The sequence below is a fragment of the Pseudohongiella spirulinae genome, assembly GCF_001444425.1.
Lineage (GTDB): Bacteria > Pseudomonadota > Gammaproteobacteria > Pseudomonadales > Pseudohongiellaceae > Pseudohongiella > Pseudohongiella spirulinae.
In genome coordinates this window covers 3,047,460-3,162,802 of sequence record NZ_CP013189.1, presented here as the reverse complement: position 1 = coordinate 3,162,802, position 115,343 = coordinate 3,047,460, and the positions used below count along the sequence as shown (strand labels likewise).

Genomic DNA, 115,343 nt, shown 5'->3' with positions numbered 1-115,343 from the left:
AGCCGCGCATACCGGACTCGATGGTCAGTACGCTGGATAGAAGAGTGCTGATTTTGTCGAGGGTCTGATAGCTGCTGACGTTTGCATCGACGTTGGCGTCAATATTGCTCAGGCTCAATCGTGTCACAGAGATAAGGACCAGAATAACAAGCAGGATCAGCGCGAACCCAGCGATGAGTTTGGAGGTCAGCGAGTGGTGCGATAAAGAGACTCGACGTGATTTCATACTGAAGGCCTGATCGGAACCAGGGTCAGACAGCATAAAGGTCAATTTTTGCAGATTCGTGAATTCGGATATCAGCCGTTTTCACACCAACGTCACAATTTTCTGTCACGCTCAGATTAAATAAGATCTTCAGGAGTACTGGGCGTGGAAACCGTTTCTGCAACTGAATCCAGGCAGTCGCAAGCATCTCATTGGCAATCCTGGCTGATGGTGCTCCTGCTCATTTATCTGCTGCTGGCGGCAGTTGGTGCGATCGGCGACGGATTCAAGGCAGCGACCGGCGACAATGCCCGTGACCTGTTCAGCTTTGCTTCGAATCCTTTCGTGGCGCTTATTGTCGGTCTCGTGGCAACGGCTTTAATTCAGAGCTCCAGCACGGTGACATCGATTATTGTCGGCCTGGTTGCAGGCGGCCTGCCGATTTCGATAGCCATACCAATGGCTATGGGAGCCAATATCGGCACGTCGTTGACCAGCACACTGGTCAGTCTGGGGCATGTACGCAATGGCGATGAATTCCGCAAGGCGTTTGCGGCCGCAACGGTGCACGATAGCTTTAATCTACTGGCCGTTGCTCTCCTGCTACCTCTGGAGATAGTGTTTCAGCCATTGGAGCGCGCCTCTGGATTTTTTGCGCAGATACTCGTTTCTGATAATAGTGTCAGTGTCAGCGATTTCAATTTCATGAAAATGATTTTGGCTCCAGCGGGCAATACAATGGACCTGGTAACCTCATGGCTACCGGGGATCTTTTCGGGCCTGGCGCTGATTGTGCTGGGCATTGTCCTGATACTGTTTGTTGTCTCGCGCATAGGCCGTATTCTTCGAACGTTGTTGGTTGGTAAAGCCAAGGATGTAATGCATGCCGCAGTTGGGAGAGGGCCATTGGCTGGCATCGCCTCGGGAACCGTCATGACCGTTCTGGTGCAGTCGTCTTCCACCACTACGGCGTTGATCGTTCCGCTGGCGGGCAATGGTGTATTTTCCTTGCGTCAGGTCTATCCATTCACACTAGGGGCCAACATCGGTACGACCATCACTGCGCTGCTGGCTGCAACGGCGATCCACGGTCCGATGGCCACACTGGCGTTGCAGATTGCACTGGTTCATCTGTTTTTTAATCTTCTGGCGATTCTGGTTATTTTCGGAATCCCGCTGTTGCGTAACATCCCATTGCTGATGGCTGAGAATCTGGCACGACTGGCATTGCTGAATAAATTGTATGTTGTAGCCTACATTCTTGGCGTGTTCTTTTTGTTGCCACTTTCGGCCATTGCGGTCAGCCAGATTTTTTAACGGACTGATTCTTGGGAGAAATCAATATGTCTGACTTGAGCAAGGAAGAGAAGCAACAGAGAATCGCTGAATTGCGTGAGGCATTGAGCAGGCTGGAAGCCGAGCTGAATAAGGATATAGAGCGCGAACAGCACGAGGCGATCGATCACCTGGATGCGCAATTTATATTGGTTGAAGATAAGTTCCATAACCTGAAAACGTTCTGGCAGACCTTGAAGGAAGAGTGGTCAGGCCAGGCGGGGGATCGCTGATCATGTACAAAGTGATGTTATCAATGATCATTTTGGTGTTGGCAGCCTGCTCGTCGGATTCCCGTGAAGGTGATGCGGATATCGTCATCGATGGTTCCAGTACGGTATTCCCGATAGTCTCCTATGGTGCCGATCTGTTTGAGACCGAGCATCCCGAATACGCTGTCCAGGTCGATTTTTCCGGGACAACCGCTGGGTTCCTGGATTTTTGTGCCGGGCAGACAGATATTAACGCGGCCTCGCGGCCTATCAATACTCAGGAGATCGACGCATGCCATGCCAGTGGGATAGCGTTCGACAGATATCAGATTGCTCTTGATGCCGTGGCAATCGTCACACATAGGCGCAACACCTGGGTTGATGGTGTAACGATTTCTCAGTTACAGACGATGTGGGCACCTTCCAGCGAAGGTGTGATCAGATCCTGGCAGCAGATTGATCCTCAATGGCCGGACACGGAGTTGAATCTTTACGGGCGGGGACAGGACTCGGGGACTTACGATTTTTTCACCGAACAATTGGGTGCATTACGAAGCAGCCGCCAGGATTATGTCGCAAGCGAGGACGAAGAATTTTTGGCGGCCGGGATTGCTGACGACCCGGGTAGCATCGGGTTCTTTGGTCTGGGCGCGTATCATCGGCACTGGGAGGAGCTCCGGTTATTGGCAGTTGATGGCGGCAATGGTGCTGTTTTTCCAAGCCTGGAAACCGTGCGCGCCGGAGAATACATACCGCTCACCAGGCCCCTGTTTATATACGTGCGTCGCTACGCAGAATCAGATGGCGACAAATACCATGTCATGCAGCTATTTCTGCAGCATTTCTTGCAGCGACTTCCTCAATGGGTCCACAACACAGGCTACCTGCCTTTGACGCCAGAAGAGTATCAAGCCCTGTAACGCTGGGGGCGCGGTTGTGGCGCGGGGGACGGAGGCGGTCTACGTCCCCAGGGCTAGACGATTGGCACCAGGGCTGGGAGAGGGTGGTAGCGACGGGAACCTTTCAGGCCATGTTTTCTTTTTTTCCCGGCCACCCGAAAAGCGGGCGGGACTGTTCGAGTCCCGAGCGGCAAAGCCGCGAGGTCGAGTTCCCCCCCCGCCGGGTGGCCGGGGAAAAAAGATGGCCGGTTCCCGTCGCTACCACCCTCTCCCAGCCCGCTCCAGAACGAAGCAATCAATGGGGACGTAGACCGCCTCCGTCCCCAGCGTTACTTGATCAGGCGCACCGGCAGCTCAGTATAGCCCTTCACGAAGCTGGAGTAGATGCGTTTGGGCTCGCCAGTGACTTCAACTTTGTGAAAGCGCGGCAGGATCTCTTCCCACAGAATGCGTAGCTGCATTTCAGCAAGGCGGTTGCCCATGCAGCGGTGGATACCGGTGCCGAAGGACAGATGCTGGCGGACCCGCGGCCGGTCAATCCAGAAACGGTCGGCGTGTTCTATGGCGTCTTCATCGCGGTTGGCCGAGGCATACCACAACAATACTTTATCGCCTTTGCGAATGGTTTTGCCGCCCAGCTCGGAGTCCTGCGTGGCGGTGCGGCGCATATAGGCCAGCGGAGTCTGCCAGCGCACAATCTCTGAAACCATTGAGGGAATGAGCGCGGGGTTGTCGCGCAGCTTTTGGTATTCATCCGGGTTTTCATTCAGTGCCAACACGCCACCACTGATGGAGTTGCGGGTGGTGTCGTTGCCACCCACAATTAACAGTATCAGGTTGCCCAGAAACTCCATGGGCGGCATATTGCGAGTGGCTGGACCATGCGCGAGCATGGAAATCAGGTCGTTGCCTGGTGGCTTACTGGCGCGCTCCTGCCACAGTCGGCTGAAGTAGGACAGGCATTCCTTGAGAATCACCAGGCTTTCTTCATAGCTGTCGATCAGACCGGCGCCGGGAATAGCCGTGGCGACGTCTGACCAGTAGGTCAGTTTGTGTCTGTCCTCAAACGGAAAGTCGAACAGCGTTGCCAGCATCTGGGTGGTCAGTTCGCGGGAGACGCGATCGACCCAGTTGAATTCCTCATCCAGCGGCAGATTGTCCAGGATGGTGCAGACACGACGGCGTATCAGGCCTTCCAGATTTTTCAGGTTGGCTGGCGCCACGACACCCTGCACGGTTTTACGTTGTTCATCGTGCTTGGGCGGATCCATGGCGATAAACATTGGCAGCGTATATTCCGGCAGCACATCAACGATACCAATGGTGGGCTCGGAGCTGAACACGGCCGTGTTGGCCTCCACCGCCATAATGTCCTGATACTTCATAACCGACCAATACGGGCCGACTGCCGAGTGGGCGCAGTAATGCACGGGGTCATCCCGGCGCAGCCGGTCCAGAAAGGGCAGAAATTCGTTGGCCTGCCAGATGCCGGGGTGTGCCAGATCAATTTCGTCCAGCGGGGTGGTCCAGGGATCGCGACCAACCAGGCTGCGTGTTTTGGGCGGCGATCCGGATGTGGCTGTTGCGCTGTCCATATCGTGCTCCTGTTAGAATTGAAATTCCGGGATTCGGACGATCAGCCCGTCGAGTGCTTCTGTTACTTCAATCTGGCAGGACAGTCGGGAGTTGGCAGCCCGGTCAGGATTCAGGTCCAGCATGGGTTCCTCAAATTCGCCGGGCGGGCCGACTTTGTCCAGCCATGGCTCATCCACAAAGACGTGACAGGTGCCGCAGGAGCAGGCGCCCCCACAGTCGGCGTCTATGCCCGGTACCATATTTTTGATGGCGGCAGTCATCACGTTCTCGCCGCTGCCAACGTCAATCACATGCTCGGTGCCATTGAATTCAATGTAGGTAATCTTTGCCATTGTAGATCCTGAGTTATCGACAACTAATTTACAGACGACTGTGATACAGTTCCGGGGTCTGATCGTAAGAGAAAAATGAACGCGTTACAACTTTTCCGAATACAAGCATAAAAACAGGTGGTTACGATGCGAGATAGCTGGATAAAAATGACACTTTTGCGACCGCTGGGATTGCTCCTGGTGACAATTATGCTGGCAGCCTGCGGTGAGGCACCCGCCCCGGTAGACAGTGCATCAACGCAGCCAACACAGACCTCGCAGGCTGTTGCGCAGCCTGCAGAGCCGGCCGATTTCAGTGGCCTGATGGCTGGCTGGAATGCCATTGCACCGGGTGGCGACACGATTTGTTCGGACGGGTCTGAATTTCGCTTCTATGTTAAACAGGGCGACCCGCATAAACTGATGTTCTATCTGGAGGGCGGTGGCGCCTGTTGGGAAGGGGGCAACTGCGATCCCGATATCCAGCCCAGCTATCAGGTTAACTTGAGCAACACGGATCCGTCCCGTGCCCATGGCATCCTGGCGTTCGATCAGGTGACCAACCCGGTCGCCGACTTCACCATGGTCTATGTGCCCTACTGCTCCGCTGATGTGCACCTGGGTGACTCTGAACAGCATTACCAGATGCCGGCCTTTGATGATCACGCCGCGCATGATCTGCACATTCGCCACAGCGGATGGGCCAATGCCAAAGCCGCACTTGACTGGACCTATGGCCATCTCTTTGACCCTCAGACTGTGTTTGTGACCGGTTCCAGCGCGGGTTCCATCCCATCGCCATTTTATGCGGTGAAGCTGGCTGAGCAGTATCCCAATGCTGATGTTGTGCAGTTGGGCGATGCGTCCGGCGGTTATCGTGGATTTGCCAACTTCAATCCCTACGATGTCTGGAATCTGGATGATGTGGTGAGCGACCTGTCTTTCATTGAGACAGTGCCCGCAGATACATTCAGCTTCCACCACCTGTACCTGGGAGCAGCGCAGGCCAACCCCACTATCCGTTTTGCTTCTTATGACAATGCCGAAGACGAAACCCAGAAGCAGTTTCTGGCGCTTGGTGGCACTCCGACCGAATCTCTTCAGCCGCTACTGTCGGAAAACCTGATGGAGATCAGTGAGGCCATTCCGGACTTTCGCTTCTATGTGGCTGGCGGCGATATGCACACCATCCTGTTGCGTCCGGAGGTTTATACCTATGTCGTTGATGGCGTGCGGTTTGTGGATTGGCTGGCCGGCTTGATCAATAACATTCCGGTCACCAATGTCATGTGTGAGGACTGCAGTGTAGCGCCTGTCTCACCGGCTCAGCGCTGAGAGAGTTGTTACGATATCGGCGTCCAGCTTGAGACTGGCCAGCTCATCCGCGCGGGTTTTGCCGCGGGTGAGTATGGCCAATGGCTTGTTTTGCTGATGTATATGACGTGCGAATCGAAAGCCTGAATAGACCATCAGGGACGAACCGATCACCAGCAGCGCGCCGCTTTGATTAATCGTGTCAAAGCACTCGTCGACACGTGGTCGTGGCACATTGTCACCAAAAAACACCACATCGGGCTTCATGATGCCGCCGCAGTCAGGGCAGGCCGGTACCTGAAAATGACTGAAATCGGCTTCCAGGTCGGCGTCACCATCCGGTGCAGCTTCCGCACTCAGCGATGTGTAAGCCGGATTCAGCAAAGCGCACAATTCGTGCATAAGGCGTCTTTCCCGGCGCAAACCACAGCTCATGCAGATAACCTCGTCGGCACGACCGTGCAGATCGATCGCCGTCCGACTGCCGGCTTTCTGATGCAGACGATCGACATTCTGGGTAATGATGCGGCTGACCAGACCGACCTGCTCCAGTTGCGACAACACATGGTGCGAGGGGTTGGGTGCGGCCTTCATCATGATCGGAAAACCATACAGACTACGCGCCCAGTAGCGTTGACGCGCGGTAGCGCTGCCCATGAAATCCTGATGCTGAACGGGTTGCTTGCGCTTCCAGTTGCCATTGTGGTCGCGGTAATCCGGGATGCCTGATGCTGTGCTGATGCCAGCCCCGGTCAGGACGGCGACAGGTGCATGTTCGGCGATGAATCTGGCAAGTGTCTCTGGCATAGCTATCGACTGTGTCGGCTCAGTGTTGGTCGGCATTTACGCTGTTGATTGCGATCGGGATGACTATTGGGCTAAATTGCCTGTCACACGGACCATTCTAGTCGCGGAGAGATGACAATGAAAAGACTGCTTGCGGTAATGCTGGTTTCTGGTGTCTTTGCCTATTCCTGTTCAAGCCTGGCGCAGACCGGCAATGATGCTCGTTGGCTGGATCCGGCTCAGGATGCTGCCAATTTACCAACTGGCGGCAGCATCCTGTTCTGGCGCGATGATCAACAGATAGCCGGATTTCGCAATACCCATCTGCTTAGTCCGGTGCGCCACATTCAGCGGGGCGATAGCGTGATGGAGTTGCCACGCGATGAGCGGGATTTCTCGTCATTGCAATATGAAGTGGCGGGCCAGCAGTTTACGTTCGATGACTATATGCGTCATAACCATGTTGGCGGCGTGCTGGTACTGAAAGATGGAAAAGTCCTGCTTGAACGATATGGCCTGGGTAATACCGAGCGCACCCGATGGGTGTCGTTCTCCATGACCAAGTCCATTGTGTCCCTGCTGACTGGAGCGGCGTTGCATGATGGCTACATCAACAGTATCGAGGATCCAGTCACCGACTATCTGCCGCAGTTGAAAGGTTCATCTTACGATGGCGTGACCATCAAACACGTCCTGCAGATGGCATCTGGTACTGACTGGAACGAGGACTACGCCGACCCTAACTCAGATGTGGCGACTTCGCCCAATGATATGCTGGAACTCATGCGTTTTATGGGTTCCAAGCCGCGCGTGGCAACGCCTGGCGAGCGGTTCAACTACAATACGGGCGAGACCAATCTGGCTGGTGCCATTGTCAGGGCTGCGATTGGCAATAACCTGGCCGCGTATCTGAGCGAAAAAATCTGGAAACCCTGGGGTATGGAGGCGGATGCCACCTGGATCAGCCACGGCCCGAACGGCGGGGAGCTTGGTGGATGCTGTATTGCACCAACCCTGAGGGATTGGGGGCGACTGGCCTTACTGGTACTGAATGATGGTGTGCTGCATGATGGTACACGCGTTGTTCCGGAAGGTTGGATAAGTGAGTCGATTGCACCGTCGCCAGGCAGCGACAACTATGGCTATTTATGGTGGCTGAATGGCGATGGTACATTTCGCGCCAGTGGTATTTTCGGGCAGGGTATCTACTTCAATCCGCAGGAGAATCTGACGATCGTTGTGCAGGGTGCCTGGCCGCAGGCGACAGGGGCGAGTTTTGCCGCGCACAGAGATGCCTTCTTTAGCGCAGTCAGTGCTTCGCTATAGGTCAGAAGTCATATTGTGTGGTGAACCGTAACACTTTGGGCGCAAATAAGTTTCCGATGATCTGATTGCTCTGGTGAACGTATAAATTGCTGTCAAACTAGGCGCAATTCTATCCAAGGGGTGTTCAGACTTGAAACGTATCCTTTTGCCGCTGGCAATACTCATGTCAGCCGCGCTTGTATTTGTGGTTCTCGTGCGCACGCCTGAACGTCTGCCTCTGGCCGCGCCGGATCAGGCCATTGCCAGTGTCCGTGTTGCCGAGGTTTCATCAGGGATAGTACAGCTTGATGTGCAGTCGCAGGGTCGGGTCCAGGCCAGTCGTCGCGTCAGTCTTTCGGCGGCTACTGCGGGTCCGGTTTCCTGGGTCTCACCTTCCCTCGTTGCTGGCGGTTACTTCTCGAAAGATGAGGTCATTCTGCGCGTTGACAGCAGCGACTATGAAACCGCACTTGAACGAGCCCGCTCTGGCTTGAGCCAGGCGCAAAGCGATGCCCGTTTCGCCCGTGAAGAACTGGAGCGCAACACCGCCCTGGCTGATCAACGTCTGATCAGTGAAACCCAGTTGCGCGATCTGCAGCGGCAAGCGGAAAATACATCCCTGCGTGTTCGCGATGCGCAGGCTGCTGTTGCGCAGGCCGAACTGGATCTGCGCCGCAGTGAGATCCGCGCCCCCTTCAATACAATTGTAGAAAGCACCAGCATAGACATCGGTCAGCAGGTCGGACGTGGTGCAGCGCTGGCCATTCTGCTGCACGCAGATGAAGTGGAAATCCGCCTGCCACTGGCTATCAATCAACTTGATTATCTGGATTTGCCATTGGGTATCCGGGGAGAAATCCCTGCAGAGCTGCAACCTGATGTCATGGTGACTGGCTTGCTGGGCAAGGAAAAACAGAACTGGCAAGGCAAACTGGTACGTATGGAAGCAAGCATCGATACGGGCAGTAATGCCATTCAGGCGATAGCCCGTGTCAGCCAGGATGCAGAAGGAATTCCTTTGCCTATTGGCCTTTACGTGAACGCTACCATCAGCGGGCGCGAAGTTGAGAATATTGTTTCCCTGCCGCGTGAGGTGGTCAGGGGAAATAACCGGGTGCTGGTTGTTGATACCGAGAATCGATTGTGGTTTCGTGATGTGGATGTGTTGCGACTGGAAAGCGACCGTGTACTGGTGCGAGGTGGGCTGGCCGATGGCGAACGCATATGCCTGTCGCCCATTCAGACAATCATCGATGGTATGCGCGTTAACGTCGTTGATAACGCGCCAGCAACTACGTTGAGCGCGGCGTACTGAACCAGCTGATATTGCCCGTCAGGAGGGCTGTCTGTGAAACCCATTATTGCCTGGTTCGTCAAAAATCCAGTTGCCGCCAATCTGTTGATGATGTTTTTCATTGTCGCAGGTATCACTGCCTTTATGAATACTCGCCAGGAAGAATTCCCGAGTATTGAGACTGGAACTATACAGATCAATGTGCCGTATCGAGGGGCGTCCCCTGATGAGGCCGAGCAGGCTATCTGTATTGTCCTTGAAGAGGCGCTGCGAAATATTGAAAACGTAGAGCGCATTACATCGACAGCACGCGAAGGTGCCTGTGCTGCTACTTTACAGATGACGTCGGAAGCAGACATCAATCGTTCTCTCAACGAAGTCAAAAGTGCCGTAGATGGCATTGTCAATTTCCCCGCTGATATAGAAAGGCCCATTGTTGCATCATTCTCTGTTGTTGGTACCGTCATGTCCCTGGCATTGTCGGCCGATACAGACGAAGAGACCCTGAAGCGCCTGGCCGATGAAGTACGTCTGGATCTGCTGGATCTGCCAGAAGTTTCGCGCGTTGAAGTCAGCTACGTTCGCCCGCGAGAGATCTCCATTGAAGTGCCAGAACTTCTGCTGCGCCAGTATGGGCTGACCTTGAACGAGGTGGCGACAGCCATTGACCGTAACGCAATGGATATGCCGGCCGGCACATTGCGTACCCCTGGTGGTGATGTGCTGCTGCGCAGCAAGGGGCGTATGCGCAGCGGCGAAGAATACGAAGATATTATTATCCGCACCAATACCGATGGGTCACGACTGCGGCTCGGTGACATAGCGACGGTACGCGATGATTTCGAAGAGGGATATCTGCGAGCCCGGGTTGACGGTAGGCGTGCCGTGACGATTGATGTATTCAGAGTGGGGGATGAGGATATCATTGCCTCGGCAGATGCCACACGAGCCTATGCCGAACGTAAAGCGAGAACTTTGCCGGAGGGTGTACAGCTGGAAGTGCTGACAGATGACGCCCGTGCTCTTCGCGAACGTGTATCGACGGTCTCAAGCAATGCGTACAGCGGTTTCCTGCTGGTGCTGGCTGTGCTGGCGCTGTTCCTGCGGTTCAAGCTGGCGATCTGGGTGGCAGCCGGTATCCCGATTGCGATCTTTGGCGCTCTGGCCATCTTCCCCTATTTTGATATCACCATCAGCTCGATCACCATCATGGCCTTTATTCTGGTGCTGGGCATCATCGTCGATGACGCCATCGTAGTTGGGGAGCGTATTTTTGTGTATGAGCAGACAGGTATTGACCGCGAAGAGGCGGCCATAAAGGGCACGTATGAAGTGTCCGTGCCGGTCATTTTTGGCGTTGCGACCACCATCGCTGCGTTTTTGCCCCTGTTGCTGCTTGATGGTCCTATGGGTGGCTTTTTCAACGTGATTGGCGGTGTTGTAATTTTATGCCTGTTGGCGAGCGTGGTTGAGTCACAGTTGATCCTGCCGGGGCACCTGGCCCATCGCAAAACCACTGGATACCTGTTTGAAGGTTCCCGATTTGTAAACACCTGGCACCATTTCCAGGGACGGTTGGCATCAGGTCTGGAGTACTTCGCCAGTCACGTGTATCAGCCAGCTCTGCGTAAATGTCTTCACCATCGCTATTCGACCTGGGCGGCTGCGACGGCTGTCATTATTATTACCGTCGGACTGCTGGCCAGTGGTCGGGTGGTTTTTCAGTTCTTTCCGGCGGTGGAAGGTGATCGTATATACGCCAGTCTGCAAATGCCGGAGGGCGTTGCCGTTGATCTGACTGAGCAGGCGCTGGCAAAGATTGAAGGCGCGGCGCAACAGTTGCGTGTCGAGCTGGACCAGGAGCTGGCAGAACGTATAGCCGCCGGCACCGCAAATGGTCAGGTTACGACCGTGGTTGACAAGACGCTGACGACGCTTGGAGCAAGAATTAATCGGGGCGGACCACCAACCGGTCGTGGTAATGCCGGTGGCAGCCATATCGCCGAAGTGGTCTTGATTCTCAACAGTTATAAAGATCGTGGTGAAATCAGCGCCAACGAGATTCGGGATCGCTGGCGGGAAAAAGTGGGTGTAATACCGGATGCGCTGGAACTGAGTTTTGTATCCGATTCTTTTTCCGCTGGCGAGGCGCTTAGCTTCCGCATGGAAGGACGCAGCGAGCAAAATCTGCGTCTGGCTACTGCAGAGCTGCGTGAGGCGCTGGCCAGATATCCAGGCGTTCTGGACATCACCGACTCCTTCCGTGAAGGCAAGCAGGAAGTACAGATAAGCTTGCTGGATGCCGGCATCCAACTGGGCTTTACGCTTGAAGAAGTATCGCGGCAGGTGCGCCAGGCATTTTTTGGTGTCGAAGCGCAACGCATTCAGCGGGATACCGACGAGATCCGGGTCATGGTGCGTTATCCACAGGACGAACGTCAGTCGCTGGGCAACCTTGAGAATCTGATGTTGCGAACACCCGCGGGCGGCGAAGTGCCGCTGGCCAGTGTGGCTGATCTGCAGCTGGGCAATGCTTACTCCACGATTAACCGGCAAAATGGTCGGCGTGTGATCACCGTTAATGCCGACGTCAATCGAGCCGTCAGTGCGCCGGAAGAAGTGACGCGGGAAATTGTCGCGCAATTCCGCGACTCATGGTCGGCTCAATACGATATCGATCTGGTGTTGTCTGGTGAAGGCGAGCAGCGTGCCCGATCGCTGGGCGAACTGTTCTCGAGCTATCCGTTGGCACTGTTGATCATGTTTGCCTTGCTGGCCATTCCGCTCAAATCCTATGCCCAGCCACTGATCATCATGAGTGTCATTCCCTTCGGTGCCATCGGTGCCATCGTCGGTCATTACATTATGGGCCAGGAACTGGTGTTCTTCTCGCTGATAGGCATCGTAGCGCTTGGTGGTGTTGTGGTGAATGCCAGTCTGGTGCTGGTTGTCTACATCAACAGCGAAGTCAAAGCAGGGCATTCACTGGTTGAAGCCGTTTCGAGTGCCGGAGTGGCGCGCTTTCGCCCTGTCTTTCTGACATCTGTCACGACCTTTATTGGCCTGGTGCCACTGATGTTTACGCCGAGTCCGGCCACTTTTTTCATAATACCAATGGCGGTTTCACTGGCCTTCGGAGTGCTGTTTGCAACAGTCATCACGCTGTTTCTGGTACCCAGTCTTTACATGATTCTGTATGATTTCAGCCAGCACCGATTGCTGGCTGAGGAACACCGTGAAGACCCCGCACTTTCTACCTAGTCTGATCTGCTTCAGCGGTAACCTGCTGGTCATCGCACTGGGCCTGTTTGTTTTTCAGATCAGTCTGCACAGTCTGATGTTTATCTGCCTGCTGTGGACCGGTGTTCATGTCAGCTTGCTGGGTTACGATTATCCGTCGATCAGGCAGATGATGGTTGAGGGCATCAGTCAGGCCCTGCCGGCCATCTTTATCTTCATGCTGATCGGTATGTTGATCGCCGCTTTCATGCAAAGCGGCACGGTGGCTGCCTTGATCTTTTATGGTCTGGATCTGCTGAGTCCGACCTGGTTTCTGGCTGCCGGTTTGATTCTATGCAGTCTGATGTCTGTGGCAACTGGCACGTCGTGGGGCACGGCTGGTACGGTCGGCATCGTTCTGATCGGCCTGGGATCAGCCATGAATATTCCGCTGCCGCTGGTGGCAGGCATGGTCATCTGCGGTGCCACCTTTGGTGACAAGATGTCGCCGGTTTCTGATACAACCAATCTGGCCGCCATGAGTGCAGGCACATCGTTATTCCGGCATATCGGCTCCATGCTTTATACCACCGTGCCGGCTTATCTGCTTTGTCTGCTGAGTTTTCTGGCCCTGGGCTTCACGTATGCCGATAGCAACCTGCCACAAGCACAGATATCAGAAATACAGCTGGCACTTAGCGCGGTGTTCAGTCTGAATCTGTTTGTTACGCTGCTGCCCTTGCTGGTAATGCTGACGCTGAGTTTGAGTCGAGTTTCTGCAGAGATCAGCATGAGTGTCAGCATTGTGGTGGCCGTGATAGTCGCCGTGTTTTATCAGCAACAACTGCCCGCCGATGTCCTGAATAGTCTGTGGAGCAATCAGCCCGGACAGACGGGAATCATCATGCTGGACGAACTGCTGGGCCGTGGCGGTCTGCTGAGCATGAGCTGGACGCTGCTGCTGTCGGTCATGGCACTGGGCCTGGGTGGCATGCTGTATCGCTCTGGAATTCTCAGAGCACTGCTTTACGGTTTTATTCAACGACTTCGATCAGCCACTGCGCTGGTCGCGGGTACTATTGTGGGTGGTCTGACTGGCAATATGGCCATGGGAGAGGCTTATATCAGCATTATCCTCAACAGCCAGTTATTTGGTCCGGCCTATGAAGAAAAAGGTCTGGATGCAGCTGTGCTGTCGCGCTCGGTTGAAGAAGGGTCAACAATGACTACCGCATTGATACCCTGGACCACGGCCGGTGCCTTTTATGCCGTGACTTTGGGTGTGCCCGTTCTCGAGTATCTGCCTTACGCGTTTTTTAATTATCTCAATCCTGTTGTCTCAGTACTGATGGCCGCTCTGGGAGTGGGTTTACTAAAAAAGAAAATCGGGCAAATTAAAGGTTGACAGCTTTTGCCGGCCACGATTAACCTAAGTTCATGTTCAACTGAGAAAGAGAAAGGAGGTGATCCAATGTCTAGTGGTATGGCTAAGGTTTCAATGGATGTTGGTGGTATTAAATTGGCAGAGAGTAACGCTCTGTTGGGTTGATAGCACTCCACTCTTGTTGAACCCGGATTATCTTTGACATTAAATTATGTGTGACAACAGGTAATCTCAAACAAGAGTTGGTTCCATTGGAACCAGGCGTCACGGAAAGGGAGCCCCAGGCTCCCTTTTTTAATTGTTGTTAAAATCAATTTGAATGGAACCGAGCAATGTCAGCCAGCGAACGGATTGTTTATTTAAATGGGGAATATCTGCCGCATAATCAGGCGCGAGTATCCGTATTCGATCGTGGATTCCTGTTTGGTGATGGTGTCTACGAGGTCATCCCTGTGCTGCAGGGTAAGCTGGTCGACGAGGATTATTCCGTCGAACGTCTGAGCCGCAGTTTGAATGAAATCAGCATGGCGTGGCCGTGCAGCACGCAAGACTATCTGCACATGCTGCGTACCCTGATTGATCGCAACCATTTGCAGGAAGGCAGCGTTTACGTACAGGTCACCCGCGGGGTGGCTGAGCGTGATTTCGCCTATCCGAAAAACACACCCAGCAGCATAATGGCCTTCACCAGTGAACGTCTGTTGTTAAACAATCCGCTGGCCGAGAGGGGTGTCAGTGTCGTCACTGTGCCGGATCTGCGCTGGAAGCGGCGGGATATCAAATCCCTGAACCTGCTTGCGCAGTGTATGGCCAAGCAGGAGGCTGCGGCTCAGGGAGCCTTTGAAGCGTGGATGGTTGAAGATGGCCGGATAACCGAAGGCTCTTCTTCCTCGGCGTTTATTGTCAAAGATGGTCATATCATTACCCGGGCATTGTCGAATGCCATTCTGCCTGGCATACGCCGACGCGTGATTATTGAACTGACAGAAAAAGAAGGCCTGGTGCTGGAGCAGCGTCCCTTTTCGGTGGAAGAGGCACATCATGCGGATGAAGCTTTTCTGAGTAGTGCCACCACTCTGGTACTGCCGGTTGTATTGGTGGACGGGCAGGCTGTCGGTGACGGCAAACCGGGAGCGATCACGCAGCGCCTGCGGGAGCTGTATATTGCAACTTTACTGGCGGAAGCAGCACGAAAATAGTATAACCTGTGTCGGTTAGGGGAAACTGACTGAAGAGGTTTATATGAATATGCGTAGCGTAACCAACGCGATGGTTTTTGTGTTGGTTTTGTTGTTGCCGGCCGGTTTATTTGCAGAAGGCGGGCGCACACCACTGCGAGTTGAGAACGGCATTGTCACCAGCGCGTCTCGACTGGCATCCGACGTGGGTGTTGATATTTTGAAGCGTGGCGGCAACGCCGTTGATGCCAGTGTTGCAACGGCATTTGCATTGGCAGTGACCTGGCCCACAGCCGGCAATATCGGTGGCGGCGGATTTATGGTTTATCACGGCGAAGATGGACACGCCACAACCTTTGATTTCCGTGAGAAAGCACCGCTGGCTGCCTCAGAACGCATGTATGTAGGCGCTGATGGCCAGAGCACCAACATGCAGCATCGTGGTTTCCTGTCTGTTGGTGTGCCGGGCACTGTCGCCGGCCTGTATATGGCTCACCAGAAACATGGCAATCTGCCCTGGGCTGATCTGGTTGACCCCGCCGTCAAACTGGCGCGTGATGGTATTCCAATTACATATGCCCTCTACGATGGCTTCCGACGTAATCAGTCATTCTGGGATCAGTTCCCCTCCTCAGCGGCTGTTTTCCTGAAAGCGGATGGTTCCCAGTACCAGCTGGGTGATACGTGGAAACAGCCCGATCTGGCGCGCACGCTGGAGCGCATTCGTGATGAAGGCCGCGACGGATTCTATAAAGGCGAAAACGCCCGCATGCTGGCCAATTTCATGCAGGCAAACGGTGGCCTGATCACTGAAGAAGATCTGGCCATGTATGAGGCGGTAGAGCGTGAGCCGGTGCGTGGCACCTATCGCGGCTACGACATTATCAGCATGCCGCCGCCCAGCTCCGGCGGTATTGGTATCATCCAGATGCTGAATATTCTGGAAGGTTTTGATCTGGCCGCCATGGGTCATAACTCAGCCGATTATTTGCATGTGCTGACCGAGGCCATGCGCCGCTCCTATGCGAACCGTGCCGAGTTTCTGGGCGATCCTGACTTTAACCCGGATATGCCGGTCAATCGACTGATCAGCAAAGAGCATGCAGCCAATCTGCGCGCTACCATCGATATGGAAAAGGCCTCAGTCAGTGACGAAAGCCGCTTTGGTCAGATCTATGAGAGTGAAGAAACCACGCACTTCTCGGTCGTTGATAAAGACGGCAATATGGTGTCGCTGACCTACACGCTGGAAAACAGCTATGGTTCACGCATTGTCGCCGAAGGTGGCGGTTATCTGCTGAACAATGAAATGGGTGACTTTAACCCGGTACCTGGCGTCACCAATCGCGATGGTCAGATTGGAACCGATCCTAATCTGGTAGCGCCGCAAAAGCGCATGCTCTCCAGCATGTCACCAACAATCGTTGCACAAAACGGCAAGCCGGTTTTGGCGATTGGCAGTCCCGGTGGGCGTACCATCATCAACACCACCATGCAGGTTATCCTGAACATGATTGATCATGGCATGAATGTCGCGCAGGCTGTCGAGGCCGGACGTATGCACCATCAGTGGTTGCCGGATCGCAGCAGTTTCGAGGGTATGATGTTCTCACCCGACACGATTCGTCTGTATGAAGCAAAAGGCCATACCGTTAATGCACGGGGAAATCAGGGTTCGGCCATGGGTATTTTCCACGATCGGGAAACCGGTCTGTATCATGGTTCAGCCGATTCCCGCGCAGGTGACGGAGCCGCGGTCGGTTACTGACAGTCAGGAACGAAAGCCCTTGGCAACCAGGTAGACCTCGCGCGATCTGGCGCGCGAGGCTTCTGGTTTGCGAATCACGACTTTATCAAAGTGGCTGCGCACGGCTTTCACATAGTCGTCGTAGCCTTCGCCGTGAAAGACCTTGGCGACAAAATTTCCCCCCGGTTTAAGCACTTGCTGTGCCATATCCAGAGCCAGCTCCACCAGGTACATGGACGCGGCCTGATCGGCGGCATCAACGCCGCTGATATTGGGCGCCATATCCGATATCACCAGATCGGCCTGACTGCCGCCCAGGGTCTGCATGATCTGATCGAACACGCTTTGCTCAGTAAAATCCCCCTGAATAAACTCCACGTCGGCAATTGAATCCATCGGCAGAATGTCAGAGGCAATCACCCGGCCTCTATCACCGACCAGTGGCGCAACCACCTGCGACCAGCCGCCGGGTGCGGAACCCAGGTCCACCACCAGCATGCCGGATTTAAGCAGATTGTCCTTGTTGATCAGCTCGATCAGCTTGTAACTGGCACGCGAGCGATAACCATCCTGCTGGGCGCGTTTCACGTAAGGGTCGTTGACATGTTCGTCCAGCCAACGTTTGCTGCTTTTGGATCTGGCCATAAATTGCGGGTCTGTGAGTGACTTTTTGCGTGGCAGAGCATAGCATATCCCCCTGTTACAGCTACAGGACCGGCCATGATCCGAATTACTGAACTGTCATTGCCGCTGGATCATCCGCCGGAGGCGTTACGACAGGCCATTGTTGCCCGATTGGGCATACAGGGCGCTGATCTGTCAGCGTTTACTGTATTCAAGCGCAGTTACGACGCGCGCAAGAAAAACACCGAAATCACCTTTGTCTACATCATTGATGCCGACGTGCGAGATGAGTCGCAGGTGCTGGCGCGCCTGTCAGAAGACCGGCATATTCGCCCGTCGCCCGACACCCATTATTACCCCGTGGCACACGCCCCGGAGGGACTGGATGAGCGTCCGTTGATTATCGGTTTTGGCCCCTGTGGTCTGTTTGCAGCACTGATTCTGGCACAGATGGGCTTTCGACCGATTGTGCTGGAGCGCGGCAAGGATGTTCGCAAACGGACAAAAGATACCTGGGCGCTGTGGCGCAAACGACAACTGACGCCCGAGTCCAATGTGCAGTTTGGCGAAGGCGGGGCGGGTCTGTTTTCTGACGGCAAGCTCTACAGTCAGATCAAGGACCCGAAATTTTATGGCCGCAAGGTCATGCAGGAGTTTGTGAAAGCGGGCGCACCGGAGGAAATCCTCTATGTTAGCAAGCCGCATATAGGAACGTTCCGGCTTACCGGTGTGGTAGCTGCCATGCGTGAGGAGATTATTGCGCTTGGTGGAGAAATCCGCTTTCAGAGTCGGGTGACGGATTTCAACATTAATGATGGACGTATTCAGGGCGTCACGCTGGATAATGGCGATACGCTGAGCAGCCGATATGTGGTGCTGGCACTGGGCCACAGCTCCCGGGATACATTTCGTATCCTGCATCAGCGCGGCGTCTATATGGAGGCTAAACCCTTTGCCTTGGGTTTTCGCATCGAGCACCCGCAGTCGCTGATCGACAAGGCGCGGCTGGGCAAATATGCGGGACATCCGGCACTGGGTGCTGCGGATTACAAGCTGGTGCATCACGCCAAAAATGGCCGTGCTGTTTATAGCTTTTGCATGTGTCCGGGCGGAACCGTCGTCGCTGCCACCTCAGAAGCAGGCCGGGTTGTCACCAATGGCATGAGTCAATATTCGCGTAACGAGCGAAATGCCAATTCGGGCATTGTGGTGGGCATTCATCCGGCCGAAGATTTTCCGGGTGATGCGCTTGCCGGTGTGGAATTGCAGGAACGTCTGGAGAGCCAGGCATTCCTGCTGGGTGGTGAGAACTACAGCGCACCGGCCCAGCTGGTTGGCGACTTTGTCAGAGGAAAGGCGTCGCTTGCTTTGGGTGACGTTGAGCCTTCCTACAAGCCCGGCATTAATCTGTGTGACCTGGCGGATGCCCTGCCGTCTTATGCGATAATGGCTATTCGCGAAGCGTTGCCGGTTTTTGGCAGACAGATACGTGGTTTTGATCGGCATGACGCCGTGCTGACCGGCATTGAGTCTCGTACCTCGTCGCCAGTGCGCATTACGCGTGACAATCATTCCCTGCAGAGCCTGAACACGCGCGGCCTGTATCCGGCCGGCGAGGGTGCCGGCTATGCGGGCGGCATCCTGTCCGCTGGTGTTGACGGTATCAAAGTGGCAGAGGCCCTTGCCACTGCCATGCTGGCTGACAGGGCTGCGCAATGATTGCACTGGATGATCTGAAAAAGCTACACCAGAAAAAATACCGCTATGAGCTGGGTTACTTTCTGGTAGAAGGTGAACATCTGATCTCGGAACTGGAACGTGCGGCCGAAAACAATCCTGCGCTGCTGGCCAGTGAGCTGTTTATCACTGACAGATATCAAGGCTATAGCAGTCCATTGAGGCGTCACGAAATATCTGAGAAACGCATGAAGCAATTATCGGATACACAGGCGCCACAAGGAATTGTTGCCTGTGTGCCAATGAGTGCGGTGCAGTCACTGAGTGAGTCTGCCAGCCATGAGCGGGCTGTATATCTGTACGAAATTCAGGATCCCGGAAATCTTGGTACTATCTTGCGAACGATGGCGTGGTTTGGTCGCTCGCGTTGCTTGCTCAGCCCTGGCAGCGTTGATCCTTTTAACAGCAAAGTCCTGCGCGCCAGCATGGGTGCCATTTTTCATGTGCCCCTGGAGCTGGATGTCGGTATTGATGAGCTGATGCAGCGTTATGCCGATATTGCCTGCCTGGATATGAATGGCGCTTCTCTTAAGTCAGCGGCCTTCCATCACAGTGCCTGTCTGGCGTTTGGCAATGAGGCGCGTGGCGTGCCGCAGGAACTTTCCACAAGTAGTCAGGTCACACATTATACCATAGCAGGCTGCGGCCAGATTGATTCACTCAATCTGGCAAGTACCGTTAATATGTGTTTGTACGAAATCAACCGTTGACAGCGTCTGCCAGCGTTACCCGATTTCTGCCGTCAGCCTTACTCTGATACAGTGCCTTGTCAGCGCGTGCAATCATCATATCGGGAGACTTATCGTTGGGGCAGCGGCTGGCTACTCCGGAGCTGACAGTCACAACAAAAGCCTGACCAGCCTCATCATGGTACTGCAATGCTTCTAATGCCGCGCCTAACCGTTGAGCGATGTCGACAGCATCCTTTGCGTTGGTGTCCGGTAGCAGTATCGCCAACTCCTCACCGCCGTGGCGTGCGGCCAGGTCCTCAGGGCGGATAATTTGTCTGACTATCCCGGAAGCTCGCTGAAGAACCTGGTCGCCCACCTGATGGCCGTAATTGTCATTGATCAGTTTGAAATTATCGAAATCAATCAGAATCATTGAAAGTGGCTTCTTATGACGTGTGCTGCGTGACCATTCCGAGCGCACGCGCTCATAAAGGCTCCGCCTGTTCGCCAGACCTGTAAGCTCGTCGGTATGGGCAAGATTGTTTAACTTGCTGTTAAGCGCCTCCAGTTCCTTTTGAGATTGCAGCAGACTTGCCTGTAAACCTTTCTCTCTGGTGACATCTCTGATCAGGGCAACTTGTCCGCGAGTCGGGCCATCAATGGATTGCAGACGGCTAATCCTGATATCGAGCCAGCGCCTGTCGGGCAGTTGCACTTCAGTGGATACATCGGCATTCAAGGAGATGCCAGCGGGCAGTGCCTCTGAGAAATGCCTGCCGATTCGCATCAACTCTACTCCGAATATTTGCCGTGCCGCCGGATTGCTGTCGGCGATCAGGCCATGGTCATCAATTACGACAATACCGTCGTTAAGTTTTTCCAGAGTGTATTCTCGTGCGACAGGCAGAGTTGCAAACATATGTTGTCGCAAGGCAAAGAGCAGGATCAGGCAGGCTACTGCAAACCCACTGGGGGTTGGGTCGAATGGCAGCAGGTCAATGCCAAGAATGTAGGGTGCATTAACTGCAATGACGATTAATGGCGACAGTATGACAGCCATAAACTGAAGTCTGCGGCCACGAGTGAACCCTATTTTCAGGGCGAGCATCAAAGTCGCAATGGTCACCGCACTATAAGAGTAGGTCACATGTGTACTAAACCAGGGGCCGTATTCAATCTCCAGTGCCAGAGAGTCGGGCGCTATGGTAAATCGTGACCATACCTGCAAATGATACTGATTGGAAAAAGCCAGAGCGATAGTTGCTACCGGCATCAACCAGAGCACTGGGTACCAACGCTGCAGAAATCGGCCATAACCACTGAACGTGAGTGCGACTGAAAACCAGAGAATAGGTACCGTGGCGATGGCAAGGTACTGCAGTTTTGCCACCAGCAGACGATAGTCCAGATCATTCCAGAGGAAACTGGCCCATTGACCGGCGCACCACCAGGCAATCATGACGCTCAAAGCGGTCATGTAGGTGCCTGAGGGTGGGCGCATCATCAGTCCTGCCTGGCGTGCTGTATACAGGCTGAGAATCGTACCTATAATAGAAGGAAGCAGCCACCAGAGCATATGAAAGGATCTTCTTAGTCAGAAAGCCTGAAGTTTTCCAGACCTTGCTGCAGCAGTCAATGAGCAGAAAACTGCAGATTGGCCAGACGCGCATAAAGAGCACTACCGGCCATTAATTCGTCGTGGGTTCCATGCGCCACGAGTTTACCATTGTCCATGACGGCTATTCGATCAACATTTCGAACAGTGGCCAACCGGTGCGCAATAATAATCGTCGTGCGCCCAGGCATCAATTTTTCAATGGCCTGTTGCACTTTTTGCTCGCTTTCCGCATCCAGTGCGCTGGTTGCTTCGTCCAGCAGTAATATGCGCGGATCTTTCAGGATGGCGCGGGCAATCGCCAGGCGCTGTTTCTGCCCACCGGACAGCCGAATGCCGGCCTCGCCCAGAAAGCTGTGCCAGGTATCCGGCAAACGTTCAATAAATTCTGTCGCGAAGGCCGCTTGCGCGGCGGCTTTGATTTCTTCGTCTGAGGCGTCTGGCCGTCCGTAACGGATATTGTCCATCACAGTGCCAGTGAACATGGCTGGTTGCTGACTGACAAGGGCGATGTGAGCGCGCAGGTCCAGCGGATCGACCGACTTGATATTGATGCCATCCAGCAGGATTTCACCATGCGTCGGATCGTAAAAGCGCAGCAGCAGATCAAACAAGGTCGATTTGCCCGCGCCGGAAGGTCCGACCAGCGCCAGACTACTGCCAGCCGCTATTTGCAGGTTCAGCGCGTCGATAGCGGCATGTTCGGGACGGGTACTGTAAACGAAAGATAAGTTGTTGATGGACAGATCGCCCCGTACATCGGCGGGCAATGCTATAACGGGATCGGGTGTAGAAATCCGGGACTGGGCCTTCAACAATTCCATCAGTCGTTCTGTGGCACCTGCCGCCCTTTGCAGATCCCCAATGACCTGACTGATGGCACCAACCGCTGAGGCAACCATCACCGCATAGACCACAAAAGCCGTTAATTCGCCGGCGCTCATCCGGCCACTGATCACATCCTGACCACCTACCCAGATCATGGCCGCCAGTGCCGCAAATACCAGGGTCATCACCAGCGCAATCATGATCGAGCGTGCCCGGACCTGAGACAGAGCAACGGAGAAGGCTTTTTCTACGTGCTCGGCAAATCGTTGCCGGTCAGCCGATTGATGGTTGTAGGCCTGCACGGTTTTTATCTGCTGAATGCTTTCACCGACATAAGCACCCACACCGGCAATCTCATCCTGGGTATGGCGCGACAGTTTGCGTACGCGTCTTCCAAACAGAACAATCGGACCTATCACCAGCGGAATACAGATCAGTACCACGCTGGTAAGGCGCGGGTTGGTGATAAACAGAAAAATGACGCCACCAATCAGCAGTAACAGATTACGCAGCGCAATAGAAGCAGAAGACCCAATAACGGTCTGCAGCAAGGTTGTATCGGTGGTGATGCGCGACTGAATCTCGCCACTGATATTCTCTTCAAAGTAACCTGGATGCAGATTCAGCAGATGATCAAACACCGCCTTGCGAATGTCAGCAGTGACGCGCTCGCCCAGCCAGGACACCCAATAAAAACGTGCAAAAGTGCCGAAGGCCTGCAGCACAGCTACAACCACAAATCCGATCACGGCCGTGCGCAGGCTCTGCGATGAGCCGGCAACAAATCCTGAGTCAACAATAATGCGAACATATTGAACCAGTCCCAGAGTAATGGCGGCGGTAAACACCAGCGCCAGTAGTGCCAGGGCAATTTGCCGGGTGTAAGGTCGCACAAACTGCAGAGCCTGCAGCAATGGCGATGAGCGCTGTGAGGGTGTTGTCATGGCGGAAGTCTGTCACGCTGCGTTCGCCGCGGCAAGTCCGACATCTGTCGAAACGCCAGCCCGCCTGATTGTGAACAGACAGGCCCTGCATTATGCTGTTCGCGACAATCATCCCGGAGGATTACAAAATGAAAGGGTTTTTAAGTTTTAAACCGGCATTGGCAGCGATCGCCATGTCTGCGCTGATCATCAATTCGGTCATTGCAGCAGAGATGGAAGACACCATTACCGTTGCCAGCACGGCCTTTGAGCACCATGGCACCACGCCGCTGAAGTACACGGCCTATGGTGATAATGTATCGCCGCAACTGACCTGGAGTAATCTGCCGGCCGGCACTGTGCAACTGGCACTGGTGATGGATGATCCCATTGCACCGACGCCACAGCCGTTTGTGCACTGGGTTGCCTACAATATTCCGGCCGATGCGGCGGAAATTCCTGAAGGCTTGACACGGGATGTCCGGGTAACCGGCGTCGCCGGACTGGATGGCATGATCAATGGATTGAACGGCCTGCGACAGGCCGGCTACTTTGGGCCGCGTCCGCCGCAGGATGGCAAGCTGCACGCCTATCATTTCCGCGTTTATGCCCTGGATGCCGCGTTGAATCTGCCCGAGGGTTTGAACAAGGATCAACTGCTGGAAGCGATTGACGGCCACGTTCTGGGTACAGGTATGCTCATGGGGCACTACGAGCGCGAGTGAATTTTTCAGTTATTTTTTGATCTGCGGGAGCGGGTTAATCACCGCTCCCCTCCTTACTCTGTGGTCGTGCAGATCCTCTGAGCGTTGTCATTCGAGTGGCTCTCTGAAATTGGGCTCGCCACTCAAGCATGAATGTCCGTCCCGTGCGTCTCTGTCAGCGCCCAGACAGACGCCAGCGTCAGCACACCGGCCGCTGCCATGTAGACCGACACCCAGAAGATGCCGTACTGAGTCCACAGCAACACCGCGAATGTCGGTGCCAAAGCGCCGCCCACGATGGCGCCGATCTGATAACCCAGCGAAGCGCCGGAGTAACGCACATGTGTTGAAAACAGCTCAGTAAAAAACGCAGCCTGCGGACCATACTGCAGTCCCATAAAAACAAGCCCGCCGGTAACGGCCAGGGTGATCATGAAAAAGTTGCCGGTATCCACCAGCGGGAATACAGCAAACGCCCACAAGCCGGTCAAAACCGCGCCGGCCATAAATATGCGGCGACGGCCGAATCGGTCGGAATAGCCGGCCGCCCAGAACTGGAAAGGTACCTGAATGGCGGAACCAATCAGCACGGCTGCCAGCAGCGTGTTACGCGGCAGGCCGACGCCGTCAACGCTGCTGCCGTAGGCCACCACAAAAGCGATCAGGATATAGAAGGTGACCTGAATCGAAAGAAATGCGCCGGCCGCCAGGCAGATTCGCCCCGGATACAGGCGCAGAGCTTCCAGCACCGGAGAGCGGGCCGGTGCCGGCGGACTGTCGGCGATGACCTCGGACAATGCCTCCTCCGGTGACTGCACCGGCTCGGGAGTTTTAATGCCTGCGCCATCGCGGGCCGCCTGCTTGATGCGTTTCAGTCGCTCCAGTTCTTTAAAGGCGGGTGTATCCTCAAGGTGAAGTTGTACATACATGGAAATGCCGATCAGTACGATGCTTGCCATGAATGGTATGCGCCAGCCCCAGCTCATAAAGGCTTCTTCAGAGACCAGATAGCTGATCAACAGAAAGGCCAGGTTAGCCAGAATGACTCCAAGCGGCGCGCCAGCCTGGGCATAGGCACCATACCAGCCGCGCTTGTCAGCAGGTGCTGTTTCGGTCACCAGCAGCATGGCGCCACCCCATTGCCCGCCAATGGCCAGCCCTTGCACAAACCTGAGCAATACGAGCAGCAGGGGTGCGGCAGCTCCAATGCTGGCATAAGTTGGCAGAAAGCCGATCAGGGTGGTGGCTACCCCCATCATCATCAGTGCAATCACCAATACTTTTTTGCGGCCTACCCGGTCACCAAAATGACCAAAGATAATGCCGCCCAGGGGGCGTGCGATGAAACCAACAGCAAAGGTGCTGAACGAAGCAATCAATGCCACCATGGGTGACATGCCCGCGGGAAAGAATAAAACCGGGAAAACCAGGGCAGCAGCGGTGCCATAGAGGAAAAAGTCATACCATTCGATTGAAGTGCCGGCCAGTGAGGTCAGGGCGACTTTGCGCATGTTGGTACGGGCGACCTGATCATTGGTCAGGGAATCTGCAGAGGCGGTCATATCCACTCCTTTATCTTATTGTTATGAGGAGCATCTCCCGGGGCAGGGGACTTCATGCTGGCGATCTTGCGATGCTGCGATAATGCGGGGAATCAGCGATTTACGCAATAGCCATCAGGCGTCAGATGGCATAAATCGACAGCAGCAGGCAGGCACAGACCACGGTGGTAACCAGCAGGCGGGTGCGGAAGTAATTTTTACTGATGATGCCGCCCATTCGCAGGCGCATATCGATATACAGCAGTATCAAAAATACGGTCAGGGCCAGCATCAGAAAGATATCAATGGGCACAATCAGCCAGACAATCCAGAGCAGTACGGTCAGCACATTGCTGATGATCAGCAGGTTCGACGCCCTGTCACCGGCCTGCTGCAGATATTGCCCCCAGTGCACACCACACATGAATACGGCGATCACCAGGGTATAGCTGCCCAACAGGTTAGCAACACTGCCAAGTACTGGCAGGTTCAGAATATCCAGCGACAACAGCAGCGCACTGAAGATGAAGGGGATCGCGCCCAGCAGAGCCAGGCGCGTTGTCATTGGCATTGGCTTCATAATACTGACAGTTTGCCTCTAAACTGATCGGGTTGCCAGTGCCGGAGCGATCAGCGATGCGTTACGTGCGGGGCCTATGACGGCCAACTGCCCCAGAATAATCAGCGCCAGCATACCCAGGGGTGTGTAATACCAGTCTATACGAGGCATGTTAAAGGTCTGGACCAGAAACATATTGAAAGCGATCGTCAGTGCCGCCCCGGCGACGACACCTATGCCGCTTATCAGCATATTCTCCAGCAGAAAGTAGCCGAGAATGTCAGGGCGGGTGGCCCCCAGCGCTCTGCGTGTGCCAATCTGTTTGCGGCGGCGGTTGATGCTGAATACAGCCAGTCCGATGATGCCCAGACTGGTGATAAACATCAGAGTGGCAATCACGACTTTGAGAATGCTGGTCATCAGATTATCGATCCGGTAAGTCTCGTTACGCGTGTACTCAAAGGACTGGTTATTGCGCAGAATTCGCTGATGTCCTGATGCTGCCAGCAGCTCCTCGACCTGAACCATCAGCTCATCGCGAAAACCGGGTTCTGTGCGGATCAGGTAGGTGGCACTGCCATCAATAATGACTTCAGGATAAAGAACTGCCTGTTCAATAAAGGTGGAATTCGGCCAGGGAGCCTGTAGTTTGTCTACCAGACCGATGACGCGTAACGGAGTATCATCAACCGCATAGATGGTTTTGCCGACGGTGGACATGGGGTCGTCGGGGAGCAGGGCCTCTGCCATGGCAAGCGTCAGCATCACGCCAGGCACATCACGATCTTCATTGCTGGCCCGCCTGATGATATCGCCGCGGCTGAAAGATTCTCCGGCAACAATCTGCAGGTCCAATGTCCGGAACACATTTTCATCAGTCCGGTACAATGCAGCCGGCACCATCATTTCTCGTCGCCCTGCCTCTGTCATATAACCACTGGACGAACCGCTGCTGCTGACGGGGATGGCATTGACAACAGTGGCATCGATGACGCCCGGCAATTGACGGATACGATTCAGGTCATCGTCCATCACCACACTTTCATTGTAATCAGAACCATAACCCACACTGCTGATATGAAAAGTGTTGGCCTCATCCAGGCCGCTGGGGCGAGCCATATTCGCGGCACGTTGATTGATGATGTACAGCGCATTCACCAACACCGTCATTGTAAAGGCGATCTGCATGGCGATAAGCAGAACTCCCAGTTTGTTGCGCATTAGCGCGCGAAAAACAGGACCAATTTGCATGTCTTGCCCTCACTGTGTTTTCAGGTGAATAGCGGGGTTGATGGTGCTGGCGCGCCAGATCGGGTATAAACCGGCCAGAATCGTGCTGATAATCGCCAGAGTGATGGTGACACCGACCACCGGCAGGTTCATTACGACCCAGTCGTGAGGAATTTCGTTGCCCAGCAGGATCTTGATGCCTTCGAGTCCCAGTGCCGACACACCCAGTCCCAGAATACCACCCAGTGCGCCGATAAATCCGGCTTCAATGGTGTGTTGGATAAATAGCGACCGGCGGTTTGCACCCAGAGCCTGCCGCACACCGATTTCGCCGGACTTGCCAAGGAACTTTGCCAGTAGCAGACCTACCGTGTTTAACAGACAAACGGCCATCAGCATGGCAGCAAGCGCCGACAGAATACGTGTCTCATCCGGCTGGACTTCGTTTTTCACCATCCACTCATTGACGTCATAGAGACGTTGTGCGGGCGGTAGCGGCATACGACCGAACTCTTTTTGCTGAGCACTGTAGTTGTCGATGAAATTGCTGTAATCGTCGAATACCTGCTGGTCGGGCAATTCAACCCAGAATTGTACCCACGCGCATTCGGCATTCAGAAAGGCTTCAAAGCTGGCGTTCTCAGGAGCCGCCCAGCAATTTGTATTGCCGGAGCGACGCAGTTGCTGGCTGGCAATCAGACCCCAGGGGATATAGATTTCTTCGCCGGTTCCGATGGGGCCGTTATTGACATCATAGAACATGGGTGTGGGCTGCCAACGATCCAGTACGCCAATTATCTGAAAGGTCAGGCCATGCATCTGCAGCGTTTCGCCCACTGAATTCTGCCCGCCAAAAAGCCTGTCATTCATCTCGCGGCTCAGTACCGCTACCTGCTGTTGGGCCTGATCATCGGTCCGGCTCCAGGCATTGCCATAAAGAAAAGGCACATCAAACATGGCAAAAAAATCCGCTGAGCTGCCACGACCGTTTATAAAGAAGGGCTGAAGCTGATTACCGGGCGGCTCCAGCACGGCAACAAATTTTGAGCTGACCGTGCGCCTGACGTCGTTGGTTTGTTCCAGCAGCACCATCGCATCCCGATATGTCAGTTGAGGCGGCGGTTCAAAGTCAGCGATATCCGGATCACCGTACTCGAACTGTACGTGGTACAACTGGCTACTCTTATGCGGAATAGGATCGCCGCCTAATACATAGTTCAAGGTAAAAACAACCATATAAGCGCCGACACCAATGGCGACCGCTAATACCATCAGGCTGCTCAGAATGGGATTGCGCCGATAGCTGAGTGCCGCCAGGCGAACGTAATAAAGAAACATGATGCAGGTCTCCTTTCAGGCTGCGGCAACGCTTTTATTGGTGACGATGTCCTGGATCTGTCCGTCCAGAATATGCACGTTTCGATCACTGCGTCTTGCCAGATCAGGATCATGTGTCACCATAATGATGGTGGTACCGTTGGCATTGATTTCTCGTAGTAGTGCCATCACGCCTTCGGCCGTATTGGAATCCAGATTGCCGGTCGGTTCGTCTGCCAGCAGGAACCTGGGATTGCCAGCCAGTGCTCTGGCAATGGCTACCCGCTGTTGCTGACCTCCCGACAGCTGCGACGGTAAATGCCGACGTCGGCCAGCCAGCCCTACTGACTCCAGAGCGCGTTCTATTCGCTCGCGTCGTTCGGAAGCGCGCAGGCCACGATATCGAAGTGGTACATCCACGTTGTCGAACAGGTTCAGATCCGGCATCAGATTGAAACTTTGAAAGATGAAACCGATTTTTTCATTTCGCAATTTGGCCCGTTGAGAATCACTCAGTGATGAGACATCCTCGCCGTCCAGCAAATACTGGCCCGAAGTGTAGGTCTCCAATAAACCTGCAATATTCAGGAAAGTGGTTTTACCGCAACCAGACGGCCCGGTGACCGTCAAGAATTCGCCTTCATTTACCTGCAGGGAAAAATCACGCAGAGCATGAGTCTGAACCACCTCAGTGGTGAAAACTTTATTGATGTTGGTCATTTTAAGCATGGTTCAATCTCCCTAATTATTGATCAGTACCGTGTCGGCGCCATTAAACTGATCGGTGCCTGACGTGATAATGGTGTCGCCAACTTCCAGTCCTTGCAGGATTTCAATATTGCTCAGGCTGGTGGCGCCCATCACGATGGGGGTGCGGTAGGCCACAGAGTCGCGTACAAGGTAGGCAAATCTGCCGTTGCCACTTTCCACAAACTGTCCACGCTGCACCATGACCACGTCCTGTTTTTCTTCGAGCAAAATACGGGTGGAAAGTCTCTGGTTCTGGCGCAGATTGGCCGGAGTGTCACCGGCAAAACGCAGTCGCCCGGTTACCTGGTTGTCAATGATTTCTGGTGATACAGCGACCAGCGTAGCCTGGTGAGCCGATGTGCCGTTGCGTACCTCGGCGCTCATTCCGATAGCCAGGTCGTTCACGTAGGACTCGGGAACCAGAATTTCGACCTCAAACGCAGAAAGATCGACCACACTCATCACTGCCTGATTGCGGGCGATGTTGGATTTCTGGTCTACCAGCAGGTTGCCGACAATGCCGTTGACCGGTGAGCGCAAATTCAGGGCATCGGCCTGTCGCTCCAACTCGGCCACAGTCAGTTGCTGTTGCTCAACAGCAAGCTGGCGGGTGCGTATTTCGAAATCCAGACGGTTGTTGTCCAGATCAGCATCCAGTACGGCATGGCGGTGTAATACTTCCGCCGTTTCAAGGTTGTCTCGTGCGCGATCCAGATCGACAGCAGTCATGGCTCCCTGATCGAAAGCGCGCTGAGCTCTGTCCAACTCACGTTGAGCAGCTTTCAGATTGATGCTTGCTGAGTCGAGCGCTTTCTGATTTTCCAGTTGCTGCTGCTGGGTTGTGATGCGTTGGCGGTCTGACTCTACCTGCAGAGAGACCAGACGCGAACGTTCCTGTAATAAACGGTTCTGAAGTTCGGGGCTGTCAATGCTGGCCAATAATTGACCGGCTTTGACATCATCACCCGATTCGACCTGAAAGGTGATAGTGCCGCTGTCGCTGGCGAACAGGGTCGGGCTGATGGCTGCCACGATGCGACCTTGTACAGTCAGATCCCTGATAAAGTCGCCGCGTACCACCGTTGCCAGTCGCAGGCGAGCTGCAGAAACTGATTCTTCAGCCTGCGCCCACCGTTGTAAGGTTGGCCATATAAACCAGGAGGCCAGACCAAGCGCCACAATGACGGAAAATACAATCAGTATTTTTTTGCAACCTGAGTTTTTTTGCAGGACGATGTCCTGTGAAGATGTATCCGATATTCTCATTTTTCAGCCATTCTTGTTCGGTGGGTCAAATACAGTAGACGAACAACACAGTGAATGCGTTTAAACCGTCAGGAGCAAGATCGAGGCCAGTTTTTATATATCTATAGATAACAGATGGTTACGATAAAAAATGTATTGTTTGCAAGGAGGGGGATGTGGTGGATGTGGCTAATGCTTGATTGATATGGCAAAAAATTGGTGTGAAAAAAAGGGACCCCGCAGGGTCCCTTTTTGGTCGGTTAACTCAATTGCCCAATGCCTGATACACGACACGCTGCGCGGCGTTGTTATCAAACGGCGCGCCGCGGGGACCGCCGCGTTTTTGCTCCATGTAAATCATGAAGAAATCATTTATCGGATCGACCACAAACAGGGTGCCGCCGATGCCACGCCAGCCGAAATTGCTGCCAGCCAGTGGATTGGATGCATCAACGGGCTGCAGATGAAAGCCCATGCTCCAGCCGCCGCGGTTGCCATAGAAAAAGTGCTCACGGGATACATCGGGTGTGATGCGTTCCTCGGACATCCAGGCCAGAGTCTCTTCAGAGATGATGCGCTGGCCACGGTACTCGCCGCCGTTCAGCAGCATGTGTGCAAAACGGACATAATCTTCGGTGGTGGAGTTCAATCCACCGCCGCCTGACAGCTGTGCGCGCACGACTGTGTTGTCAGCCATCTCGCCATGGATTGGTTCGGCGATGCGACCGGACTTGGCGGCCGGCACCCAGAAAGTGGTTTCATCCATACCGAGCGGTTCAAAGATGCGCTCATTGAGCAGGGCATCCAGAGGTTTGCCGGCTGCAACTTCCAGCACAGCACCCAGTACGTCGGTGGAGTGACCGTAATGCCAGGCTGTGCCGGGCTCAAACAGCAGTGGCAGATTGCCCAGGCGCCCGGCGATTTCCCGGTTGGTCAGGCTGCCGTCAGACGGAATGTTCTGCTCATACAGATTGCCCAGTGTGGTACCAGTGGCGAAGATTGACTGCACCAGCCCTGACTTGTGGGTCAGCAGATGTTCAACAGTCATGACATTCTGTGCGGGTCTTGTTTCGCCGGTTTCGTTGTTGATGATTTCCAGGCTGGCAAATTCCGGTATGTACTTGCTGACCGGATCATCCACGCTCAGAAGGCCGTCTTCAACCAGCGTCATGGCGGCTACGCTGACGATCGGCTTGGTCATGGAATAAATGCGGAAAATGGTTTCCTGATCGATCGGGGTGCTGTCCCCGGGGCCCTGAGTGCCGACGGTTTCCAAAAGGCCAACACCATCGTCATTGCCAACCAGCAGCAACGCGCCGGCGATATGATTGCCGTCGACTGCAGCCTGCATTTGCGAACGGATGTCGGCAATTTCCTGGCGGGTGATGCCAAAATTATCCGGCGCTATCAGCTTGATAGAGCTGTCGCTGGTGTTTTGAGCCATGGCTGCCGTGGCACTGAGCAGAAGGCCGGCTGCCAACGCTGTGTGACGCAATAGTTGAGAAATACTTGGCGATGTCATCAGAAGTCCCCTGTTTTTATGATGGAACTGATCATAATGCAGGCGGGCGATAGACTCAATCGGCTTGAGTATGGCGGGTGACATGCTAGTATCCGCAAAAACCACAAACAAACGGATTGCCCCATGAAGCTGATCATCAAACTGCTCGCCGGAATCGTGCTGGGAATTTTGCTGGGTATGTTGGCACCCACCGGTGTGACACGCATTCTGATCACCATCAAAGCGCTGTTTGGTGAGCTGCTGTTTTTCACCATTCCCTTGCTGATTCTGTTTTTCATCAGCAGTGGCATCGCCGCACTGCCTCGCAATGCCGGCAAACTCCTGGGCCGCTCATTGCTGCTGGCATACTCATCCACCCTGATTGCAGGCACGCTGGCGTTTTTGGTGGCAGCCGTCGTGGTACCGGTTCTGGCAGCATCTCCTGACTCACTAAACGGTGCTGAAGCGCAGGCCTTGCAGCCCTATGTCACGGTTACCATCCCGCCATTGTTTAATGTGATGACAGCCTTGATGCTGGCCTTCATCATGGGTCTGGGTATGGCAGCGACGCAGGCTGATAATATGCGACGGATGGCCGATCAGGGGCGTGACATCATTCAGTGGTTGTTGGTAAAAGCCATTATTCCGCTGCTGCCGGTTTATATCGCCGGGGTGTTTGCGGAAATGGCTGCCGCCGGCACTGTGTTTGCGACACTACAGACTTTCGGTGTCGTTTTGTTGTTGGCTGTGCTGATGCACTGGATCTGGATTGTCACTCTGTTCTTTATAGCGGGCGCCAGAGCAGGGCGCTCTCCGCTGGGCCTGATACGTAATATGCTGCCCACTTATTTCACAGCGCTGGGTACAATGTCCAGTGCCGCCACCATTCCAGTTTCTTTGCAATCCAGTAAACGCAATGGCGTCAGTGAGCATGTGGCAGACTTCACTGTGCCTCTGTTTGCAACCACCCATCTGTCAGGTTCTACCGTCACTATTGTCAGCTGTGCTGTCGCCGTTATAAGTATGCAAAGCGGGCTGGATATTCCGCCCCTGTCACTGATGATTCCCTTTATTCTGACGCTGGGCATTGTCATGTTGGCGGCGCCGGGCGTGCCGGGCGGTGCTGTCATGTCAGCCGTCGGTCTGCTGGGTTCAATGCTGGGTTTTGGTGAAACCGCTCTGGCCTTGATGATTGCTCTGTATATGGCGCAGGACAGCTTTGGCACGGCATGCAATGTAACTTGCGATGGTGCCTTGGCACTGTTTGTGGACGGTTTTGAAAAAGACTCAGGATGAACGCATGAAGATTGCTGCTGCCCTTACATTGGCTGTACTTGTGACTGCTTGCGGCGGTCACGGCAAAATCGTACGTGATGAGCAATTACATGCGCTGATGGCCGACGATATCAACGCCTTGATGGCGCGAGTCAATGTGCTGGTTTTTGACCAGAATCGTACTGTCGACGAACTGGATCGGCAGCGACAAAGAGATGCCCTGCAATTAGCTGAGACGGCGGATCAGTTAAGTGCAGCGGCTAATCGCATTGCATCTTTGCTGCCGCAGCTGAATCTGAATCAGGCGGATAGGGTGGAATTTCTGAATCTGGCCCGTCTGCTGGGTGAACACGCGGAAGGTGTGGCTGAGTCAGTGCGGCAGCAGGACTTGCGCCGCGCTGAACAGCTCGCCGAGCAGATGGCCACGACATGCACGGCCTGCCACCGGCTGTATCGGGGTTTTTAGATGAGATGGGCAGGTCTGTTTGCATTGCTGCTCGTGCCAAGCGTTGCCGCAGGCGACATTGAACTCGGAGGCTATTTGAAGCTCAATGCGATCCTCAGTGATCGCGCCCAGCCAGGTACAAGTCTCAGTGATCAGACTTTTTCAGTGAGTGGTATCCCGCTCCGTGACGGTAAAGCCTACGATGTCAAAGACACACAATTTCATGCCAAAGAAAGCCGGTTCTGGATGCGTGGTTCGGGTTCGGTTCTGGGACGCAACGCTGGTCTGTTGATTGAGTATGATTTGCTGAAAGACTCAGCCGCCTATCAGCCAAGACGGCGTCATCTCTATGCCACCGTCGGATCGCCGCAATCAGGCCAGTTATTGGTCGGTCAAACCTATTCAACATTTGCCAATTCTGCTGCGTTGGCCGACACAGATGCGGGTGTTTCAGTTGGCAATATCGTCACCCGACAGCCAATGTTGCGTTGGATGCGGGAATCTCCATCCAGGCAGCAACAGTGGGTGGTGTCGTTTGAGGAGCCGCTGTCGCGTATCGCCCGCCAGGAAGCGGCCGCGTTGATCGTTAATGATGATATCAAAGTGCCAGATGTAATACTCAAATGGCAGACCTGGCAGGATTGGGGAAGTCTGTCTGTGGCAGGCATGATTCGTCAGCTTCACGCCGGGCAACAATCCTCGGTCAGTTCCCGGGAAGGTGGCGCTATTAGTATAGCTGCCATTATTAATCTGGGTATGCTGCACAATACGCGCATTATTGCCAGTGCAGGGAATGCGCTCGGACGTTACGCAGGTAGCCATGTGCCCGATGCTTTTATCAACGCGGCCGGAGAGATGCAACTGCGCCGTGCCGGCAGTTTGACGGTGGCTTATCAGCACTTCTGGACGCAGTCATTACGTTCCACACTCTCCTATGGGTTATCCCGTGCTGATCTGCCTGGCTACAGCCCGGCAACTCTGGTGCGCGATGCGCGCTCCTTGCAGGTCAACCTGCTCTGGACGCCAGTGCCAGGTCTGACACTGGGTGCCGAATACGTCTACGGTCACCGCGCCGTCAGGGTGGGGACGCAGGGCGAACTGAACCGACTGCAAATGTCTCTGCGCTGGAACCTTTGATATAGATCGGGCCATTAAGCGTATCCAGAAAGGCGCGCAATTGCCGCTTCTCGACTGACCTCAGTTTCAAAGGCTTGGCTTCGTTATGCCCGATTACGGCAATTTGCGCGGCGTTGTAGTGCTCAATCACCTGGTCCAGAGTGTCGAATTGACCGGCGTGCATATAGGGCGCCGTCGCGGCGAGATTGCGCAGACTCGCTGTGCGCTGGGCGCCTATTAATTCGTCACCTTCGCGCGCAAACGTTAACTCAGGGCAGTCGCCGGCCCCGGCATCACTGTAGATGCCAAGGCAGTTAAAAGGGTCTTGCCGCGCCAGTCGCAGACCTTGCGAACGACCTGCTGCCGGCGCTTGTCCTGGCGCTGACAACACGGCTGTGTTGTGAAAATCATTGTTGGTGAATAAGGGACCATTGTGGCAATTGACACACTGCGCCTTACTGATAAAGAGTCTTAACCCGGAAATTTCAGTGTCATCAAGGCCAACACCGGTGACCACATTGTCTGTGGTCTGCAATGAGGCGACATAGTCATCGAAGGGTGCAGGCCCTGGCATAATATTGCGCTGGTAAGCGGCTAGTGCCTTGCCCAGGTTGGCAAAAGCCATATTGACTTGTTCGCGGCTGGCGAGTGACGGATCAGGCAGCGGGCCAAAAAGCGCCTGATAGCGCTGCAGGTGTTCGGGGATTTCCTGGATCAGGTCTAGCAGCTCATCCCGGGTCAAACCATGCTCTTTGGGATTCTCCAGTGGCTCCAGCGCTTGCGACCACAGGCTGTCTTTGCGTCCGTCCCAGAAGTACCAATGGCTGTAGGCGGCGCCCGCCAGCGGCATGGTATTGCGATCGGTGACCTCAATCCCGGAGGCGACACGTTTATTATCGGTAAAGCCAGATTCTGGAATGTGACATGTGGCACATGAAATGTTGCCGGTGCGGCTGAGCCGGGCATCAAAAAAGAGCTGTCTGCCAAATTCTGCCGCTAGTGCATTATCGGCATATCGGTTGCTCGGATCGGGGAGCAGTTCCGGCAGATTCTCAATCCAGAGCGATTCAATAAGCGCACGCTGTTGCGCTGACCAGACATCCGGTAATGGTGCCGGAATGGTTTGCCAGCCAAGATACGCCAGACCAGCCGTCAGGCTGAGAATCAGAGTTGCTTTGATAACCCGGAAGTTCATAGTAATAAACTACAGATCTACGGTCATGCTGGCAGAATATCTTGCAGTTTCTACCAGAATGGTAAGTTCCAGTTGCCATTGGCCCGGCATGTGGAATCGCATACCCTGCAACAGGTAGGCGCCATCACCCAGATAATCAGTGACGCGTGGCGCTGTTGCCAGGCCGTGATCATGTTCTGCCATGCCGCCATTGACTTCAATGGTTGCTCCTGCAACAGGCCTGTTGTCGGTATCTCTTATCGTAATGATCCAGCTATGCATCTGGTTGATTGTCAGTGGTTGCAGCTGACTCTGCATGTTGATAATCAGACCGGGGGGCTGCGACTCTGCCAGTAACTCTCTGGCTAAGAGCGTCGGTGAGCAAAGCGACAATAACACTAGCCATATTGCGATGATGTCTGGTGTTCTCACACTTTTCTCCCGCCTGATTTTCTTCGAAAACCGATTACCCCTGCCAACAGGGCCACGGCACCGAGGGGTAATGCCCATCCCGGCAGCAGTGCTTTGCCGACACTGAACGGAAAGACCGCCTGATAATGCTTGTCGAGTGACGGGTGAGGTGCATTGATGATGCCGATGTAATCGCCGGCCTGTGTGAATTCATGCAGTACTGTTAGTACACCGTCTGGTCGTGGCGCAACGGTCTGATAATAAACAGTCAGTTCTTCAAGATTGCCCAGCTCTGCAATATGTTCGGGCTTGACAAAACGGCCGTATCGGCTGGAGTTGCGAATGATACGAAACTCGATAGGCACTTCGCGCAAGGAGTCGTGCTGATATTCCAGTACAAACACACTTTCGCTGACATCTGGCAGATCCTCACAGAATTCCCGATGGCCACTGGTCTTGGGCTGGAATACCGTGAAGTGTGCGCTGTAAAAATCCATGCGGATGATGCAGGCTTCACCCTCGTCAACGACACTTCCATGCGCGAACGCCATGCCGCTCCATACCTGGCTGGTCATCAGTATTGTGAACAATAACAGGGCGCGCATGGGATGACTCCTGTATTGGGCAAATTCTTGTTACGGGTCGGATCGGTAGTCCGTCGAGCGAATAATGACGCCGGGCCTGGCGCCGGTCATGCTGCCATCCAGCAATACGGCCTGCCCGTGGACAAAGACGTGCACGGCACCCTCAGCGTACTGGTGCGGATCAGAGAAACTGGTCAGTTCGCGCACGGATTCGAGATCAAGCACGGCGATATCTGCCACGGTACCCGGGTGAAGAACGCCTCGATCGCTGATCTTGAGTCGCTGGGCCGGCATGGCGGTTACCTTATGAATCGCGGTATGCATGGGCACAATGTCCAGATCGCGGGCGTAATGTCCCAGAAAGCGGGCAAACGTGCCGTAGTTGCGCGGATGAACGGCCCGGTTGGAGGGGCCTTCAACGCCGCCATCGGATGCAATCATGGTACGGGGATGGCGCATGATGTTGTGGATGTCCTCTTCTACCATGGCATGGAATACTGCACTGCAGTTGCCCGCTGCGACCAGATCCATAAGCAACTCCGCCGCGTTGGCCTTGGTGATTTCCTGGCCTTCGCGCAGCAACACCTGGCTCAAATTCAGGCCATTAAGGGTTTCGTCATGTGGGCAGCCGGCCAGCACAACATTGGCCGGGTCGTTGCCGCCGCGATCCACCTCAATGTTATACACAATATCGTTTCGCAGGCGTTGGCGCTGTGTTGGGTCTGCCATCCGAGCCAGTAGTGCTTCACGGCCACCATCCAGACTCCAGCCGGGAAACAGAATCTGCAGATTGGTGGATGAGGCTGTGTAAGGATACTGATCGATCGAAACATCGACACCGCGGGCAATGGCTTCATCGACCATGCGCAGTGTTTCCACCGAGCTGCCCCACATGGGGGCGCCGACCACCTTATGATGCGTAAGCTGGGTCGGCAAGCCTCCTTCTTCACCTATGCGGATGGTTTCGGCCACACTGTCCAGCAGGCCCAGACCTTCCTCGCGCATGTGGCTGATATACATACCACCGTATTCACCGGCAACTCGCGCCAGTGCAATCACCTCTTCAGTATCGGCGAAACGTCCTGGTGTATAGATCAGACCGGATGACAGGCCAAAGGCACCCTGCTGCATGCCCAGCGCGACCTGCTCCTGCATCAGGATCAGCTCTTCTTCGGTAGCGGGTCTGTCATCTTCTCCGACAATCAGGCCACGGATCGAGCCGTGACCAATGAAACTGGCAAAATTGATCGCGGGCGGGATTGCAGCGATTTGCTCGAAGCTGTCAGCGAGAGGCACGGGGGAGCTTCCGTCATTGCCCCCGACAACCGTTGTTACGCCCTGTCGAATCAGGTTCTCCGCATCGGGCCAGCCAAAAATACCCTGCTCGGTGTTATCGCTCAATGCATGGCTGTGAATATCGATAAACCCGGGCATGACAGCGAGGCCCTGTACATCGATAACTTGCGCGGCCTGATAGTCGCCCAGATTGCCAACGGCTGCGATTATCTGGCCGTTGATGGCAATATCGCCGATAACGGGCGGTTGGTCGCTACCGCTATAGAGCATGCCTCCGCGCAAAACCAGTTCATAGCTGGCCGGCGCCTGTCGATCGGCAGCTTCAGTGGTTGACGCCTGTTGATTCTCACCAGAGCACGCCGCCAGGCTTGCTGCCAGAGTCAGGCTGAAAACAGTGTTTATTGTTCTTTTCATCATGATGTTCTGAATCTACGATAAAATGATCGCCGGGTCTAGCGTATGCGAAGGGTGACAATACAATGGCTGATAGTGAGTCACAATCCCGGTCAACCCTGCCGATGGCGGCAGATGACTGTGCTGAAGTAGTCAGGCAGCGCTTTGCTGGCAGGCCGGCGGTGCCTGGGCAGCCAGAGCCGGACGGTGAGGGATTCCAGGTTCGTCGCATTGAATACGGCTCGGATCTCTATAAAGCCCTGCTCGAATTACGCCAGCGGGTATTGCGTGCGCCGCTCGGTCTGTCGCTATGGGATGAAAATCTGACGCTGGAAAGCCAGCAGTGGCATTTCGCCTTTCTGGACACGGTCGGCAGACCGGTCGCCTGTTTGACTGTTGTGCCCCTTGAGGGAACCCGAGCCAAACTCCGCCAGATGGCTGTCCAGCCGGATTGCCAGGGCCGGGGCCTGGGCCGCCAATTGCTCCAGGCCGTTGAAAAAGTGTTAAAACAAGATGGCTTTAAGACCCTGGAGCTGCACGCCAGGCAGAGCGCTGTGCCATTCTACGAAAAATCCGGTTATCGCGTTTACGGTGACATATTTCAAGAAGTGACAATTCCTCACTTGAAAATGGCCAGGCAATTAGTCTGATCGTTTGTTTATTATCTGGAAATCACCTGTTAACCGTTTTATGCTTACGGACGTATCTTTCCGATTAATTGAACTCCGGAGCAAATCCATGTTTTTGACTGAAATCAAGACTCCCGGTCAGCGTCGCCGTTTTCGCCTGAAGGCCAGCGCTGCTTTGTTATTTGCGGTCACCTCCATCACAGCTGGCTCTGTGCTGGCGCAGGTGCCGATAGTGCAGCCTGGCGCCCCTGGTCAGGCGAGTCGTAACTTGAGTGCAGAAGATGCCAGAAATCTGGTCAGTCTGCGCTATGTTGAGGCTGATGTGCGCTTTATGCAGGGCATGATTGCCCACCATGCGCAGGCCATTGAGATGACGGATCTGGTTGAGCAGCGTGCTCAGCGCGAGAGTATCAAACAGCTTGCTCAGCGTATTGCCCTGTCCCAGGACGATGAGATTGCCATGATGCGCGAATGGCTGGAGGCGCGCGGCGAACCAGCTGAACTTCCCGATGGCGGTCATGGCATGCATTCACGACACAATCATACTGGCTTGATGCCTGGCATGCTGACAGAAGGCGATCTGGCTGCTCTGGCCGCTGCTGAAGGTGCCGAGTTCGATTCACTGTTTCTGGAATTTATGATTAAGCACCATGAAGGTGCATTGACCATGGTTGATGACCTGCTCGATCAGCCGGGTTCTGCACAGGATTCAGTGCTGTTTGAGTTCGCCAATGAGGTGACGTCTGATCAGACCGCAGAGATCGAACGCATGGCGGGCATGCTGGCCGGATTCTCGCCGGACCCCAGAGTGAATCTGGCGGCTGGTTTTCATGATGCCGGACAGGCGTCCATGAACATGAACCTGATTGCGGCGCTGTCCAAACCTGATGGCTTTTTTGATCCGGAAAATCCGGCCGGTTTGCCGATGAGTCGTGTGCGTGCCCTGGCATCCGGTGGCCAGACTCAGGCAGCGGAACTGGATGACGAAGAGGCAGAGCCACGACCCAGCCTGCTGAATTTCGCCAATACGGACCTTGCCTTTGCCGGTAATCGCGTCGTGGCCGGTAACTACCATGGTTTTAATATCTACAATATCGATAATCCACTCTCGCCGGAGTTGATCAGCTCGGTGGTGTGTCCGGGTGGCCAGGGCGATGTCACATTGTATGGCAACCTGCTGTTTATGTCTGTTGAACAGACCCGTGGCCGACTGGACTGTGGCCTGCAAGGTGTATCTGATGTCATCAGCGACGAGCGCTTCCGTGGAATTCGTATTTTTGATGTCAGCAATATCAGCATGCCGGTGCAGGTAGCTGCTGTGCAGACCTGTCGCGGCTCTCATACACATACTGTGGTACCTGACCCAGAAAATGCTGATCGTATTTTTCTGTATAACTCAGGTACCAGTGTGGTTCGCGATGGCGAGGAGCTGGAAGGTTGTGCTAATGACAATCCCTTCGAAAATCCCGAAACTTCCCGCTTCCGCATCGATATCATTGAAGTACCATTGTCGCGCCCGGAAGACTCGCGCATAGTAGGCAGTCCGTTTATTTTCTCGGATCCGCAGTCCGGTGTACTGGCCGGCTTGTGGGAAGGTGGCGATCACGGACCCGGTACGCAGCGCACCAGTGAGACCAATCATTGCCACGACATTACCGCGTATCCCGAGATTGGTCTGGCGGCCGGTGCTTGCTCGGGCAACGGCATTTTGCTGGATATTTCTGATCCGCAGAATCCGGTTAGATTGGATCAGGTTGTCGATCCGGGTTTCGCTTACTGGCATTCGGCAACATTTAATAATGACGGCACCAAGGTACTGTTTACTGATGAATGGGGTGGTGGTTCGCGGCCGCGTTGCCGTGCCTCTGATCCGATGCATTGGGGGGCGGATGCCATTTACGATATCGTCGATGGAAAGCTGCAATTCCGCAGCCATTATAAAATGCCGGCCCCTCAGTCAGAGCAGGAGAATTGTGTAGCTCACAATGGTTCTCTGGTGCCGGTACCGGGTCGCGACATCCTGGCGCAGTCCTGGTACCAAGGCGGTATTTCAGTTGTGGATTTCACGGATTCATCGAATCCTGTCGAGATTGCCTTCTTTGACCGCGGTCCCATTGACGAAGAAAAACTGGTCATGGGTGGTTACTGGTCAGCCTACTGGCATGCAGGCTATATCTACGGTACTGAAATTGCGCGTGGTCTGGATGTGTTTGAACTGACACCCAGCGATTATCTGTCTGAAAATGAGCTGGCCGCAGCCTCATTCTTCGGACCGGACAGTGCCTACAATGTGCAGACACAGACCCGCATCGAATGGCCGGCTGAACCGGTGGTTGCGCGTGCTTATCGGGATCAGTTAATGCGCGGCAATCTGTTGGACGCAGCACAGTTATCCGCGCTGGACAATGCCCTCGACGGGGCAGAGTCAGCACTTGCAGCAGGGCGACGCGATGCCGGGCTGGCAACACAACTGCGTAATCTGGCGGCGAGCTTCAATTCGGAGTCTGAAAGCCTGATCGGTGTCACTCGCGGGCGTTACATTGGAATCGCAGAAACGCTGCAGGGCATAGCGGCAAGACTGTAGTGATAAATAACAATCAGTAACTGAGGACAAAATTGATGAAAACACAACAGTGGATTGCCGGCTTGGCCGGCACCCTGATGCTGAGTGCAGCGCTGACCGCTTCAGCTCAGGAAACTCACCCGGTCATTATCAATAATGACGGCATCGGATTTTCACGCAAAGATGGCGAACAGGTACTGGCCTATGATCCGGTCGCGGCATACGATCAGCATATGATTCAACTGGCAGACTGCTCAGCTCACAAAGTTGATCTGAAAAGTGTGACATGGTGCTTTGCAAATCCTGAGAATGCGGCGACTTTCAGTGCTGCAACAACAGATTCGGGCGACAATAAGTACATACCCTTTGGCGGGGGGCATTGCGCTTTGGGTCTGGCGTTTAATAATCTGGCAGCCCGGGGTGACCCGCGAACTGCTGTTCGCATCGGGGATCATCTGGTGCTTAACGGTAACTTTGATGTGCGTGCCAGATTCCTTAGCGATACGGTGACCAATGTGAACAACGCCGAGTCCAATTTTCTGTCAGCCATCGCTGAGGGGAAACTGGTTAACTGATATCGATCTGCATGACCCCAACTGATAAAGATTTCTGGTTCGTGCCGCTGGGCGGTTGTGGCGAAATCGGCATGAACCTGAATCTTTACGGTCATGCCGATCAGTGGCTGATGATTGATTGCGGAGTGACTTTCGAGAAAGCTCCCAACGGCGGTAATCGAGTGGAAATGCCGGATCCGTTGTTCATCGCCAATCGCTCCGAGCGCCTCCTTGGCCTGATAGCCACCCATGCTCATGAAGATCACATAGGTGCCATTGCGCATCTGTGGGGGCAATTGCGCTGCCCGGTCTACGCCACGCCGTTCACGCGTCAGGTGCTGCTTCGAAAATTGCGTCAGCTGGGTGTTGATGCGCCAGTCTACACGATCAATCCAGGCGACACTCTGTCGCTGGGCGAATTTACGGTGCGATTGCTGCCTATCACCCATTCAACTCCAGAGACCTGCGCTCTGTTTATTGAAACGCCGGTCGGTCGTGTGCTGCATACGGCAGACTGGAAACTGGATCCTGCGCCGGTGTCTGGCCCGGCGATCGATCCCGGGCTCTTCAGAAGTCTGGCCAGGCAGGGCATAGACAGCATTGTCTGTGACTCAACGAATGCCCCTCAAGCCGGCCACTCACTGTCCGAGGCCGAGCTGTTTGAAGACTTGCTGAAGCTGGTCAGATCGAGCAGTGGCCGAGTGGTAGTTTCCTGCTTTGCCAGCAATATTGCGAGGCTGCAAACCCTGGGTTATGTGGCTCACATGGCTGGGCGGCATTTGGGTTTGTTGGGCCGCTCCCTGCATAATATGACGCAGTGCGCCCGGGCAGCAGGGTATTTGCAGGAACATTTTCGACCGGTTTCGACCTTTGAGCTGGGTTATCTGCCGCGCCACGAAATTCTGTTGGTCGCCACGGGAAGTCAGGGTGAAAGTGGTGCGGCTTTACAGCGTATGGCTGCTGGCAATCATCCGGATATGCAACTGGAACCAGGTGATATGGTGATATTCAGCGCCAAGACCATTCCAGGCAATGAGGTTGAGGTGGCGCGCCTGATACAGACACTGAAAGCCATGCAGGTTCAGGTTGTGCATGCCGATGAGAGTGATCTGGCATTGCATGCCTCCGGTCATCCTTATGCAGATGAGCTGGCAGAAATGTATCGCTGGGTCTTACCCAGGATTGCCATACCTGTGCATGGCGAGCCCAGACATATGCGTTGCAATGCAAAAATCGCCAAGGCAGCTGGCGTACCCTTCCAGCTGGAGGGGCGCAATGGTGATTGTTTTGACCTGCTTAATGCGACAGTTAAAAGAACGGCGGTTCCGACCGGGCGACTATGGTTGGATGAGAGAAAACGAGAACTAAACAAGGTGGAAGAGATATGTTGACGACAGCCCTGATCGGCGCTTTTGTCGGGCTGCTTTTTGGAGGCCCCGTCGGGCTGGTTTTTGGTGCTGTAATCGCGCTGCTGGTCAGAGCATGGTTGCAGCAAAATGCCGGACCCAGGTTGAGGGAAATGCAGTCCTCATATCTGGATGCCATGTTTGCGGTCATGGGGGCGCTGTGCAAGGCCGATGGCGTAGTAACCAGTAATGAGGTCAAAGCGGCGGAGAACGTGTTTACGCAACTTCGCTTGTCTGCTGAGCAGCGCAAAGCCGCTATTGCCGCGTTCAACCGGGGTAAACAGGACGGCTTTGATCTGGATGCAGAATTGCAGAGTTTCCGCCGTAACAGTCGCGGGCACCCCGCTCTGTTGAGAATGTTTTTGCAGGTGCAGATCAGTGCAGTAGCGGCTGATGGGCAGATCCACCCTGCCGAACACGCCATGTTATTGCGCATTGCACGGGGGTTGGGATTACCTGAGTCGCAGGTCGATCAGCTTGAGTCAATGCTGCGAATGGGGCAGGGCGGCGCGTCAGCACCTTCGTCAGCCCAAAAGCTGGCAGACGCCTATCAGGTACTTGGCGTGTCGGCTCAGGATAGCGATGCGGTGATCAAGCGAGCTTACCGAAAACTGATGAATGAGAATCATCCTGACAAACTGGCCAGCCAGGGGCTGCCGGACAGTATGCGTGAGCTGGCTGAGAAAAAAGCGCGTGACATCACCAATGCTTATGACATCGTGCGCGAATCGCGCAGGGCCTCCGCCTGAGATTTTCATGTTTTTTTAATGTTGCTTTAAGGTCTAATTAAGCTCCTTCGGATAGGCTGGACGCCGTTAAGAAATCCACAGGAGGTGTTTGACTATGCATTTATTGAAACTGGCAGTGGCAGCGGCAGCCGGGTTGAGTGTGACCGGTACTCTTTACGCTGACGATACCCCGCAACATGTTCCTGACAGTGTCATTGAACAGCAGCGCCACTCTCTGGCAGCCAACACTGACGGACTTGGGTTTGGCCCTCAGTCGCCACGTGATCTGACACAGACTGCCGGCAACAATTTGCGGGTATTCAGTAAAGCACTGGATCCGGCTCAGATGAATCTATGCAATATCCATTTTCACAAAAACGCGGAACATCGCGGAGGTGAGTTCACAAGCTATGCGGGTAATGGCGATGGTCACGGTCATAATACCGGCTTTGTGTACAATGGCACGCTCACAGCAGCCCAATTGCAGGCGACCAGCGCACAGATCTGCCCGACAGAGCACGGTTCGTTGATGCCGGGAGATACAATCGAAGCACACTATGTGTTTTCTTCAGCACAGATAAACCCCGGCCCTACACTGGGTGCCTGTCTGTCTGATGCCACCATGAATCCCCAGCTGCATGTAGAGGGCCAGGTTTTTGTGCTGGTCAACGATCGCAGCGCCCTCGATTTCAATGAGCTGGCAGCTCATGATGTTAAAAGTGGCTACCATCAGCCCCTCAATATGTTGACCAACACGGGCACGCCGATTCAGTATACCGGATCGACAACCGGTCCGTCTTACAATGAGCAGGCCTCACCCCTGCAAGTGAGCTGGAGTGTGCGCCCGAATGTTGCCTATGTCGATATTGAGACGGTAGGTGAGTGGTGCAATGACAATACTTTTGACGAAGCCGGTGCGCACGGCGTACGCAATCTGGTTATCAATCCTGATCTGCTGTCGCCAATTCACTGATGCGCAAGCGGTAACCATGCCCCCGCAGCGTCTGAATATATGAGGACAGCTGCGGGGGATCAATTTTCTGTCGCAGGCGGCTGATATAGACATCAATGATGTTTGTCATCGGGTCCGATTGTGATCCCCACACTCTGTTCAGAATGCGTTCCCGGGACAGTACTTTGTTGTGGTTCTCAGCCAGGTAAAGCAACAGGTCAAACTCAATCCGGGTCAGCTGTAATTCTTCATTGTCGATGTAGACAATATGACCAGCCCGGTCGATTCTCAATGGTCCCAGCACAAGCTCAGTTTCGGTGGGGAGATCGTGTTTTGACACTCTGCGACCCAGGGCTTCAATACGTGCCAGCAGCTCCTCGAAATCAAAGGGCTTGCACAGATAATCATCAGCACCTTGCCGCAAGCCAGCGACACGCTCGTTCACATCATCCAGTGCCGTAAGCAGCAGGATCATGGCGTCGGGTGCCGCCCTGCGAATGGATGTGAGGGAATTGAGACTGTCTTGTTCACCAAACAGCCGATCAAGAATGACAAGTTCAGGATTCAATGTTTTGACGATCACGGGTATCTCGTCAAGTGTGCTGACGCCGCTGCATTCGTAGCCCTCAGCGTTTAAACCACGAAGCAAGAAATTGAGCAGAGACTTTTCGTCGTCGGCAATCAGGATTTTCATGTCAGAGACTCGCGCGGCAGCCAGATGGTGAATGTTGATCCCTCACGTTGTAGCGAGTCTACATGTATATCACCACCATGCGCATCGACAATGGTTTTGGCGATGGCCAGGCCCAGCCCTGCACCTTCGCCTTTGCGGCTGATACGCACAAAGCGCTCAAAAACATGTCCGACATCAGACGGAGCAATGCCCTCACCTTCATCCTTGATGATGAAACTTACACCGTTGTCATTTGCACTGGCAGAAACATGGATGCTGCTGCCGGTGGGCGAATATTTGCAGGCATTGTCAATCAGGATGGCTAATACCTGCGCCAGGCGTTGCGAGTCAGCACGGATAAGACAATTCTCAACGGACGGGTCAACAGCCCAGTGCAGTCGATGGTCGCGGGCGAATCGCAACCAGTGTTCCATTTGACCTTCCAGCCACTGAGCGACATTGCACTGTTCGAAGTCCAGCACTAGCTGGCTGATTTCAGCCCGCGCCAACAGCAGCAGATCATCAACAAGGCGGCTGAGGCTGACAGCCTGAGCCAGCACGGTGTCAAGCGTCTGGCGATAGGTTTGCAGGTCAGTATCGGATTGCCTGAGAGTCACCTGAGCCTCGCCCCTTATGATGGTAAGAGGTGTTCGCAACTCATGACTCAGATCAGCGAGAAATTGGCGGCGTTTGTTGTCAATCGCGGTCAGGCGCTGGTTGGCATCAATGATTTCTCTTGTACGTTTTTCGACTTCAAACTCGAGTTGACGCCTCGATTGCTCGCCCTGTGACTCATGCTCCGCCAGTCTTTTGGCCATGGAATTAAAAGCCTCTCCGATGTGGCGGAATTCACGATCCATGTTCTCCGAGAGCCGGTAGTCAAAGTTGCCAGCCGCGATGGCATCAGTGCCTGCCTTGATGGCATGCAACGGCTGATACAACTGGTTGAACAACCAGACGCATCCGATAACAATAAGCGGCAGAGAGAGTGTTCCCAGCGCGATCGTGAACCAGACAATACTGGTGTTGAGTGTATCTATGCGGGCATTGATCGCAGAGACCACATTGCTCTGACGAGTGACCGCGGAATTGATCGATTCACGAAACTGGTTATCGATAGTTACCTCAAGTAATCGTTGCAGGCGGCCCTGATTGGCCAGTGGTGCAGAGTCTCCACTGGCGACGATGACTTGAAATTCGTCTATGATAAACTGGATGAGGGTCGCCAGATCTTCCGTGTCCTCGACACTTCCCTGGGTCGCCTCGGCACCCAGGGCTTCGCGTTGTTGCACCTCCAATACCCGGATCCGGTTTAATGACTGGTTGATCTGCTCCTGTTTATTGCGAACATCTGCCTGATTGGCGTTCTGGCCGAAAATGAGTTCATCGGTCAATTGTTTGAACAGGCGATAAGAAATACTGGAAAGCTGCTGATGCTCCACCAACAAGGACTGAGCCATGGTGCTCTGAATAAGATTTTGTCGGGTCAGTTGCGCCGTCAGAGCCGCCGCTATCAGGGCAACCAGCAGTACTATGGCCGTGATGGCGCCGAAGGCGTAAAGCTTGGTTTTAATCATCTGTGTTTACTGATTCCAGTGCTGACTCATAGTCGAAGCGTTGTATTGCATCTGCTAATTTGGAATACGCTGTCTTGCCCAGCATGGATTCAAGCGCCAGGTGATGCGTTTCAGCAAACTGTCTGGCATCTATATCGCCGGCCTGCAGCAGATGTATAAGCTGTGTTTTGAGGGTCGCGCCCATCAGTGGATCAGGCGCATCGACAATACCAGCGCTCGCAGGTAGCTTTGATTGCAGCTCGTCGATCACCGACTCCAGCTCTTCGGCCAGGAGCAAGGTATATTTTGCCAGATTTGCGTCGCCATTTCGGGCAGACGTTTGAGCGAGTGAAGCCAGCTCGGCAACCTGAATGGCACCGACATTAGCCGCCGCGCTTTTTAAGGTATGGGCAATTTCCCTGATGGCGCTGCTGTCACCGGAACTGATCAAGCGTCGCAACTGCGCTGGATCGCTTTTATGCTGACCCAGAAAAAGCCCCAGTAAGCGGAGCAGTAGCTCTGTCTTGTTCTGAGCCATTCTGAGGCCGTGCACCAGGTCGATGCTTTTTATATTGCCTGGCGCACTATGTTCGCCCGCGGAGGTGTTCGCTCCCGGGGGGGTAGCAGGCGCGATCTGCGTTTTGTTTTGACGGACACGCCCTTGTGACGGAAGCCACTTCAGTAGCACGCTATAGAGCACTTCGGGGTCGACCGGTTTAGCGATGAAATCGTTCATACCTGCCTGCTCACAGGCTTTGCGATCTTCTTCAAAGGCGTTGGCGGTCATGGCCAGAATGGGAATACCTGCCCAGCCTGGTAACTTGCGGATTAACTGAGTCGCTTCCAGGCCGTCGACGCGCGGCATCTGCATATCCATCAGAACCAGGTCGTACTGCTGCTGGCGTGTTTTGTCATAGGCTTCCTGGCCATCAACGGCGGTTTCAACATTCAGATTGACTGCGTACAAAAGCTCCAGCGCCACCTCACGATTGATTTCGTTGTCTTCCACCAGCAACAGTTTGTAAGTTGCACCCTGGCTGCGCAATTTTTGTTCCGCAGCGACAGCGTGAGGCTGTGAGTCTGTGTCGGTGCCGTGGCCGCGTTGTAAGCGTACCGTGAACCAAAAACGGCTACCCTTTCCTGGTTCACTGTCAGCGCCGACTTCGCCGCTCATCAGACTTGCCAGTTGCCGTGTGATGGCCAGTCCAAGTCCTGTGCCACCGTACTTGCGTGTTGTGGAAATATCACCCTGTTCAAACGGCTGAAACAAGAGCTCCAGCTTGTCTTTGGTTATGCCGATGCCGGTATCGGTAACCTGGAATTTCACTAACAGTCCTTCATCATCTTCTTCCAGCAAGTCCGCGCTCAGACTAACCGTACCGCGCTCAGTGAATTTGACGGCGTTGGTGGCAAAGTTAAGCAGTCCCTGCCGAATCCGGGTTGCATCCCCTTTTAGCCATAATGGTACCGAGTCCGGGTCACTTGTAATGGTTAGTCCCTTGGCTTTTGCCTGCTCCCGAATTATTGAAACCACATTGTCAATCACGGACGACAGGTGAAAGTCTTCAACATCCAGTTGCAGGCGGCCGGCTTCAATTTTCGAAATATCCAGGATATCGTTAATGATGGATAATAAATGACGTCCGGCGCTATCGATTTTTCTCAGCCGTTCTGTCTGAACCGGACCGGCATCTTTGCGCATCAGATGGGTCAGTCCCAGAATAGCGTTCAGTGGTGTGCGGATCTCATGCGACATATTGGCCAGGAAGGCGCTTTTTGCGGCATTGGCTGCATCGGCATGCTGGCGGGCCTCTTCCAGTTCGGCAGTGCGAGTTGCCACCAGGTTTTCCAGATGATGCCGGTGCGCGTCCAGTTCCTGGCCGATACGTTTCTTCTCGGTGATGTCTTCTTTGATGGCCACGTAGTGTGTGGTCACACCTTCGGCATTTCTTAGTGGGGTAAGGATGGCAAATTCGGGGTACTCGGTGCCGTCCTTGCGCCGATTCATGAATTCACCTTTCCAGGCTTCACCTCGTGTCAACGCACTCCACATGGCCTTGTAAGTATCTGGTGGTGTTTTTCCCGAGTGCAGTATGCGAGGGTTCTGTCCGATGACCTCGTCAGGGGTGTAGCCGGTTGTTTCAATAAACGCTTTGTTAACATATTCAATATTGGCATCGCTGTCCGTGATGACGATGCTTTCGGGGCTTTGCTCGACTGTCAGCGCCAGTTTTTCCAGTTGCTGTTGTGCCTGTTTGCGGGCCGTGATTTCGAGGTGAGTGCCGGCCATCCATTCCGGTTTGCCATCGTCTGTCCGTGTTAGAAGTCGGCCGCGATCCAGAATCCACACCCAGTCGCCATTTTTGTGCCGCATACGCACTTCGCATTCGTAGTTGTCCTGTTTTCCTTCGAAATGCCGGTCCATTATGGCGGAGGCCAGGGCCAGATCATCCGGGTGGACCAGTCTGTCCCATGTGGTGATGTCGATCGGCTGCAACTCTTCCAGAGTGTAGCCGGCGATCTCCGCCCAGCGTTCATTAATACGAACTTCGCCGGTTTGCACATTCCATTCCCAGGTGCCAACATCAGCTCCCCAGATGATGTTGCGCAGGCGCTGACGATCGCGCTCGAGCTCGGCGCGCGCGGCGACTTGTTCTTTTTGCCTTTGTTGTTCGCTGACTTGCAGAGCCTGCTCGGCTTCGCGGCGGGCGCTGATGTCGTGGATAATAGAATACAGATAGTGTTTGCCACTGATTTGCAATGGCCCGCTGAACACCTCAACGTCGATAATGCGCCCATCTGCCTGACGGTGCCGGAATTCAAAGCGATTGCGTTGTTCGGCGTGGGCTTTGTACATCTCCGCGCGCACTTGCTCTGCAGACAGTGTATTAATGTCAGACATGAACATGGACCTGAGCTTTTCGATCGGCCACCCATAAAATCTGGCAGCGGCTGCATTGGCGTCAAAGATGCCGCCGGTATCAGGGTCGATGATCAGCATCACAGAGTGATTGTTTTCAAACATGCTGTGGTAGCGTGACTCCTGCTCCCGCAGGCTCTCCACATCGCGGCGGCGCTGCAGGTAGTCAAGCAGCATCAGGCCGAGTACAACTGTCAGGGGTGGGTACATCAACATGACCGGCACCGTGATGGTCTGCAGCACTGTCCGGGCGGTTTCTGTCTCGAGCCCTAACATCAATGCGAGCATCAACAGGTGGACCAGGATGCCCATTATCAGCAGATGAAGCATGCTGATGCGCTCTGGCCGGTTGTGGATCAGATGCCGGAACAGCAGTCCGATCAGACCGGCCTCCAGTGCAACGCCCACTCCAACCAGTGCGGCTTCACCGCCAACATAAAAATATCGATACGCAGAGACGATGCCCATGGCTATGAGGGTCGGCAGCGTGCCCAGAAACAGGCCGCTTAACGAGAGCAGCACTGAACGGGTGTCGAATATAACGCCGGGCAATAGGGTTGCACTGACTTCGATAAGCAAAACGCCAACAGCACCGACCAGCAGTCCCATGCCCCAGATGGGCAGGTCCCGCAACTGAGAATGCCGCCGAAAGGCCATCATGCCCATCACCTGAATAATGCCCAGCAACAGGGCGGCATTGACGATCAAAGAATAGGTGAAATCTATAAACGATGGTGTTTCCACGGTAGGCACCTGGTCACGTTTGGCGTTCAGCCGGTTTCTGGAGGGTCCCGGTAACGCAGAGCGATGTTCTTGAAGTCGTCAAATACGCTGTCGAAAGTATCTACAAGCATCGGGTCGAAGTGGCTGCCCCGGCTTTTCAGAATGATGATTCTGGCGTTTTCCGGCGACATGGCTGGTTTGTAAACCCGTTCGGTAATCAGGGCATCAAACACGTCAGCAATGGCCATCAGGCGGGCGGATATTGGTATGTCATTGCCTGCCAGTCCATCGGGGTAACCGCTGCCGTCCCAGCGTTCATGGTGCCAGCGGGCTATTTCCTTGGCCACTGTCAGGAACTCAACCGGCTGGTCGATGTCCAGCTCCGCCAATTCAATCGCTTTTGCGCCCAGCTCAGCATGTGTCTGCATGACCTTCCACTCGCTGTCGGTCAGCGGACCCGGTTTTTGCAGGATATGGTCGGGTATGCCAACTTTACCAATGTCATGCAAGGGGGCAGAGCGGGTAATGATTTCGATACTGTGATCGTCGAGCAGTTCGGCATAATCAGGATGCTCGCACAGCGCTCTGGCCAGCGAGTTGACATAGGCTTGGGTGCGCAGAATGTGGTTGCCAGTCTCCTGGTCCCGGGTTTCAGCCAGGTGCGCCAATGCACGAATACTGACCAGTTGAATGAGATCATTCTCCTGCATGCGTCTGTGCACTTCCGCTTCCAGCCAATCGTTCTGATTGCGCAGGCTGTCCCGTGCCGCCTTGAGTTCCAGATGCGTGTTTACCCTGGCCAGCAGCAATTGCGGCATAACCGGCTTGGTGATGTAGTCGACCGCACCCAGCCTGAAACCGCTGAGTTCGTTATCATCAGTATCCAGCGCGGTCACAAAGATAACGGGAATATCGTGGGTATCAGGAGAAGCCCTGAGTTGTTCCAGAACCTGATAGCCATCCATCTGGGGCATCATCACATCCAGAAGGATCAGATCAGGCTGTGGTGAAATTGTGGCTAGTTCCAGAGCGCGTGGGCCGTTGTTGGCTACCTTGACCTGAAATTGATCATGTAAGACCTCTCCGATCAGGGCAATATTGCCCGGATCGTCGTCGACAACCAGGATATTTGCTGAATTGCTTTTCATGCATCAATCATACGCCCGCGTCTCCCGCCAGATCCAGTAAAAATGGCTCTACAATTGTGACGCCGTTCGCGTTTCGTTGACATTCATGTGCTCAAGCATGGATGATCGGGGCATAACCAGTTTTTATACGTGTTCAGGAGTCAGATATGACGAGCAGACGGTTGATACACCAGCTTGCAGCACTTGTCTTACTGGTGGCCAGTACATCAGTATGGGCCCAGAATCCCGGTGATGCCCGGGCGGAAATGTCATACTACCTGCCGCAGGGAGTACAGTATGACTCAGCCATACCTACTCCGGAGCAGGTACTGGGTATGGTGCCAGGTGAATGGCATGTGCGACATGACCAGCTGGTTCGCTATATGGATGCCGTGGCGGCCGCATCCGATCGTGTCAGCATTGAACGAACCGGTCGCAGTTACGAGAATCGCGAGCTGGTGATGTTGACCATTACCTCGCCGCAGAATCACGACAATCTGGAATCCATCCGCCAGCGTCACTTGCAACTGGCATCATCAACTGATGTGGTTGATGTCAGTGATATGCCGGTTGTTCTGTACCAGGGTTACAGTGTTCATGGTAACGAGCCCAGTGGTAACAATGCCGCGCTTCTATATGTTTATCATCTGGCTGCCGCTCAGGGCGCGGAAATCGAGGCAGCTCTGGACAATGCCATTATTCTGGTCGACCCGGCCTTTAACCCGGATGGCACGGACCGTTTTGCCAACTGGGTCAACAGTCGGCGCGCAATCAATGTGCCTTCGACAGACCCGCACAACCTGGAGCATAACGAACCCTGGCCCGGTGGCCGGACCAATCACTTCTGGTTTGATCTGAACCGCGACTGGCTGCCGCTACAACATCCTGAGAGCATTGCCCGCATTCAGAATTACTATCGCTGGCGCCCGAATGTGCTGACTGATCATCATGAGATGGGGTCTGATGCCACATTCTTTTTCCAGCCAGGCATTCCGTCACGGACACACCCCATTACTCCAGTACGCAATCAGGAGTTGACCGACGCGATTGGACAATATCATGCGCGTGTCCTGGAAGCAGATCAGCGCCTGTTTTACACACGGGAAAGCTTTGACGACTTCTATTACGGCAAAGGCTCGACCTATCCGGATGTTACCGGTAGTGTTGGCATATTGTTTGAACAGGCCAGCTCGCGTGGTCACGCGCGCGAGACAGAAAACGGCATCCTGCGCTTTCCGTTTACTATTCAGAATCAATTCCTGAGTTCGTTGTCGACGCTGCAGGGCGCGCTGGCTTTGCGTGAAGAGTTGCTGACATATAAGCAATCCTTCTATCAGGAGTCCCGCGAACTGGCCGGTCAGTCGCCAGTGAAAGCTTATGTGTTTGGTGACAGCGCGGATCGAGCCAGTGCCTACCGCATGGCTGAAATTTTACGTCGTCATCAAATTGCGGTACACGAACTGGCGTCAGATCTGCAAGTGGGTGAGCAGCGCTTCGAAGCAGGTCGCGCGTACATTGTCCCGCTGGAACAGGATCAGTATCGTCTTATCGAGTCAGTGTTTGAGCAGCGAACAGAGTTCCCCGATACTCTGTTTTACGATATTTCGGCCTGGACCTTCCCTTTCGCGTTTAACACGCCATTTGCAGCCCTGGAGCGCAGACAATTCAATGCGGGTTTGCTTGGCGTCCAGATAGATATCGATGACCTGCCTGCAGGTCAGCTGGTCGGACCGCAGGATGCCTATGTCTACGCTTTTGAGTGGGATGAGTTCTACGCGCCCCGAGCGCTTTATCGACTGTTGGACGCTGGGGTCAGGGCGCGTGTCGCAACTGAACCATTTACGGCAATGACCAGCGATGGCGCGCGTGAGTTTGACTACGGGACAGTGCTGGTGGCAGCCGGGCCGCAGGATGTGTCTCAGGAAACGATTCGTGAGCTTATGCAACAGGCGTCTCAGGATGATGGCCTGTCAGTGTATGTGCTCAATAGTGGCTTGAGTCAACAGGGCATTGATCTGGGTAGTCGCAGCCACGCGAATCTGCGCAAGCCGGAGATCGCCATTGTGGTGGGTGAGGGTGTGCGGGCCTCCGAAGTGGGTGAAGCCTGGCACGCACTGGACCAGAAATTTGCCATGCCAGTGTCCCTGCTTACTATTCCGCGCCTTCGGCAGGCTGATTTGCACCGTTACAATGTGCTGGTCATGGCCAGTGGTAATTATTCCGGAGTCGACGCTGCGGCTATCAAGTCCTGGGTGCAGGACGGTGGAACGCTGATTGTTTACAAGACAGCACTTGCCTGGGCGGCCAGAGAGGAGCTGGCGTCAATCAAGCTCATTGAGGATGAAGAGGGTGACCAGGCACTTCGTTCTTATGCGGAACAGGTCAGAGACAGCGGAGAACAATTGATCAGTGGCAGCATTTTTAATGCCCGACTGGATCTGACGCATCCCCTGGGGTATGGCTATAACTCGGCATTGATCAGGGTCTTCAGGGACAACGCCCAATTTATGGCAGTGGCTGATAATCCCTATGCGACACCACTGATTTATTCAGATGATCCCCTGGCTGCTGGTTATATTTCCGCAGAGAACCTGGAGAAAATTGCCGGTACGGCTGCGATTGTGGTCAGCCGTCAGGGCAGCGGCCGGGTGATTGCCATGACTGATAATCCCAACTTCCGCGCTTTCTGGTATGGCACCACCCGGTTGTTTATGAACGCAGTGTTTTTTGGCCATACCATCAGTGCGGCGACGGCTCAGTAAGCAGTCTCTGAATCTCTGAGTCGATAGCGGCGTGGTCATGCAGTTGCGTGTACCACGCCTCAATCGTCTGTCCGCCGATTAGGCCCAGCAGCGCGCCCAGTACTGCTCCTCTGTGCACATTGTCCCCGCCCAGATTGGTGTTGGCCAGCAATGCCTGACCGGCCTTGTCATAGTATTTATACAGCAGGTATAAAACACCAGGCCAGGCGCCATCAATGTAACAGGCGCTGGAGAACCGGCGGCCGATGACTTCCCGGTCATCCGGCTGGCTGGCGATCAACCTTGGTAGATTCAGACCGATGCTGGCGCTTGCAATGTCAGCGATTATCTCCTGAGGGTGTGTGTTTAAATCGCGAGATAATAGCTGATCAATCAGAACCACATAGGCGTCACAAAGCTGCGCCAGCAGCGCGTCAGGATGGGTCAGGCTCAGATGGGTCTGGACATTCGACCTGACGGTATCCAGCCCGATGCCGCCAATACGTTGGCTCAGAACTAACGGCGCGATTGTGACCAGTCCGCCAATAGACGGCGTATCATGCGTTATTGCGGCGCACCGTTCAGGTGGCAACCCACGCTGCAGGTTGGCGAAAAAACCACGATGATAGGATTCTGCATAGGTGTCATTATGTTGTGGCGGATCGGCAGTCATGAACGCAATATAGTCCTGCAGAAAAGCTTGCGGTTTGTATTCGCCGCCGTTTGCGGCCAGGCAGCGCATCAGCACGCGAGCGCAATGCGCATTCAGAGTGTTCTCGCCGGCCTGCATGCCCTGATGGTAATGAATACTTCTCTGGTTCCAAAATTCATGGCGGCCCTTCAGGATTAGTGTCCCGACAACTTCCTGCCTGGAAGGTGCCGGTTTCCCATGATGCCGGCCCCCACCAGCTGTCGAGTGCAGGGACATGATTGACGAAGGGTGTCTGGCAGGCGCGGCCTCCAGGCGCTGTATGCCCCCCGGGAAAGCCCGGAATATATCCGCGACGCTGTAATACCAGTGAACTGGCATGGCAAGTGCGTCGGCCACGAACAAAGTTCTTAGCGCGGCTGCGCTACGCTGGTAGGATAGTGTATGCAAGTTTGTTCACCTCAGTAAAAAAAACGCTGGTCCTGATGTTTTGGATCACCTGAACAGGAGTATTTCTGATGGCTTGCTTTCGGAAATGGATGGCGGTACTTCTCGCTGCCTGCTGGATTGCACCGGCATCGGCAGACTTTAATTCGCTGCAGGCGGAGCTGCGCGAAACCCTGCAGCAAGCCGGGGATCAGGGTATCCGGGTGTCGGTCGGCGTCAGCGCACTGGAAGGCGGCTCTGCTGGTGCAACGCTGTTGATGGGAGATGCTCTGTCGTATGCTCCGGCATCAACCATCAAAATGCTGCTGGTTGCGTCTCTGATGCAACAGGTGGATGCCGGCCTGCTCACTTTGCAGCAGACAACCACAGTCTCGCCGGCAGATGTGGTGGGTGGATACGGGGTGTTGCAGGAGGAAGCGCAGCCTCAGGACGTGACGCTGGGTCGACTTGCCGAATTGACTGTCACTATCAGTGATAATACCGCGACCAACGTACTGGTTGATGTAGTGGGTTACCCGGCCATGGCAGGGCTGGCTGCGCAGCTGGGGCTGGAGCTGATGCACTTTGGTCGCAAGATGTTTGAAGCGCCTGAGCCGCCCGCCAAAGATAATTATATCAATGCGCCTGATGCGCTGGCGCTGCTCACAGCGATCTATAGCGGCACCTTGCTGAGCGATGACTCACGCGATCAGATTATGAGGTGGTTGTCAGCTCAGACCGTGCGAACAAAAATCGCAGCCGGGGTGCCAGATGGCGTGAAAGTGGCTCACAAGACCGGTGAGAATGGTCCGGTGTCACATGATATTGGCTTCATTATGTTGCCGGACAGCACATTGGCTGTCGCGATATTCACCGAGAACCTGAAAGGCAGCGACTTTGATGCTTCTCAGGCATTGCTGAATCCCCTGGTAGCAGAAATAACCAGCACCATCTACCGGCACCTGGGCCGCTGAGAGATCCCGGTCAGTCACCGGCAACTGAAACCTCCCCATATTCGTCGGGCAGCATCGCTGTCAGATAGTTTTGCATCAGTATGCCTCACGCATCAGAATACAAACAGGCGTCAGTATAGCAGCTGTTTGAAGACCCGCAGGCGCCGGGCTGTCACTCGTTTTTTGACTGGTAGCCGTAGATTATCAGGTACAGTAAAGGTGCAATTGAACCAGTCATAAGCGTTGCCAGAACCCAGGGCCAGAAGCGGATGTTCCTTCTGCGCGCGTCGTCCCGCAGAAACATCAGCGTTAATATCAGTGCGGATGCCAGGTCGACAAAGACTTGCCAGCCAGCGGAGCTGTCCAATAACAGGCGGAATATGCCGATCAGTCCCACATCTGCCAGCGCGATGCCTGTGACAACAATCAGCGGAATAAAACAAATCAGTGATACGATACGGTAGACGTTCATGACAATTCTCCTGTAGCGGATGCTACAGCTTAATGGAAAAATGTAGCGAGTGCTACATCCTTTTGCGTATGACTGACAAAAAAGACCAGTTGGCGGGAGCTGTCGCCAGTCACTTGCTCGTTCATGGTGTAACCGGGCAAGGGATTCGGGCTCTGGCTAAAGCGGCCGGTACCAGTGACCGGATGCTGATTTATTACTTTGGCAGCAAAGAGACCCTGCTCAGACACTCTATGGATCTGATTGTGCAGGGGCTCTCAGATCAGCTGGATGCTGAATTAGGTAATCAGCAGCTACCTGCAGATCAGTTGCTGGGAGCCTTGACCATAAAATGCCATCAGCCAGCGTGGCGACCGGTCATTGCTTTATGGTTCGAGCTGGTTGGTCTGGCCGTGCGTGAGGTGCCACCGTTTCGGCTTATTACGCACAACATTGCCGGAGTTTTCATAAAATGGATCGAGGAGCATTTGCCTGCATCCCAGCGAAGTGAAGCGGCAGATCTGTTCGCGCACCTGGAAGGCAGACTTATGCTGAGCCTCTTAGGTGTGGAGGAAAACCATGTGCGGACGCTTTAACGTCATCGACAGCCTTCAGGTCCGGGCATTGCTTAGCAGCCTGGGCGTAGAGTTGGCTCCGGGTTTCAGGTTCGCCCCCGACATATCGCCAGCCTCACTGATCAGTATTGTCAGACAGGTTGGTGAGCAGCGCCTGGTGAGCGATGCCATCTGGTGGCTCATTCTGGATCCGGCAACACTCAAGCCGTCGCGGTACACCAGTTTTAACTCCCGTGCTGACAAACTCAATGACCCGAAATCATTTGGCTATGAGCTGTTCCGGCAGTCGCGCTGCATAATCCCGGCGTCTGCGTTTATCGAAGGCCTGGGAGATGGCAAGACTTACCACCGCATTGCGCTGCCGGATTCGGCAATTGCCTTTGGTGGTTTGTACAAAGAGTGGCTTAACAAAGAAACCGGCGAAACGGTGCTTTCCGCCAGTATTATTACCTTGCCGCCTCCGCCAGACGAACAATGGCTGGCAATTCACCCAAAATCCATACCCTTGATGCTGGCGAGTGATACGCCCACACTGGATCTTTGGCTGGACCCGAAAGTGACGGAAACTGAGACATTCAGCAGATTGCTCCAGGCCGGTTTAACGGATACGCTTCTGGTCACGCCAATCGGCAAAGTCTCGCGCTGGAATCCGGTTGGGCCGGATCGATTGTTATCGATACACAACACTGCAGAGAAAAAGTGATGAATAGTAATAATAATCGACTCGCTTCAAGACTTGGCCTGTTTGTCCTGTTGGGAGTAACCCTGATGCCAGGGTTGCAGGCGCAGCCAGCCCCGGTTGAGGAAATCCGGCCGGGGATCTTGCGTGGTTACCTGGCTCAGTCAGAGCTGCCCAATGCGCTGGGTATTATTCCGCCGGTGCCGGAGGCCGATTCGGCAGCCTTTGCATGGGAGCAATCCGTCAACCAGCGGCTTTTGGGGTTGCGTGACACCCCACGCTGGGCTCTGGCCGTGCTCGATAATGATCTGAGTTTCCCGTCAGCGGCCGGCACATTCTCTTGTGCGCTGGATATGCCGATCAACCAGCAGGACACGCCTTATCTCTATCAGTTGCTGCGCCGTACATTACCCGATGCCGGTCTGGCCACCTACAGCGCCAAAGACCACTACCAGCGTACCCGTCCATTTGTCACAAATGGCGAGCCGATCTGCGCGGCGGGTCAGGAAGAAACCCTCTCAACAGATGGTTCCTACCCTTCCGGCCATACAGCCATTGGCTGGGCGTGGGCGTTGATACTGAGTGAATTGGCGCCTGAACGAAGTGAGGAGATATTCAAGCGAGGGTTGGCTTTTGGCGACAGCCGCATGGTCTGCAACGTGCACTGGCCTATGGATGTTATTCAAGGTCAGATTGTAGCGGCAGCCACTGTGGCTGTGTTGCAGTCTAACCCCGACTTCACAAATGATATGCAGCAAGCGGCGCGCGAGATAGCCGCTTTCAGCGGCCGCGGCATGCCTGCTAACCGCAACTGCGAAGAGGAAGCGGCAGCATTGGTCATTGTGGTGCCGCGTTGATATGCTTAATCACGGAATAATTCAAGATGAGTGACCCGACGGAGCATAAAATCATGTATCGATCCTTGTCGTTGTTAATCGCCGCTGCTGCATTCAGCAGCCTGAGCCAGGCTCAAAGCTGGACACCGCCGCTGACAGAACATGGCTACCCGGATCTGCAGGGTGTCTGGAATATAGCCACCGTGACAAATCTGGAACGCGGTCCACAATTTGAGGGTCGCGCCGCCCTGACCGCGGAAGAGGTCGCCACCATAGGTACCGACGGGGAGCGTTATCTGGATAACTTGCGCAATAATCGCAGCGGTCGTGGCGACGACGACGTGGGCGGTTATGATGCGTTCTGGATGGATCCCGGTGAGCAAATGGCGATGATTGATGGTATGTATCGGACTTCCATCATTGTCGATCCGGAAAACGGTCGTCTGCCCTGGCGCGAAGGTATCCGCTCGACCCTGAGAACCCGTCCGGAAGGTGCCGGGGCATTTGATGGGCCGGAAACCCGCGGTGCAGCCGAGCGCTGTCTGGTTGGCTTTGGTTCGTCCGGTGGGCCGCCCATGATGCCGGTTCTGTACAACAATCACAGCCAGATTGTGCAGACGGAGGATTATGTGATGATTCTGGCTGAAATGAATCATGATGCACGCATCATTCGCCTGAATACATCGCATGATCCACGTGGCTTGCCGAAATGGCTGGGTGACAGCGTTGGGCGTTACGAAGGCAATACTCTGGTGGTGGAGTCAACCAATTTCCATCCGCTGGAAGCACCACGCGGATCCCTGCGTCATTACTTCTGGGTATCGTCGGATGCCAAAGTCACTGAACGTTTTACGCGTATGGATGAAGATACCATTCTGTATCAGTTTGAGGTGGACGATCCGGCAGTCTACACGCAAGTGTGGCGCGGGGAATTGCCTATGCGATCGGTGCCGGGGCCCATATACGAGTATGCCTGCCACGAAGGCAATTACGCCCTGCCCGGCATTCTGGCTGGTGCCCGGGTGGCCGAACAGGAAGCCGAATAGGCCTGGTATTTGTGTGTCGCCGCACCACGGACAAGCTGCTCAATGCCAGCTCAGTCCGGTGACATCGTTGTCCGGTGCAGACAACACGATGCTGTGTTCGGCATGTTGCCCGAGGGCATGACAGGTGGCAGGGATGCCGCGGGCAGCCAGGGCCAGCGCCAGTCGTCCGGGCTCGCCGTGGTCGCACACCAGTGAATCAAGGGCTCTGACCTCTTCAGCCGACATTCGCCCCATGGCATCAGGACCTTCGCCATTCGGGCCGATTACGGTATCAGCCGGCAGCGCCAGCATGTGCCCGGTAATGCGTTCCAGCCAGCGGAGCCAACTCTGCGCGGATTGAAGGTCTGGTTGCTGCAGATGCGGATGGCTGCGGATATGTTGTGCCCAGTAGAATTCCGCAAATGGCATGGCTGGCTGCGGGCGGTTCCAGACTCGCTCGCGCAGAAAATACAATGCCGCGCGGTAAGCATCATCAGCCAGCGAATCCCTTCCCAGGCGCGCGGGGATGTCAGCGGTCGCAATCATCTGACCGTCGGCATCATACAGCCAGGTCAGATCGTTGTCCTGCAACCACTGCCAGAATGCCGCTTCGTCCAGATCAGACCGGTCGTGTGTTATCACCACGGGCACAATAAGCCCGGGGCCGGTTTCTTCAAAATCGGCAAAGGTGCTGAATGTGTGATGGCCGTCAGTCAGATACAGCCGCCCCTGAGGCCCCCGGACAGCCGTCTTCATATCCTGCAACCGAAACCCGGTCTGATCTGATAACGTACAACGAAAACTGCTTCGATCCGTGCTGCGGGAATTGTCATTAATGATAGCGTCATCGCCCTGACCCCAGGTTTCGCAAAGATCATCAAACAGTTTCTGACGATCGATACGATAGCGCCCGAGTTTATAATTAACCTGATCATGGGCAATAAATGCCTGCGTAGGGTGCAGCAAGTCGATAGATACTTCCGCTATTTCATCGGCATGCAGGCAGTTTATGGTGGCCATCACGCCAAGCGTGAGCAGTGCTGTCAACCGGATCATGATCATGGCTCCCGAAACAAAAACATCTACGGATAAAATACGACAGATTCATGACAGCTTGATTACAGCACAGCGGTTGATGTGAAATCATGGAGTTTGTAAAACCAACATTAGTATGTCTGATGTGAAAAGGAGCCTTATCATGAAAAATGGAACACTTTTCGGGGCGTCATTGCTGCTAGCCATTGCCGGCCTTGCCCGGGCAGAGGCGCAGCCGGTATATGATGCAGAAACGGAGACACTGGTCATTCCATCGGCTATTGCGCAGGGGCAGCCCGGACGTTTTCAGGATGTGCTGCTGGAACCGGCTGGCGACGGTTTGTGGCGAGTCGCCCGCCTGCATGAGGGCGTTTTGCTGGACGCACAGTATGTCGATGAGGTCTGGACCAGTTCAACCACCGGTCTGCCCCGCCAGATGTTCATTCACCTGGCCGGGACCTTCAACAGCGGCTGCCCGGAAGTTGGCAGGATCGAGCAGCAGCGACATGGCAATACACTCGATGTGTATGTCTATTACCGCGACAATGCCTGGCTGCGCGATCCTGAGTCCGTGGCCTGCACCATGGCAATGGAGCCGTTTGAGCTGGACATTGCCTTGAATATTCATGGGCTGCAGGCGGGTGAGTATGAGCTGCGTGTCAACGGCCAGCAGTTGCGGTCGTTCGTTTTGGCAGAAAAAAATGTGGCACCGCGACAGTTTGGAGGTCAGCGTCGCTCGCACTGTCAGTATGAACCACGTCGTGGTGCAGGCTGGTCTGCGTATAGCTGCTCTGATGCCACCGACATAGAGCTTGAGTGATTTCGATGAAAACGCGGTTGCGCTTGCCTGCTTAAGGCTAACGGCGCCGCCCGGGGGTAAAGTATTCGCTGAATCGGACGATTAATATCGAGACTGCTTGATCCGTTGTTCATCTGTCGTCCGCTCAGGAGAAAATACACCTCATGTTCATCAAAAAAAGTCGTTACCTCGAGTTGCAGGAAGAATGCGAGCAGCTCAGTCGTCAGAATAAGGAGCAGCAACAGGAGTTGCAGCAACGCGACAATCGCATTGCTGAACTGGAAAGTGAGCTGGCTGAGTATTCAAGAGACTACGAGGACATAGGTGTCATGCGTATGGCCATTGACGGTCTCAAGCCTCTGAATGAGATTCGTGGGCGAATCGCCGCGCTGGCCAACCATCTATTGACAGAAAAAGACAATATTGCCAGTTCGGCCAGTATCTATGACCAGTCATCTGGCAATATGGTGTCTTTGATGAGTGGTCTGAACAAGGTTAACGACGAGGTAGAGCAGACCTATCAGGGTGTGTCCCGTCTGCGTGGTTCGGCTGATGAGATTACCAAATTTGTCGGCATCATCAACAATATTTCTGAGCAGACCAATCTGTTGGCGTTGAATGCGGCTATCGAAGCTGCCCGCGCAGGAGAGCAAGGGCGGGGATTCGCGGTGGTTGCTGACGAGGTGCGAACGCTTGCTCAGCGGGCTGGTGAGGCGAGCGCCGAAATCTCCAAGCTGGTAGCGGCTATCGACACCAACACTCAGGAAGCCGACAAGAATATGGCTTCAACCCTGAACCATTGCGCAGCTATGATGGAGGACGCGACGGATACCTCACAATCACTTGAACGCTTGATTGAACATTCTCGATCCATGCACAGCACTATCACCAGTGAGGCCATGGCCAGCTTTCTGGAGACCGTCAAGCTGGATCATATGGTGTGGAAGCAGGTGATCTATGATCGCTGGCTGAGCAATCAGCCAGCCAACGAGGAAATCGCTGATCATCATCAGTGTCGTCTGGGTAAATGGTATTATCAGGGTCAGGGTGCTGAGCAGTTCAGTCACCTGGATGGTTATGCCGCGCTGGAGACCCCGCATGCCGGCGTCCACAATGGCGGGCGAGAAGCGTTGACTCTGCGCGTCAGTGGTGATTTGAAAGGCTCGATTAACGCCATTGGCCAAATGGAGAAAGCAAGCGACGAGACCATGCGGCATCTGGCACGTCTGGGTGATCAGATAGGCATCAGTTAACGATACCTATCTGCCCGTTCTGGAAGGTACTACTGGCTGCAATCCCCGCCGAACTCATCGCCGCCACCACAATAGGTGTGATGCTGAAGCTGAATGTGGATGCCATCCGGATCAGCGAAATAAACCTCGGGCGTGCCGCCCGGGATGCCGCCCCGATCCGGCATACGTCGGCTTACCCAGTGCTGCAGCGGTTCGGCAGTCGCGCCTTCTGGTCGCGGACTCAGCCCATAGTCGGTAAGTCTTTGCAGCACGGATTCCTCAGTAAAGTCCTCAATATTGATGCTGGCGTGGTCGATTCGACCTGCTTGCGCGGGGGTGCCTGGCTGGGTGCCACCAACAAACATCAGGAACTGTCTGCCATCGCCCAGGCCGAGCAGCGGGAAGGTCCCCTGATAGGCCTGAACTTCCAGGCCAAACAGATTTTGATAAAACTCATTGCTGAGCTGAAAATTCGAGACGTAAGTCGTCATGTGGTTGATTTCACGCAGCTGGATCAGTCCCGGTGCCGGCGCCGGTTCCGGGTTGCAGGCATCATCGCCGCCTCCGCAGGAACTGGCTGCCGATAACTGGAATACGACGCCGTCACGATCGGCGACAAACAGCTCATGGTTGTCGGCCAGCATCGTGTCGCCTTCGCCAGGCAGACGAGCCAGCCAGCTCCGCATCGCGCGGCTTAGCGGGCGTGATGTCACGGCCATGCTGTCGACTGTGCGGGTAATGCCGTGCTCGGAAAGGCGGTTCTGCAGACTGTAGCGATTGGCATCAACAACGCTCAGGCCAAAGTGACTGATGTGTGGCTGCTCGCCAGCGCGTGTCGGTGCAAGGGAGAAGTACTGATTGCCTTCGCCGACCTGCAGCGCGATTTTGTCGGCAACACGCGACATGACGCGACAACCAAACAGCCCCTGGTAAAACTCCAGTGAACGCTGTACATCGCTTACCCGCAGTCCAAAATTATGCAGGCCGATAACCGGGATTGGCGCTGCCGTGCCGCTCTGTTGGGCGATGGCACGTGTTGCAAAGGGTAAAAACGGCAGGGTCATCAGCAAATTGCGGCGGGATATGGATGGCGCCTCTTGCTGTTTGGTCTGCTCAGCCGATGATTTCATGACAGCTCTCCACAAAGAAAATTCAGGGTGTTTTATGGCTCAGAAAAAACTGAGGCTTTCCTGGAAGAATAAAGCAGCTGCGGCGCAGATGCCAGCGGGCAGGCTGCGTCGTATTGACGCATTTCGTTTTTTGCAATAGAAACTTGATAATATTTCACTTCCGTCATGGCGTAATTTTTATCACAATGGCAGCTTGCCGGTTGAGTTGAATTGCAAGCCGACCAGACACTTCACACAGAAGGCCAGAAGGAAAGTTACTATGCCAGTATACAGATCGCATACGTCCACTCAAGGCAGAAATATGAGCGGTGCCCGGGCGCTATGGCGCGCCACCGGCATGAAGACAGAGGACTTCAGCAAGCCCATTATCGCTGTTGCCAACTCCTTCACTCAATTTGTGCCCGGCCACGTACATCTTAAGGATATGGGACAATTGGTTGCCCGCGAGATTGAAAAAGCCGGTGGAGTGGCTAAAGAATTCAACACTATTGCGGTTGATGACGGCATAGCCATGGGGCATGACGGCATGCTCTACAGCTTGCCATCGCGAGAGATTATTGCTGACTCTGTGGAGTATATGGCTAACGCCCACTGCGCGGATGCGTTGGTGTGCATTTCGAATTGCGACAAGATCACTCCCGGCATGTTGATGGCAGCGTTACGCCTGAACATACCCGTTGTGTTTGTCTCCGGTGGTCCAATGGAGGCCGGCAAAACCAGGCTGGCGGAACAGGTCATCAAACTTGACCTGGTTGACGCCATGGTAGCGGCCGCTGATGACAGCTTTACCGATGAGCAGGTTGCAGAATATGAGCGCTCGGCATGCCCGACCTGTGGTTCCTGCTCCGGCATGTTTACCGCCAACTCCATGAACTGTCTGGTGGAGGCACTGGGTCTGGGTCTGCCGGGCAATGGCTCAACATTGGCGACTCACGCTGATCGCAAGCAACTCTTTCTACAGGCCGGTCGCACCATCGTAGAGATCACCAAACGCTATTATGAGCAGGACGATGAGTCTGTGCTGCCGCGCAGCATCGCCAGCTTCAAGGCGTTTGAAAATGCCATGTCGCTGGACATTGCCATGGGCGGCTCCACGAATACCATTTTGCATCTGCTTGCCGCTGCGCGAGAGGCAGAACTGGATTTCACTCTCAATGATATTGATCGACTTTCACGCAAGGTCCCTCAACTGTGCAAGGTGGCACCTTCCACTTCAAAGTACCATATGGAAGATGTGCACCGGGCAGGCGGTATCATGTCCATTCTGGGGTCGCTGGAACGTGCTGGATTGCTGCACAGCGATGTGCCGACTATTCACAGCAGCAGCATGAAGGAAGCGCTGGAGAAGTGGGATATCAAGCGCGGGGTCAGCGATGAAGTTAAGTACTTCTTCCGTGCAGGGCCTGCCGGTATTCCAACGCAAACGGCGTTCAGTCAGGATACCCGCTGGGAGTCGCTGGATGATGACAGGCAGAATGGCTGTATTCGTGATATCGAATACGCCTACAGCACAGAAGGCGGCCTGGCGGTCCTCTTTGGCAACATTTCTGAGGATGGCTGTATCGTTAAAACCGCTGGTGTGGATGAAAGTATTTTTACGTTCAGTGGTCCCGCCCGCGTGTTTGAAAGTCAGGACAGCGCAGTAAAAGCTATCCTGGCTGACCAGATCAAGCCAGGTGACGTTGTGGTAATCCGCTATGAAGGCCCCAAAGGCGGACCGGGTATGCAGGAAATGCTTTATCCAACCAGCTACCTGAAATCAAAAGGCCTGGGTAAGGCGTGCGCTTTGCTGACAGACGGTCGCTTCTCCGGAGGTACCTCAGGTCTTTCTATTGGTCACGCGTCTCCGGAAGCGGCACTGGGTGGGGCAATCGGCCTGGTGGAAGAAGGCGATATCATCAAGATCGATATCCCCAATCGCAGCATCAATCTGGATGTCAGTGACGAGGTGCTGGCGCAGCGTCGCACAGAGATGTGTGCGAAAGGCAAAGATGCCTGGAAGCCGGTTGAAGTGCGTCCGCGCAAGGTTTCTGCTGCGCTGAAAGCCTATGCGGCGTTGACAACCAGTGCTGACAAAGGCGCGGTTCGGGATGTTTCTCAGCTGGACTGATTGCCTGGTACAGGGGCCTGGAAAGGATGCCAGGCCTGCTTCAAGTTGGGGCGGCGCTGGCGTCTGTGCGCAACCGTGGTGCAAAAAGCAAATCTGTAAGCGGCTGATTAATAAAGACTATTCAGTCTGATGGTGTGGTGCTATAGTGGCTCTTCGAAGAAACACTTACGGGTGTTTTCCATCTGAGGAGCTGTCGAATGAAAAAAATAATACAGTTTGCTGCAGTACCCGTTCTGTTGTCCGCCAGTCTGATTGCTCATGCCCAATCCCCCAACGCCTTTGGCACGCCCACCGACGAAGTTCAGTCACCATCCGCCGCAATCACAGCCATGCCTGGCTCACGTGCCCAGGGCTGGATGGCGCAGGGTCGTTCCGAAGTGCTGGCGCGTCATGGCGCGGTAGCGACCAGCGACCCCCTGGCTTCGCAGGCTGGACTGGAAATTCTTCAACAAGGTGGCAATGCGATTGATGCTGCCGTGGCTGCCAGTGCGGTACTTGACGTCACTTCGCCCAATGACACCAGTATAGCGGGCGACCTGTTCGCTCTGATCTGGATTGCCGCCGAGCAAAGACTTTATGCTATCAATGCGGCGGGCTGGGCGCCGGAGGGCTGGACCCCCGAATATTTCCGCGACACCCTGGGTGTCGAGCGGGTACCGGGGACAGGTGTTAACGGGACGACCGTGCCGGGGGCCATTGCAGGTTATGAGGCCATGCTGGAGCGCTTTGGCACCATGGGGTTTGACCAGACCCTGGAGCGCGCGGCCACCATTGCGGAGCAGGGCTGGGGTCTGACCGAGCGGCGTCATGCCGATCTGCTCAGTGCGCTGGAACGCATTCGCAGTGATCAGGACAGTATAGATTCATTTCTTGATGACAATGAGCCGCCGGCACTTTACAGCATCATCAGCAATCCCGGCCTGGCATCCGCATTACGAATGATTCAGCGTGATGGTGCTGATGCGTTTTATCGTGGCCCGATAGCAGAGGCCATCGTTGCCAAGATTGAAGAGGTCGGCGGTGTGATGACGATGGACGACCTGGCAGAATTCGAACCGGAATGGGTGGAGCCGATTTCTACCAATTATCATGGCTATGACGTGCATCAACTGCCGCCGCCCGGTCAGGGATTTGCGGCTTTGCAGATGTTGAATATTCTGGAGGTCTGCGCGCCGGAGCATAACATCCGGCTGGCGGATCTGGGGCCTGCCAATGCTAACTACTGGCACTTTATGGTAGAGGCGAAAAAAATTGCCTACTCCGATCTGCTGGCTTACAACGCTGATCCACTGTTTGTCGACATCCCGCTGGACCGCCTGTTGTCAAAATCCTATGCGGCTGAGCAGTGTGGTCGCATTGATATGAACAAGGCGACCGATCCGGCAACAACCGGCGGTCTGGATGGCGGCACTATCTACATGAGCACGGCGGACCGCTGGGGCAATATGGTTTCTTTGGTGCACAGCGTATTCTCGGTCTATGGCAGTGGTGTGACCGTAGCGCCTTACGGATTCATTCTGCATAACCGCGGAGTGGGATTTTCACTGGAAGAGGGGCACCCCAATCTGGTTGCACCGCGCAAACGTCCTTTTCATACCATCATTGCAGGTTTTGTTACGCAGAATAATCAACCGCTGATGGCATTTGGTAATATGGGTGGCAGCGTGCAACCTGAGACTCACGCCCAGCATATGGTGAATATGATTGATCATGGCATGAATGTGCAGATGAGCACAGACGTGGCACGTTTCACACATAATCAGAATCAGAATGTTCTGTCACTGGAAACGGAGCTCTATAATCTGGTTTCATCAGCCCTGCGTGGCAAAGGACATGAAGTACGCGCCGTATCCGGCAGTGCGGTGGGTGGCTACAATGCGATTCTCTTCACACCCGACCCGTCTATGCCCGTGCCCGGCCCGGACGATTATGATATGCCGGTAAATGGTGTTTACCGGGCCGGTTCTGACCACCGCAAAGATGGGCAGGCCGTCGGTTACTGATGCGCCGATGTCTGACATTGGGTCGCTCGGTCGCTAACAGCTGGCGTCCTGGCTTATTGCGCAGTTGATGGCTTGAGGGACAGGAGTCAGTCTGTGTAAAGTAAGCTGGAATTTCAGTCACTGTTGACGAGGACTTACGATGAACAGACTTGCGCAATATCGTGCTAAAGGCATAGCAGGCTTGTGTGGCCTGCTTATGGCGCTGGCAGGGCAACTGGCGCTGGCGGCTGACGATATCCTGGGTGTGGCTTGCCAGACACCGCCTCCTGTGCATTGCATGGATGGGGATTGTGCGGCAAAAACTGCCATGCCAGGTAATGTCACAGAGCCAGAAAGCGGTCGACAGTATTTTCTGGACTATCCCTGCGACCTTCAGGATGGTGAGGATGTGATTTTCATCCTCAATATTCATGGTGCTGGCTCCATTGCCAACTGGCAGCGTCATTATTTTCCGGCCATGGATCACAAAGAAAAATATCGACTGGTAGTTGCAACACCAACGGCAGCCGGGTCGACTTCCATGGGATCTGGAGATGGTGTCCGGGTCTGGGCACCACAGACCGATGATGCGTATCTGCAGGCTATCACCAATCAAGTGATTGATGCCTTCGGTCGGGACAACATCAAGGCATTCTGGCTGGCCGGACACAGTCAGGGCGGGATGACGTCGCGTCGACTGGTCTGCACAGACTTCTTTGCGGATAAAGTGGACGGCATGCTCAGCCTGTCCGGTGGCCGGATTGGTCAGGCACCCTTTGTGGCCAATTTCGGGCCACCCCTGCCGGATGGTTCTCCGCCGCCCGCACGTCCCCGCGGCACCGCTGAGGAGGTGCTGCCATCCTGTGACTTCTCCCATATTTTTGCTATTGGCGAATATGAGATAGAGCAGCTGCCGGACAACTCACCCTGGGCTGCCAAATACCAGTGTGAAGCGCGCGAGCACACTCAGATCGTCGATACACAACCCGGCTGGGTGACAGATAGTGGGCGTTCTGGTTACCGGGTCTGGGGGCGTGAGGCGCGGCCGGGTACCGCTGACATCTACGAGTATCCATCCTGTGACAATGGCCGCGTTGTGGCTGATGTTGTCCGGCTTGATAAGGGGCATACAGAGGGACTGGAGCCTGAAGTCACACAACGTATTATCGAGCTTATCGCCAGCGCCAGTGGCGGAAAGCTGCAGGGCAGTGCATCAGCGAACTGAGAATTACTGTTGAATCTGTTTGAAAAACGCCCGGATGTCAGCCAGCAATAATTCGGGCTCCTCCAGGGCGGCAAAATGGCCGCCCCGGGGCATTTCAGTCCACCGAACGATGTTATATGACTGCTCTGCCCAAAGCTTCGGCGTGAGGTAGATTTCCTTCGGAAAAATCGCACCGGCCGTTGGCACACTCACAAAGCCCAACGGTTCGCGTAGCGGTGTCGAACGGTTCTCATAATAAATGCGCGCAGATGACGTGATGGTTTGCGTAAACCAATAGAGACTGATATTGGTGAGCAGTTCATCTTTGCTGAATTTATCCTCCGGGTGTCCGGTGGGCAGATCACTCCAGCCATGAAACTTTTCAAGGATCCAGGCCGCCAGACCTGCCGGAGAGTCATTCAGCCCGACGCCCAGTGTTTGAGGCTTGGTCCCCTGAATCTGTTGGTACGCCGATTCATTATTCATAAACGCCTGGCGTGCTTCGCGACGAGTCAGATCCCGGGCTGGCGTTTGTGCCAGTACCTCTGGGTCGGCGGGTGGGCTGGCCAGTACGAAATTTGAATGCAGTCCAATGACTCTGTCAGGGTAACGAGCGGCATGAAGGCGATTGATAATGGCTCCCCAGTCACCTCCTTGCAATCCGTATCGCTCATACCCCAGACGCTGCATCAATGCTGCCAGACTATGTGCCATTTTCTCAGGGTTGTAGCCTGGCTCCGACGGTTTTTCGGAAAAACCGAATCCTGGCAATGATGGTGCAATAACGTGAAAGGCATCCGCTGCCTCTCCCCCATACAACTCCGGTCGTATCAGCGGATCAATGATCTTGAGGAACTCAACGACAGAGCCCGGCCAGCCGTGTGTAAGCATCAAAGGTGTGGCGTCGGGATGCGGTGAGCGCTGATGAATAAAGTGGATATCCAGGCCTTCGATCTCTGTGACAAACTGATCGAGCGCGTTCAATCGCTGCTCTTGTTGACGCCAGTCAAATTCGTGTTGCCAATAGTTCAGCAGCTCGTCAAGGTAGTCAGTGTCCGTGCCATATTGCCAACTGTCACTGCGCAATTGGTCCGGCAGTCGCCGCTGCGCCAGGCGAGCGCTTAAATCACTTATCTGTACATCAGAGATTGAGACAATAAAAGGTCTGATTTCTGAATCTGCCATCATGGTGTTTGCCCAGGCGCATGTTGAAACAAGTACAGCATTTCGTAACAATTTGATCAGTGGCAATGACATAGACGTATTATCCCAGTATTATTTTTCTTGAAGTCAATGTTGAGGTAGTTGTCTTTGCAAAGCAAGTTCCCGGAAATGGAGCCCCGCATCCTTGAGCAATGGCAGGGCATCACCAATCTCGTTGCCAAATTGTGTCGCGTACCTGCTGCGCTGATCATGCGCCAGAATGACGACACCATGGAGGTGGTTTCCGGCTCCGAGCACCCTGACTCGCCGTATCAAGTCAATGAGAAAGCCCCCTTGAATGGCGATCTTTATTGTGAAACTGTAATCAAAACCCAGAAGCTGCTGCATGTGCCCAATGCATTGAAGGATCCGGTCTGGGATCATAATCCGGATATAGAGCTGGGCATGATTTCTTATTGCGGCGTACCGGTGAACTGGCCGGATGGCACACCGTTCGGTACTTTATGCATTCTGGACAGAGTTGAAAAACATAGCACTGACGAAGAAAAAGATTTGCTGAATCAGTTCGCGCGCATCATAGAATTGACTCTTGAACTGCTGGTCAGCAACCGCCGTTTTGAAAATCTGTCCCTGCAGGATGGGCTGACCGGTATAGCCAATCGCAGGTTGTTCGATGTTGTATTGAAACGCGAATGGGCTCAGAGTCATCGTTTGAAACTGCCACTTTCCCCGCTGATGTGCGACATTGATTTCTTTAAAAACTATAACGATAGTCTTGGGCATGTGCAGGGCGATGAGTGTCTGAAACAGGTTGCCGAGGCATTGAGCGCTGTGTCTAAACGTGAGCTGGATTTATGCGCGCGATATGGTGGAGAAGAATTTGCGATATTGTTGCCAAACACGGAGCCAAAGCAGGCTTTTGAACTGGCTGAACAATGTCGCCGGGCAGTTGCCGGATTACAGATACCGCATCCGTCTTCCGCTGTCTGTGATGTGGTGACAATCAGTATTGGCGTTTGCACAATGACAGATTCCGGTGATGTATCCGAGACGGCATTGATCAGGGCGGCAGACCAGGCTTTGTATCGAGCCAAACAGGGTGGGCGCAACCGTGTGGAAATTTGCCCGACTGTCTCCTAGTCATTGCCCCTTGTTGCGATATTGCGACATAAACTGAAGCATAACCTGTGCGAGCTCCTCGCCATGGGTTTCCTGCAGAAAGTGTCCGGCGCCTCTGATGGTAACGTGCTGTTGTCCAGCTGCGCCCGGAATGCGTTGATGGAAGGCCAGATCTCCGCCTGCCGTAATAGGGTCGCCATCACTGAAGGCGGTAAGGAAAGGTTTGTGCCATTGCCCCAGTTCCTGCCAGGCACGGGCATTAAGCCTCAGCTCGGATGGAACCAGTGAAGGCATAATGGCCGGGCCGGCCTTGTAGCGAGCGTCGGGGAAGGGTGCGTTATAGGCATGCATAATAGATGCGCGGTCCGGATTGTCCTCAGCAATATCCACGGCAACAATCTGTCCCACAGGCATGTCATCAACAGAACGCGAGTAGGCCGCCCAGCGCAGGAAGCCGGGTTCGGCCTGCAGATCTTCCCAGCTGACCTTTCCCTGCCACCACAATGACAGGCGAAACAGGGGGTAGCCGATCACTCCACGCAGGCCACTCGCTGCAGGTAATCCGGTATTGGCGGCTACCACACCCGAAAAACGGTCCGGGATTTCTGCAACAACACGCAGGCCGATCAGGCCGCCCCAATCCTGAATGAACAGAGTGATGTCGTTTAAATCCAGATTTTCAATAAATTCCCTTATGTGGGCGACGTGGCCACTATGGCTATGTGCTGATTTCATCGCGGGTTTGTCGGAGCGGCCAAAACCAATCAGGTCGGGCGCGATTACACGGTAACCGGCGCCAGCCAGAATCGGGATCATGTGCCGGTAGAGGTAGCTCCAGGACGGTTCTCCATGCAGCAGCAGAACCACCTGGCCGGTTCGCGGACCTTCATCAACATAATGCATTCTGAGCTGACCAAGTGTCAGGTAGTTGGGCTGAAACGGATAGTCAGGAAGATTATCGAAATGGTGGTCAGGTGTTCTGTAAACGCCAGGCAAAATCTCGTCAGCAGTCATAAGCGGGCTCGCTGTTAAGGTGCAGATCATTAAAAAAAATACAAAAATCGAATGGTGTGGTTTATTGAAAAAGTGCATGACAGCCACTCTGATTAATTTGGCCAGTAGATATGTTCGTCTTCCGGTGTTTCAGGCTGGCCCAGTGGTTTGTCGATGGTGACGGGCATTTCCACCACGGATGGCCACATCGGTGGCGGCAGTTCGTTATTGTGCTGCAGCAGTAATGCCTGCAATTCAGCAACCTTGTCGGGGTGCTGCGAGGCCAGATTATCTTGTTCAGTAGGGTCGGCATCCAGATGGAACAGCCACACCTCATCTGGCCGGTCGGTCTGCTGCAATTTCCAGCCTCCGGAAATCACCACCTGATAATGACCGCTGCGCCAGAACAGGGTGTCATGGGGTGGCGCGGGATTTTCGCCGCGCAGATGCGGCATCAGATTCACACCATCAATCAAACGATCACTGGGTGCCGATGTGCCCGCCATATCAGCCAGCGTCGGCAGCAGATCGGTGTGATGGGTGAAGGGATCGAATTGACTGCCGGGTTCAATACCGGCTGGCCATTGCATGAACAGCGGAACACGAATGCCGCCGCCAAAAAACGTGGTTTTCCAGCCGCGATACGGCAGGTTGATGTCCGGCAGCCCCAGGTAGTGCGCGCCGCCGTTGTCTGAGGTAAATATGACGATGGTGTTATCGTCCAGGCCATTTTGCTCAAGCGCATCGAGCACCTCGCCCACGCCGCGGTCCAGCGCCTTGATCATGGCAGCATAGGTTCGCAGCGTATGATCCTCGATATGTGTCAGTGCATCGTAGTCTGACTTGAGCGCCTGCAGGGGAGAATGTGGTGCCCAGTGTGCCAGGTACAAAAAGAAGGGCTGATTCCTGTTGGTCTCAATAACCTTGATAGCCTCCCGTGTCAGGTAGTCGGTCAGGTATCCATCGGCTTCAAAACGAGGCCCTTCATTGTAATTCATGGAGTAACGACCGACTGACCAGAAGAAGCGGTCAATCGGATCAAAATCCTGACGCGCGTTCACAGCATCCGGATGATCCACCGGCAGGTACAGTAATCCGGCCAGATTCAGGCTTTCATCAAACCCCTGCGCCGTCGGCTCCGAGCCATTCGTGCTGCCCAGATGCCATTTGCCAATGTGTACTGTTTTGTACCCCTGGGTCTTTAACAGCTCGGCAATGGTGATTTCACTGCCGGGCATGCCCATGCTGTCAAAGTCAGCCTGATAAATGCCGGGTTGGTCCAGGTGACTGATCAAAGGCCGACGGAAGTCCGCCTGAATGCTGCGGTCCAGGCGGGTGGTGATACTGGCCATGCCGTTGGGCAGCGGTGTGAATTCAAAACCAAAGCGGGTGGGGTAGCGTCCGGTGAGCAAGGCGGCACGTGATGGTGCGCAAATGGCGCTGGCCGACATGGCCTGGTTCAGCGCGACACCGTTATGGGCAATGCTGTCGATATGCGGCGTGGGCACCGTGCCGCCAGCGACGCCGCCCCCGTAAAACGTGATGTCATTCCAGCCCAGGTCGTCGGCAACGATTAAAATGATATTCGGCTGATCGCTGTTGCGGGGTGTGTCAGGGCCGGGCCGCCAATGCACAGGCTGGTTGGGGCCGGTGGGTGTGCGCAGATCAATCAGCAGACCGGGCAGGTAGAGTATCCAGCGATCGACTGTGAGCCAGGCGACCAGCGGCAGCGCCAGTACCAAACCAATTGTCACCTTAAGCCATCGTCGTCCGGCCGATACCATACGATATTTACTCTGGTGTGAAATTATTATCCAGTAGTATAATTAACAAAATTTTTCCTGTCTATTCATGGTTTTTTAGTGGGTCCGGTTTTAATGACAAACGTTGTTTCCAGAAAGGGGCGTGTTGGGCGCCCGGTGAACGCCAATCCGCAGCAACAGCAGGAGCGCATCATTCTGGCGGCGCTGGCAGAATTCTCACAGCGAGGTTTTGTGGGCGCGTCACTGCGCACTATTGCTCAGCAGGCGGGCGTTGCTCATGGGCTGATACGGCATTACTTTCAGAGCAAGGAGGATCTGTTCCGTTCGTCTGCCGATTATCTGTTTGGTGAGATGGCAAAAACCTTGAGCCAATCCGCCGAAACGGTGTCTTCTGGCAACCCGCTGCAGCAACTGGTTTTGCAGATTCGTGCCTATGTGCAGATGTCAGCACGCTTGCCACATATGGCGGGTTTTTTGATGCAGGCCGGTCTGGACGGCGGTGAACACTTCGACTATGTGATCAAGAAATATGTCAAACCCCTGCAGGAGCTGTCGTTGCTGCCCTACCGGCGGGCGGTTGCAGATGGCTTGCTGCGTGACATGAATCCTGACTTTATCTTCCTGATTGCGACACATGCGGCAACGGCGCCATTTGCCAATGTTGCGCTGCGCCAGGCCCTGGCCGATGCCGATGCCAGCAATGAGGCGCAGGTCGCGGAGTATGCAGATACGTTGATCAGCGTGCTGCTAAGTGGTGTGTTAACGGAGAAAGGTCGGGCCGAGCGCGAAACGATGTGATCTTGTGTGGAGAACATGGCGTAAACTGACCAAGTATCCACATTTCAACAGGGCAGATGCAGATGATCGGAAAAATAATCCTGAGTGTCTCGGCGCTGGTGTTTATCGCTTACGGACTGGTCAGTTTGGTTTCGCCAGCCATACCGGCTGGATTTGCGGGGCTGGTGATCAGTAACGGCGATGCCTTTGCCGAGATCGGTGCCATGTACGGTGGCCTGCAAACGGGTGTCGGCCTGTTTTGCCTGCTGGCTGTTTTGCGAACTGAATACTACCGTGCCGGACTGATGTTGCTGGCCATAGGCATCGGTGCGTTGGCAGCCGGCCGTCTGGTTTCTGCGCTGCTGACGGACGATGTGTTGAGTGCCTATACGTGGGGCGCTCTGATCTATGAATGTATCACTGTAGTGGTAGCCGCCTGGGCGCTGCGGACATCTCACCAACAATCGCTGGCCTCATGACGGCATGGCCGATTTTTGGCAGGCCGCCAGCTGCTGTTCCAGCAGCCACAGACGGTCCTGCCCCCAGTGTGCTGTGCCGCCGTTAACCCGAAAGGCCGGCACACCCCAGATACCCAGCGTAAACATCTCTTCCCGATTGGCTTCGGCCACGGCGCGCCAAGTATTGTCGGCCAGTGCAGACTGCATTTGTGTTTCGCTGATGCCGACGCGTTCGCACAGCCGGAGTAGTCCTGTGTCGCTGCGGGCATTGATGCCCTCGGCAAAAACTCCACGCATAAATGACAAGGCAAACGCCTCACCCTTGCCGAGTTGTATGGCGTGATGCAGCACCGCCAGGCCGCGCTCGGTGGGTTTTCCGACCGGGTCGGCAATCAGGCCGAAAGGCAGCCCGACACGTTCGGCTTCGCGCTTGGTGTCCGTGACAATATACAGCCGTTTGGACTCGGGAATTGGCAACCCGCGCATCACCATGGGTAAGACAAAACGCAGGTGCAGCTCAGCATTATAAGTGCGGGCGAGCTCAAACACGCGCGGCAGTGCGATCCAGCTATACGGACTGCGAAATGAAAAGTACAGGTCGAGCCTTGGGCGGTTTGTGTTTGTTGTTGCCTGCTTTGGCTGATGGCCGGCGGCCAGCGCAGCGGCGTCTGCAGTGGGCGTGACAGAGGCTTCCAGCCTGCGCACAAACGGTTGCAGGTTTGCCACCTTTGCCAGTGGCTGCAGTCGCTCTTCCAGGTAGGGGAGCCTGTCCAGTCCCCAGTACCACTCGCCTTCAAAATAATACATGCCGCCCAGGTAGTGTCCGAGCTTGTGCCGCAGACTTTCTCCCTCCTCTAAAGCGTGTTTGGCATTGCCGTTTTCTGTCCGTGCGATGTCTGGAACAGCAACTTCATCGCCACTGAATGCTTCGCGGATTTTTGCTGTCACTGCGGCAAATTCCGGCACATCGCTTATTCCGGCCAGCGCGGCCTGAGCCTGGCTGAGCAACGCAGCCGCCGGCGCAGTTTGCCAGGGGTGCGGGTTTTGCCCAAGCGCTCTTGCCAGCTCAGCTGCATCGCGCAAGGACCATTGCATCAGCCGCTCTGGCTCCGGTGCAGCGCCTTTGTCCGGCGCGGGCACGATGTGTGGGATGACACATATGTCGTAGTGGGAGGAAAGATGTGGCAGAGCCCGAACGGCCAGGTCAGAGTAGGGGTCATCCACCTGGTGAAAGTAGTGCACAACTGCGGAGCGGCCTGTCAGCCGCCGTGTAACAGCCTGCTTTGTGCGCCGGAGCTCTCTGTACAGTGGGCTGGTCAGAACAGCGGAAGCGCGCGTGCGCAGCCATCGTTTCATTTTCATACGTTCGTTCCTGTACCGGCGTGAAAGGGTGATAGTCTGCGTGTAGACAAGCCATCAAGGCCTAATTATACTAATGGATAATAACACGCGGACTCAAGAGAGGAAACGCCCATGACACCCAGGTCGGTCATACCTCGATGGCGCTCTGCCATTGTGCTACTGGCAGCGTGTCTGCTGCCCTCGATGAGTGTTAGTGCCGGTGAATCGCCCGCAGATATGGTGCTTATTCCAGGGGGCGATACAGTCATAGGCTCCGAGCACGGGCTGGCAGATGAACGCCCGGTGTTTGCTGTAACCCTGCCAGACTTTCTGCTGGACAAAACGCCGGTTACCGTCGCGGCATTTGCCGAGTTTGTCGCTGGCACAGGGTATATCACCACGGCCGAACAGCTCGGCGACTCCGCTGTCATGCAGTTTGGTACGGGTCGCTGGTTTCTGCAGCCCGGCGCTTATTGGCGCTACCCGCTGGGCCCGGATGGTTCGGAAGCGCTGGCGGACCACCCGGTGACTCAGGTGTCCTGGGATGATGCCACTGCCTATTGCCAGGCACAGGGCAAACGCCTGCCCAGCGAGGTGGAGTGGGAGTTTGCAGCGCGCAGTGGTCACGACGGCGATGTTACCTACGCCTTTGGGGATGAGCTGTTCAAAGAGGGCGATTCTCTGGCGAAGGTCTGGCAGGCGAATGTCTGGAATGGCGACTTTCCGATGATCAATACTGTTGAAGACGGCTTCGCAACCACCTCACCGGTGGGTCATTTTGGCCTGTCCCCGGCGGGGCTCAGTGATATGGCCGGTAATGTCTGGGAGTGGACGGCAGACTGGTATGGCGGTTACGAAGGGCGCAGTGGTGCCGATGATGCGCCGTCTGATGGCAATAGCAAGGTTCAGCGCGGCGGCTCATTTCTATGCGACAAAAATGTTTGCCACGGCTATCGGGTATCGGCGCGCAGTCATTCCACGCCAGACAGTTCGTTAATGCATGTCGGTTTCAGGTGCGCACGTGATGTCAATTAAGCGCCATATCACACATGTTATTGTCCTCGCATTGTTGGTGATTTCTACAGCGACCTCTTACGCACAACCCAATGTGATCGTCATCGTCATAGACGACGCTGGCTTTACCGATCTCGGTGCCTACGGCAGTGAAATCAATACGCCCGCCATCGACAGTCTGGCGGAAAGCGGCGTGATGTTCAGTAACTTTCATGCCGGCCCCACCTGCGCACCCTCACGCGCCATGTTAATGACCGGTGTGCCCAGTCACCGTGCCGGGCTGGCGACCTTGAATCATCTCAGGCCGGAGGAGCATGCCGGACACCCGGCCTATCAGGGTGAGCTGGCACCTGACGTACCAACCATTGCTGAACACCTGCAGGCGGCTGGTTACGCCAGCTACATTACCGGCAAGTGGCACCTGGGCCATTCACCACAGAGTTTGCCCGTTGCGCGTGGTTTTGATCGCAGTTTCATTCTGGATGCATCCGGTGCGGACAACTGGTCGCAGCGTTCCTATTTGCCGCAGTATGAACAAGCCGACTGGTTTGAAGGTGCTGAACGAGGCACCCTGCCGGATGACTTTTATTCATCCGAGTTTCTGGTGGATAAAACGATCGAGTACATTGATCAGACACCTGCCGGTCAGCCATTTTTTTCTGTGATCGGTTTTCAGGCCATTCATATTCCTGTGCAGGCGCCGCGCGAGTTTATCGACCGGTATAACGGTGTGTACGATGAAGGCTGGGAAGTGCTTCGACAGCGGCGGCATCAGGCAGCCATCGCGCGAGGACTGATACCGGCAGATGCGCAACTCGGCCCGGTGCCTGACGTACTGCGGCGCTGGGAAGATCTGTCTGCGCGTGAGCGGGAACGCAGCATACGCAGCATGCAGGTGAATGCGGGCATGCTGGAGGCCATGGACTACCATGTCGGACGACTGCTTGATCACCTGAAAACCAGCGGTGATTACGACAATACGGTATTTATGGTGTTGTCCGATAATGGGCCGGAGCACAATCATCCAACGGCAGATGCCGGCTTCCGTTTGTGGTTATGGCTGGAAGGTTTTTCCCAGGACATAGAGACATTGGGTGAGCCTGGTTCCTATGCGTCTATTGGTCCCGAGTGGGCCATCGCCGCGGGCGCGGGCGGGTCGTTATTCAAATTTCACGCCAGTGAGGGTGGCACGCGTGTACCATTGGTCATGTCCGGCCCGGGCATTCCTTCCTCGGGCGCATTACACCCTTTCAGTTTTATTACCGACCTGGTGCCCACCATTCTGGAGCTGACCGGTGCCGAGGCGCTGGATTCAGGACCGGCGTTTACCGGGCGCAGCCTTGTTGATGTTCTGCAAGGGCGTGCGCAATCAGTGTATGGTCCAGAGGATGCTGTGTCTCTGGAGGCGTCCGGGCAATCTGCGGTATTCAAAGGTGATTACAAACTGGTACGTAATCTGGACTTATACGGTGACGGCGTCTGGCGCCTGCACAATGTCGTGCAGGATCCAGGCGAAACCCGCGACCTGAGTGCCGAATTGCCCGAGTTGTTTGCTGACATGATGAGAGAGTATGAACTGTACACGGCCGAATACGGCGTGCTGCCCATGCCGCCGGGTTACTCCGGTCAACAGATGATTGCCGAGGCGACAACCCGGCAGATCATTGCAAAGTACGGCATGATGTTGCTGGTTGCCGTATTTGGTGTTGTACTCGCATTACTGATTCTTTTTTATGTCCTGTTCAAGAGACCGTTCAGGTCGATACATTAACAGACTTTCAGGCCACCGGAGATGTGAGTGATGAGTATGCAGGCAGCGGAAGAACACGGTGAACAATTAGAATCAAAACTCAAAGGCGCTCTCGAACTGCAGCGTAAGGATTTCCTGCAGGAAGGCGCGGTGAGTGCGGCAACGCGCAGGGACCGGATTGATCGCGGCATTGATGTGCTGCTGAAGTATCAGGGGAAATTGGTTGATGCGCTGAATACTGACTTCAGTTGCCGCTCCCGAGAAGTCACTCTGCTCACTGATGTTGCGGCATCGTTGACACCACTGAAACACGCCCGGAAGCATTTGCACAAGTGGATGAAGCCCCAGCGTAAAGCCAGTTCGTTTCCGTTCAATTTACTGGGCGGTCGCTCCCGTATTGAGTACCAGCCGCTGGGTGTGGTCGGTGTCATCTCGCCCTGGAACTTCCCCGTCAATCTGACCTTTGGCCCACTGGCCGGCATTCTGGCGGCCGGCAATCGCGCCATGATCAAACCCTCGGAGTTTACGCCGGCTACCTCGGAGGTGATGGCCGAAATGGTTGCTGCGACCTGGGATCCCAAAGAGGTTGCAATTTTCACCGGCGGGCCCGAAGTCGGTCAGGCTTTTTCGGCTCTGCCGTTTGACCATCTGTTGTTTACGGGCGCGACGTCTGTCGCCCGGCATATTATGAAAGCTGCTGCGCAGAATCTGGTGCCGGTGACGCTGGAGCTGGGTGGCAAGTCACCCGTGATTCTGTCGCGCAGTGCAGATATTCAACGCAGCATTGAACGCATCATGCTCGGCAAAACCCTGAATGCCGGGCAGATATGTCTGGCGCCTGATTATTTGTTGGCGCCGGAAGAGCTGCTCGAGTCGGTCGTCGAAGCAGCTGAAAAAGCAGTACGTTCCATGTATCCCTCTATTCTGGATAATCCGGAATACACCGCCATTGTGAATGAGCGCCACTACCAGCGCCTGAGCAGTTATGTGCAGGAAGTTGAGGAGCAGGGTGTGCGAATCCATGCCCTTAAACCCGCTGATGAGGACTCCGCTGCACTTGATGAACGGCGCAAACTACCGCCGGTATTGATTGTGAATCCTCCCGATAACGCACGGGTTATGGAGGAAGAGATATTTGGTCCGCTGCTGCCTATCCGCAGCTATAAGGATTTTGATGAGGTGATTGATTATGTCAACGCCCATCCGCGACCACTCGCCGTCTACTATTTTGGCGAGGACAGGCATGAGGAGCGTGCAGTGCTATCCAGAACGACGTCCGGAGGTGTCTGCATTAACGATGTGATCATGCACATCATGCAGGAAGAATTGCCGTTCGGTGGTGTGGGACCCAGCGGCATGGGGGCGTATCACGGTGAGCATGGCTTCCGCACCTTCAGTCATGCCAAAAGTGTATACCGGCAGACGCGGCTCAATGTAGGTAAGCTGGGCGGTATGCTGCCACCCTACGGCAAGGCAACTGAGCAGACCATTAAAATACAGGTTAAACGATGATGGGCCGCAACCCGACAGTTTCGTGGGGTTCAGGGTTGTTATCGGTAATAGCTCTGTCAGCCGCAGTGGCTACTTTCCTGCTGATCAGCGTCGTCACACTATTTCGTGCTGAGCTGGGTTATTGGCTGTTCGAGCGACAGGCATCTCGGCAGGCGCAGTTTGACCGATTGACATCACTTGAGCCTGGGTTGCATGTTGCATTTTGTGGGACAGGTGCGCCTTTGCCGGATCCGACACGCGCCGAGTCGTGCGCAGTGGTGATCGCCGGAGACGCACTTTTTGTGATTGATTCAGGAAGCGGATCAACTTCAAACATTACCATAATGGGGTTGCCAGCCGATCAGATTCGAGCAGTATTTCTGACTCATTTTCATTCCGATCATATCGCAGATCTCGGTAATCTGGCACTGCAGCGATGGGTCAACGGGGCGCACCCGTCGCCCTTGCCGGTGATCGGCCCTCAGGGTGTAGACCAGATTGTGGCCGGATTCAACCTTGCGTATGGCCCGGATCAGATTTATCGTCCAGCACACCATGGTGAACAGATTGTGCCTTCTTCAGGTGCGGGCCTTGTCGCCCAGGCTTTTCAGTTGCCGGCACGAACGGAGCCTCCTGAGAATGAGTCAGCGATCAGCGTTTACGACGATGACTCAGTGTCGGTGTCGGCTTTGCGGGTCGACCATGATCCCGCTGATCCGGCAGTCGCTTATCGTTTTGAGTACGCGGGACGGTCTGTCGTCTTTAGCGGTGACCTGATTGTATCACGGTCACCCGGTTTCGAAGCGTTTGTCCGCGGCGCTGATCTTTTGGTGATGGAGGGTTTGCAGCCGCAACTGTTAAAAATTATCGAACAAAATGTGATTGAACGGGGTGACCCGAATCTGGGGGTCATCATGCAGGATGTGCTGGATTATCATACAACCCCTGAACAGGCCGCTGAACTTGCTCAATCAGCCGCTGCCGGGGCGCTTGTCATAAATCATGTGGTGCCACCCATACCAAACCGGTTCCTGGAAGCGGCCTTTCTGCGGGGTGCACCTTCCAGGTTTGACGGGCCGGTTCGTGTGGCCAGAGATGGCCTGGCCGTGACTTTGCCTTTGGGAAGTGATGAAATACAGTTTCACAACTGGTTTTAAGCGCCCATTTTTTCTGAGGATAGTCATGAATCGTCGATTCGGAGAGTTGAGAAGCATAGCCTTGTCAGTCGCGCTGATGATCAGCGGACCGGTCATGGCCAATGACTCGGACCCGCGCCCGCGCGACGTGGGCATTGCCCCCGGTATTTACCCTGCCGGAGAACACAATGCCATTACGGATGTGGCCGGTGTGAAAGTGGGCCATGTGTCATTAATAGAAGACGGCAATGTACGTACTGGTGTGACGGCGATCGTACCGCATGGTGGCAACATCTTTCAGGATAAGGTGCCCGCCGGATTTGCCCAGGGCAATGGATTCGGGAAAATGATGGGCACGACTCAGGTCATCGAACTGGGGGAGCTGGAAACACCGGTGGTATTAACCAATACCCTGTCAGTGCCAGAGGCGGCCGCCGGCGTCATTGAATGGACCCTGCAGCAGGTGGGCAATGAAGACGTCCGCTCAGTTAATGCCGTGGTGGGCGAAACCAATGACGGGCGCATCAACAATATTCGCCTGCGGGCGGTGCGCCCTGAACATGCCATTGCAGCCATTGACAGCGCCAGCTCAGGGCCTGTGGCTGAAGGCAGTGTCGGCGCGGGTATGGGTACAGTCAGTTTTGGATGGAAAGGCGGCATTGGCACCAGCTCGCGTGTATTACCGGCGAACGACGGTGGTTTCACAGTCGGTGTGCTTGTGCAGACCAACTACGGCGGTGAACTGCACATCATGGGGGTGCCAGTGAACGCTGAGACACTAAGCAGTCGTGTGGCAAGTGGCGCGACACAGACCAGCCCTGACGGTTCGGTGATGATTATCATTGCCACCGATGCGCCGTTATCAGACCGTAACCTTGAACGCCTGGCAAGTCGCGCATTCCTGGGTATCGCCAGAACCGGTTCGGCCATGCCTAATGGTTCGGGTGACTATGCTCTGGCATTTTCGACCGCCAACAGTGTGCGTCGAACGCCTGCTCGCCGCGAGCAGACGACCCTGGTGGAAGACTGGCCGAATGGTTTGATGACCCCATTGTTCCAGGCTGTTGTGGAAGCCACCGAGGAAGCCGTTTACAATGCATTGTTCAAGGCTTCTGCGGTGCAGGGTGTGAACGGAGATGCATTTGCAGAGTTGCCGGTGCCTGTCGTGTTGGACCTACTGGACAGACACGGTGTGATAAGTCCCTAATTTCAAGCATAATGGGCTCCAGATCTGCCAGGAGTCGATATGAATTTTTTCGTACTGACAACAACCGTGCTTTGCGCGGCCTTATTGGTAGCCAGTTCTCTGGCACTGATAATATGGAATTATCGACGCGCTCCCGGTGCGTTCGTCATGCTGGGGCTGGCGGCACCCGTGATTCTATGGTTAATCGGCAGTACGGGTGAATTGTGGGCGCGCACGCTGGATACAAAAGTTTTCTGGGCTAATTTTCAGTACTTCGGCATTGTCACTGTGCCTGTCGCTTATTTCATGGTGGCCCTGAGCGTCAGCAAGCCAGAGTTCAGGCTCTCTCTGCGTCACTGGCTCAGCCTGTTACTGATTCCATTCGTCAGCCTGTTGGTGTTGTGGACCAATCCCTGGCACGGCTGGTTCCGATCATCTGTTCAGATTCATGAAATTGGATCAATGTCAGTGCTGACGGCAACATTGGGCCCATACTTCTGGGTCCATACGCTCTATTCGTATTTCTTTATCATCGGCGGCATTGTGTTGCTAATGCGCCATGCCCTGCTTAATCGACAGCGCAGACCTCTGCAGTTTGTCCTGATGGCTTTATCGGCATTGGTGCCCTTTGCGGCGAACTTGTTGTATCTGTTACTCGATAATAATGTATTGCCTGTTGATCCGACACCTATTTCAATACTCTTCAGTACACTGCTGATTGCATTTGTTATCGTCAAACTCAACTTTTTCGACGTAATTCGCGGTGCTGCGCAGACTTTCGTAGATAATATGGAAGACATCATGCTGGTGCTGGATGACGAATTGCGGATATTAACCGCCAGTCGCAGTGCAGAGCAGTTCTTCGACATATCTCTGGCCGAACTCAGGGGTCAGAAAGTTGCACAGGTCGTGCCGGAGATACAGCCGTATCTGACAGAGACTGATGTCTCACTAGGTGTTGAATGTCCGTTGAGGCTGTGTCACGAAAATCAGGCTCTCGACATGGAATTGCGTATTACTCCAGTGCAGAGCTCAATGAGTGACCATCCAAAAGGCTGTTTGATTACTCTGCGGGACTTGAGTTCTGTGATGCTTGCCGAACAGCGCCTGCGTCTGGCGATGCAGGCTTCCCGGCAGGGTCTTTGGGATTTCGATATGGAGGCCGGCAGCATTTACTATTCGCCGGAGTGGAAGCGACTGTTGGGCTACAAGAACCATGAACTGGCCAATAATCCCGGATTAGCCAGTAAACTCACACCTCCGGATCAATGGCGCCGACTCAGCAGCAGTGTAGAGCAAGCCGCAGAGGCAGGTGCTCAATGGGTTGAGACTGAATTTAAAATGCGCCATCGAGACGGCCATCTGGTGAATATTCTCGCGAGGACATTATTAATTCGCAATGCAGAGGGAAAGCTGATTAGGCAGGTCGGAACGCATATGGTTATGCCCGGCTCATCTGACATCGAATCAATCTAAATAACATGCCGATCAGTAGTGTCAGGGTTCTATCAGCCCCGCACGAATGGCAATGATCGCCAGCTCGGCACTGTTGGCTGCATTGAGCTTCTGCTTGATGTTATAAAGATGTGTGCCAATGGTGCGGGGGCTCAGTGACATCACGTCGGCAATCTCCTGCACAGACCTGCCTTTGGCCAGCTCAAGAAATACCTTGAACTCCTTTTCACTCAATGCATCCAGTGGATTCTTTGAACCGGACACCTGTTCCACTGCCAGGGCCTGCGCAATCTCGGGCTCCAGATAAATTTGCCCTTTGTGTACGGTGCGAATAGCCTGCATCAGGACATCGGCGGCACTGCGTTTGGTGACATAACCCACGGCACCGGCTTTAATGACGCGCCGCGCATGCATAACATCTTCATGTGCCGATAACACCAGAATTTTTTGCTGCGGATTTTTGGCCAGTACTCTGCCAATTGCTTCCAGGCCACCAATGCCTGGCATGGAAATGTCCATGATCAGCACATCCGGCGCCAGGTCCTGGAATTGTTTTACAGCATCTTCACCGCTGTGTGCTTCGCCTATGACGTCGATATCGTCGGAGCCTTGTAAAAGCAGCTTGAAGCCCATGCGCACAACGGCATGGTCATCCACTAACATCACCTTGATGGCTTTTTTGCTCATGGGCAGTCCTGAGGTATTGGGAGTGTCACCAGAATGGTGGTGCCACCGTCGGTATTGAGTTCGTAATTCAGTTCGCCGCCGAATGCCTGAACACGTTCTTTGATACCGATCAGACCAAAACGTGAGTTCCTTTCAGGATTGCTTCCGGGAAAATTGTGTTTCAGCCCCTTGCCATCGTCGCTGATGCTAACCTGCAATAAAGTCGGATCGCCGGCTTTCAGTGTAAGCGCCACATCGACTTTTGACGCATCGGCGTGTTTCACAACGTTGGTCAGGCATTCCTGGACTATCCGATAAACGGTAATGTTCAGGCTTTCTTCAAAGTCGTCGAGAGTCTCCTCTGTTACGAGATGAATTGCCAGCTTAGGATGCTGTTTACGATACTGATCCACCAGTTCGCCGATCGCGTCATTCAGGCCCAGGTGATCCAGTGCGCTGGGTCGAAGCTGGCGTATCATGGAATGCACAACATCATAAATGTGTGATGCCACCTCAACGATGGTTCGGGCGTTCTCCCGAGTCTGGTCAGCCTGCGCATTGTCCCGGTTGGCAATGGCTGTGCCAATGGTCTTGATTGCGGTCACACACTGTCCAAGTTCGTCGTGGAGTTCCCGGGCAATTGAGCGGCGCTCATCTTCCAGCTTCACCTGCATCAGTTGAGTAAACTTGCGGTTTTGTTCCAGTTCCAGTTCAGCGGCCATTCGTTGTTGTTCCTCTTTGGCAAGCCGGGCGTTTTCGATCAAGGCGGCCTGCAGAGATTCAGCCATTCTGTTGAAAGTGTGCGAGATGGCATTGAATTCTGGCAGGTTGTAATTTTCGAGACGGACACCATAGTTGCCTTTCTCCATTTCCGTCAGTGCATTCACAATGTCATTCAGCGGTTTGAGTGTGCGACCCAGAATCTGATAGACCGCAATATTCAGGAGAATAATGATAACGAGCACAAACAGGGCAAACTGCCAAAGCTCATCCCAGGCATCCAGTACAGATCTTGAAGAGTCAGGTGTTATCAGAATGAAGCCGCCGGGCACAGGCAGCCGGACTTCGCCCGTATCCGGCGCGACCAGGGCCGTAAACCAGTCAGGCGCCCAGCGGCCCTGCTTATACTCGGACGGCGGTGATTCATACAACAGCATTTCATGTTCGTCGTACACCCGCACTTCATTGGCCCGGACCCGGCCGACATTGCCCAGGTAGTCGACCAGGCTGTCCATCGGATCGCTGATCTGGCTCAGCTCTATCGGTGAAGGTGCAATGGCCTGCAACAGTTGAATCGCTACCCGGGTGCCGGCTTCGATTTCCTGGTCGATAGATCGACGTTTATAGTCAATCAGCATATAAGCAATTACCGCGAGGCAGGCAATGCCCACCAGCGAAATGCTCAAACCAACCCGGAAGCGAAGATTCATTTCAGCCCCTCAATTTTTAATCAGCAGCCGATCGCGAAGCGCGTCGGCTTCTTCACGCAGGGCGCAGGCCATCACATCAGCCATTCCACTATGCCCGGCGTTGCCCAACAGCCGGAGTCTGGCATCGGGCAGACGTTGGCTTAGCTGCCACGCAGTGATCGGCGGGCAGACAAGATCTATTTCGCCCTGAACTATTGTGACGGGTATCTGAAGCAATTCTGAGCTGTTCAGCAAGTCAGTGTCTCCGAGAAAGAATTTGTGCCTGATAAAGTGCAGATGAATTCGGGCACGATTCAGAATTGTCTCACTCTCAGGTAGTGAGCTCACGCCATCTGCGTCGCTGCCGATTTTCATAATCTGCATTTCATATTCAACCCAGCGCAGGGCAGCCTCCGTCGCTCTGCTCTGGTTTGTATCAAACACGGCCTGATAATAAGCTTCGATCAAATCCTGCCCCATCCCTTCAGACATGTTCTGCCAGGCTCGCGGCGCAAACCGCTTCAGGCCACCGGTAAACCAGCTAACTTCATCATCGGTGCCCAGAAAAATTCCCCTTAGAATCATCGCCTGCACGTTCTGTGGAAACTGTTGCGCGTAGGCCAGTGCCAACGTGCTGCCCCATGATCCGCCAAACAGAGTCATTGGGCCATTGATGTCCAGCACTGAGCGCAGGGTATTGATGTCGTTTATCAAGTCTTGAGTGGTGTTTTCCCGGGTCTCGCCAGCAGGTGCTGACTGACCGCAGCCGCGCTGGTCAAACAGCACACTGTCGTAGAAGTCCGGATCAAAGTAGCGCCGGTGGTTGGCATTGACCTGACTGCCGGGCCCGCCGTGCAGAAAAATGACAGGGTGACCGTTTTTGTTGCCACAGCGTTCCACATACAGCGAATGCATTGGTGAGACTGCTACGCTCTGGCGGAACCAGGGTTCGATGTGTGGATACAGCGTGTTGATAAGATACCCCCGGGCGGCGCAGGCATGAGCGCTAACTTATTATGAATGCGCCACTTTTTTACAGGTTTATGCAGGTTTTGCCAAGATTAAAGGCCGTCATCTAATGAAAATCATGAGTGACAATTGCTGATAATGCGGCAGCTTGATGATGTCCCGAAAGGTAACAATCGAGATGTCGTGTGTTCAGGCGATCTAAATCGACCGGATGCATGACCCCGAATTATCGGGAAAACTCATCTACCGTGGAGATAATACTATGTGGACTAAACCAGCTTATACCGAAATGCGCTATGGCTTTGAAGTCACCATGTACTTCGCCAATCGTTAATTGCCAGACTGATTGACGGTGAAGCCTCAGGGGGAAAGCGGCCTGGTAGACAAGGCGGCCTTCTCTCTGACCCGAAACCAGGAAAATTTATGAGAATACGCGTTCTGGGTTCCGCTGCTGGCGGCGGATTCCCGCAGTGGAACTGCAACTGTCCGAATTGTGACGGCGTGCGCAAAGGCACCATCCAGGCGGCGCCGCGTACCCAGTCATCAATTGCCGTCAGTAACGACAATATCAACTGGTTATTGTTTAACGCCTCGCCCGACATCCTGACTCAGTTCCAACGCTTTCCCGAGCTGCAGCCCGGACGTGCCATTCGCGATACGGCTGTGCGTGGTATCGTGTTAATGGACGCGCAGATTGATCACACAACCGGCCTGTTTATGCTGCGTGAAGGCAAAACGCCGCTCAACATTTACTGCACAGACATGGTCCATGAGGATCTGACACAGGGTAACCCCATTTTTAACGTACTGAGCCATTTTTGTGGTGTGTCCTGGCATCAGATTCCAACTGCAGTCGGCAGCACATTTCAAGTGGAGGGCATTGAAGGTATTCGCATCACAGCCGTCCCGCTCAGCAGCAAAGCACCGCCATTTTCGCCGCATCGCCATGATCCGCATGAAGGCGACAATATTGGTATACAACTGGAAGACCTTGGCAGCAGCAAGAAGCTGTTTTACGCGCCGGGTCTTGCGTCTATCGAAGCGCATCTGCTGCCGTTTATGCAACAGGCTGACTGTCTGATGGTGGACGGCACCTGCTGGACCAATGATGAAATGCAGGCTCTGGGTATCAGCGAAAAATTATCACTGGATATGGGACACATGCCCCAGTCTGGTCCGGGAGGTATGATCGAAGCGCTTAGATCGTTTCCGGAAGCACGCAAAATACTTATTCATATCAATAATACCAATCCCATCCTGCGCGAAGATTCTGCTGAACGTCAGATTCTACTGCAGGAAAAGATTGATGTTGCATTTGATGGCATGGACTTCAGTCTTTAGGATCCCTTTTAACCGTGATTGCAGGAGTGTGTGCTATGGCAAATGATGTTGCTGTGCCATGGTCAGTCGAAGAATTTGAAGCCAGACTGCGAGCCAAAGAAAAGTGTTACCACATTTTTCATCCCTTCCACATTGCCATGAACAGCGGGCAATGCACCAAAGAGCAGGTGCAGGGCTGGGTGATCAATCGTTTTTATTATCAGATCATGATTCCTATAAAAGACGCAGCGGTGATGTCTAACATGCCAGACAAAGAACACCGTCGGCTCTGGGTCCAGCGCATTCTGGATCATGATGGCCTGGAAGGTGACGAAGGTGGAATTGAAGCCTGGCTGGCACTGGCTGAGGCCGTTGGCCTGTCAAGAGACGAAGTGATATCTCTGGAAAAAGTGACACCCGGTGTTAAATTTGCCGTCGATGCCTACGTCAACTTTGCCAGAACCGCGCCCTGGCAGGAGGCTGTCTGCTCGTCATTGACGGAGCTGTTTGCGCCCACCATCCACCAGAAACGACTGGACAGCTGGCCAGAGCACTATCCGTGGATTGACGCCACGGGGTACCAATATTTCCGTAAACGTCTTTCAGAAGCGCGCCGTGATGTAGAACATGGTTTGCGTGTGACGCTGGCGCATTTCAAGACTCGGGCTGAACAGGAGCGGGCTATAAACATCCTGCAGTTCAAACTAAACGTGCTGTGGAGCATGCTGGATGCCATGCAGGTGACCTACGGTATCGGTGAAAACAACAATGGAGCGATCGCGAGGATGAACCCATGAGCTTGCCAATCAGCGTGCCATTGAAGTTTGCCAGGCAGTACAAACTGCAATGGGAAACCGCACAGGACGCCTGGGTACTCTTATACCCCGAAGGCCTGATCAAACTGACCGGCAGTGCCGGTGAAATTCTCAAGCGGATCGACGGTCGCAGCAGTGTAGAGGATATTGTCAGCAACTTGCAGGCAGCCTTCCCGGAGGCCGACTTGCAGCAGGATGTCATTGATTTTCTGGAGCATGCTCATGACAAAGGCTGGATCACCGCCGACTGACAGCATCAAGCCCCCTCTGTGGGTCAATGCTGAAATCACTTATAAGTGTCCGCTGCATTGTGTCTTTTGCTACAACCCCCTGAATTATGCAGAGACCTTCGAAAAGGAATTGAGCTCTGCCGAGTGGATCAAGGCCCTTCGCCAGGCGCGCGAACTGGGTGCCGTACAGCTTGGCATTTCCGGCGGCGAACCGCTGATGCGTGATGATGTAGAAGAGATAGTCGCCGAGGCCAGCAATATGGGCTACTACGTTAACTTGTTGACGTCTGGCATCGGTCTGACTGAAAAAAGAATTGCTGCATTTAAAGCCGGTGGTCTGGACCAGATCCAGTTATCGTTTCAGGATTCAACCAGGGAAATGAACGACTTCCTCTCGAGCACTAAAACCTTCGATCTGAAACTCAAGGTTGCGAGGCTGATAAAGCAGTATGATTACCCCATGGTGCTCAACGTGGTCCTGCATCGACTGAATATCGATCACATTGAGCAGATACTGCAGATGGCAGAGGAAATGCAGGCTGACCATGTGGAACTGGCCAACAGTCAGTATTACGCCTGGGCGCTGAAGAACCGTGAACACCTGATGCCCAGTCGCGAGCAGCTGGAGCATGCAGAAGCGGTCTGCAATCAGTTTCGAGCCCGGCTGGGTAATAAAATGAAACTCTATTTTGTGGTGCCCGATTATTACCAGGACAGACCCAAAGCCTGCATGAACGGCTGGGGTACGGTATTTCTGAATATTGCACCTGATGGTCTGGCGCTGCCCTGTCACGAGGCCCGCATGTTACCCGGCCTGGACTTTCCCAATCTGCGTGATCAGGACGTGCGCAGCATCTGGTATGAGTCAGAGGCCTTTAATGCCTATCGCGGTGATAGCTGGATGAAGGAGCCCTGCCGCAGCTGTGACGAAAAGGACAAGGATTTTGGTGGTTGCCGCTGTCAGGCCTTTATGCTGACCGGTGATGCACGCAATGCCGACCCGGTGTGCAGTAAGTCACCGCATCACACCCTGGTAACTGATCAGGTGGCACTTGCGCAGCAGCCTCGTCTGCCAGACAATCAAGTTCGGCCGCTGATCATCTTTCGTGATGACAGGAATTCACGTCAGTTTACGTAAAGCTGAACTGGTGCCGCGACAATGTGTCGCATTCTATCTTTGACAAAGCTCCCGCAGAATAACGATATGGAAAAAGTGAATCAGTCGTTATAGCGGGGTTACTATGTCAGCGACACTTAAATCAAATGTCTTCAGTTTGTCCAGAATTGCTCTAGCGGTTGCCATGTCGGGCGCGACTGTTGTTGCGGTCGCAGCCGAACCGCCGACAGACATCGAACAGATCGTTATTGAAGGTCAGCGACATAGCGCCGGTGGCCACCTGAAAACCATGAGTGAGGCTGACATCAGAAAATTGTCGGCTTCTACCAGCGACACAGCCAGCCTGCTGGCCAATCTGGCCGGCGTCAGCGTTAACCAGACCGGCGCCGTATCCAGCCTGCCGATGATCCGTGGCCTGTCGGATGACCGACTGCGCATCAAGGTGGACGGTATGGACATGATTTCCGCCTGCCCGAACCACATGAATCCGCCCCTGTCATACATGGCACCCAGCGATGTGGGGCAGATGACCGTGTTCGCCGGCATTACGCCGGTCAGCGTGGGAGGGGACAGTATTGGTGGTACGGTAATCAGCGAGTCGAAAGCACCGTCGTTCTCGGATGCAGCCGTCTTTGAAGGTGAGGTGGGTGGCTTCAGCCGCAGCAATAATAATGCCTACGGCACCAATGTTAAAGTCAGCCGCAGCACGCAAAACGCTTATGTCAGTTATAGCGGCAACTACAGCCAGGGTGACAACTACACCGCGGCAGAAAACTTCAAGCCGACTGCTCAGACAGGACGGCCGGGTCACACTCTGCCGCTGGACGAGGTGGCCTCAACAGCTTACGAAACACAGAACCACAATCTGCGTTTTGCTTACCGCACAGAGGGCAATCTGTTCGATGTGCAGCTGGGTTACCAGAACATGCCCAGCCAGCTCTACCCCAATCAGCGTATGGACTTGCTCGACAACCAGCAGGTCAGACTTAATCTGAACTGGCAGCGCGACATGTCCTGGGGCCAATTGCAGACTCGTCTCTACCACGAAAAGGTAGAGCACGGCATGGATTTTGGTCCTGACCGACAGTTCTGGTATGGCACCAATGCGATGGGTGGTAACCCTTGTGACACTATTCGTTTTCATGGGGATCCGGCTGGTACCTGCGCAGCGGGTATGCCGATGTTTTCTGATTCGAATAATACGGGCTTGAGTCTGACCGCTGAAATTGAACTGGCTGCACGTGGCATGGTGCGCGTCGGGGCCGACTTCCAGCAATTCACGCTGGATGATTACTGGACAGCCTCTGGTGGTGGCATGGGGCCGGGAACATTCCAGAATATCAACAACGGCCAGCGTGATCGCAGCGCGATTTTTGCCGAGCATGAATTGCAACTGACCGATGCGCTGTTGCTTATGTATGGTGCGCGCGCAGAGCGCGTTACCCGCAACGCCGATGAGGTTCAGGGTTACTCAACGGCAATGACTGCGCCGGGTATGCAGTTTATGGAGGCCAGGGCATTTAATAATGCCGATCGCAAGGAGGCCGATACCAATCTCGATCTGACATTATTGGCTCGTTATGAAGTGAGCGACCAGATTGATCTGGAGTTGGGTCTTGCGCAGAAAACCCGTTCAGCCAACTTGTACGAAGCTTATCCCTGGTCGTCATGGATGATGGCCGCATCTATGAATAATCTGGTTGGTGATGGCAACGGATATGTCGGCAATCTGGACCTTAAACCGGAAGTCGCGCATACGCTGTCGGGTAGTCTGAACTGGCGAAGTGCTGACCGGGATATTGAAGCCAGTATCAATCCCTACTTCACCCGGGTTGATGATTACATCGATGCCGTGGCGGGCGGGATGATGATGTGGCGACCGGGCCAATACAATGTCTTGCAATATCAGAATCAGCAGGCCGAGCTTAAAGGGGTTGACCTGACGCTTACTGCTAATTTGTTTAATAATGCCAGTGGTCAATGGCAGTTGGCCGGTAATGTGAGCTACATTGATGCAGAGAATACAGATACCGGTTCTGGCCTGTACAATATCATTCCGGTTCAGGGGCGTCTCGCGCTGACTCAGCAGTTGGGAGGCTGGGACAACAGCCTGGAGTGGGTGTTTGCTGGCGACAAAGATGATGTGTCCGCTATTCGTAACGAGATGACGACCGACAGTTATTCGCTTTTCAATCTGCGACTGAGCCATACATGGGATCAGGTGCGGTTGGATCTGGGAGTTGAAAACCTGCTGGATGAGTTTTACTACCTGCCTGCTGGCGGTACCTACGTCGCTCAGGGCATGACCATGTCCATGAATGGAATTCCCTTCGGCATTGGTGTGCCGGGCATGGGACGTTCATTCTTTGCCGGAGTTAATTACAGCTTTTAACGGGGCGATGCCAATACGTTAAAGCTGATGCTGATACGGTCACGGTCGCTGCGATTTTCTTCAACACCGTGCTCCAGCCAACCAGGAAAAACATACATGCGCCCCTGCTCGGGGCGCATCTGTATTTCCTCTGCAGTAAATTCGCTGAGCTCATTGATCGGATAGGTTATCATCCGTGACGCGACGCGCGGATCTCTGAAAAAAATACTCCCGCATTCCGGCGCTTTAAGACTTACATAATAAACCCCGCTGAAATGGCAATTGGCATGGTAGTGAATCTTGTTGGATGCGCCCGGCGGACTGATATTCACCCAGGCCTGATGCTGATAAACCAGATTCGGCTTAAAGTGAATGGATTCACCAATGCGCTGACAGACCTGTAGTATCCGCAGATTGATCTCGTCAAATTCAGGTAAGTGCTGCAGGTTGTTAGGACTTTGCCAACCCCTGACATTGGAGTTAAGGACTCCCCGCGGATCATTTTTATACAGCAGTCGGATCGCTCCGAGTAGTCTGTTGTTAAAGTCCACATGATCGTCGAACAAGGTGCTCCAGACTAAACTTGGAAACAGAGACTGGGGACTAATCTTCAAGGATCTTTCCTTTTATTGTCAGTAAATATTTCGATAAAAATAATCTTCCTGCGAACGAAACTTTTGGAAAGATAACTGTGAACCAGTTCCTAGTCCAGCACTTCATTCGTAACAAGGTGTTGCAAAATTATGTATATTGATACACTATTCGTTCGTTCCAGACGTGAGTGGTAGGAACTGGCGTTACGATTTGTGACGAACCAGAGGCTTTCTACCCATCCCTCTCTCTTCGTTCCTGATCGCAACGTCTTTTGTTTCGAAAGAACTCAGATAATAAAAATATTCAGGAGCAAGATATGCGATTTAATGTGCCCCACAAGCGCAGATTACTGTGCAGCGCTATTTCCCTCTCACTGCTGCCAATGACTTCTCAGAGTTACTCGCAAGAAATTGAGGTTGAGGAAGTTGTTGTGACCGGTTCCTTTATTCGTCGAAGTGAAGGTTTTACTCAGGCTTCTCAGGTTACCCAGATAAGTGCTGATGACCTGCTGGACGAAGGTACTCTGAATTTGGGAGAGGTAATTCAGAATATGTCATTTGTGGGCGGTCCATCGTCCTCAATTACCAATACCATTCAGGGTACCAGCTCGCGCAGCACGAGTATTGACTTGCGTGGTCTTGGGCCGCGTTCCACCCTGACGCTACTGGATGGCAAGCGTATTGCTGACCAGAACGTAAACGTGATGGTGCCTACTATCGCTATACAGCGAATAGATATTGTTGCTGACGGTGCAGCTGCTCTTTATGGTAACGAGGCGGTTGCGGGTGTCGTCAATTTTGTACCTTACACTTCCTATGATGGTGTAAAAATTGAGGCGTATGGAGAGCAGGATTCACGTGGCGACTATGATGAACAGTCGGTACAGATGCTTTGGGGTGGAGACATCGGCGACTTGGATGTTGTGGTTGCCGGGCAGTTCAGGACAAACAGCCGACTCGGCTGGGACGAGCGTCCCTATCTGGCTCAGGCTGGTCTGAACTATTCATCCAATGCGCCGGGCAACTATGTTGTCCCGCTCCGTGATGCTTCCGGTAATTACACCGGGGCGTCGGCCAATCGACCGGATCCCAATTGCGCACCGGCGGCGGATCGGCAGTCCTACGTTGCAGGAGCCAACAACAACCCCTACGGTATGTTAGTCGGGAGTACCTGCTATTTCGATTTTGGAGACACCCGGAGTTACCGCGAGCCAACGGATACGAATTCGATTTTCGCAAATGCGACCTGGGATGTCAGTGACGATTTGACATTACGGGCGCAGGTGTTTAATTCGCGCCTTTACCAGGTGTCTTACACCTCAACATCCAATCCGGGTAACTCGCGCATCGGAGAGTTGGGAGCCATTCGTGGCGAACTACCAGGTAACCCTTTCCTGGCTCGAAACGCTGCCGGTGAGCAGCTGTATGGCGTTGACTTGAATGGCGATGGCATTCCCGATCGTGGCACAGAGGATCGCAATAATGATGGGTTGATGGACTATATCGTGTCCGGTACAACGCCCAATGGTCTGCCTCTGCATGAGGATGTGAGAGCCAGAACATTACGACCTATCAATAAAACACATACGCCATCAGATGGACACACGCCTGACGGGGATAACATATCTGACAGCACTGACCATAATAGTCGGATGTTATTCCAGGCTGATTTTAAGGTTCCCATGCTGGATGGTTGGGAAGGCGTAGCAGCATACGCCCGAAGTAACAAGAAACTGCGTTACATGTCTAACCAGAACTATGATATTGAGGCCATGAAGCAGGGTATTAACTGTGATGTGATCAATGATCGAGATGCGTGTTATAATCCGTTCTTTGTTGTGGATCAATCGACCAATAATTCTATTCATGTAATGAATGCGATTGCCGCACGATCAAAGGAAATGGAAGAAGTTTGGCTGAATACCATTGATGTGATCCTCAACGGTGAGCTGCCATTGGGCAGTTTTGAATTGCCCGGCGGACCAATCGGTGCTGCAGTTGGTTATCAGTGGCGTGATGAGAAGTTTACCAATACGCCATCGGTTCATGAAATTCGGGGTGATACGTGGATCGGTAGCCCGATTCCTGAGGATATTACGTCAGGCAGCCGCGAAGTCGATGCCTATTTCCTGGAGTTGGCAATTCCGGTTTTGTCGAATCTGGAAATAGAAGCCGCTGTGCGTACCGAGGATTTTAGTACAGGCCAGAAATCAACTGATCCCAAATTCGGCGTAACCTGGGCGGCGACCGACTGGCTTAACTTGCGCGCGACAACAGGTGATGCATTTATCGCACCCTCAATTACTCAGCTGCTTAATCCGGTCAGCTGTGGGTTGTCAACAGTGACTGATCGCTTCTCTACTTTCTCCGCTTTCACAACCGCATGTTCTGGTGGTAATCCCAATTTGGAGAACGAGACATCAACATCCAGACAATTCGGTTTCGACCTTACTTTTGGTAACTTTGATCTGTCAGTCACCTGGAACGAAACGGATTTTAAGAATCGTATCGTTGGAATATCCGGCCAGCAGGTCATGAATGCTGAATTCGAAGCATTCAAAGCCTGGTCAGGTTTTACAGGCAGTGGTGTAGGTTCTGCCAATCAGCCCTCTCTGGCTCAATTGCAGGCTTGGCTGGCCAGTGGTTTAAGTAATCCAGACATAGTGCGTGACCAGAACGATCTGCATACCATTTTGCAGGTTACAACGCCGGGAAGTGTTAATGCCCAAAGCGTAAAAGTGACGGCTTATGATATTCAAGGCAATTACACGATGAGTCTGGGGGATTGGGGCGATTTTCGGGTCAACCTGCAGGCAACTTATTTGGATGAGTTTCTGTACCAGGAGAATCCGGGTGGCCCGGTGTCTGATGCGGTTGGGCGAACTAATCGCCTGACAGGCACAGCGCCAGCTGTCCCTGAACTAAAAGCCAATCTGCGATTGGGTTGGTCGTTGAATAACCATGCAGTGAGCGGTACTGTCCGGTATGTCAGCGCTATGGACTGGGATGGTACCAACTACACTCCGCTCATTGCGCGTTTTGCCAACACCAACCCGAATCCCAGCATTGTCGGGGGGCAGATTCGGGCCTGGACCGACTTCGACCTGGCCTACACTTACCGCGGCATCAGTCTTTATGGCGGCGAAATGGCCTTCAGCGTTGGTTCGCGTAATCTGTTTGACAGACAGGCGCAACGCACACCAGACTTCGCCGGTGTAATGGGTGAATTGCAGGATCCGATGGGTCGGTCAATTTACGCTCGTATGGTTTACGATTTCTGATTGATTCAGTCATCGTCCAACAAAAAAGGGGCCTCATGGCCCCTTTTTTGATTGCCTGATATGTCTGCAAGTACCACCACCGGTAAAAGAACAACAGACAAGGCTGTCTCTTGTCGGAATGCAGCTTCATTGCTCCACAGTGAGCGAATGCCGCGAGCAGAATATCCAGTGGCGTTAATCAGTCGCCTCAAGCCTTTGGTCTTTGGTCTTTGGTTTCATCAGGCGCTCTCTGGCAGGACGATGTCGGGAGTGGTTTAATAGTACACCTACTAGTGAATGACGCCTCTATCTGGCTGGCGACACTGACCCGATGCTGCATCCTGGTACCACACGGTCGGCACGTTGACATCATTGTCCTGTGCGACAGCAACCAGCCGACGGATGTCATCAGCGTCGGTCTTCAGGTCTGATGATATTGACAATACAGGGATCAGACACTTATTCGAGTCAGAGATTGAGTGTCGAGACTGGTTGATTAGTGCTGTTAATACGTCTTGGGGCCTTACGTCCGACTGATCGTCGGAATCGTGCAGGCGGAACAGTTGCCAGACACCCGGGAGCCCCAGGGATTCGTGGATGCTCAGATGTCTGTCGGCATTATTGCGATCTAAAGCGGGTAACTGTGTTGGTGTATGAGTTGCCATAAAGGAGTCAATCCACACGCCATGCAATCGCAGCGATGCCGATTTATCGGTTGTGTCCCAGGTCGACATCAGTAGTCTGTTAATCTGTGGCAGGGCGATTGCCAGATCCTCGATGCTTCGCACAATCAGCCAATTGTTTATAACTGTGTACTCCTCTGTTTAACCGGCCGCGCGAGCCAGACGGTCATTTACTGCCTCCCATTCGGGAGTAGACGGAGGTGACTCGACAATGATTTTTTCGCACTGAAGCCTATCGAGCTCACGCAGGGTGGAAAACAGCTGTTGCCCATACTCTTTGCAGGTATTTGACATCATCTTCCAGGCAGTGCCTTTAAAAGTCAGCGGTTGTGCAGTCATGGAGAGCACAGCAATTCTGCTTTGTGAGTCGGCACTTTGTTCAAGCTGCTGCTGTAAGGACTGCCGCGTCACAAGCGAAAGTGGTGTAAGTGGCGCGTAATGACTGGTATGGGTGCCAGGAACGCGTGGCAGAGACCCTTTGGTGTCTGGCGAAAGCTCGCCAATAACGGCTTCTATTTGTGCCTGTGTGACCGCGCCGGGGCGCAGGATGCGGGCCTGATCTGCGCTGAGATCGACAATTGTTGATTCCAGACCTACTTCACAGCTACCCCCATCCAGCACCAGGCCTACATCGCTCCCGAGTTCTTCTGTGACATGTCGGGCCTGTGTAGGACTGATGCGACCAAAGCGGTTTGCCGATGGCGCCGCGATACCGGCATCAAAGGCGTTGAGCAGCGAGCGCGCGACGGGGTGAGACGGTACTCTGAGCCCCACCGTATCCTGACCGCCAGTGAGTACGCGGGAGGTGTGTTTCGAGGCTTTCAATACGATGGTCATGGGACCTGGCCAGAACAATTCCGCCAATGTCCATGCAGATTCCGGGATGTCGCGGGCGTATCGATGCAAGAGCTGGGCATCTGCCAGATGAACAATCAGCGGATGCCCTGCAGGTCGTTGCTTGACACGATAAATGTTGAGTAAAGCGGTATCGTTGCCGGCATCTGCCCCCAGACCATAGACAGTCTCCGTTGGAAAGGCCACCAGGCCGCCAGCACGAAGAATTTTTGCTGCGTGTTCTATGTTGCAATCGGGAGTCATCGCGGGGGCCGAAGAATGCAAAGACAAGTATTGTCAGGGAATTGTATGTTAAATAAAAATCGAATATATTTTAACAATTGTTCGTCTGAAACTGATGATTGTTGCTAATGTTGAACTACAAACAGCTCTACTATTTCTGGAATGTGGCCAAGTACGGAGGTGTTACGCGAGCCGCCGAGCAATTACATTTGACACCACAAACCATCAGTGGCCAGGTCAGTGAGCTGGCGCAGTCGCTGGGTGTGGATCTCTTTTACCAGAGCGGTCGGCGTCTAAAACTGACATCTGCCGGTGAGCTTGCGTTCACTCATGCCGAAGAGATATTCCAGACAGGCAAGTCGCTTGAGGCCAGACTTAAAAACAATCAGCATCATACCGACCTTCTGCTGCGTGTCGGAGTATCCAATGTAGTGCCCAAATCAATAGCATTCAGCCTGCTGTCACCGGCACTTCAATTACAGGAACCTGTCAGGCTCAATTGCTATGAGGACAAGCTGGAGTCCTTGTTTGCTGAGCTTGCTGTGCACAACCTGGATCTGGTGATCGCTGACCGTCCGCTGCCGGCCGATACCGGTGTAAAGGGTTACAACCATCTGCTGGGAGAGTGCGCTTTGGCTTTTTATGGAACCCCGGAACTTGTCGAATCAGTACGGGTTGATTTCCCGCGCTCGCTCAACGACGCCCCGCTGTTGATGCCGGGCCCGGACAGCGCACTAATGCCTGCCCTGGAGCGTTGGTTTGCAGACATGGGCATCTCGCCATATATCAAAGCTGAGTTTGATGACTCCGGCTTGATGAAGGCGTTCGGACAGGAGGGCGTGGGTCTGTTTCCGGCCCCGGAGGCAATTAGCGAGCAGGCTGCCAGGCAGCATGGTGTGAGCATTGCCGGCACCACATCAGATATCAGCTGCCGGTACTACGCCATCACGCCTGAACGTCGTTTGAAACACCCGGCACTGGAGGCGATCAGCCAATCTGCCAAAAGCAATGTATTCAGCACTGTCGCTTCACGCGCATGATCAACAGGTAGCGAGAGTAGATCAGGAATTCGGTAAGCAGTAACAAATGTAAGTAAGGAGTCATTTGATGAAGAACGCTCAGACTAACCAGAATAACGTGCCCATTACCGTGGCACTTGGCGATGGTATCGGCCCGGAGATTACCCGGGCCACTCTTAAAATTCTGGAGGCAGCGGGTGCAAGAATCGCACCCGAGTTTATCGATATTGGCGAGCAGGTGTATCTGGCAGGGCATAGCTCGGGAATTGAACCTTCCGCATGGGAATCGCTTCGCCGGACACGGGTTTTTTTGAAAGGTCCAATCACAACTCCTTCAGGCAGCGGATACAAAAGCCTGAATGTAACTATTCGCAAGACGCTGGGCCTGTACGCCAATGTGCGGCCCTGCGTCAGCTACGCACCGTTTGTCAAGACGCAACATCCTGCTATGGATCTTGTCATCATCAGAGAGAATGAAGAGGATTTGTACGCGGGCATAGAACACCGGCAAACCGATGAGGTGTTTCAGTGTTTGAAACTGATTTCACGTCCCGGCTGCGAAAAAATCGTACGCTATGCGTTTGAATATGCCCGTCAACAGGGACGCAAAAAAGTTACCTGTATGGTCAAAGACAACATCATGAAGATGACCGATGGCCTGTTCTATAAAGTCTTTCAGGAGATCGGTGCAGAATATCCGGACATCGAGCAGGAGCGATATATCATTGATATCGGTAGCGCGAGGATCGCTACGCGCCCTGAACAGTTTGATGTGATTGTGACCTCGAATCTTTATGGTGACATTATCAGTGACATCGCAGCTGAAATGACCGGCAGTGTCGGTCTGGCGGGTAGTGCCAATATCGGTGACCATGTTGCCATGTTCGAAGCGATTCACGGCAGTGCGCCTGATATCGCAGGCCAGGGCATTGCCAACCCCAGCGGCATCCTGCTAGGTGCCGTCATGATGCTGGTTCATATACGGCAGGCAGATGTTGCCGAACAGGTTCATAATGCATGGCTGGCAACCATCGAAGAGGGGATACATACTGGCGACTTGCGTGGTGAGCAAACGCTGCAGCATGTATCGACGGCGGAATTCGCGGATGCTGTAGTTGCCCGTCTGGGTCATGAGCCCAAGATATTCAAGCCGGTACGCTACCAGAATCCACCCGAAGCACCGGTCAGCAAATCATCATACCAGCGAAAAGCACCAGCAGAAAAAAAGCTTGTAGGTGTTGATGTATTTGTGCATGAACCAAACAGTGATCCGGAGTTTTTGGCGAGTCGCCTGAATCAGCATTCAGAGAGTGCGCTGAGCCTGCAGATGATCACCAACAGGGGCATTAAAGTCTGGCCAAATGGTTTCCCCGAGACGTTCTGCACTGACCATTGGCGTTGCCGCTATCTGGCATCGGACGACGCGTCTGCACCGTCGCATCAGGACATCTTATGCATTCTTGGTGGATTAATTGAGTCCGGCGTGGATGTCATCAAAACCGAGAATCTTTATACCTTTGACGGTGAAGCCGGTTATGCCCTCGGGCAGGGCCAGTAACCCAGCTGGTAGCACCGCGGTTATTATGTAAGCGCGGTGCACAATGCTCTCACAGAGCCAGTATGGTGAGATTGATCAAGTCTGTAACTTAGTCGCTCCTGTCAAGTGAGACGTCAGGCGAATCGGCCTGAAATCACCCTCAGGCCTGGAAAGTTCACCGGGCAATTCAAAAAACGTTTTGTATAAACGCACGCATTCATCTTTTTTGTGCAGTATTCAGAATTATTCCGTGGCGTTCAATTTGCCAGCCAGGCATAGCTGTATTGCTTGAGAAGCAGTAGTGACTGATCTGCGGTCGGGCTTTGCCTTGCTTTTTCGGGGTTCGCTAAATAGTACATTAATGCTTGATAATCGCAAAAAAATGTATCATATTTGCGGCAGCTATCTGCCGATGGTTAAAGCGGCAAAACTGCATCACGGAGACTAACAAAATGAAAACAGCAAGCTATATTGGTGGGAATTGGTTTTACAGCGAAGAAGAGGGCCGTGCAGTATATGATGCTGTTAGTGGTGTCCGGGTCGCAGGTGTCTCCAGTGCGGGTGTGGACTTTCCTGAGGTGCTACGATTTGGTCGCGAGGTGGGGGTGCCTGCTTTACAAGCGATGACGTTGCATGAAAGGGCCGCATTGCTCAAGCAGCTGGCATTGTATCTGACAAGCCGTAAGAAAGAGTTCTACAAAATTTCTGATCATACAGGTGCGACGGCGGGCGACCATCGTATTGATATTGATGGTGGCATTGGCACCCTTTTCGCCTATTCCAGCCTTGCGAGGCGTGAGTTTGCTAACCAGCGCTTTATCGTGGAAGGTCCGGCGGAACGGCTTTCGGCAGATAACAGTTTTTCTGCCAGGCACATACTGGTGCCTCGGTTGGGCGTTTCGGTGCATATTAACGCCTTCAACTTTCCCTGTTGGGGGATGCTGGAAAAAATCGCTCCAAGCCTGATTGCCGGTGTGCCCGTTGTTGTTAAGCCTGCTACCGATACGGCCTATGTCACAGAGGCTGTTGTAAAGGCGATTGTTGAGTCGGAGATTCTGCCGCCGGGTTCATTGCAGCTGATTTGCGGAAGCACAGGCGACCTGCTGGATCACCTTCTTGAGCAGGATGTGGTCACGTTTACCGGTTCGGCATCGACCGGGCAGAAGTTGTGCAACCATCCGAATATTGTTCGTCGACGCATTCCCTTTAACATGGAGGCGGATTCACTCAACTGCTGCGTGCTGGGTGCGTCAGTTGCGGACACAGATCCTGAGTTTGGCCTGTTCATCAATGAAGTGGTTCGCGAAATGACAGCCAAGGCCGGGCAGAAGTGTACGGCTATTCGCCGGGTTCTGGTGCCAGCCAGTAAGGTCGAAGCGGTGATATCGGCACTTCGTGAGCGCCTGCAAAAGGTCGTAATCGGCGACCCTGCTGTGGACGGCGTAACAATGGGGCCGCTGGTCAGTGCTTCGCAGAAGCAGGATGTCAGCAGTTGCGTAAATGCACTGCGTGAAGTTTGTGAGTGCCTGATCGGCGGGGACGAGTCTTTTGATCTCGTTGGCGATAACGCAATACCGGCGGCTTTCTACCCTCCTACCGTATTGCTGTGTAAGGAGCCCATGGACGAGCAAAGTCCAGCGCATTCTCTGGAAGCTTTTGGTCCGGTGACAACGATTATGCCGTACAACTCGACAGAGGAAGCAGTCACGCTCGTGAGTTACGGACGCGGCAGCCTGGTCAGCTCAGTAGTATCTGCAGATCAGGAAGAGGTTGCGGAATTTGTGTTGCGTATGGCGCCCTATCATGGCCGTTTGCTGGTGCTGAATCGTGACTGTGCGGAATCATCTACCGGGCACGGTTCGCCGCTACCGCAACTGGTTCACGGCGGTCCCGGACGCGCGGGCGGTGGTGAAGAGCTGGGCGGGGTCAGAGCCGTCAAACATTACATGCAGCGCACGTCTGTTCAGGGCAACCCGACCATGCTCATGGCCATAACACGCGAGTATTCCCCAGGAGCGCGAACAACAAGCACTGACATCCATCCGTTCAGAAAACACTTCGAAGACCTTCAGGTTGGGGAAAGCCTGCTGACCTACCGAAGAACGGTCACTGAGGCTGACATTGTCAATTTCGGCTGCCTGAGTGGTGACCATTTTTATGCCCACTTTGATGAGCTGGCAGCGTCCGAATCCCTGTTTGGCAAACGCGTGGCGCACGGCTATTTCCTCATTTCCGCGGCGGCTGGTATGTTCGTCGAACCTTCCCCGGGCCCGGTTCTTGCAAATTATGGTCTGGAAAATCTGCGCTTCATAGAGCCGGTGGGCATTGGCGACACGATTCAAGCGCGGCTGACGGTCAAGCAGAAGATAGAAAAAGATAAGCGACCGGATGACAAAGAAGCAACGGGCGTTGTTGTCTGGGATGTACAGATTATGAATCAGCGCGGTGAGTTGTGCGCACACTATGACATTCTGACGCTGGTTGTACGACGTGATGCGTAATCAATCGGTTCATGGAGGCGAGAAAAAATAATGACAGCATTCGCAAATATTATGTACACCGTAGAGGACGGCGTGGCAGTTCTGACGCTGAATCGCCCTGAGACTCTGAACAGCTTTACGGTTGCCATGCACGAAGAAGTACGTGTCGCAATGAACGATGCGCGCACTAATCCGGAAGTACGTTGCCTGTTAATAACTGGCGCCGGTCGTGGCTTCTGTGCGGGTCAGGATCTGAATGACAGAACTGTGCAATCTGATGCGGGTCCGCTTGATCTGGGTGAGTCGGTAGAGAAATACTACAACCCTTTTGTCAGATCGATCATGACTCTTGATAAGCCGGTTCTCTGTGCCGTGAATGGAGTTGCTGCGGGTGCCGGCGCCAGCATCGCGCTCGCTTGTGATATTGTGCTGGCAGCACGCTCCGCCAAATTTGTACAAGTGTTCTGTAAAATTGGCTTGATTCCTGATTCGGGTGGCACCTGGAACTTACCTCGCGCGCTTGGATTGCCTCGCGCCAAAGGTCTGGCTCTGTTGGGTGACAAACTACCCGCCGAGCAGGCGGAAAACTGGGGCATGATCTGGCGCTGTGTGGATGATGATGCACTGATGTCAGAAACAATGGAGCTCGCCAGGTATCTCGCCACTCAACCTACACGGGGATTGGCCGAAACAAAACGTCTTCTGAATGAATCATTCTCTACCCCCATGCACCAGCAAATGGAGAATGAAAAATATGCCATGCGGCGTTTGGGGCAGTCGCACGATTATCGCGAAGGTGTTGCTGCTTTCCTGGATAAGCGGCCACCGGTTTTTCGTGGTGACTGACAGGCCGTCGAAGTAGCAATATTGACGAGACAGATCTCACAGTGTGCACCGATAAGAGTGCACTGCCTCTGTTGTGTCTTGGTTGTGAATCAAAATATTACTGTGCTGCACCGCTTTTGATGCCTGCCGCAAGGCTGCATTGAGGCAGTGCTGTGTCAATTTGGAGTTAGTGATGTTGAAAGATGCTTTTATCTGTGATGCCGTTCGCACACCCATTGGTCGTTATGGCGGTGCACTTGCTGCAGTCCGGGCAGACGATCTGGGTGCCCTGCCGATACGTGCACTGATTGAGCGTAACACAGGCATTCAATGGTCCGAGGTGGATGATGTGGTTTATGGCTGTGCCAATCAGGCGGGCGAGGATAATCGCAACGTGGCGCGAATGTCGGCTCTGCTTGCCGGCTTGCCGGTCGATGTGCCCGGAACGACTATCAATCGCCTGTGTGGGTCCGGAATGGACGCCGTGGGTTATGCGTCCCGGGCAATTCGTACGGGCGAGGCCCAATTAGTGGTGGCAGGCGGTGTCGAGTCCATGTCGCGGGCGCCGTTTGTGCTGGGTAAAGCCGAGACTGCCTTCAGCCGCAGCCAGGAGCTGTACGACACAACCATTGGCTGGCGCTTTATAAACAAGCGTCTGGCCTCAATTTACGGCACCCACTCGATGCCGGAGACGGCTGAGGAAGTTGCAGCGCAATTCGGCGTCAGCAGGGCCGATCAGGATGCGTTTGCGCTGCGCAGCCAGCAAAAGGCGACAGCAGCTCGTGACTCCGGCCGGTTTACAGAGGAGATAATTCCCGTATCAATTCCGCAGAAAAAGCGCAGTGACCTGGTTGTCGAGCACGACGAGCATATCCGCGCCGATGCTTCGTTGGAGGCTCTGTCGGCCCTCGGCACTCCATTTCGACAAAATGGCAGTGTGACTGCAGGTAACTCATCGGGCGTAAATGATGGGGCGTGCGCACTGTTATTGGCTTCTGAGAATGCGGTTAAAGACTACGGGCTGAGTGCTCGTGCCAAGGTGCGTGCTATGGCGGTGGCCGGTATTGAGCCACGCATTATGGGTGCTGGGCCAGTGGCCGCCGTTCATAAGGTGCTCCGCCTGGTGGGGTTAACGCTGGCTGATATGGACGTTATTGAACTGAACGAAGCTTTTGCGGCCCAATCGCTTGCTGTCCTGCGCGAGCTGGGCCTTGCCGATGATGCCGCAAACGTGAACCCTAATGGCGGGGCTATAGCATTGGGGCACCCGCTGGGCATGAGCGGTGCGCGCCTGGTCACAACAGCCATGATAGAACTGGAGCGCACAGGAGGGCTGTATGCCCTGTGTACCATGTGTGTTGGCGTTGGCCAGGGCATTGCCATGGTCATAGAAAGGTGTGACGCGTCAGTCTGAATATTTAGTGGTTTTAGCCTTGTCGTGACAGGCTTATAGATATATGATACATGTAAGTTAATCGGGCTGTTTTGTTAGTATCATAACTGCCTGAATAGATATGGAGCTTGCGTAATGAGTAATTTTAATTGTGATTCAACCGAGCTTGAGCGGCGCTTTCAGCTGCGGGTTGACGAGGAGCAGCGAATAGAGCCGAAGGACTGGATGCCAGAGAAGTATCGGGCAAACCTGATTCGACAAATATCTCAACACGCTCATTCAGAAGTTATTGGTATGCAGCCTGAGGGATGCTGGATAACGCGCGCACCAACTCTGCATCGGAAGATCGTTTTGCTCGCCAAAGTTCAGGACGAGGGCGGGCATGGACTGTATTTGTACAGTGCCGCAGAAACACTTGGAGTCAGTCGTGAAGAGCTCATCGATCGTCTCCACAGTGGCAGTGCCAAGTATGCATCCATATTCAATTACCCGTCTCTGACGTGGGCGGATGTAGGCATCATCGGATGGTTGGTAGATGGTGCGGCTATTGTGAACCAGATCACTTTGCAGCGGACTTCGTATGGTCCCTATGCAAGGGCCATGGTGCGTGTATGCAAAGAGGAAAGCTTCCACCAGCGACAGGGTTACCAAAGTGTTATGGCGTTGGCACGTGGTTCTGATGAACAAAAAGCGATGGCGCAGGATGCCCTTGACCGATGGTGGTGGCCTTCATTGATGATGTTTGGTCCGCACGATGGTGAATCTGCACACAGTGCGCAATCTATGAAGTGGAAAATCAAACGCGAAAGTAATGACAGTCTACGACAACGATTTGTTGATCAGACGGTACCTCAGGCTGAATATCTGGGGCTTCGCATTCCCGATTCAAAGCTGCGCTGGAACGAAGAGCGCGGCCATTATGATTTTGGTGAGATCAATTGGGAAGAATTCGAAAACGTAATAAGTGGTAACGGTCCGTGCAATCGCCAGCGTCTGGCCCACCATGTTCAGGCACATCAAGACGGCGACTGGGTGCGGGAAGCTGTCAGGGCTTATGACAGAAAGCAGCTCGATCGGGTGGGCGCGACGGAAGCAGCGGGCAATCGTAAGAAGCACGCAGCATAAAAGGAACAGAGAGTAATGAAAGAAACAACGCTTATGCCTTTGTATGAGGTATTCATCCGTTCCAGACGTGGCCTGGATCATAAACATGTGGGTAGCCTGCATGCCGCAAGTTCGGAGCAGGCCCTTGAGTACGCGCGCGATTGTTATACCCGGCGTAGCGAGGGATGCAGTATCTGGGTAGTGAGATCATCCGATATCGTTGCTTCTCAGTCGGATGACGCGTCCAGCTTCCATGACCCTATGGACGAGAAACCGTATCGACATGCCGCGCACTATGTTCTCCCGGATCCGATTAACAATATGTGATATGCAGGTGCAGTAATGACAAAGATTTCAGGCAATGAGCATTTGTTTCGCTACGTGTTGGCGTTGGCAGATGATGCCTTGGTGCTCGGGCAGAATTTGTCTGAGTGGTGTAGCCGCGGCCCCTATCTGGAGGAAGATCTTGCTCTGGCCAACGTGGCGCTGGACTATCTTGGCCGGGCGCGTATGTTCTTTGAATATGCAGCGCAAATAGAGGACAAGGGTCGTACCGAAGATGACCTGGCATTCCTGCGCGACAGCAGAGAGTATCGGAACTACCTGTTACATGAGCTGCCCCGCGGCGATTTTGCATACACTATGGCCCGTCAATTGATGGTAGATGTTTTCAGCCTCGAGTACTTGAAGGCGCTGTGCAAATCGACTGATGAAACCTTGTCCGCTATTGCTCAAAGGACAGTGAAGGAAAGTGAATATCATCTGCGTCGCAGTCGCACATGGGTTGTGCGGCTGGGTGACGGCACTGAAGAAAGTCACACACGTATGCAAAAAGCTTTCGATGATTTGTGGGGCTACAGTCATGAACTGTTCGAAGGTGATGACAGTGAGAGAGCGCTTGTTGCTGAAGGCATTTCAGTGGACAGCAGCACTATCAGAAACGAGTGGGACAGAGTCGTGAATGAAGTGTTGTCAGAGGCGACGCTGAAGCGACCTGATGAAGGCTGGGCTATTCGCGGTGGCAGAAACGGCATCCATACCGAAAGTTTCGGGCCCATGCTGGCAGAAATGCAATACATGCAAAGAGCTTACCCCGGTCTGGAGTGGTAGTGGGCGACACAATCACCCTGGTGCCAGAGCTGCTTGCGCGCCGCCGCGCCCGGAGAAACAACTCTGACTGTGGCGAGTTATGGTCAGCACTGGATCAGGTCGCCGATCCTGAGATTCCTGTCTTGTCGATTTGGGATCTCGGTGTGCTGCATGATGTGGCACGAGAGGGTAATCAGGTTGTTGTGACGATCACACCAACCTACTCTGGCTGTCCTGCTATGGATGAAATATCAAGAGAAATTAAAGGGTTGCTTTCGCGCGAATATGGCCTGGATGCCACCGTGCGCTTGAGTTTGACGCCGGCCTGGACGACGGATCTGATTTCTCCCGAAGGTAAACAAAAACTTCGCGAGTACGGTATTGCGCCGCCGCCCGGTCGTGATGCAACGGATAGAGTGGTAGCTTGTCCCCAATGTAATTCCAGAGACACGGAATGTGTCAGTGAGTTTGCATCTACCGCGTGCAAGGCGCTTTACAAGTGCCATTCCTGCGGAGAGCCCTTCGATCATTTCAAATGTTTCTGATCGTTCAACGAAATGCCTGACACCGATCAGAAATAGGTTCAAATCTCCCTGTCCTTTCGTATACCATCAGAGGTCTTGCCCCGCCAGTTCAGTGAGTGCATGACAGAGGGGCTAGAAACTGGAGGGATATGGACTTATGGGAAAGAGCAACCTGTTGGCGAAAACGCTTGCCGATATCAACAAAGAGCAGTCACTTAGTGGCACTTCGATAATTATCACGGTATTCGGAGATTGCGTATCTCAACATGGGGGCAGTATCTGGCTTGGGAGCCTGATCAGGGCGCTGGCGCCGCTTGGCTTTAACGAGCGATTGGTTCGAACCTCAGTCTTTCGTTTAGTTAATGATGACTGGTTGTCCGTGAGCAAGATAGCTCGCCGCAGCTACTATAGCTTTACCGACTCGGGTTACCGTCAGTTTGAACGCGTTGCACGTCGAATATACCAGGCCGAACAGCCAGTGTGGGACAACGGCTGGACCTTATTGTTAATCAACCAGGTGCCCATCGAAAAGCGGCAAGAGTTGCGCAAAAAATTGCTTTGGCAGGGATTTGGTCAGCTCAGCCAGGACCTGTTTGCCCATCATCAGTTTGATACGCTGTCGCTGGATGAAATACTGGTTGAAACGGGTGTTGTGAATGACGTCGTGGTCATGAGTGCCGAGGCGCAGGGGCTGCCGTCTCGCCTGGCGCTGAAGGCGCTTGCTCAGGAAAAATGGGGAATCGCCGATCTGGAGAAAAAATACAAGCGCTTCCTGGTTATTTTTCGGCCCGCCCTGGATGCCATGATCAAGTCAAAGAACCTTGATCCAGAAACCTGTTTTTTGATGCGCACGCTACTTATCCATGAGTATCGGCGCATTCTGCTGAAAGATCATGATCTTCCGGTTGAACTACTGCCCAGTGGGTGGCCGGGGGTGAATGTTCGCAACCTCACCGTCAATTTGTATACGCGTCTCTCGCCAGGCGCTGAGCAGTTTATTACAACTGAACTGGAATCCTCGGAAGGTCCGTTATCCGCCGCAAGCAGCTCATTCCGTGAACGATTTGCGTGAGTGCGACGGGTTTCAGGTCAGTTGTTCGGTATAGCCTATTGCCCCCAGGACTCAATACTTTCGACGAAGCGTGATAGGAATCGATTGGTCTGAAAAGCATCCAGTGCTCTGTGATCAATGCTGAGAGATACATAACACATCGGTTTGATAAGCAGCTTGTCCTCACCGTTCACGGTTTCTACCACAACGCGCTTCTCGAGCTTGCCCACACCCAGTATGGCAACCTGGGGCTGATTGATGATAATCGGCGCGGCAAACAGGCTGCCACTGGTGCCATGGTTGGAGATTGTGAACGTACCGTTACGGGTGTCCTGCGGTTTGAGTTGACCGGATCGCGCCTTTTCAGTTTGTTGGTGCAGTGCCTCCGCCACCTGGAAAAGAGTCATATCCTGTACACCTTTGACGACGGGGACAATCAGGCCCTCATTACCCAGAGCCGTGCCTACGCCGATATTGATGTCGTTGAAGATCTCCAGATGATCCTCATGGTAGGTGGCATTGACCTCAGGCACCTCGCGAATGGCTATTACCGAAGCGGCCAGGAAATAGGCAGTGAAAGTCAGGTTCACATTTTGTTCCGCGAACTCTTTTTTGTGCCATTTTCTGTGTTCAATCACATTGCTCATGTCCATCTCGAAGACACTGGTGACGTGGGGTGACGTCTCCAGAAGGCTGCTAACCATATGCCGGGCGATGGCTTTGCGCATATTAGTGTGTGGAACCTGTCGGGATTTACCGTCCCGGGCTGCAGGTGCAGGCGTTGTAGTTACCCGGGTTTGCTGATGTTCCAGAAAATGCAGCACATCGTCGCGCGTGACACGTCCGTCGCGACCTGAGCCGGATATCCTGTCAATGTCGATTTTATGTTCCCGGAGCAGGCGTCGGACGGCTGGGCCGACAAGGCTGCGAGCTTTGCCGGCGGGCGCCGGAGGCGTCGTGGCTGCCGTACGATTCTGCCGCGCTCTGGACGGGCTTTCCGCCGCCTGGGGATCCGGTGCTGCGCTGTGTGACGCCGACGGTTCGGAATGCGAGGTTTCGGAGCGCTGCTCAATCTGACCCAGTATGGATTCTGGTGTGACCTCTTCATTCTGATGCATCAGAATTTCCACAAGCACTCCATCGACGGGGGCCGGGAGTTCCATGGAGACCTTGTCAGTCTCAAGCTCCAACAGCGGGTCCCCCGCTTTGACAGGGCTGCCTATCTCGACGAGCCAGTCGGAAATCCGGGCAGCCGTACCCTCAAGTTGACCGTCTTCAAGTTTTATCTGAACGAGGCTGGAGGCAGTTTGTGTATTTGCGCTTTCCATCTATAACTCCGTAATCATCAGATTGTAATCAGATCGTTCATCTTGGCGACAATCTGGTCGGCTGAAGGCAATGCCGCATCCAGCAATTTGAGATTATGCGGGCTGGGTATATCCGGCATGGTGATACGTGCGATTGGCGCATCAAGATAGAAAAATGCTTCATCGCTCAGCACGGCAGCGATTTCGGCGCCGAACCCTGCGGATCGGTTATCTTCGTGAACGATCAGGCAGCGGCCGGTTCGTTTGACCGATTCAAGGATGCAGTCTTTGTCCCACGGCTTGAGCGTTCTGAGGTCTATCAGCTCAATGTGCGCAGCTTCGTGATCGTCTGCGCTAATGTTGTTCTGAATGTTGTAGTCGGCGATAGCCGACTCACATCGCTCTACCATGGCGCCCCAGGTGACAACGGTCAGCTTTGATCCGCTGATGAGCGTTCTGGCTTTTCCGAACGGCAATACAAAGTCATCGCCCGGATAGGGGCGTCGCGCCCATGAATTGTCGAGCAGGGCTCTGTGCTCGAAGAAGATGGTCGGGTTGTTGTCACGCAGCGCGTAGCGTAACAGGCCAACAGCGTCTTCGGCATTGGAAGGCATGGCTACCTGCCAGCCCACCTTGTGCACCCATTCAACTTCGTCGCTCATGGAGTGCCAGGGGTCGCCGCGCTTGGCATAACCGCCCGGGATGCGCACCACCATCGGTGCTGCAAACTGGTTATTGGTGCGCCATCGCATGATGCCGGTATCACTCAGCTGCTCTGCGGCAGGTTCGGCATATTTGCGGAACTGAATTTCCGGTACTGGCAGCAGACCTGACAGCGCCATGCCAACTGAGCGGCCGATAATACCCTCTTCCGACAGGCTGGTATCGAAGACGCGGTCGTTGCCGTGTTTTTCGTTGAGTCCCAACGTAGCGCCATGCACACCACCTTTGGGGCCGACATCTTCACCAAATACAAGCATGCGCTTGTTGATGGCAAGTTCATGATCAAGCGTCTTGCGTATGGCTGTCAGCATGTTCAGTCGCGGGCCTGACGGGGCAGGTGTCTCAGTACCTGTGTCGGGCTGGTAATCCGTGGTTGCCAGGCCGCCTCGGATTTGCAGGTCAGGCTTGCCGTCGAATCCGGTTTCCGCATACACGTACCGTGTGACCCGGGATGTATCCGGTTCTGGTCGCTGTTTGGCGCTTTCAACGGCTGCGCGCACTTCTTCAAAAACGTCAGCTTCCAGCTGTTCCCATTCGCTGTCACTGATGATCTTGTGCTTGGCAAGGTAGCGGCGAAGTTTGGGCAGAGGGTCGCGGGCTTGCTCGGACTCTATCAGTTCTTCTGGCTTGTAGGTTTGTGTATCCTGGAAAGTGTGTCCACACAGGCGGGGAACTTTCAGGCGCAGAAGGCATGGGCCAGCTCCTGATCGTGTATGTTCCACAGCCTCCTGAATCAGTCTTGGGGTTACCTCGGGGTCGGTACCGTCGCCGTCAATGATTTTCAGGTTTCGATAGGCCGTGAGGTTTGCCACCTGATCTCCGCCCGGGGTCTGCACGGTTTGGGGCACGGATATACCATAGCCGTTGTCTTCGATAAAAAACAAATGCGGCAGCTTGTTGGTTGTTGAGATGTTAAGTGCTGCCCAGAAACCGCTGGTAGACATGGACGAATCGCCGCCCATGGAAACCCCGATTGCGCCCCGGTAACTTTCATCACCCAGAACGTCCAGGTGGTAACGGATAGATTGAGCCCAGCCGGCAATGGGTGAGTATTGGGCACCTACACCGCCGCACATGGGGAACAGCATGGCGCCGTTTCGCTTCGGATTGGGATAGTTACAAACCACACCAATATCGCGGCCGTCGCTGTAACCGCCGGCTTTTGCCATGCAGGGTGCAATTGCATCTTCCAGCTCAAGCCCGAGAGTCATCACAAAGGGTCTGGATCGATAGTACCCGGTGGCGGCGTCGTGAGGGTGGGTCAGCAATGAGCCAAGGATAATCTGCGCAAGATCGTGCCCGCGAGCCGAGAACTGGTTAAATACGAGCTTGGCTGGTACCAGTTCGGTTTCTTCAATGGTATCGATAGCTCGGGACTGCAGCAGAACCTGGCTGATCCGGCGCCAGTCAAGTGAAGGAACTGATACAGTGTGTTGTCTTATATTCCGGACAGCTGTAGTCATTGTTAGCCTCATCTACGCTATTATTATTTGTTTCAGTGAGTCATTCGCATGGCTCTTGTATGCCTACAAGTATCGATTCTCACTGACACCGCCTTCAATCAGCCGGGCGTGCGGAATAATTGAAAAGTGGCATCCGGGCAAAGAAAAGCGTAAATTTAAGTTTACAGAAGGGGGTTAGGAGGCATCCATGCGCGTCGAAGTAATTTGCCAGAACCGGCTTGGCATACTGCACAGCATCATGGGGATTCTGGTTGAGTTTCGAATCAATCTGGCGAAAGGCGAGGTCGGCGGT

At 54.1% G+C, this 115,343-nt stretch carries 99 protein-coding genes and 1 pseudogene (2 of these 100 cut by a window edge); 61 read left to right on the top strand and 39 right to left on the bottom strand.

The window, feature by feature from the left end:
- A protein-coding gene (locus PS2015_RS14485; RefSeq protein WP_169792331.1) for a CHASE3 domain-containing protein crosses the window boundary here: on the bottom strand, positions 1-226 show its 5' portion. Its footprint begins 185 nt before the window's first position; only the first 226 of its 411 coding nucleotides appear in the window; it begins with the start codon at positions 224-226; its stop codon lies off the left edge, out of view.
- 144 nt (positions 227-370) lie between these two features.
- On the opposite strand from PS2015_RS14485, the gene PS2015_RS14480 reads away from it, so the two are divergent.
- The 3 genes from PS2015_RS14480 to PS2015_RS14470 are packed head-to-tail and all read left to right on the top strand — an operon-like array spanning position 371 to position 2,672.
- Positions 371-1,522 carry a Na/Pi cotransporter family protein gene (locus tag PS2015_RS14480; protein WP_058022895.1) on the top strand — a complete coding sequence of 384 codons (1,152 nt, stop codon included), beginning with the start codon at positions 371-373 and terminating at the stop codon, positions 1,520-1,522.
- 26 nt (positions 1,523-1,548) lie between these two features.
- Positions 1,549-1,773 (top strand): hypothetical protein, encoded by a 225-nt coding sequence (locus tag PS2015_RS14475; RefSeq protein ID WP_058022894.1) that lies wholly within the window; start codon positions 1,549-1,551, stop codon positions 1,771-1,773.
- A gap of 2 nt (positions 1,774-1,775) precedes the next feature.
- Positions 1,776-2,672, top strand: coding sequence for a PstS family phosphate ABC transporter substrate-binding protein (locus PS2015_RS14470; RefSeq protein WP_058022893.1), 897 nt, complete (start codon positions 1,776-1,778; stop codon positions 2,670-2,672).
- A 308-nt stretch (positions 2,673-2,980) separates the two neighbouring features.
- Here the strand turns inward: PS2015_RS14470 and PS2015_RS14465 are convergent, their stop codons facing one another.
- Positions 2,981-4,246: a cytochrome P450 gene (locus PS2015_RS14465; RefSeq protein ID WP_082628165.1), complete on the bottom strand. Its 1,266-nt coding sequence runs from the start codon at positions 4,244-4,246 to the stop codon at positions 2,981-2,983.
- Positions 4,247-4,258: 12 nt separating this feature from the next.
- Positions 4,259-4,579 (bottom strand): 2Fe-2S iron-sulfur cluster-binding protein, encoded by a 321-nt coding sequence (locus PS2015_RS14460; RefSeq protein WP_058022892.1) that lies wholly within the window; start codon positions 4,577-4,579, stop codon positions 4,259-4,261.
- Positions 4,580-4,726: 147 nt separating this feature from the next.
- Here PS2015_RS14460 and PS2015_RS14455 point away from each other — a divergent pair, with 147 nt between their 5' ends.
- Positions 4,727-5,893, top strand: a complete 1,167-nt coding sequence (locus tag PS2015_RS14455; RefSeq protein WP_169792330.1) for a pectin acetylesterase-family hydrolase — start codon at positions 4,727-4,729, stop codon at positions 5,891-5,893.
- Here the strand turns inward: PS2015_RS14455 and PS2015_RS14450 are convergent.
- Positions 5,876-6,679 (bottom strand): NAD-dependent protein deacetylase, encoded by an 804-nt coding sequence (locus PS2015_RS14450; RefSeq protein WP_058022890.1) that lies wholly within the window; start codon positions 6,677-6,679, stop codon positions 5,876-5,878. The genes PS2015_RS14455 and PS2015_RS14450 overlap by 18 nt on opposite strands.
- A gap of 117 nt (positions 6,680-6,796) precedes the next feature.
- On the opposite strand from PS2015_RS14450, the gene PS2015_RS14445 reads away from it, so the two are divergent.
- The 6 genes from PS2015_RS14445 to ggt all read left to right on the top strand — a co-directional run bounded on the left by PS2015_RS14445 (position 6,797) and on the right by ggt (position 16,806).
- Positions 6,797-7,984 (top strand): serine hydrolase domain-containing protein, encoded by a 1,188-nt coding sequence (locus tag PS2015_RS14445; RefSeq protein WP_237113342.1) that lies wholly within the window; start codon positions 6,797-6,799, stop codon positions 7,982-7,984.
- Between the two features lie 130 nt (positions 7,985-8,114).
- Entirely contained in the window at positions 8,115-9,278 is a 1,164-nt protein-coding gene (locus PS2015_RS14440) for an efflux RND transporter periplasmic adaptor subunit (protein WP_156412758.1), read from the top strand.
- 33 nt (positions 9,279-9,311) lie between these two features.
- Positions 9,312-12,518 carry an efflux RND transporter permease subunit gene (locus tag PS2015_RS14435; protein WP_058022888.1) on the top strand — a complete coding sequence of 1,069 codons (3,207 nt, stop codon included), beginning with the start codon at positions 9,312-9,314 and terminating at the stop codon, positions 12,516-12,518.
- The gene (gene nhaC, locus PS2015_RS14430; protein ID WP_335338243.1) at positions 12,493-13,881 is read left to right on the top strand and encodes a Na+/H+ antiporter NhaC; all 1,389 of its coding nucleotides are present in this window, start codon (positions 12,493-12,495) and stop codon (positions 13,879-13,881) included. Before PS2015_RS14435 ends, nhaC begins: the two co-directional genes overlap by 26 nt.
- A gap of 311 nt (positions 13,882-14,192) precedes the next feature.
- Positions 14,193-15,059 carry a D-amino-acid transaminase gene (locus PS2015_RS14425; RefSeq protein ID WP_058022886.1) on the top strand — a complete coding sequence of 289 codons (867 nt, stop codon included), beginning with the start codon at positions 14,193-14,195 and terminating at the stop codon, positions 15,057-15,059.
- 43 nt (positions 15,060-15,102) lie between these two features.
- A complete protein-coding gene (gene ggt, locus PS2015_RS14420; protein WP_237113341.1) occupies positions 15,103-16,806 on the top strand; it encodes a gamma-glutamyltransferase in 1,704 nt (567 codons plus the stop codon).
- 3 nt (positions 16,807-16,809) lie between these two features.
- On the opposite strand, the gene rlmE is transcribed toward ggt, so the two are convergent.
- Positions 16,810-17,430 carry a 23S rRNA (uridine(2552)-2'-O)-methyltransferase RlmE gene (gene rlmE / locus PS2015_RS14415; protein ID WP_058022885.1) on the bottom strand — a complete coding sequence of 207 codons (621 nt, stop codon included), beginning with the start codon at positions 17,428-17,430 and terminating at the stop codon, positions 16,810-16,812.
- A 75-nt stretch (positions 17,431-17,505) separates the two neighbouring features.
- Here rlmE and PS2015_RS14410 point away from each other — a divergent pair, with 75 nt between their 5' ends.
- Both PS2015_RS14410 and PS2015_RS14405 read left to right on the top strand, forming a co-directional pair.
- Entirely contained in the window at positions 17,506-19,128 is a 1,623-nt protein-coding gene (locus PS2015_RS14410; RefSeq protein ID WP_058022884.1) for an NAD(P)/FAD-dependent oxidoreductase, read from the top strand.
- Complete coding sequence (locus tag PS2015_RS14405) at positions 19,128-19,856, top strand: TrmH family RNA methyltransferase (RefSeq protein WP_058023407.1); 729 nt, start codon at positions 19,128-19,130, stop codon at positions 19,854-19,856. Before PS2015_RS14410 ends, PS2015_RS14405 begins: the two co-directional genes overlap by 1 nt.
- Here the strand turns inward: PS2015_RS14405 and PS2015_RS14400 are convergent.
- Both PS2015_RS14400 and PS2015_RS14395 read right to left on the bottom strand, forming a co-directional pair.
- Positions 19,846-21,393 (bottom strand): histidine kinase N-terminal 7TM domain-containing diguanylate cyclase, encoded by a 1,548-nt coding sequence (locus PS2015_RS14400; protein ID WP_082628163.1) that lies wholly within the window; start codon positions 21,391-21,393, stop codon positions 19,846-19,848. The genes PS2015_RS14405 and PS2015_RS14400 overlap by 11 nt on opposite strands.
- A gap of 56 nt (positions 21,394-21,449) precedes the next feature.
- A complete protein-coding gene (locus PS2015_RS14395) occupies positions 21,450-23,204 on the bottom strand; it encodes an ABC transporter transmembrane domain-containing protein (RefSeq protein ID WP_058022882.1) in 1,755 nt (584 codons plus the stop codon).
- Positions 23,205-23,332: 128 nt separating this feature from the next.
- Here PS2015_RS14395 and PS2015_RS14390 point away from each other — a divergent pair, with 128 nt between their 5' ends.
- A complete protein-coding gene (locus PS2015_RS14390; protein ID WP_169792329.1) occupies positions 23,333-23,908 on the top strand; it encodes a YbhB/YbcL family Raf kinase inhibitor-like protein in 576 nt (191 codons plus the stop codon).
- Between the two features lie 122 nt (positions 23,909-24,030).
- On the opposite strand, the gene PS2015_RS14385 is transcribed toward PS2015_RS14390, so the two are convergent.
- The 7 genes from PS2015_RS14385 to PS2015_RS14355 all read right to left on the bottom strand — a co-directional run bounded on the left by PS2015_RS14385 (position 24,031) and on the right by PS2015_RS14355 (position 32,135).
- A complete protein-coding gene (locus tag PS2015_RS14385; protein ID WP_058022880.1) occupies positions 24,031-25,449 on the bottom strand; it encodes an MFS transporter in 1,419 nt (472 codons plus the stop codon).
- A gap of 121 nt (positions 25,450-25,570) precedes the next feature.
- Positions 25,571-25,999 carry a DUF3429 domain-containing protein gene (locus tag PS2015_RS14380; RefSeq protein WP_169792328.1) on the bottom strand — a complete coding sequence of 143 codons (429 nt, stop codon included), beginning with the start codon at positions 25,997-25,999 and terminating at the stop codon, positions 25,571-25,573.
- A gap of 27 nt (positions 26,000-26,026) precedes the next feature.
- The gene (locus PS2015_RS14375; RefSeq protein ID WP_058022878.1) at positions 26,027-27,238 is read right to left on the bottom strand and encodes an ABC transporter permease; all 1,212 of its coding nucleotides are present in this window, start codon (positions 27,236-27,238) and stop codon (positions 26,027-26,029) included.
- 9 nt (positions 27,239-27,247) lie between these two features.
- A complete protein-coding gene (locus PS2015_RS14370) occupies positions 27,248-28,555 on the bottom strand; it encodes an ABC transporter permease (protein ID WP_058022877.1) in 1,308 nt (435 codons plus the stop codon).
- Positions 28,556-28,570: 15 nt separating this feature from the next.
- The gene (locus PS2015_RS14365) at positions 28,571-29,263 is read right to left on the bottom strand and encodes an ABC transporter ATP-binding protein (RefSeq protein ID WP_058022876.1); all 693 of its coding nucleotides are present in this window, start codon (positions 29,261-29,263) and stop codon (positions 28,571-28,573) included.
- A gap of 12 nt (positions 29,264-29,275) precedes the next feature.
- Complete coding sequence (locus tag PS2015_RS14360; RefSeq protein ID WP_058022875.1) at positions 29,276-30,550, bottom strand: efflux RND transporter periplasmic adaptor subunit; 1,275 nt, start codon at positions 30,548-30,550, stop codon at positions 29,276-29,278.
- 244 nt (positions 30,551-30,794) lie between these two features.
- Positions 30,795-32,135, bottom strand: coding sequence for a serine hydrolase domain-containing protein (locus PS2015_RS14355; RefSeq protein WP_058022874.1), 1,341 nt, complete (start codon positions 32,133-32,135; stop codon positions 30,795-30,797).
- Between the two features lie 39 nt (positions 32,136-32,174).
- Here PS2015_RS14355 and PS2015_RS14350 point away from each other — a divergent pair, with 39 nt between their 5' ends.
- From PS2015_RS14350 to PS2015_RS14340, 3 genes are read left to right on the top strand one after another with little or no spacing between them, the layout of a single operon-like run.
- Positions 32,175-33,326, top strand: a complete 1,152-nt coding sequence (locus PS2015_RS14350; protein ID WP_058022873.1) for a dicarboxylate/amino acid:cation symporter — start codon at positions 32,175-32,177, stop codon at positions 33,324-33,326.
- Between the two features lie 4 nt (positions 33,327-33,330).
- The gene (locus PS2015_RS14345; protein ID WP_058022872.1) at positions 33,331-33,771 is read left to right on the top strand and encodes a hypothetical protein; all 441 of its coding nucleotides are present in this window, start codon (positions 33,331-33,333) and stop codon (positions 33,769-33,771) included.
- Positions 33,772-34,887 (top strand): DcaP family trimeric outer membrane transporter, encoded by a 1,116-nt coding sequence (locus PS2015_RS14340; protein WP_058022871.1) that lies wholly within the window; start codon positions 33,772-33,774, stop codon positions 34,885-34,887.
- Here PS2015_RS14340 and PS2015_RS14335 read toward each other — a convergent pair.
- Genes PS2015_RS14335 through PS2015_RS14320 form a run of 4 tightly spaced genes read right to left on the bottom strand, consistent with a single transcriptional unit; the run spans position 34,826 to position 38,745 of the window.
- On the bottom strand, positions 34,826-36,061 hold the full coding sequence (locus tag PS2015_RS14335) for a cytochrome-c peroxidase (RefSeq protein ID WP_058022870.1): 1,236 nt from the start codon (positions 36,059-36,061) through the stop codon (positions 34,826-34,828). The two genes, PS2015_RS14340 and PS2015_RS14335, sit on opposite strands and share 62 nt — an antisense overlap.
- Positions 36,062-36,070: 9 nt before the next feature.
- Complete coding sequence (locus tag PS2015_RS15515) at positions 36,071-36,472, bottom strand: FixH family protein (protein WP_169792327.1); 402 nt, start codon at positions 36,470-36,472, stop codon at positions 36,071-36,073.
- Entirely contained in the window at positions 36,469-37,056 is a 588-nt protein-coding gene (locus PS2015_RS15665) for a hypothetical protein (RefSeq protein ID WP_058022868.1), read from the bottom strand. Before PS2015_RS15665 ends, PS2015_RS15515 begins: the two co-directional genes overlap by 4 nt.
- A 30-nt stretch (positions 37,057-37,086) precedes the next feature.
- Entirely contained in the window at positions 37,087-38,745 is a 1,659-nt protein-coding gene (locus PS2015_RS14320; RefSeq protein WP_082628159.1) for an N-acyl-D-amino-acid deacylase family protein, read from the bottom strand.
- 65 nt (positions 38,746-38,810) lie between these two features.
- Between PS2015_RS14320 and PS2015_RS14315 the strand changes: the two genes are divergently transcribed.
- From PS2015_RS14315 to PS2015_RS14290, 6 genes are all read left to right on the top strand, one after another.
- A complete protein-coding gene (locus tag PS2015_RS14315) occupies positions 38,811-39,374 on the top strand; it encodes a GNAT family N-acetyltransferase (protein ID WP_058022867.1) in 564 nt (187 codons plus the stop codon).
- 88 nt (positions 39,375-39,462) lie between these two features.
- On the top strand, positions 39,463-41,937 hold the full coding sequence (locus tag PS2015_RS14310; protein ID WP_058022866.1) for a DUF305 domain-containing protein: 2,475 nt from the start codon (positions 39,463-39,465) through the stop codon (positions 41,935-41,937).
- 35 nt (positions 41,938-41,972) lie between these two features.
- Positions 41,973-42,491 carry a hypothetical protein gene (locus PS2015_RS14305; RefSeq protein WP_058022865.1) on the top strand — a complete coding sequence of 173 codons (519 nt, stop codon included), beginning with the start codon at positions 41,973-41,975 and terminating at the stop codon, positions 42,489-42,491.
- Positions 42,492-42,502: 11 nt separating this feature from the next.
- Entirely contained in the window at positions 42,503-43,861 is a 1,359-nt protein-coding gene (locus tag PS2015_RS14300) for a ribonuclease J (protein WP_058022864.1), read from the top strand.
- Positions 43,855-44,625, top strand: a complete 771-nt coding sequence (gene djlA / locus PS2015_RS14295) for a co-chaperone DjlA (protein WP_058022863.1) — start codon at positions 43,855-43,857, stop codon at positions 44,623-44,625. The genes PS2015_RS14300 and djlA overlap by 7 nt, the downstream gene beginning before the upstream one ends.
- Before the next feature lie 94 nt (positions 44,626-44,719).
- On the top strand, positions 44,720-45,577 hold the full coding sequence (locus tag PS2015_RS14290; protein WP_058022862.1) for a delta-class carbonic anhydrase: 858 nt from the start codon (positions 44,720-44,722) through the stop codon (positions 45,575-45,577).
- Here PS2015_RS14290 and PS2015_RS14285 read toward each other — a convergent pair.
- The 4 genes from PS2015_RS14285 to PS2015_RS14270 are packed head-to-tail and all read right to left on the bottom strand — an operon-like array spanning position 45,546 to position 52,576.
- On the bottom strand, positions 45,546-46,250 hold the full coding sequence (locus PS2015_RS14285; RefSeq protein WP_058022861.1) for a response regulator transcription factor: 705 nt from the start codon (positions 46,248-46,250) through the stop codon (positions 45,546-45,548). The two genes, PS2015_RS14290 and PS2015_RS14285, sit on opposite strands and share 32 nt — an antisense overlap.
- Positions 46,247-47,806 (bottom strand): sensor histidine kinase, encoded by a 1,560-nt coding sequence (locus PS2015_RS14280; protein ID WP_058022860.1) that lies wholly within the window; start codon positions 47,804-47,806, stop codon positions 46,247-46,249. The genes PS2015_RS14285 and PS2015_RS14280 overlap by 4 nt, the downstream gene beginning before the upstream one ends.
- Positions 47,799-51,449 (bottom strand): PAS domain S-box protein, encoded by a 3,651-nt coding sequence (locus PS2015_RS14275; protein WP_058022859.1) that lies wholly within the window; start codon positions 51,447-51,449, stop codon positions 47,799-47,801. Before PS2015_RS14275 ends, PS2015_RS14280 begins: the two co-directional genes overlap by 8 nt.
- Before the next feature lie 26 nt (positions 51,450-51,475).
- Positions 51,476-52,576 carry an HD-GYP domain-containing protein gene (locus PS2015_RS14270; protein WP_058022858.1) on the bottom strand — a complete coding sequence of 367 codons (1,101 nt, stop codon included), beginning with the start codon at positions 52,574-52,576 and terminating at the stop codon, positions 51,476-51,478.
- Between the two features lie 146 nt (positions 52,577-52,722).
- Between PS2015_RS14270 and PS2015_RS14265 the strand changes: the two genes are divergently transcribed.
- The gene (locus tag PS2015_RS14265; RefSeq protein ID WP_058022857.1) at positions 52,723-55,317 is read left to right on the top strand and encodes a M14 metallopeptidase family protein; all 2,595 of its coding nucleotides are present in this window, start codon (positions 52,723-52,725) and stop codon (positions 55,315-55,317) included.
- On the opposite strand, the gene PS2015_RS14260 is transcribed toward PS2015_RS14265, so the two are convergent.
- Positions 55,295-56,395 (bottom strand): ADP-ribosylglycohydrolase family protein, encoded by a 1,101-nt coding sequence (locus PS2015_RS14260; RefSeq protein WP_058022856.1) that lies wholly within the window; start codon positions 56,393-56,395, stop codon positions 55,295-55,297. The two genes, PS2015_RS14265 and PS2015_RS14260, sit on opposite strands and share 23 nt — an antisense overlap.
- 68 nt (positions 56,396-56,463) lie before the next feature.
- Here PS2015_RS14260 and PS2015_RS14255 point away from each other — a divergent pair, with 68 nt between their 5' ends.
- Entirely contained in the window at positions 56,464-57,345 is an 882-nt protein-coding gene (locus PS2015_RS14255; protein WP_082628158.1) for a serine hydrolase, read from the top strand.
- A 151-nt stretch (positions 57,346-57,496) separates the two neighbouring features.
- Here the strand turns inward: PS2015_RS14255 and PS2015_RS14250 are convergent, their stop codons facing one another.
- Positions 57,497-57,796 carry a hypothetical protein gene (locus PS2015_RS14250; protein WP_058022854.1) on the bottom strand — a complete coding sequence of 100 codons (300 nt, stop codon included), beginning with the start codon at positions 57,794-57,796 and terminating at the stop codon, positions 57,497-57,499.
- 68 nt (positions 57,797-57,864) lie between these two features.
- Between PS2015_RS14250 and PS2015_RS14245 the strand changes: the two genes are divergently transcribed.
- From PS2015_RS14245 to PS2015_RS14230, 4 genes are read left to right on the top strand one after another with little or no spacing between them, the layout of a single operon-like run.
- Positions 57,865-58,368 (top strand): TetR/AcrR family transcriptional regulator, encoded by a 504-nt coding sequence (locus PS2015_RS14245; protein ID WP_058022853.1) that lies wholly within the window; start codon positions 57,865-57,867, stop codon positions 58,366-58,368.
- On the top strand, positions 58,352-59,050 hold the full coding sequence (locus PS2015_RS14240) for an SOS response-associated peptidase (RefSeq protein ID WP_058022852.1): 699 nt from the start codon (positions 58,352-58,354) through the stop codon (positions 59,048-59,050). Before PS2015_RS14245 ends, PS2015_RS14240 begins: the two co-directional genes overlap by 17 nt.
- Positions 59,050-59,883 (top strand): acid phosphatase, encoded by an 834-nt coding sequence (locus tag PS2015_RS14235; RefSeq protein WP_082628156.1) that lies wholly within the window; start codon positions 59,050-59,052, stop codon positions 59,881-59,883. The genes PS2015_RS14240 and PS2015_RS14235 overlap by 1 nt, the downstream gene beginning before the upstream one ends.
- Before the next feature lie 26 nt (positions 59,884-59,909).
- Complete coding sequence (locus PS2015_RS14230; RefSeq protein ID WP_058022851.1) at positions 59,910-60,908, top strand: hypothetical protein; 999 nt, start codon at positions 59,910-59,912, stop codon at positions 60,906-60,908.
- A gap of 39 nt (positions 60,909-60,947) precedes the next feature.
- Here the strand turns inward: PS2015_RS14230 and PS2015_RS14225 are convergent, their stop codons facing one another.
- Positions 60,948-61,943, bottom strand: coding sequence for a ParB/Srx family N-terminal domain-containing protein (locus PS2015_RS14225; protein ID WP_169792326.1), 996 nt, complete (start codon positions 61,941-61,943; stop codon positions 60,948-60,950).
- A gap of 142 nt (positions 61,944-62,085) precedes the next feature.
- Here PS2015_RS14225 and PS2015_RS14220 point away from each other — a divergent pair, with 142 nt between their 5' ends.
- The 3 genes and pseudogenes from PS2015_RS14220 to PS2015_RS16050 all read left to right on the top strand — a co-directional run bounded on the left by PS2015_RS14220 (position 62,086) and on the right by PS2015_RS16050 (position 63,974).
- Complete coding sequence (locus PS2015_RS14220) at positions 62,086-62,742, top strand: hypothetical protein (protein ID WP_058022849.1); 657 nt, start codon at positions 62,086-62,088, stop codon at positions 62,740-62,742.
- 143 nt (positions 62,743-62,885) lie between these two features.
- A pseudogene (locus PS2015_RS16055) lies at positions 62,886-63,566 on the top strand (methyl-accepting chemotaxis protein); the annotation flags it as partial.
- A 27-nt stretch (positions 63,567-63,593) separates the two neighbouring features.
- Complete coding sequence (locus tag PS2015_RS16050; protein ID WP_418054922.1) at positions 63,594-63,974, top strand: CZB domain-containing protein; 381 nt, start codon at positions 63,594-63,596, stop codon at positions 63,972-63,974.
- A gap of 29 nt (positions 63,975-64,003) precedes the next feature.
- Here PS2015_RS16050 and PS2015_RS14210 read toward each other — a convergent pair whose 3' ends face one another.
- Positions 64,004-65,083: a VOC family protein gene (locus PS2015_RS14210; RefSeq protein WP_058022847.1), complete on the bottom strand. Its 1,080-nt coding sequence runs from the start codon at positions 65,081-65,083 to the stop codon at positions 64,004-64,006.
- Between the two features lie 259 nt (positions 65,084-65,342).
- Here PS2015_RS14210 and ilvD point away from each other — a divergent pair, with 259 nt between their 5' ends.
- The 3 genes from ilvD (at position 65,343) to PS2015_RS14195 (ending at position 70,400) form a co-directional block, all read left to right on the top strand.
- On the top strand, positions 65,343-67,193 hold the full coding sequence (ilvD, locus tag PS2015_RS14205) for a dihydroxy-acid dehydratase (protein ID WP_058022846.1): 1,851 nt from the start codon (positions 65,343-65,345) through the stop codon (positions 67,191-67,193).
- A gap of 197 nt (positions 67,194-67,390) precedes the next feature.
- The gene (locus PS2015_RS14200) at positions 67,391-69,196 is read left to right on the top strand and encodes a gamma-glutamyltransferase family protein (RefSeq protein ID WP_058022845.1); all 1,806 of its coding nucleotides are present in this window, start codon (positions 67,391-67,393) and stop codon (positions 69,194-69,196) included.
- 139 nt (positions 69,197-69,335) lie between these two features.
- Positions 69,336-70,400: an alpha/beta hydrolase family protein gene (locus PS2015_RS14195; protein WP_058022844.1), complete on the top strand. Its 1,065-nt coding sequence runs from the start codon at positions 69,336-69,338 to the stop codon at positions 70,398-70,400.
- A 3-nt stretch (positions 70,401-70,403) separates the two neighbouring features.
- Here the strand turns inward: PS2015_RS14195 and PS2015_RS14190 are convergent, their stop codons facing one another.
- On the bottom strand, positions 70,404-71,567 hold the full coding sequence (locus PS2015_RS14190; protein ID WP_237113340.1) for an epoxide hydrolase family protein: 1,164 nt from the start codon (positions 71,565-71,567) through the stop codon (positions 70,404-70,406).
- A gap of 123 nt (positions 71,568-71,690) precedes the next feature.
- Here PS2015_RS14190 and PS2015_RS14185 point away from each other — a divergent pair, with 123 nt between their 5' ends.
- Complete coding sequence (locus tag PS2015_RS14185; protein ID WP_156412756.1) at positions 71,691-72,683, top strand: sensor domain-containing diguanylate cyclase; 993 nt, start codon at positions 71,691-71,693, stop codon at positions 72,681-72,683.
- Here PS2015_RS14185 and PS2015_RS14180 read toward each other — a convergent pair whose 3' ends face one another.
- Together PS2015_RS14180 and PS2015_RS14175 are read right to left on the bottom strand one after the other, a co-directional pair.
- Positions 72,684-73,676: a haloalkane dehalogenase gene (locus PS2015_RS14180; RefSeq protein ID WP_082628250.1), complete on the bottom strand. Its 993-nt coding sequence runs from the start codon at positions 73,674-73,676 to the stop codon at positions 72,684-72,686.
- A gap of 92 nt (positions 73,677-73,768) precedes the next feature.
- Complete coding sequence (locus PS2015_RS14175; RefSeq protein ID WP_237113339.1) at positions 73,769-75,409, bottom strand: sulfatase; 1,641 nt, start codon at positions 75,407-75,409, stop codon at positions 73,769-73,771.
- A 123-nt stretch (positions 75,410-75,532) separates the two neighbouring features.
- Between PS2015_RS14175 and PS2015_RS14170 the strand changes: the two genes are divergently transcribed.
- Together PS2015_RS14170 and PS2015_RS14165 are read left to right on the top strand one after the other, a co-directional pair.
- Entirely contained in the window at positions 75,533-76,216 is a 684-nt protein-coding gene (locus PS2015_RS14170) for a TetR/AcrR family transcriptional regulator (protein WP_082628155.1), read from the top strand.
- A 62-nt stretch (positions 76,217-76,278) separates the two neighbouring features.
- Positions 76,279-76,674 (top strand): DUF4345 family protein, encoded by a 396-nt coding sequence (locus PS2015_RS14165; protein WP_058022839.1) that lies wholly within the window; start codon positions 76,279-76,281, stop codon positions 76,672-76,674.
- Here PS2015_RS14165 and PS2015_RS14160 read toward each other — a convergent pair.
- On the bottom strand, positions 76,669-78,015 hold the full coding sequence (locus PS2015_RS14160) for a DsbA family protein (RefSeq protein ID WP_058022838.1): 1,347 nt from the start codon (positions 78,013-78,015) through the stop codon (positions 76,669-76,671). The two genes, PS2015_RS14165 and PS2015_RS14160, sit on opposite strands and share 6 nt — an antisense overlap.
- A 111-nt stretch (positions 78,016-78,126) precedes the next feature.
- On the opposite strand from PS2015_RS14160, the gene PS2015_RS14155 reads away from it, so the two are divergent.
- The 6 genes from PS2015_RS14155 to PS2015_RS14130 are packed head-to-tail and all read left to right on the top strand — an operon-like array spanning position 78,127 to position 86,047.
- Positions 78,127-79,029, top strand: coding sequence for a formylglycine-generating enzyme family protein (locus tag PS2015_RS14155; protein ID WP_058022837.1), 903 nt, complete (start codon positions 78,127-78,129; stop codon positions 79,027-79,029).
- Entirely contained in the window at positions 79,019-80,779 is a 1,761-nt protein-coding gene (locus tag PS2015_RS14150; protein ID WP_058022836.1) for an arylsulfatase, read from the top strand. The genes PS2015_RS14155 and PS2015_RS14150 overlap by 11 nt, the downstream gene beginning before the upstream one ends.
- A 30-nt stretch (positions 80,780-80,809) precedes the next feature.
- Entirely contained in the window at positions 80,810-82,270 is a 1,461-nt protein-coding gene (locus tag PS2015_RS14145) for a coniferyl aldehyde dehydrogenase (protein WP_335338242.1), read from the top strand.
- The gene (locus PS2015_RS14140; RefSeq protein ID WP_082628154.1) at positions 82,267-83,406 is read left to right on the top strand and encodes an MBL fold metallo-hydrolase; all 1,140 of its coding nucleotides are present in this window, start codon (positions 82,267-82,269) and stop codon (positions 83,404-83,406) included. The genes PS2015_RS14145 and PS2015_RS14140 overlap by 4 nt, the downstream gene beginning before the upstream one ends.
- Positions 83,407-83,431: 25 nt before the next feature.
- Positions 83,432-84,592 (top strand): DmpA family aminopeptidase, encoded by a 1,161-nt coding sequence (locus PS2015_RS14135; RefSeq protein WP_082628153.1) that lies wholly within the window; start codon positions 83,432-83,434, stop codon positions 84,590-84,592.
- A gap of 39 nt (positions 84,593-84,631) precedes the next feature.
- Complete coding sequence (locus PS2015_RS14130) at positions 84,632-86,047, top strand: histidine kinase N-terminal 7TM domain-containing protein (protein WP_058022834.1); 1,416 nt, start codon at positions 84,632-84,634, stop codon at positions 86,045-86,047.
- A gap of 21 nt (positions 86,048-86,068) precedes the next feature.
- Here PS2015_RS14130 and PS2015_RS14125 read toward each other — a convergent pair whose 3' ends face one another.
- From PS2015_RS14125 to pip, 3 genes are read right to left on the bottom strand one after another with little or no spacing between them, the layout of a single operon-like run.
- Positions 86,069-86,713 carry a response regulator gene (locus PS2015_RS14125; RefSeq protein ID WP_237113338.1) on the bottom strand — a complete coding sequence of 215 codons (645 nt, stop codon included), beginning with the start codon at positions 86,711-86,713 and terminating at the stop codon, positions 86,069-86,071.
- Positions 86,710-88,122 carry an ATP-binding protein gene (locus tag PS2015_RS14120; RefSeq protein WP_058022833.1) on the bottom strand — a complete coding sequence of 471 codons (1,413 nt, stop codon included), beginning with the start codon at positions 88,120-88,122 and terminating at the stop codon, positions 86,710-86,712. The genes PS2015_RS14125 and PS2015_RS14120 overlap by 4 nt, the downstream gene beginning before the upstream one ends.
- Positions 88,123-88,131: 9 nt before the next feature.
- Positions 88,132-89,055: a prolyl aminopeptidase gene (gene pip / locus PS2015_RS14115; RefSeq protein ID WP_257721218.1), complete on the bottom strand. Its 924-nt coding sequence runs from the start codon at positions 89,053-89,055 to the stop codon at positions 88,132-88,134.
- A 277-nt stretch (positions 89,056-89,332) separates the two neighbouring features.
- On the opposite strand from pip, the gene pqqA reads away from it, so the two are divergent.
- The 6 genes from pqqA (at position 89,333) to PS2015_RS14090 (ending at position 94,944) form a co-directional block, all read left to right on the top strand.
- Positions 89,333-89,404 carry a pyrroloquinoline quinone precursor peptide PqqA gene (gene pqqA / locus PS2015_RS15660; protein WP_156412798.1) on the top strand — a complete coding sequence of 24 codons (72 nt, stop codon included), beginning with the start codon at positions 89,333-89,335 and terminating at the stop codon, positions 89,402-89,404.
- A gap of 89 nt (positions 89,405-89,493) precedes the next feature.
- Complete coding sequence (gene pqqB / locus PS2015_RS14110; RefSeq protein ID WP_058022831.1) at positions 89,494-90,411, top strand: pyrroloquinoline quinone biosynthesis protein PqqB; 918 nt, start codon at positions 89,494-89,496, stop codon at positions 90,409-90,411.
- Positions 90,412-90,446: 35 nt separating this feature from the next.
- The gene (gene pqqC, locus PS2015_RS14105; protein ID WP_058022830.1) at positions 90,447-91,187 is read left to right on the top strand and encodes a pyrroloquinoline-quinone synthase PqqC; all 741 of its coding nucleotides are present in this window, start codon (positions 90,447-90,449) and stop codon (positions 91,185-91,187) included.
- Positions 91,184-91,456: a pyrroloquinoline quinone biosynthesis peptide chaperone PqqD gene (pqqD, locus tag PS2015_RS14100; protein ID WP_058022829.1), complete on the top strand. Its 273-nt coding sequence runs from the start codon at positions 91,184-91,186 to the stop codon at positions 91,454-91,456. The genes pqqC and pqqD overlap by 4 nt, the downstream gene beginning before the upstream one ends.
- Positions 91,428-92,573, top strand: coding sequence for a pyrroloquinoline quinone biosynthesis protein PqqE (gene pqqE, locus PS2015_RS14095; RefSeq protein ID WP_058022828.1), 1,146 nt, complete (start codon positions 91,428-91,430; stop codon positions 92,571-92,573). Before pqqD ends, pqqE begins: the two co-directional genes overlap by 29 nt.
- A 103-nt stretch (positions 92,574-92,676) precedes the next feature.
- A complete protein-coding gene (locus PS2015_RS14090) occupies positions 92,677-94,944 on the top strand; it encodes a TonB-dependent receptor plug domain-containing protein (RefSeq protein ID WP_082628151.1) in 2,268 nt (755 codons plus the stop codon).
- On the opposite strand, the gene PS2015_RS14085 is transcribed toward PS2015_RS14090, so the two are convergent.
- The gene (locus PS2015_RS14085; protein ID WP_082628150.1) at positions 94,941-95,537 is read right to left on the bottom strand and encodes a TIGR02466 family protein; all 597 of its coding nucleotides are present in this window, start codon (positions 95,535-95,537) and stop codon (positions 94,941-94,943) included. The genes PS2015_RS14090 and PS2015_RS14085 overlap by 4 nt on opposite strands.
- Before the next feature lie 296 nt (positions 95,538-95,833).
- On the opposite strand from PS2015_RS14085, the gene PS2015_RS14080 reads away from it, so the two are divergent.
- A complete protein-coding gene (locus PS2015_RS14080) occupies positions 95,834-98,797 on the top strand; it encodes a TonB-dependent receptor domain-containing protein (RefSeq protein WP_058022825.1) in 2,964 nt (987 codons plus the stop codon).
- A 5-nt stretch (positions 98,798-98,802) separates the two neighbouring features.
- On the opposite strand, the gene PS2015_RS16045 is transcribed toward PS2015_RS14080, so the two are convergent.
- The 3 genes from PS2015_RS16045 to PS2015_RS14070 form a co-directional block, all read right to left on the bottom strand.
- Positions 98,803-98,988, bottom strand: coding sequence for a diacylglycerol kinase (locus PS2015_RS16045; protein WP_156412754.1), 186 nt, complete (start codon positions 98,986-98,988; stop codon positions 98,803-98,805).
- Between the two features lie 78 nt (positions 98,989-99,066).
- Complete coding sequence (locus PS2015_RS14075; protein WP_058022824.1) at positions 99,067-99,564, bottom strand: hypothetical protein; 498 nt, start codon at positions 99,562-99,564, stop codon at positions 99,067-99,069.
- Positions 99,565-99,600: 36 nt separating this feature from the next.
- The gene (locus tag PS2015_RS14070) at positions 99,601-100,557 is read right to left on the bottom strand and encodes an L-threonylcarbamoyladenylate synthase (RefSeq protein WP_058022823.1); all 957 of its coding nucleotides are present in this window, start codon (positions 100,555-100,557) and stop codon (positions 99,601-99,603) included.
- A gap of 107 nt (positions 100,558-100,664) precedes the next feature.
- Between PS2015_RS14070 and nhaR the strand changes: the two genes are divergently transcribed.
- From nhaR to paaX, 10 genes are all read left to right on the top strand, one after another.
- Positions 100,665-101,576: a transcriptional activator NhaR gene (gene nhaR, locus PS2015_RS14065; protein WP_058022822.1), complete on the top strand. Its 912-nt coding sequence runs from the start codon at positions 100,665-100,667 to the stop codon at positions 101,574-101,576.
- A gap of 67 nt (positions 101,577-101,643) precedes the next feature.
- Positions 101,644-103,113 (top strand): NADP-dependent isocitrate dehydrogenase, encoded by a 1,470-nt coding sequence (locus PS2015_RS14060; protein WP_058022821.1) that lies wholly within the window; start codon positions 101,644-101,646, stop codon positions 103,111-103,113.
- Positions 103,114-103,544: 431 nt separating this feature from the next.
- Entirely contained in the window at positions 103,545-105,593 is a 2,049-nt protein-coding gene (gene paaZ / locus PS2015_RS14055) for a phenylacetic acid degradation bifunctional protein PaaZ (RefSeq protein ID WP_058022820.1), read from the top strand.
- A 30-nt stretch (positions 105,594-105,623) separates the two neighbouring features.
- Positions 105,624-106,418, top strand: coding sequence for a 2-(1,2-epoxy-1,2-dihydrophenyl)acetyl-CoA isomerase PaaG (paaG, locus tag PS2015_RS14050; RefSeq protein WP_058022819.1), 795 nt, complete (start codon positions 105,624-105,626; stop codon positions 106,416-106,418).
- Positions 106,419-106,590: 172 nt separating this feature from the next.
- The gene (pcaF, locus tag PS2015_RS14045; protein WP_058022818.1) at positions 106,591-107,811 is read left to right on the top strand and encodes a 3-oxoadipyl-CoA thiolase; all 1,221 of its coding nucleotides are present in this window, start codon (positions 106,591-106,593) and stop codon (positions 107,809-107,811) included.
- 114 nt (positions 107,812-107,925) lie between these two features.
- Positions 107,926-108,915: a 1,2-phenylacetyl-CoA epoxidase subunit PaaA gene (gene paaA, locus PS2015_RS14040; protein WP_058022817.1), complete on the top strand. Its 990-nt coding sequence runs from the start codon at positions 107,926-107,928 to the stop codon at positions 108,913-108,915.
- Positions 108,916-108,930: 15 nt separating this feature from the next.
- Complete coding sequence (paaB, locus tag PS2015_RS14035; protein ID WP_058022816.1) at positions 108,931-109,221, top strand: 1,2-phenylacetyl-CoA epoxidase subunit PaaB; 291 nt, start codon at positions 108,931-108,933, stop codon at positions 109,219-109,221.
- A 15-nt stretch (positions 109,222-109,236) separates the two neighbouring features.
- A complete protein-coding gene (gene paaC / locus PS2015_RS14030; protein WP_058022815.1) occupies positions 109,237-110,004 on the top strand; it encodes a 1,2-phenylacetyl-CoA epoxidase subunit PaaC in 768 nt (255 codons plus the stop codon).
- Positions 110,004-110,528 carry a 1,2-phenylacetyl-CoA epoxidase subunit PaaD gene (paaD, locus tag PS2015_RS14025; RefSeq protein WP_169792325.1) on the top strand — a complete coding sequence of 175 codons (525 nt, stop codon included), beginning with the start codon at positions 110,004-110,006 and terminating at the stop codon, positions 110,526-110,528. Before paaC ends, paaD begins: the two co-directional genes overlap by 1 nt.
- 136 nt (positions 110,529-110,664) lie before the next feature.
- Positions 110,665-111,579 (top strand): phenylacetic acid degradation operon negative regulatory protein PaaX, encoded by a 915-nt coding sequence (gene paaX / locus PS2015_RS14020; RefSeq protein WP_058022814.1) that lies wholly within the window; start codon positions 110,665-110,667, stop codon positions 111,577-111,579.
- A gap of 35 nt (positions 111,580-111,614) precedes the next feature.
- Here paaX and PS2015_RS14015 read toward each other — a convergent pair whose 3' ends face one another.
- Positions 111,615-112,886, bottom strand: coding sequence for a dihydrolipoamide acetyltransferase family protein (locus PS2015_RS14015; protein ID WP_058022813.1), 1,272 nt, complete (start codon positions 112,884-112,886; stop codon positions 111,615-111,617).
- 17 nt (positions 112,887-112,903) lie between these two features.
- Positions 112,904-115,051: an alpha-ketoacid dehydrogenase subunit alpha/beta gene (locus tag PS2015_RS14010; RefSeq protein ID WP_058022812.1), complete on the bottom strand. Its 2,148-nt coding sequence runs from the start codon at positions 115,049-115,051 to the stop codon at positions 112,904-112,906.
- Between the two features lie 187 nt (positions 115,052-115,238).
- Between PS2015_RS14010 and PS2015_RS14005 the strand changes: the two genes are divergently transcribed.
- Positions 115,239-115,343, top strand: partial view of a TyrR/PhhR family helix-turn-helix DNA-binding protein gene (locus PS2015_RS14005; protein WP_058022811.1) — the 5' portion only. Its footprint extends 1,389 nt past the window's final position; only the first 105 of its 1,494 coding nucleotides appear in the window; the start codon lies at positions 115,239-115,241; its stop codon lies off the right edge, out of view.

What these genes read in the sequence shown, in the direction of transcription:
- PS2015_RS14305 (WP_058022865.1), top strand. Translation starts at nt 41,973, where the DNA reads ATGAAAACACAACAGTGGATTGCCGGCTTGGCCGGCACCCTGATGCTG.
- pqqD (WP_058022829.1), top strand. Translation starts at nt 91,184, where the DNA reads ATGAGCTTGCCAATCAGCGTGCCATTGAAGTTTGCCAGGCAGTACAAA.
- PS2015_RS15665 (WP_058022868.1), bottom strand. Translation starts at nt 37,056, where the DNA reads ATGCGCGCCCTGTTATTGTTCACAATACTGATGACCAGCCAGGTATGG.
- PS2015_RS14320 (WP_082628159.1), bottom strand. Translation starts at nt 38,745, where the DNA reads ATGAAAAGAACAATAAACACTGTTTTCAGCCTGACTCTGGCAGCAAGC.
- PS2015_RS14265 (WP_058022857.1), top strand. Translation starts at nt 52,723, where the DNA reads ATGACGAGCAGACGGTTGATACACCAGCTTGCAGCACTTGTCTTACTG.
- paaZ (WP_058022820.1), top strand. Translation starts at nt 103,545, where the DNA reads ATGAAAACAGCAAGCTATATTGGTGGGAATTGGTTTTACAGCGAAGAA.
- pqqB (WP_058022831.1), top strand. Translation starts at nt 89,494, where the DNA reads ATGAGAATACGCGTTCTGGGTTCCGCTGCTGGCGGCGGATTCCCGCAG.
- PS2015_RS14160 (WP_058022838.1), bottom strand. Translation starts at nt 78,015, where the DNA reads ATGAAAATGAAACGATGGCTGCGCACGCGCGCTTCCGCTGTTCTGACC.
- PS2015_RS14400 (WP_082628163.1), bottom strand. Translation starts at nt 21,393, where the DNA reads ATGCTCTGGTGGCTGCTTCCTTCTATTATAGGTACGATTCTCAGCCTG.
- PS2015_RS14090 (WP_082628151.1), top strand. Translation starts at nt 92,677, where the DNA reads ATGTCAGCGACACTTAAATCAAATGTCTTCAGTTTGTCCAGAATTGCT.
- pqqE (WP_058022828.1), top strand. Translation starts at nt 91,428, where the DNA reads ATGACAAAGGCTGGATCACCGCCGACTGACAGCATCAAGCCCCCTCTG.
- PS2015_RS14145 (WP_335338242.1), top strand. Translation starts at nt 80,810, where the DNA reads ATGAGTATGCAGGCAGCGGAAGAACACGGTGAACAATTAGAATCAAAA.
- PS2015_RS14445 (WP_237113342.1), top strand. Translation starts at nt 6,797, where the DNA reads ATGAAAAGACTGCTTGCGGTAATGCTGGTTTCTGGTGTCTTTGCCTAT.
- PS2015_RS14235 (WP_082628156.1), top strand. Translation starts at nt 59,050, where the DNA reads ATGAATAGTAATAATAATCGACTCGCTTCAAGACTTGGCCTGTTTGTC.
- PS2015_RS14250 (WP_058022854.1), bottom strand. Translation starts at nt 57,796, where the DNA reads ATGAACGTCTACCGTATCGTATCACTGATTTGTTTTATTCCGCTGATT.
- PS2015_RS14370 (WP_058022877.1), bottom strand. Translation starts at nt 28,555, where the DNA reads ATGTTTCTTTATTACGTTCGCCTGGCGGCACTCAGCTATCGGCGCAAT.
- rlmE (WP_058022885.1), bottom strand. Translation starts at nt 17,430, where the DNA reads ATGGCCAGATCCAAAAGCAGCAAACGTTGGCTGGACGAACATGTCAAC.
- PS2015_RS14450 (WP_058022890.1), bottom strand. Translation starts at nt 6,679, where the DNA reads ATGCCAGAGACACTTGCCAGATTCATCGCCGAACATGCACCTGTCGCC.
- pcaF (WP_058022818.1), top strand. Translation starts at nt 106,591, where the DNA reads ATGTTGAAAGATGCTTTTATCTGTGATGCCGTTCGCACACCCATTGGT.
- PS2015_RS14345 (WP_058022872.1), top strand. Translation starts at nt 33,331, where the DNA reads ATGAAGATTGCTGCTGCCCTTACATTGGCTGTACTTGTGACTGCTTGC.
- PS2015_RS14240 (WP_058022852.1), top strand. Translation starts at nt 58,352, where the DNA reads ATGTGCGGACGCTTTAACGTCATCGACAGCCTTCAGGTCCGGGCATTG.
- PS2015_RS14010 (WP_058022812.1), bottom strand. Translation starts at nt 115,051, where the DNA reads ATGACTACAGCTGTCCGGAATATAAGACAACACACTGTATCAGTTCCT.
- PS2015_RS14350 (WP_058022873.1), top strand. Translation starts at nt 32,175, where the DNA reads ATGAAGCTGATCATCAAACTGCTCGCCGGAATCGTGCTGGGAATTTTG.
- PS2015_RS16050 (WP_418054922.1), top strand. Translation starts at nt 63,594, where the DNA reads ATGCACAGCACTATCACCAGTGAGGCCATGGCCAGCTTTCTGGAGACC.
- paaA (WP_058022817.1), top strand. Translation starts at nt 107,926, where the DNA reads ATGAGTAATTTTAATTGTGATTCAACCGAGCTTGAGCGGCGCTTTCAG.
- PS2015_RS14395 (WP_058022882.1), bottom strand. Translation starts at nt 23,204, where the DNA reads ATGACAACACCCTCACAGCGCTCATCGCCATTGCTGCAGGCTCTGCAG.
- PS2015_RS14125 (WP_237113338.1), bottom strand. Translation starts at nt 86,713, where the DNA reads ATGAGCAAAAAAGCCATCAAGGTGATGTTAGTGGATGACCATGCCGTT.
- PS2015_RS14290 (WP_058022862.1), top strand. Translation starts at nt 44,720, where the DNA reads ATGCATTTATTGAAACTGGCAGTGGCAGCGGCAGCCGGGTTGAGTGTG.
- PS2015_RS14165 (WP_058022839.1), top strand. Translation starts at nt 76,279, where the DNA reads ATGATCGGAAAAATAATCCTGAGTGTCTCGGCGCTGGTGTTTATCGCT.
- PS2015_RS14195 (WP_058022844.1), top strand. Translation starts at nt 69,336, where the DNA reads ATGAACAGACTTGCGCAATATCGTGCTAAAGGCATAGCAGGCTTGTGT.
- PS2015_RS14060 (WP_058022821.1), top strand. Translation starts at nt 101,644, where the DNA reads ATGAAGAACGCTCAGACTAACCAGAATAACGTGCCCATTACCGTGGCA.
- PS2015_RS14255 (WP_082628158.1), top strand. Translation starts at nt 56,464, where the DNA reads ATGGCTTGCTTTCGGAAATGGATGGCGGTACTTCTCGCTGCCTGCTGG.
- paaB (WP_058022816.1), top strand. Translation starts at nt 108,931, where the DNA reads ATGAAAGAAACAACGCTTATGCCTTTGTATGAGGTATTCATCCGTTCC.
- PS2015_RS14070 (WP_058022823.1), bottom strand. Translation starts at nt 100,557, where the DNA reads ATGACTCCCGATTGCAACATAGAACACGCAGCAAAAATTCTTCGTGCT.
- djlA (WP_058022863.1), top strand. Translation starts at nt 43,855, where the DNA reads ATGTTGACGACAGCCCTGATCGGCGCTTTTGTCGGGCTGCTTTTTGGA.
- PS2015_RS14135 (WP_082628153.1), top strand. Translation starts at nt 83,432, where the DNA reads ATGAATCGTCGATTCGGAGAGTTGAGAAGCATAGCCTTGTCAGTCGCG.
- paaX (WP_058022814.1), top strand. Translation starts at nt 110,665, where the DNA reads ATGGGAAAGAGCAACCTGTTGGCGAAAACGCTTGCCGATATCAACAAA.
- PS2015_RS14280 (WP_058022860.1), bottom strand. Translation starts at nt 47,806, where the DNA reads ATGATTAAAACCAAGCTTTACGCCTTCGGCGCCATCACGGCCATAGTA.
- PS2015_RS14390 (WP_169792329.1), top strand. Translation starts at nt 23,333, where the DNA reads ATGAAAGGGTTTTTAAGTTTTAAACCGGCATTGGCAGCGATCGCCATG.
- PS2015_RS14460 (WP_058022892.1), bottom strand. Translation starts at nt 4,579, where the DNA reads ATGGCAAAGATTACCTACATTGAATTCAATGGCACCGAGCATGTGATT.
- PS2015_RS14080 (WP_058022825.1), top strand. Translation starts at nt 95,834, where the DNA reads ATGCGATTTAATGTGCCCCACAAGCGCAGATTACTGTGCAGCGCTATT.
- PS2015_RS14220 (WP_058022849.1), top strand. Translation starts at nt 62,086, where the DNA reads ATGAAAAATGGAACACTTTTCGGGGCGTCATTGCTGCTAGCCATTGCC.
- PS2015_RS14150 (WP_058022836.1), top strand. Translation starts at nt 79,019, where the DNA reads ATGTCAATTAAGCGCCATATCACACATGTTATTGTCCTCGCATTGTTG.
- PS2015_RS14425 (WP_058022886.1), top strand. Translation starts at nt 14,193, where the DNA reads ATGTCAGCCAGCGAACGGATTGTTTATTTAAATGGGGAATATCTGCCG.
- PS2015_RS14380 (WP_169792328.1), bottom strand. Translation starts at nt 25,999, where the DNA reads ATGCCAATGACAACGCGCCTGGCTCTGCTGGGCGCGATCCCCTTCATC.
- pqqC (WP_058022830.1), top strand. Translation starts at nt 90,447, where the DNA reads ATGGCAAATGATGTTGCTGTGCCATGGTCAGTCGAAGAATTTGAAGCC.
- paaG (WP_058022819.1), top strand. Translation starts at nt 105,624, where the DNA reads ATGACAGCATTCGCAAATATTATGTACACCGTAGAGGACGGCGTGGCA.
- PS2015_RS14385 (WP_058022880.1), bottom strand. Translation starts at nt 25,449, where the DNA reads ATGACCGCCTCTGCAGATTCCCTGACCAATGATCAGGTCGCCCGTACC.
- PS2015_RS14475 (WP_058022894.1), top strand. Translation starts at nt 1,549, where the DNA reads ATGTCTGACTTGAGCAAGGAAGAGAAGCAACAGAGAATCGCTGAATTG.
- PS2015_RS14310 (WP_058022866.1), top strand. Translation starts at nt 39,463, where the DNA reads ATGTTTTTGACTGAAATCAAGACTCCCGGTCAGCGTCGCCGTTTTCGC.
- PS2015_RS14245 (WP_058022853.1), top strand. Translation starts at nt 57,865, where the DNA reads ATGACTGACAAAAAAGACCAGTTGGCGGGAGCTGTCGCCAGTCACTTG.
- PS2015_RS14180 (WP_082628250.1), bottom strand. Translation starts at nt 73,676, where the DNA reads ATGACTGCTGACGAGATTTTGCCTGGCGTTTACAGAACACCTGACCAC.
- ggt (WP_237113341.1), top strand. Translation starts at nt 15,103, where the DNA reads ATGAATATGCGTAGCGTAACCAACGCGATGGTTTTTGTGTTGGTTTTG.
- PS2015_RS14285 (WP_058022861.1), bottom strand. Translation starts at nt 46,250, where the DNA reads ATGAAAATCCTGATTGCCGACGACGAAAAGTCTCTGCTCAATTTCTTG.
- PS2015_RS14190 (WP_237113340.1), bottom strand. Translation starts at nt 71,567, where the DNA reads ATGATGGCAGATTCAGAAATCAGACCTTTTATTGTCTCAATCTCTGAT.
- nhaR (WP_058022822.1), top strand. Translation starts at nt 100,665, where the DNA reads ATGTTGAACTACAAACAGCTCTACTATTTCTGGAATGTGGCCAAGTAC.
- PS2015_RS14355 (WP_058022874.1), bottom strand. Translation starts at nt 32,135, where the DNA reads ATGTCACCCGCCATACTCAAGCCGATTGAGTCTATCGCCCGCCTGCAT.
- PS2015_RS14155 (WP_058022837.1), top strand. Translation starts at nt 78,127, where the DNA reads ATGACACCCAGGTCGGTCATACCTCGATGGCGCTCTGCCATTGTGCTA.
- PS2015_RS14465 (WP_082628165.1), bottom strand. Translation starts at nt 4,246, where the DNA reads ATGGACAGCGCAACAGCCACATCCGGATCGCCGCCCAAAACACGCAGC.
- PS2015_RS14470 (WP_058022893.1), top strand. Translation starts at nt 1,776, where the DNA reads ATGTACAAAGTGATGTTATCAATGATCATTTTGGTGTTGGCAGCCTGC.
- PS2015_RS14130 (WP_058022834.1), top strand. Translation starts at nt 84,632, where the DNA reads ATGAATTTTTTCGTACTGACAACAACCGTGCTTTGCGCGGCCTTATTG.
- PS2015_RS14120 (WP_058022833.1), bottom strand. Translation starts at nt 88,122, where the DNA reads ATGAATCTTCGCTTCCGGGTTGGTTTGAGCATTTCGCTGGTGGGCATT.
- PS2015_RS14300 (WP_058022864.1), top strand. Translation starts at nt 42,503, where the DNA reads ATGACCCCAACTGATAAAGATTTCTGGTTCGTGCCGCTGGGCGGTTGT.
- PS2015_RS14230 (WP_058022851.1), top strand. Translation starts at nt 59,910, where the DNA reads ATGAGTGACCCGACGGAGCATAAAATCATGTATCGATCCTTGTCGTTG.
- PS2015_RS14340 (WP_058022871.1), top strand. Translation starts at nt 33,772, where the DNA reads ATGAGATGGGCAGGTCTGTTTGCATTGCTGCTCGTGCCAAGCGTTGCC.
- PS2015_RS14365 (WP_058022876.1), bottom strand. Translation starts at nt 29,263, where the DNA reads ATGCTTAAAATGACCAACATCAATAAAGTTTTCACCACTGAGGTGGTT.
- PS2015_RS14455 (WP_169792330.1), top strand. Translation starts at nt 4,727, where the DNA reads ATGACACTTTTGCGACCGCTGGGATTGCTCCTGGTGACAATTATGCTG.
- PS2015_RS14015 (WP_058022813.1), bottom strand. Translation starts at nt 112,886, where the DNA reads ATGGAAAGCGCAAATACACAAACTGCCTCCAGCCTCGTTCAGATAAAA.
- PS2015_RS14225 (WP_169792326.1), bottom strand. Translation starts at nt 61,943, where the DNA reads ATGATCCGGTTGACAGCACTGCTCACGCTTGGCGTGATGGCCACCATA.
- PS2015_RS14210 (WP_058022847.1), bottom strand. Translation starts at nt 65,083, where the DNA reads ATGAAATCATCGGCTGAGCAGACCAAACAGCAAGAGGCGCCATCCATA.
- paaC (WP_058022815.1), top strand. Translation starts at nt 109,237, where the DNA reads ATGACAAAGATTTCAGGCAATGAGCATTTGTTTCGCTACGTGTTGGCG.
- ilvD (WP_058022846.1), top strand. Translation starts at nt 65,343, where the DNA reads ATGCCAGTATACAGATCGCATACGTCCACTCAAGGCAGAAATATGAGC.
- PS2015_RS14170 (WP_082628155.1), top strand. Translation starts at nt 75,533, where the DNA reads ATGACAAACGTTGTTTCCAGAAAGGGGCGTGTTGGGCGCCCGGTGAAC.
- PS2015_RS14335 (WP_058022870.1), bottom strand. Translation starts at nt 36,061, where the DNA reads ATGAACTTCCGGGTTATCAAAGCAACTCTGATTCTCAGCCTGACGGCT.
- PS2015_RS14200 (WP_058022845.1), top strand. Translation starts at nt 67,391, where the DNA reads ATGAAAAAAATAATACAGTTTGCTGCAGTACCCGTTCTGTTGTCCGCC.
- PS2015_RS14360 (WP_058022875.1), bottom strand. Translation starts at nt 30,550, where the DNA reads ATGAGAATATCGGATACATCTTCACAGGACATCGTCCTGCAAAAAAAC.
- PS2015_RS14315 (WP_058022867.1), top strand. Translation starts at nt 38,811, where the DNA reads ATGGCTGATAGTGAGTCACAATCCCGGTCAACCCTGCCGATGGCGGCA.
- PS2015_RS14375 (WP_058022878.1), bottom strand. Translation starts at nt 27,238, where the DNA reads ATGCAAATTGGTCCTGTTTTTCGCGCGCTAATGCGCAACAAACTGGGA.
- PS2015_RS14140 (WP_082628154.1), top strand. Translation starts at nt 82,267, where the DNA reads ATGATGGGCCGCAACCCGACAGTTTCGTGGGGTTCAGGGTTGTTATCG.
- PS2015_RS14410 (WP_058022884.1), top strand. Translation starts at nt 17,506, where the DNA reads ATGATCCGAATTACTGAACTGTCATTGCCGCTGGATCATCCGCCGGAG.
- PS2015_RS14270 (WP_058022858.1), bottom strand. Translation starts at nt 52,576, where the DNA reads ATGAAAAGCAATTCAGCAAATATCCTGGTTGTCGACGACGATCCGGGC.